This is a genomic window from Micromonospora sp. NPDC007230 (genome assembly GCF_042869115.1).
Lineage (GTDB): Bacteria > Actinomycetota > Actinomycetes > Mycobacteriales > Micromonosporaceae > Micromonospora.
The window spans coordinates 1-115,343 of the sequence record NZ_JBIAFE010000023.1 but is presented as its reverse complement, the minus strand read 5'-3'; the positions used below and the strand labels follow the sequence as shown (position 1 = coordinate 115,343).

At 73.4% G+C, this 115,343-nt stretch carries 101 protein-coding genes and 2 pseudogenes (1 of these 103 running past the window's edge); 33 read left to right on the top strand and 70 right to left on the bottom strand.

Annotation, left to right across the window (positions count from 1 at the left end; translation table 11 throughout):
• Together nusA and rimP are read right to left on the bottom strand one after the other, a co-directional pair.
• A protein-coding gene (gene nusA, locus ACFYML_RS27695; RefSeq protein WP_073832581.1) for a transcription termination factor NusA crosses the window boundary here: on the bottom strand, positions 1-59 show its start. The gene continues 985 nt to the left of window position 1, outside the view; only the first 59 of its 1,044 coding nucleotides appear in the window; its start codon is at positions 57-59; the stop codon falls past the left edge of the window.
• Positions 56-763, bottom strand: coding sequence for a ribosome maturation factor RimP (gene rimP / locus ACFYML_RS27690; RefSeq protein ID WP_387423413.1), 708 nt, complete (start codon positions 761-763; stop codon positions 56-58). The genes nusA and rimP overlap by 4 nt, the downstream gene beginning before the upstream one ends.
• A gap of 264 nt (positions 764-1,027) precedes the next feature.
• On the opposite strand from rimP, the gene ACFYML_RS27685 reads away from it, so the two are divergent.
• The 6 genes from ACFYML_RS27685 (at position 1,028) to ACFYML_RS27660 (ending at position 7,000) form a co-directional block, all read left to right on the top strand.
• Complete coding sequence (locus tag ACFYML_RS27685; RefSeq protein ID WP_387423437.1) at positions 1,028-1,480, top strand: hypothetical protein; 453 nt, start codon at positions 1,028-1,030, stop codon at positions 1,478-1,480.
• Positions 1,477-1,926: a ferritin-like domain-containing protein gene (locus tag ACFYML_RS27680; RefSeq protein WP_387423412.1), complete on the top strand. Its 450-nt coding sequence runs from the start codon at positions 1,477-1,479 to the stop codon at positions 1,924-1,926. Before ACFYML_RS27685 ends, ACFYML_RS27680 begins: the two co-directional genes overlap by 4 nt.
• A gap of 69 nt (positions 1,927-1,995) precedes the next feature.
• Positions 1,996-2,577, top strand: coding sequence for a PadR family transcriptional regulator (locus ACFYML_RS27675; RefSeq protein ID WP_387423410.1), 582 nt, complete (start codon positions 1,996-1,998; stop codon positions 2,575-2,577).
• A 142-nt stretch (positions 2,578-2,719) separates the two neighbouring features.
• Positions 2,720-3,442 (top strand): ABC transporter ATP-binding protein, encoded by a 723-nt coding sequence (locus tag ACFYML_RS27670; RefSeq protein WP_387423408.1) that lies wholly within the window; start codon positions 2,720-2,722, stop codon positions 3,440-3,442.
• Entirely contained in the window at positions 3,439-6,135 is a 2,697-nt protein-coding gene (locus ACFYML_RS27665; protein WP_387423407.1) for an FtsX-like permease family protein, read from the top strand. The genes ACFYML_RS27670 and ACFYML_RS27665 overlap by 4 nt, the downstream gene beginning before the upstream one ends.
• Before the next feature lie 148 nt (positions 6,136-6,283).
• Entirely contained in the window at positions 6,284-7,000 is a 717-nt protein-coding gene (locus ACFYML_RS27660) for a nucleotidyltransferase domain-containing protein (RefSeq protein WP_387423436.1), read from the top strand.
• 10 nt (positions 7,001-7,010) lie between these two features.
• On the opposite strand, the gene ACFYML_RS27655 is transcribed toward ACFYML_RS27660, so the two are convergent.
• Together ACFYML_RS27655 and map are read right to left on the bottom strand one after the other, a co-directional pair.
• On the bottom strand, positions 7,011-7,727 hold the full coding sequence (locus ACFYML_RS27655; protein WP_387423406.1) for a VIT1/CCC1 transporter family protein: 717 nt from the start codon (positions 7,725-7,727) through the stop codon (positions 7,011-7,013).
• Positions 7,724-8,581, bottom strand: a complete 858-nt coding sequence (gene map / locus ACFYML_RS27650) for a type I methionyl aminopeptidase (RefSeq protein WP_357433587.1) — start codon at positions 8,579-8,581, stop codon at positions 7,724-7,726. Before map ends, ACFYML_RS27655 begins: the two co-directional genes overlap by 4 nt.
• 95 nt (positions 8,582-8,676) lie before the next feature.
• Here map and ACFYML_RS27645 point away from each other — a divergent pair, with 95 nt between their 5' ends.
• Positions 8,677-8,991: an STAS domain-containing protein gene (locus tag ACFYML_RS27645; RefSeq protein ID WP_198940148.1), complete on the top strand. Its 315-nt coding sequence runs from the start codon at positions 8,677-8,679 to the stop codon at positions 8,989-8,991.
• Positions 8,992-9,018: 27 nt separating this feature from the next.
• Here ACFYML_RS27645 and ACFYML_RS27640 read toward each other — a convergent pair whose 3' ends face one another.
• From ACFYML_RS27640 to ACFYML_RS27605, 8 genes are all read right to left on the bottom strand, one after another.
• Positions 9,019-12,672, bottom strand: a complete 3,654-nt coding sequence (locus tag ACFYML_RS27640; protein ID WP_387423405.1) for a SpoIIE family protein phosphatase — start codon at positions 12,670-12,672, stop codon at positions 9,019-9,021.
• Between the two features lie 208 nt (positions 12,673-12,880).
• On the bottom strand, positions 12,881-13,585 hold the full coding sequence (locus ACFYML_RS27635; protein ID WP_387423404.1) for a gamma-glutamyl-gamma-aminobutyrate hydrolase family protein: 705 nt from the start codon (positions 13,583-13,585) through the stop codon (positions 12,881-12,883).
• A 56-nt stretch (positions 13,586-13,641) separates the two neighbouring features.
• Entirely contained in the window at positions 13,642-14,409 is a 768-nt protein-coding gene (locus ACFYML_RS27630; protein WP_387423403.1) for a 3-oxoacyl-ACP reductase, read from the bottom strand.
• Positions 14,410-14,414: 5 nt separating this feature from the next.
• On the bottom strand, positions 14,415-15,770 hold the full coding sequence (locus ACFYML_RS27625; protein ID WP_387423402.1) for an aldehyde dehydrogenase family protein: 1,356 nt from the start codon (positions 15,768-15,770) through the stop codon (positions 14,415-14,417).
• Positions 15,771-15,797: 27 nt separating this feature from the next.
• Entirely contained in the window at positions 15,798-17,162 is a 1,365-nt protein-coding gene (locus ACFYML_RS27620) for a glutamine synthetase family protein (RefSeq protein ID WP_387423401.1), read from the bottom strand.
• Between the two features lie 353 nt (positions 17,163-17,515).
• Positions 17,516-21,496, bottom strand: coding sequence for a carboxypeptidase regulatory-like domain-containing protein (locus ACFYML_RS27615; RefSeq protein ID WP_387423400.1), 3,981 nt, complete (start codon positions 21,494-21,496; stop codon positions 17,516-17,518).
• Between the two features lie 429 nt (positions 21,497-21,925).
• On the bottom strand, positions 21,926-22,972 hold the full coding sequence (locus ACFYML_RS27610; protein ID WP_387423399.1) for a LuxR C-terminal-related transcriptional regulator: 1,047 nt from the start codon (positions 22,970-22,972) through the stop codon (positions 21,926-21,928).
• Entirely contained in the window at positions 22,953-24,020 is a 1,068-nt protein-coding gene (locus ACFYML_RS27605) for a LuxR C-terminal-related transcriptional regulator (protein ID WP_387423398.1), read from the bottom strand. The genes ACFYML_RS27610 and ACFYML_RS27605 overlap by 20 nt, the downstream gene beginning before the upstream one ends.
• Before the next feature lie 243 nt (positions 24,021-24,263).
• Here ACFYML_RS27605 and ACFYML_RS27600 point away from each other — a divergent pair, with 243 nt between their 5' ends.
• Positions 24,264-24,779, top strand: coding sequence for a hypothetical protein (locus ACFYML_RS27600; RefSeq protein WP_387423397.1), 516 nt, complete (start codon positions 24,264-24,266; stop codon positions 24,777-24,779).
• 260 nt (positions 24,780-25,039) lie between these two features.
• On the top strand, positions 25,040-25,663 hold the full coding sequence (locus ACFYML_RS27595) for a winged helix-turn-helix domain-containing protein (protein WP_387423396.1): 624 nt from the start codon (positions 25,040-25,042) through the stop codon (positions 25,661-25,663).
• A 52-nt stretch (positions 25,664-25,715) separates the two neighbouring features.
• On the opposite strand, the gene ACFYML_RS27590 is transcribed toward ACFYML_RS27595, so the two are convergent.
• The 5 genes from ACFYML_RS27590 to pcaF all read right to left on the bottom strand — a co-directional run bounded on the left by ACFYML_RS27590 (position 25,716) and on the right by pcaF (position 32,617).
• Complete coding sequence (locus ACFYML_RS27590) at positions 25,716-27,281, bottom strand: amino acid permease (RefSeq protein WP_387423395.1); 1,566 nt, start codon at positions 27,279-27,281, stop codon at positions 25,716-25,718.
• A 382-nt stretch (positions 27,282-27,663) separates the two neighbouring features.
• On the bottom strand, positions 27,664-28,164 hold the full coding sequence (locus ACFYML_RS27585) for a DUF456 domain-containing protein (RefSeq protein ID WP_387423394.1): 501 nt from the start codon (positions 28,162-28,164) through the stop codon (positions 27,664-27,666).
• Between the two features lie 46 nt (positions 28,165-28,210).
• Positions 28,211-30,370 (bottom strand): putative bifunctional diguanylate cyclase/phosphodiesterase, encoded by a 2,160-nt coding sequence (locus ACFYML_RS27580; RefSeq protein WP_387423393.1) that lies wholly within the window; start codon positions 30,368-30,370, stop codon positions 28,211-28,213.
• A 6-nt stretch (positions 30,371-30,376) separates the two neighbouring features.
• A complete protein-coding gene (locus tag ACFYML_RS27575; RefSeq protein WP_387423392.1) occupies positions 30,377-31,195 on the bottom strand; it encodes an SAM-dependent methyltransferase in 819 nt (272 codons plus the stop codon).
• A gap of 216 nt (positions 31,196-31,411) precedes the next feature.
• Positions 31,412-32,617 carry a 3-oxoadipyl-CoA thiolase gene (pcaF, locus tag ACFYML_RS27570; protein WP_387423391.1) on the bottom strand — a complete coding sequence of 402 codons (1,206 nt, stop codon included), beginning with the start codon at positions 32,615-32,617 and terminating at the stop codon, positions 31,412-31,414.
• A 105-nt stretch (positions 32,618-32,722) separates the two neighbouring features.
• Here pcaF and ACFYML_RS27565 point away from each other — a divergent pair, with 105 nt between their 5' ends.
• The 4 genes from ACFYML_RS27565 (at position 32,723) to ACFYML_RS27550 (ending at position 36,951) form a co-directional block, all read left to right on the top strand.
• Positions 32,723-33,688 (top strand): glutathione S-transferase family protein, encoded by a 966-nt coding sequence (locus tag ACFYML_RS27565; protein ID WP_387423390.1) that lies wholly within the window; start codon positions 32,723-32,725, stop codon positions 33,686-33,688.
• Positions 33,681-34,301 (top strand): DUF998 domain-containing protein, encoded by a 621-nt coding sequence (locus ACFYML_RS27560; RefSeq protein WP_387423389.1) that lies wholly within the window; start codon positions 33,681-33,683, stop codon positions 34,299-34,301. Before ACFYML_RS27565 ends, ACFYML_RS27560 begins: the two co-directional genes overlap by 8 nt.
• 228 nt (positions 34,302-34,529) lie before the next feature.
• Complete coding sequence (locus tag ACFYML_RS27555) at positions 34,530-35,822, top strand: dicarboxylate/amino acid:cation symporter (protein ID WP_387423435.1); 1,293 nt, start codon at positions 34,530-34,532, stop codon at positions 35,820-35,822.
• A 61-nt stretch (positions 35,823-35,883) separates the two neighbouring features.
• Positions 35,884-36,951: an NADH:flavin oxidoreductase/NADH oxidase gene (locus tag ACFYML_RS27550; RefSeq protein ID WP_387423388.1), complete on the top strand. Its 1,068-nt coding sequence runs from the start codon at positions 35,884-35,886 to the stop codon at positions 36,949-36,951.
• 116 nt (positions 36,952-37,067) lie between these two features.
• Here ACFYML_RS27550 and ACFYML_RS27545 read toward each other — a convergent pair whose 3' ends face one another.
• The 6 genes from ACFYML_RS27545 to ACFYML_RS27520 form a co-directional block, all read right to left on the bottom strand.
• On the bottom strand, positions 37,068-40,604 hold the full coding sequence (locus ACFYML_RS27545; RefSeq protein WP_387423387.1) for an ATP-binding cassette domain-containing protein: 3,537 nt from the start codon (positions 40,602-40,604) through the stop codon (positions 37,068-37,070).
• An 86-nt stretch (positions 40,605-40,690) separates the two neighbouring features.
• Positions 40,691-41,284, bottom strand: coding sequence for a TetR/AcrR family transcriptional regulator (locus ACFYML_RS27540; RefSeq protein WP_387423386.1), 594 nt, complete (start codon positions 41,282-41,284; stop codon positions 40,691-40,693).
• 89 nt (positions 41,285-41,373) lie between these two features.
• The gene (locus ACFYML_RS27535; RefSeq protein ID WP_387423385.1) at positions 41,374-43,524 is read right to left on the bottom strand and encodes a YhgE/Pip family protein; all 2,151 of its coding nucleotides are present in this window, start codon (positions 43,522-43,524) and stop codon (positions 41,374-41,376) included.
• A 231-nt stretch (positions 43,525-43,755) separates the two neighbouring features.
• Positions 43,756-44,481, bottom strand: a complete 726-nt coding sequence (locus tag ACFYML_RS27530) for an ATP-binding cassette domain-containing protein (protein ID WP_387423384.1) — start codon at positions 44,479-44,481, stop codon at positions 43,756-43,758.
• A gap of 150 nt (positions 44,482-44,631) precedes the next feature.
• A complete protein-coding gene (locus ACFYML_RS27525; RefSeq protein WP_357433623.1) occupies positions 44,632-45,471 on the bottom strand; it encodes a GNAT family N-acetyltransferase in 840 nt (279 codons plus the stop codon).
• A gap of 307 nt (positions 45,472-45,778) precedes the next feature.
• Positions 45,779-47,005, bottom strand: coding sequence for an MFS transporter (locus ACFYML_RS27520; protein ID WP_387423383.1), 1,227 nt, complete (start codon positions 47,003-47,005; stop codon positions 45,779-45,781).
• A 121-nt stretch (positions 47,006-47,126) separates the two neighbouring features.
• Here ACFYML_RS27520 and ACFYML_RS27515 point away from each other — a divergent pair, with 121 nt between their 5' ends.
• Positions 47,127-47,711 (top strand): PadR family transcriptional regulator, encoded by a 585-nt coding sequence (locus ACFYML_RS27515; RefSeq protein ID WP_073832556.1) that lies wholly within the window; start codon positions 47,127-47,129, stop codon positions 47,709-47,711.
• A gap of 64 nt (positions 47,712-47,775) precedes the next feature.
• On the opposite strand, the gene ACFYML_RS27510 is transcribed toward ACFYML_RS27515, so the two are convergent.
• Positions 47,776-48,597, bottom strand: a complete 822-nt coding sequence (locus ACFYML_RS27510) for a class I SAM-dependent methyltransferase (RefSeq protein ID WP_387423382.1) — start codon at positions 48,595-48,597, stop codon at positions 47,776-47,778.
• 128 nt (positions 48,598-48,725) lie between these two features.
• On the opposite strand from ACFYML_RS27510, the gene ACFYML_RS27505 reads away from it, so the two are divergent.
• Positions 48,726-49,412: a winged helix-turn-helix transcriptional regulator gene (locus ACFYML_RS27505; RefSeq protein ID WP_387423381.1), complete on the top strand. Its 687-nt coding sequence runs from the start codon at positions 48,726-48,728 to the stop codon at positions 49,410-49,412.
• A 73-nt stretch (positions 49,413-49,485) separates the two neighbouring features.
• Here the strand turns inward: ACFYML_RS27505 and ispG are convergent, their stop codons facing one another.
• The 6 genes from ispG to ACFYML_RS27475 all read right to left on the bottom strand — a co-directional run bounded on the left by ispG (position 49,486) and on the right by ACFYML_RS27475 (position 56,824).
• The gene (ispG, locus tag ACFYML_RS27500) at positions 49,486-50,658 is read right to left on the bottom strand and encodes a flavodoxin-dependent (E)-4-hydroxy-3-methylbut-2-enyl-diphosphate synthase (RefSeq protein WP_387423380.1); all 1,173 of its coding nucleotides are present in this window, start codon (positions 50,656-50,658) and stop codon (positions 49,486-49,488) included.
• 9 nt (positions 50,659-50,667) lie between these two features.
• Entirely contained in the window at positions 50,668-51,915 is a 1,248-nt protein-coding gene (locus ACFYML_RS27495) for a M50 family metallopeptidase (RefSeq protein ID WP_387423379.1), read from the bottom strand.
• On the bottom strand, positions 51,915-53,126 hold the full coding sequence (gene dxr, locus ACFYML_RS27490; protein ID WP_387423378.1) for a 1-deoxy-D-xylulose-5-phosphate reductoisomerase: 1,212 nt from the start codon (positions 53,124-53,126) through the stop codon (positions 51,915-51,917). The genes ACFYML_RS27495 and dxr overlap by 1 nt, the downstream gene beginning before the upstream one ends.
• Positions 53,127-53,169: 43 nt before the next feature.
• On the bottom strand, positions 53,170-53,814 hold the full coding sequence (locus ACFYML_RS27485) for a Uma2 family endonuclease (RefSeq protein WP_387423377.1): 645 nt from the start codon (positions 53,812-53,814) through the stop codon (positions 53,170-53,172).
• A 160-nt stretch (positions 53,815-53,974) separates the two neighbouring features.
• On the bottom strand, positions 53,975-54,520 hold the full coding sequence (locus ACFYML_RS27480; protein ID WP_387423376.1) for a GNAT family N-acetyltransferase: 546 nt from the start codon (positions 54,518-54,520) through the stop codon (positions 53,975-53,977).
• 129 nt (positions 54,521-54,649) lie between these two features.
• Complete coding sequence (locus ACFYML_RS27475; RefSeq protein WP_387423375.1) at positions 54,650-56,824, bottom strand: MMPL family transporter; 2,175 nt, start codon at positions 56,822-56,824, stop codon at positions 54,650-54,652.
• A 94-nt stretch (positions 56,825-56,918) separates the two neighbouring features.
• Here ACFYML_RS27475 and ACFYML_RS27470 point away from each other — a divergent pair, with 94 nt between their 5' ends.
• Both ACFYML_RS27470 and ACFYML_RS27465 read left to right on the top strand, forming a co-directional pair.
• Positions 56,919-57,656: a TetR/AcrR family transcriptional regulator gene (locus tag ACFYML_RS27470; protein ID WP_387423374.1), complete on the top strand. Its 738-nt coding sequence runs from the start codon at positions 56,919-56,921 to the stop codon at positions 57,654-57,656.
• A 91-nt stretch (positions 57,657-57,747) separates the two neighbouring features.
• Positions 57,748-59,352: a phytoene desaturase family protein gene (locus ACFYML_RS27465; RefSeq protein ID WP_387423373.1), complete on the top strand. Its 1,605-nt coding sequence runs from the start codon at positions 57,748-57,750 to the stop codon at positions 59,350-59,352.
• Positions 59,353-59,402: 50 nt separating this feature from the next.
• Here ACFYML_RS27465 and ACFYML_RS27460 read toward each other — a convergent pair whose 3' ends face one another.
• Together ACFYML_RS27460 and ACFYML_RS27455 are read right to left on the bottom strand one after the other, a co-directional pair.
• The gene (locus ACFYML_RS27460) at positions 59,403-60,983 is read right to left on the bottom strand and encodes a Rieske 2Fe-2S domain-containing protein (RefSeq protein ID WP_387423372.1); all 1,581 of its coding nucleotides are present in this window, start codon (positions 60,981-60,983) and stop codon (positions 59,403-59,405) included.
• 22 nt (positions 60,984-61,005) lie between these two features.
• Positions 61,006-61,209 (bottom strand): hypothetical protein, encoded by a 204-nt coding sequence (locus ACFYML_RS27455; RefSeq protein WP_387423371.1) that lies wholly within the window; start codon positions 61,207-61,209, stop codon positions 61,006-61,008.
• An 89-nt stretch (positions 61,210-61,298) separates the two neighbouring features.
• Between ACFYML_RS27455 and ACFYML_RS27450 the strand changes: the two genes are divergently transcribed.
• Positions 61,299-61,523 carry a DUF2631 domain-containing protein gene (locus tag ACFYML_RS27450; protein ID WP_073832544.1) on the top strand — a complete coding sequence of 75 codons (225 nt, stop codon included), beginning with the start codon at positions 61,299-61,301 and terminating at the stop codon, positions 61,521-61,523.
• A 72-nt stretch (positions 61,524-61,595) separates the two neighbouring features.
• On the opposite strand, the gene ACFYML_RS27445 is transcribed toward ACFYML_RS27450, so the two are convergent.
• From ACFYML_RS27445 to ACFYML_RS27410, 8 genes are all read right to left on the bottom strand, one after another.
• Positions 61,596-62,750: a DivIVA domain-containing protein gene (locus ACFYML_RS27445; protein WP_387423370.1), complete on the bottom strand. Its 1,155-nt coding sequence runs from the start codon at positions 62,748-62,750 to the stop codon at positions 61,596-61,598.
• A gap of 31 nt (positions 62,751-62,781) precedes the next feature.
• Positions 62,782-63,930, bottom strand: a complete 1,149-nt coding sequence (gene rlmN, locus ACFYML_RS27440) for a 23S rRNA (adenine(2503)-C(2))-methyltransferase RlmN (protein WP_387423369.1) — start codon at positions 63,928-63,930, stop codon at positions 62,782-62,784.
• 104 nt (positions 63,931-64,034) lie between these two features.
• The gene (locus tag ACFYML_RS27435) at positions 64,035-65,489 is read right to left on the bottom strand and encodes a phosphatidate cytidylyltransferase (RefSeq protein WP_387423367.1); all 1,455 of its coding nucleotides are present in this window, start codon (positions 65,487-65,489) and stop codon (positions 64,035-64,037) included.
• A 260-nt stretch (positions 65,490-65,749) separates the two neighbouring features.
• Positions 65,750-66,307: a ribosome recycling factor gene (gene frr / locus ACFYML_RS27430; RefSeq protein ID WP_387423366.1), complete on the bottom strand. Its 558-nt coding sequence runs from the start codon at positions 66,305-66,307 to the stop codon at positions 65,750-65,752.
• Between the two features lie 78 nt (positions 66,308-66,385).
• Complete coding sequence (gene pyrH, locus ACFYML_RS27425) at positions 66,386-67,153, bottom strand: UMP kinase (protein WP_073832711.1); 768 nt, start codon at positions 67,151-67,153, stop codon at positions 66,386-66,388.
• Between the two features lie 164 nt (positions 67,154-67,317).
• Positions 67,318-68,145: a translation elongation factor Ts gene (gene tsf, locus ACFYML_RS27420; protein WP_357433666.1), complete on the bottom strand. Its 828-nt coding sequence runs from the start codon at positions 68,143-68,145 to the stop codon at positions 67,318-67,320.
• A 135-nt stretch (positions 68,146-68,280) separates the two neighbouring features.
• On the bottom strand, positions 68,281-69,108 hold the full coding sequence (rpsB, locus tag ACFYML_RS27415; RefSeq protein ID WP_073832538.1) for a 30S ribosomal protein S2: 828 nt from the start codon (positions 69,106-69,108) through the stop codon (positions 68,281-68,283).
• Positions 69,109-69,453: 345 nt separating this feature from the next.
• Positions 69,454-70,413, bottom strand: coding sequence for a hypothetical protein (locus tag ACFYML_RS27410; protein ID WP_387423365.1), 960 nt, complete (start codon positions 70,411-70,413; stop codon positions 69,454-69,456).
• Between the two features lie 303 nt (positions 70,414-70,716).
• Between ACFYML_RS27410 and ACFYML_RS27405 the strand changes: the two genes are divergently transcribed.
• Genes ACFYML_RS27405 through ACFYML_RS27395 form a run of 3 tightly spaced genes read left to right on the top strand, consistent with a single transcriptional unit; the run spans position 70,717 to position 73,807 of the window.
• A complete protein-coding gene (locus ACFYML_RS27405; protein WP_357433671.1) occupies positions 70,717-71,076 on the top strand; it encodes a YraN family protein in 360 nt (119 codons plus the stop codon).
• A 2-nt stretch (positions 71,077-71,078) separates the two neighbouring features.
• Positions 71,079-72,599, top strand: coding sequence for a YifB family Mg chelatase-like AAA ATPase (locus ACFYML_RS27400; protein WP_387423364.1), 1,521 nt, complete (start codon positions 71,079-71,081; stop codon positions 72,597-72,599).
• A complete protein-coding gene (locus ACFYML_RS27395) occupies positions 72,596-73,807 on the top strand; it encodes a DNA-processing protein DprA (RefSeq protein ID WP_387423363.1) in 1,212 nt (403 codons plus the stop codon). The genes ACFYML_RS27400 and ACFYML_RS27395 overlap by 4 nt, the downstream gene beginning before the upstream one ends.
• An 11-nt stretch (positions 73,808-73,818) precedes the next feature.
• Here the strand turns inward: ACFYML_RS27395 and ACFYML_RS27390 are convergent, their stop codons facing one another.
• On the bottom strand, positions 73,819-74,169 hold the full coding sequence (locus ACFYML_RS27390; RefSeq protein WP_387423362.1) for a hypothetical protein: 351 nt from the start codon (positions 74,167-74,169) through the stop codon (positions 73,819-73,821).
• 708 nt (positions 74,170-74,877) lie between these two features.
• On the opposite strand from ACFYML_RS27390, the gene ACFYML_RS27385 reads away from it, so the two are divergent.
• On the top strand, positions 74,878-75,996 hold the full coding sequence (locus tag ACFYML_RS27385; protein WP_387423361.1) for a tyrosine recombinase XerC: 1,119 nt from the start codon (positions 74,878-74,880) through the stop codon (positions 75,994-75,996).
• 87 nt (positions 75,997-76,083) lie between these two features.
• Complete coding sequence (locus ACFYML_RS27380; RefSeq protein WP_387423360.1) at positions 76,084-77,265, top strand: aminotransferase class V-fold PLP-dependent enzyme; 1,182 nt, start codon at positions 76,084-76,086, stop codon at positions 77,263-77,265.
• On the opposite strand, the pseudogene ACFYML_RS27375 reads toward ACFYML_RS27380, so the two are convergent.
• A pseudogene (locus ACFYML_RS27375) lies at positions 77,266-77,775 on the bottom strand (murein hydrolase activator EnvC family protein); the annotation flags it as partial.
• Between ACFYML_RS27375 and ACFYML_RS27370 the strand changes: the two are divergent.
• The 3 genes from ACFYML_RS27370 to ACFYML_RS27360 all read left to right on the top strand — a co-directional run bounded on the left by ACFYML_RS27370 (position 77,750) and on the right by ACFYML_RS27360 (position 79,910).
• Positions 77,750-78,031 carry a hypothetical protein gene (locus ACFYML_RS27370; protein ID WP_387423359.1) on the top strand — a complete coding sequence of 94 codons (282 nt, stop codon included), beginning with the start codon at positions 77,750-77,752 and terminating at the stop codon, positions 78,029-78,031. The pseudogene ACFYML_RS27375 and the gene ACFYML_RS27370 overlap by 26 nt on opposite strands.
• Before the next feature lie 62 nt (positions 78,032-78,093).
• On the top strand, positions 78,094-78,807 hold the full coding sequence (locus ACFYML_RS27365) for a class I SAM-dependent methyltransferase family protein (RefSeq protein ID WP_387423358.1): 714 nt from the start codon (positions 78,094-78,096) through the stop codon (positions 78,805-78,807).
• Positions 78,804-79,910 carry a sulfite oxidase gene (locus tag ACFYML_RS27360; RefSeq protein WP_387423357.1) on the top strand — a complete coding sequence of 369 codons (1,107 nt, stop codon included), beginning with the start codon at positions 78,804-78,806 and terminating at the stop codon, positions 79,908-79,910. The genes ACFYML_RS27365 and ACFYML_RS27360 overlap by 4 nt, the downstream gene beginning before the upstream one ends.
• A 47-nt stretch (positions 79,911-79,957) precedes the next feature.
• Here the strand turns inward: ACFYML_RS27360 and ACFYML_RS27355 are convergent, their stop codons facing one another.
• The 23 genes from ACFYML_RS27355 to ftsY all read right to left on the bottom strand — a co-directional run bounded on the left by ACFYML_RS27355 (position 79,958) and on the right by ftsY (position 101,422).
• Positions 79,958-80,281 carry a DUF2469 domain-containing protein gene (locus ACFYML_RS27355; protein WP_007075222.1) on the bottom strand — a complete coding sequence of 108 codons (324 nt, stop codon included), beginning with the start codon at positions 80,279-80,281 and terminating at the stop codon, positions 79,958-79,960.
• Positions 80,278-81,222, bottom strand: coding sequence for a ribonuclease HII (locus tag ACFYML_RS27350; protein ID WP_387423356.1), 945 nt, complete (start codon positions 81,220-81,222; stop codon positions 80,278-80,280). Before ACFYML_RS27350 ends, ACFYML_RS27355 begins: the two co-directional genes overlap by 4 nt.
• Positions 81,216-81,701: an NUDIX hydrolase gene (locus ACFYML_RS27345; protein WP_387423355.1), complete on the bottom strand. Its 486-nt coding sequence runs from the start codon at positions 81,699-81,701 to the stop codon at positions 81,216-81,218. The genes ACFYML_RS27350 and ACFYML_RS27345 overlap by 7 nt, the downstream gene beginning before the upstream one ends.
• 48 nt (positions 81,702-81,749) lie before the next feature.
• Positions 81,750-82,382, bottom strand: a complete 633-nt coding sequence (lepB, locus tag ACFYML_RS27340; protein ID WP_387423354.1) for a signal peptidase I — start codon at positions 82,380-82,382, stop codon at positions 81,750-81,752.
• A complete protein-coding gene (lepB, locus tag ACFYML_RS27335) occupies positions 82,379-83,260 on the bottom strand; it encodes a signal peptidase I (RefSeq protein ID WP_387423353.1) in 882 nt (293 codons plus the stop codon). Before lepB (ACFYML_RS27335) ends, lepB (ACFYML_RS27340) begins: the two co-directional genes overlap by 4 nt.
• Positions 83,261-83,453: 193 nt before the next feature.
• Positions 83,454-83,813, bottom strand: coding sequence for a 50S ribosomal protein L19 (rplS, locus tag ACFYML_RS27330; RefSeq protein ID WP_357433696.1), 360 nt, complete (start codon positions 83,811-83,813; stop codon positions 83,454-83,456).
• Between the two features lie 143 nt (positions 83,814-83,956).
• Positions 83,957-84,733: a tRNA (guanosine(37)-N1)-methyltransferase TrmD gene (gene trmD, locus ACFYML_RS27325; protein WP_387423352.1), complete on the bottom strand. Its 777-nt coding sequence runs from the start codon at positions 84,731-84,733 to the stop codon at positions 83,957-83,959.
• Positions 84,734-84,748: 15 nt separating this feature from the next.
• Positions 84,749-85,291 carry a ribosome maturation factor RimM gene (gene rimM / locus ACFYML_RS27320; RefSeq protein ID WP_387423351.1) on the bottom strand — a complete coding sequence of 181 codons (543 nt, stop codon included), beginning with the start codon at positions 85,289-85,291 and terminating at the stop codon, positions 84,749-84,751.
• Positions 85,291-85,551 carry an RNA-binding protein gene (locus tag ACFYML_RS27315; protein ID WP_172967834.1) on the bottom strand — a complete coding sequence of 87 codons (261 nt, stop codon included), beginning with the start codon at positions 85,549-85,551 and terminating at the stop codon, positions 85,291-85,293. Before ACFYML_RS27315 ends, rimM begins: the two co-directional genes overlap by 1 nt.
• Complete coding sequence (gene rpsP / locus ACFYML_RS27310) at positions 85,526-85,975, bottom strand: 30S ribosomal protein S16 (RefSeq protein ID WP_357433703.1); 450 nt, start codon at positions 85,973-85,975, stop codon at positions 85,526-85,528. The genes ACFYML_RS27315 and rpsP overlap by 26 nt, the downstream gene beginning before the upstream one ends.
• A 237-nt stretch (positions 85,976-86,212) precedes the next feature.
• Positions 86,213-86,833 (bottom strand): DUF402 domain-containing protein, encoded by a 621-nt coding sequence (locus ACFYML_RS27305; RefSeq protein WP_387423350.1) that lies wholly within the window; start codon positions 86,831-86,833, stop codon positions 86,213-86,215.
• Positions 86,834-86,882: 49 nt separating this feature from the next.
• Positions 86,883-88,289: a proline--tRNA ligase gene (proS, locus tag ACFYML_RS27300; protein WP_387423349.1), complete on the bottom strand. Its 1,407-nt coding sequence runs from the start codon at positions 88,287-88,289 to the stop codon at positions 86,883-86,885.
• A gap of 179 nt (positions 88,290-88,468) precedes the next feature.
• A complete protein-coding gene (locus ACFYML_RS27295; protein ID WP_357433709.1) occupies positions 88,469-89,548 on the bottom strand; it encodes an amidohydrolase family protein in 1,080 nt (359 codons plus the stop codon).
• 129 nt (positions 89,549-89,677) lie between these two features.
• A complete protein-coding gene (gene ffh / locus ACFYML_RS27290; RefSeq protein ID WP_387423348.1) occupies positions 89,678-91,231 on the bottom strand; it encodes a signal recognition particle protein in 1,554 nt (517 codons plus the stop codon).
• 195 nt (positions 91,232-91,426) lie between these two features.
• Entirely contained in the window at positions 91,427-92,083 is a 657-nt protein-coding gene (locus ACFYML_RS27285) for a response regulator (protein ID WP_387423347.1), read from the bottom strand.
• Positions 92,080-93,207, bottom strand: a complete 1,128-nt coding sequence (locus ACFYML_RS27280) for a sensor histidine kinase (RefSeq protein WP_387423345.1) — start codon at positions 93,205-93,207, stop codon at positions 92,080-92,082. Before ACFYML_RS27280 ends, ACFYML_RS27285 begins: the two co-directional genes overlap by 4 nt.
• 20 nt (positions 93,208-93,227) lie before the next feature.
• Entirely contained in the window at positions 93,228-94,049 is an 822-nt protein-coding gene (locus ACFYML_RS27275; protein WP_387423344.1) for an ABC transporter permease subunit, read from the bottom strand.
• A complete protein-coding gene (locus tag ACFYML_RS27270) occupies positions 94,039-94,941 on the bottom strand; it encodes an ABC transporter ATP-binding protein (protein WP_387423343.1) in 903 nt (300 codons plus the stop codon). Before ACFYML_RS27270 ends, ACFYML_RS27275 begins: the two co-directional genes overlap by 11 nt.
• Before the next feature lie 82 nt (positions 94,942-95,023).
• Positions 95,024-97,402 (bottom strand): [protein-PII] uridylyltransferase, encoded by a 2,379-nt coding sequence (locus ACFYML_RS27265; protein WP_387423342.1) that lies wholly within the window; start codon positions 97,400-97,402, stop codon positions 95,024-95,026.
• Between the two features lie 10 nt (positions 97,403-97,412).
• Positions 97,413-97,751, bottom strand: a complete 339-nt coding sequence (locus ACFYML_RS27260; protein ID WP_198940156.1) for a P-II family nitrogen regulator — start codon at positions 97,749-97,751, stop codon at positions 97,413-97,415.
• 25 nt (positions 97,752-97,776) lie between these two features.
• Entirely contained in the window at positions 97,777-99,138 is a 1,362-nt protein-coding gene (locus ACFYML_RS27255; RefSeq protein WP_387423341.1) for an ammonium transporter, read from the bottom strand.
• A 231-nt stretch (positions 99,139-99,369) separates the two neighbouring features.
• Complete coding sequence (locus tag ACFYML_RS27250) at positions 99,370-100,230, bottom strand: aminoglycoside phosphotransferase family protein (protein ID WP_357433725.1); 861 nt, start codon at positions 100,228-100,230, stop codon at positions 99,370-99,372.
• A 10-nt stretch (positions 100,231-100,240) separates the two neighbouring features.
• Positions 100,241-101,422: a signal recognition particle-docking protein FtsY gene (gene ftsY / locus ACFYML_RS27245; protein WP_387423340.1), complete on the bottom strand. Its 1,182-nt coding sequence runs from the start codon at positions 101,420-101,422 to the stop codon at positions 100,241-100,243.
• Between the two features lie 146 nt (positions 101,423-101,568).
• Between ftsY and ACFYML_RS27240 the strand changes: the two genes are divergently transcribed.
• From ACFYML_RS27240 to ACFYML_RS27220, 5 genes are all read left to right on the top strand, one after another.
• The gene (locus ACFYML_RS27240) at positions 101,569-103,281 is read left to right on the top strand and encodes an alkaline phosphatase D family protein (protein WP_387423339.1); all 1,713 of its coding nucleotides are present in this window, start codon (positions 101,569-101,571) and stop codon (positions 103,279-103,281) included.
• A gap of 13 nt (positions 103,282-103,294) precedes the next feature.
• Positions 103,295-103,732 (top strand): MarR family winged helix-turn-helix transcriptional regulator, encoded by a 438-nt coding sequence (locus ACFYML_RS27235; protein ID WP_241825026.1) that lies wholly within the window; start codon positions 103,295-103,297, stop codon positions 103,730-103,732.
• A 114-nt stretch (positions 103,733-103,846) separates the two neighbouring features.
• The gene (locus ACFYML_RS27230; RefSeq protein ID WP_387423338.1) at positions 103,847-105,466 is read left to right on the top strand and encodes an MDR family MFS transporter; all 1,620 of its coding nucleotides are present in this window, start codon (positions 103,847-103,849) and stop codon (positions 105,464-105,466) included.
• Positions 105,467-105,541: 75 nt separating this feature from the next.
• Positions 105,542-106,033: a universal stress protein gene (locus tag ACFYML_RS27225; protein ID WP_357433734.1), complete on the top strand. Its 492-nt coding sequence runs from the start codon at positions 105,542-105,544 to the stop codon at positions 106,031-106,033.
• A gap of 104 nt (positions 106,034-106,137) precedes the next feature.
• Positions 106,138-106,668: a DinB family protein gene (locus ACFYML_RS27220; protein ID WP_387423337.1), complete on the top strand. Its 531-nt coding sequence runs from the start codon at positions 106,138-106,140 to the stop codon at positions 106,666-106,668.
• A gap of 510 nt (positions 106,669-107,178) precedes the next feature.
• On the opposite strand, the gene ACFYML_RS27215 is transcribed toward ACFYML_RS27220, so the two are convergent.
• From ACFYML_RS27215 to ACFYML_RS27205, 3 genes are all read right to left on the bottom strand, one after another.
• The gene (locus ACFYML_RS27215; protein ID WP_387423336.1) at positions 107,179-107,796 is read right to left on the bottom strand and encodes an HAD family hydrolase; all 618 of its coding nucleotides are present in this window, start codon (positions 107,794-107,796) and stop codon (positions 107,179-107,181) included.
• A complete protein-coding gene (smc, locus tag ACFYML_RS27210; RefSeq protein WP_387423335.1) occupies positions 107,793-111,389 on the bottom strand; it encodes a chromosome segregation protein SMC in 3,597 nt (1,198 codons plus the stop codon). Before smc ends, ACFYML_RS27215 begins: the two co-directional genes overlap by 4 nt.
• A gap of 313 nt (positions 111,390-111,702) precedes the next feature.
• On the bottom strand, positions 111,703-111,897 hold the full coding sequence (locus ACFYML_RS27205) for a hypothetical protein (protein ID WP_073832502.1): 195 nt from the start codon (positions 111,895-111,897) through the stop codon (positions 111,703-111,705).
• A gap of 373 nt (positions 111,898-112,270) precedes the next feature.
• Here ACFYML_RS27205 and ACFYML_RS27200 point away from each other — a divergent pair, with 373 nt between their 5' ends.
• Positions 112,271-113,416 (top strand): CAP domain-containing protein, encoded by a 1,146-nt coding sequence (locus ACFYML_RS27200; protein WP_387423334.1) that lies wholly within the window; start codon positions 112,271-112,273, stop codon positions 113,414-113,416.
• A gap of 148 nt (positions 113,417-113,564) precedes the next feature.
• Positions 113,565-114,434, top strand: coding sequence for an endo alpha-1,4 polygalactosaminidase (locus ACFYML_RS27195; RefSeq protein ID WP_387423333.1), 870 nt, complete (start codon positions 113,565-113,567; stop codon positions 114,432-114,434).
• Between the two features lie 112 nt (positions 114,435-114,546).
• Here the strand turns inward: ACFYML_RS27195 and ACFYML_RS27190 are convergent, their stop codons facing one another.
• Both ACFYML_RS27190 and ACFYML_RS27185 read right to left on the bottom strand, forming a co-directional pair.
• Complete coding sequence (locus ACFYML_RS27190) at positions 114,547-115,197, bottom strand: MMPL family transporter (RefSeq protein WP_387423434.1); 651 nt, start codon at positions 115,195-115,197, stop codon at positions 114,547-114,549.
• A gap of 64 nt (positions 115,198-115,261) precedes the next feature.
• Positions 115,262-115,343 (bottom strand): annotated as a pseudogene (locus ACFYML_RS27185) (transposase); the annotation flags it as partial.

Genomic DNA, 115,343 nt, shown 5'->3' with positions numbered 1-115,343 from the left:
TCGAACGGGATCTCCCGCTCGCGCTCCAGTGCGCGCAGCGCCGCGAGGTCGATGTTCACCTCTCCTCGTCCTCCACATCATCTTCGTCGTCGATGTCGGTTTCATCGTCTTCGTCAGCCTCGCCGGCCGCGTCGAGCTCGTCCGCCTCGTCGATCTCGTCGAGGCGGCTGAACTCCACCTGGACCCGGCCGGGCCCGAGCTCGGCGTAGCGGTGCGCCACCCGCCCGGCGTCGGTCTCCAGCACCACGCGCTCGTCGTCGGCCTCGACCACCCGGCCGGTGACCTGCCGGTCCCCGGCGGTCCGCTGCTCGGGCACCCCCGCCGCGCCGCGCACGGTCACCTTGACCAGCCGGCCGACGTTGCGCCGCCAGTGCCGGGGCAGGGTCAGCGGCCGGTCCACCCCGGGCGAGCTGACCTCGAGCTGGTACTCGCCGGCCACGATGTCGCCGCCGGCCTCCTCCGCGGCGTCCAGCGCGGCGGAGACCGCCCGGGAGACGTCCGCGACGGCGTCCAGGTTGATCCCGCCGTCGGCGTCCACGATCACGCGGACGACGTGCCGCCGGCCGGCGCGGGAGACGGAGAGGTCCTCCAGGTCGTACCCGGCGGCGGTGACCACCGGCTCGATCACCTCGCGGAGCCGGTCCCGGCGGGCGCTCAGATCGCCGCGGGGCGCGCCGCCCCGACCCCCGGCACGGGGGCCGTCGGCCCGGCGGGGTCGCCCGGCGGGCCCCGTCGGCCTGGTGGCACGGCCACGCTGCGTCATCTGGCGCACCTCTCTGCTGGTCCAACGGGCCGCCCGGCCCGTCATTTCTGCTGTCCGGCGGGGCATTCGTCCCGCCATGCCGGCACGCCACCGGGGCATTCGCGTCCGGTGGCTGCGCAGAGCGTAACGCGCGGGCGGCGCACCGGACCGGGCGGCGCACCGACGGTCGTGGCCCACGACACCGCCGAGATGGTGTTGACTTGTCCGGTGGCGACGGGCAGAACAACACAGCGCGACGGAGCACCGGGACATTCCCGGCGCACCCTGCTGCGCGCCGGGGCGCTGGTGGCGCTCGGCGGCGCCGCCGTACCGCTGACCGGTTGTGATCTTTTCGACCGCGGCGACGACAAGCCGCCGCCCCCGGACTCCCTGGAGCCCCTCGCGGCGGAGTCGGCCGCCCTGGAGGGCCGGTACCGGGCCGCCATCGCCGCCGCCCCGGCGCTGGCCGACCGGCTCGGCGCGATCGCGGACACCCACCGGGCGCACGCCGAGGAGCTGCGCAAGGTGATCGGCCGCCCGGCCCCGAGCGGCTCGCCCGCCGCCACCCCGACCGCGGCGGCCGGCGACGACGACGGGCTGCTGGCCGAGCTGCGCGAGGCGGAGCAGCAGGGGCGGGAGAACGCGGCGAAGGCGTGCGCCGCCGCGCCCGCCGAGCGGGCCGCGCTGCTCGGCTCGATCGCCGCCGCCCGCGCGACCCACCTGGAGGCGCTGAAGTGATCCCACGGACCGCACCGGCCGGCCCGGCCCAGGCCCTCGCCGACGCGCTCGCCGCCGAGTACGCGGCCATCTGGGCGTACGGGGTGATCGGCGTGCACCTCGCCGACGCCGCCCGGAGCGCGGCCCGGGCCGCCGAGGCGGCCCACCGGAGCCGCCGGGACGCCCTCATCCTGCAGTTGAGCGAGAGCGGCGGCCAGGTCCCCGCCGACCGGGCCGGGTACGCCCTGCCGTACCCGGTGACCGACAGGGCGAGCGCGCTCAAGCTGGCGGTGGAGATCGAGGAGCGGACGGCCGGCCACTGGCGCGCGACCCTGCCGCACACCACCGGGACCGACCGCAACCGAGCCCTGGCGGCGCTGACCGACTGCGCGGTACGCGCCACCCGCTGGCGGCGCACCGCCGGCGTGACCCCGATCACGGTTCCGTTCCCCGGCCGCCCGGCCTGAGCGGGACGACGGTCACGCCCCGGATCGCTCCGGTTGCGGGTCGCATACCAGGTATGCATACTCCTCGCCATGTCCATCCGTCACGGCCTGCTCGCGCTGCTGGAGCGCGGCGAGATGTACGGCTACCAACTGCGGGCCGCGTTCGAGGAGTCGACCGGGTCGACCTGGCCGCTGAACATCGGGCAGGTCTACACCACGCTGGCCCGGCTGGAACGCGACGGCCTGGTCCGCTCGCTGCCGGAGAGCGAGAGCGGGCAGCGGCCGTACGAGATCACCGACGCCGGACGGGCGGACCTGGCGCTCTGGTTCGCCACCCCGATCAGCCCCGCCGACCGGCCCCGGGACGAGCTGTCGATCAAGCTGGCCCTGGCCCTCACCACCCCCGGCGTGGACGTCCGCGCGGTGGTGCAGACCCAGCGCAGCGCCACCATGCGGGCGTTGCAGGAGTTGACCCGGTTGAAGTACGCCAGCGACAAACCGGAGGACCTGGCCTGGCGGCTGGTGCTGGACGCAATGATCTTCCAGGCCGAGGCGGAGATCCGCTGGCTCGACCACTGCGAGACCAGCCTGGTCCGCCATCGCCCCGCCCCGAGCCGGCCGACCGGCCGACCCGAGGCGGTGGACCGGACCGGCGAGGAGGCCCGCCGGTGAGCCGCGGGCCGGCCCGGCCCGGCGGGTCGGCGGTGAGCGCGAGGACGCGCATTCCGGGGCGGCTCGCGTGGGACGCGGCCGAGCCGGAATGCGCGCATGAGCTGGTTTTGCGAGCGCCGCAGTCGCGAACGGAGGTGGCACCGTGAGCGAGGTGCTGGAGCTGCGGGACGTGCACCGGACCCACGGCGCCGGTCCGGCCGCCGTGCACGCGCTGCGCGGGGTCAGCCTGACCGTCGGGGCCGGCGAACTGGTGGCGGTGATGGGCCCCTCGGGCTCCGGCAAGTCGACCCTGCTGGCGCTGGCCGGTGGGCTGGACCGGCCGACCGGCGGCGAGGTGCTGGTCGAGGGGGAACCGCTCGGCGGGCTGGCCGCCCGCGAGCTGGCCCGGCTGCGCCGCCGCCGGATCGGGTACGTCTTCCAGGACCTGAACCTGCTCGGCAGCCTCACCGCGGTGGAGAACGTGGCGCTCCCCCTGGAACTCGACGGCGCCGGCGTCCGGCGGGCCCGCCGGCTCGCCCTGGCCGCGCTGGCCGAGGTGGAGGTGGCGGGGCTGGCCGACCGGTTCCCGGACCAGATGTCCGGCGGCCAGCAGCAGCGGGTGGCGATCGCCCGGGCGCTGGTCGGCGAGCGCCGGCTGGTCCTCGCCGACGAGCCCACCGGGGCGCTCGACTCGCAGGCCGGGGAGGCCGTGCTGCACCTGCTGCGTCGCCGGGTGGATGCCGGCGCGGCCGGGGTGCTGGTCACCCACGAGGCGCGGCACGCCGGCTGGGCCGACCGGGTGGTGTTCCTCCGGGACGGGGTGCTGGTCGACTCGACGGCCCCGCTGGCCGGTGTCGAGCAGCTGCTCACCGGCAGCGGACGGTGAACCGGGACCGGACCGCCGCCACGCTCGGGTCGTGGCGGACCGCGCTGCGCATCGCCCGGCGCGAGGCCCGCCGGACCCGCGGTCGTACGGCGCTGGTGCTCGCCATGATCGCGCTGCCCGTGCTGGCGCTGAGCTTCGCCGCCGCCAGCTACGACATGGGGGAGCTGAGCCGCGCCGAGGAGCTGGACCGCCAGCTCGGCGCGGCCGACGTCGAGCTGCGCTGGACGGCGGTGAACCCGCTGAAACAGGACGCCTGGGGCCAGAACTCCTGGCCGGTCGAGGGTGACCTGGCGCCGCGCACCCGCCCGGTGACGGCCGAGGAGATCCACGCCCTGCTGCCCGCCGGCAGCCGGGTCACCCGGCTGCGCCGCTGGGTCCCCTTCGAGGTACGCGTCGACGGCCGCCCCAAGGCGTTCGACGCCCGGGCCGTCGACCTCACCGACCCGCTAACCCGCCCGCTGGCCACGCTGCGCGCCGGCCGGCCACCGGCCACCCCGGACGAGCTCGCGGTCAGCCCGGCAGCGCTGCGCGCGCTGGACGTACGGCTCGGCGATCCGGTGCGCACCGCCGACGGAACGACGTACACCGTGGTCGGGGTGGTGGAGTTCCCGGACAACCTGCGGGAGGTGGTCGCGCTACGGCCGGAGACGCCACCCGGACCGGTCAGCCCGCCGGACGAGAGCTGGCTGGTGGACCTGCCCGGGCCGGTGGACCGGACATTGGTCGACCGGCTCAACGAGCGCGGGATCCAGGTGACCGCCCGGACCCCGCTGCCCGGCCGGGAGGAGGCGTTCACCGGCCCGGGGCTGCCCGACCCGGAGCAGGCGGGAAACGCGGTACTGGTCAGCGGACTCGGCCTGCTGGAGGTGGTGCTGCTGGTCGGCCCGGCCTTCGCGGTCGGCGTACGCCGGCGACGCCGGGACCTCGCCCTGGTGGCGGTGGCCGGCGGGGACGCCGCGCACCTACGCCGGATCGTGCTGGCCGACGGGGTGGTGCTCGGCGCCGGCGGGGCGGCGCTGGGGCTGCTGCTCGGCGTGGGCGCCGCGCTCGCCGGCCGGCCGCTGGTCGAGCAGTACGTCGTGGGCGCCCGCTTCGGCGGGTACCGGGTCTTCCCGGCGGCCCTGGCCGCGATCGCCACGGTGGCGGTGCTCGCCGGGCTGCTGGCCGCGCTGGCCCCGGCGTGGACCGCGGCCCGGCAGGACGTGGTGGCCGGCCTCAACGGGCGGCGCAACCCGCCCCGGCACCGGCGCCGCTGGCTGGTGCTCGGGCTGCTGCTCACCGTGGCCGGCGCCGCCCTCGCCGCGTTGGGCGCCAACCGGAGCAGCCCGTCCGTGGTGCTGACCGGGCTGATCCTCGGCGAGCTGGGGCTGGTCTTCGGCACCCCGACACTGATCGGGCTGCTCGCCCGGGCGGGACGGTTGCTGCCGCTGGTGCCCCGGCTCGCGCTGCGCGACGCCAGCCGCAACCGGTCCTCAGCCGCGCCGGCCATCTCCGCGGTGATGGCGGCGGTCGCCGGCAGCGTCGCCCTCGGCGCCTACCTGGCCAGCGACGAGGCCCGCAGCCGGGCGGAGTGGCAGCCCGGCATCCCGCCGGGTCAGGTGCTGCTGCTGCGCTCAGGCGGGGCGACAGCAGCCACCCTGCCGCCGGTCGCGGAGGTCGCCGAGCCGGTCCGGGCCGCGCTGCCGGCCGCCACGGTCGTCCCGATCGCCACCCCGGCCTGCGCGAGACCCGCCAGCGCCGAGGACTACTGCGTCGCGACGGCGGTGCTGCCCCCCGAGCGGCGCTGCCCCTACGAACTGGGGAACGCCATCGTCACCGCCGACCGCGCCCTGGCCGACCCGCGCTGCGTCCGGACGGTCCGCGAGTCGACCGGCATCTACCTCCCCGTCCTCATCGACGACGGCCGCGCACTGCCCGCCCTCACCGGTGCCCCGGCGGAGGAGGTCGCCGCCGCCACCCGGACGCTCGCCGCCGGCGGCGTGGTGGTCACCGACCCCGCGCAGGTGGTGGACGGCCGGGTGACGGTCGCCGTCACCCACGGCGCCGGCGACGTCACGGCGACGGCCAGCACAACCCTGCCCGGCCATCTGCTGCGCGGCGGCCTGCCGGTGGACCGGCTCGTCCTCTCCCCGTCGGCGGCCGCCGCGGTCGGCCTGGTGGCGGAGCCGTTCGGCTACGCGATCGACACGGCCGAACCACCCACCGCCGGGCAGCGGGAGCGGCTCTCCGCCGAACTGTCCCGGCTCACCGCGCTGTCGGTGCTGACGGATGATCAGCCCGGGTCGGACCAGCGGTCCCTGCTGCTCCTGCTGGCGATCGGCTCCGGCGTGATCACCCTGGGCGCGGCCGGGGTGGCCACCGGCCTCGCCGCCGCCGAGGCCCGCCGGGACCTGTCCACCCTCGCCGCGGTCGGGGCCGACCCCCGGGTACGCCGGGTGCTGTCGCTCTGCCAGGCCGGGGTGATCGCGGTCCTCGGCTCGGCGCTCGGCATCCTCGCCGGCCTCGGCTCGGCGGCCATCATCCTGCTCTCCCTTAACCAGCGGTACGCGCAGGCCTGGCCGGCACCGCCGCCGTACCCGCTGGTGGTGCCCGGGCTGACCCTCGGCGTGCTGGTGGTGGTGCCGCTGGTGGCCATGCTGGGGGCGGCCCTGTTCACCCGGTCCCGGCTGCCCGTGGAGCGCCGGCTGGACTGAACCGGGTCCGGCGTGGACAGCCCCAGGCGTGGCTCCCGGGTGGTTCCGGCTCGCCTGGCTAGGGTGGTGGACGGTCGACGTGTGCGGGACCGCCGACGGGCAGCCCGCCCGCGGAACGGAGGTGGCCGTGGACGCCAGCGGGGGCGAGCTGGAGACCGACCGATACCTGGACGATCCCCGGTGGCGGGTCGCCGAGCGGGTGAGCGACGCGGCGCTGCGACGGTTCGCGGCCGACATCCTCGCCGTCGCGGTGCACGGCCCCCTCGCGCATGGCGACGAGGACGGCGGCGGGGACGGCGAGGTGGGGCTGCTGCTGGCCACGTACCGGCCGGGCAGCGGGCCGTCGCCGGCCACCCGGCGGGTGGACGGGGTGCTGGTCGACCTCACCGTCGCCGGGGCGGACGACTACCTGGGACAGGCCCGGACGATCGGTCCGCTCTGGCCGCTCACCGCCGACCGCTACGTCACCACCCGCGCACTGCACGATCCGACCGGCTGGCTGCGTACGCTGCGCGACGAGCACCTGGCCCGGCTGGCCCGGGCCCGCCCGGCCGAGTTCAGCGCCGCCGCCCGCCGCGCCTGGTACCGGGGCAGCGCGGCGCACGCCCGGGCGCTCCGGCTCGCCGAGTGGTACGAGACCGACCAGGCGTTGCTCATGCTCGGCGAGGCGCGGCTGGCCGCGGCCACGGTGCACGGGCTGCTCAGCCGCACCTACTTCCGGGACCCGGGCGACGCGGTACGGCGTACCGGCCTGGCCGGCGCGGACATGACCGAGGTCGGCGCGGTGCTGGGCCGCCAGGCCGAGGAACTGGCCGCCCGGGGCCGCCCGGTCGACGGCACCGTCGACGACCTCCTCACCGGCTGACCCGCCCGGGTCAGCCGAGGCCGCCCTGGACGCCGATCAGGGCACCGACCAGATAGGTGGCGCCGGCCGCCAGCGCGCCCAGCAGCAGCTGCCGCAGGCCACTGGACCACCAGGGACGGTGGGTGAACCGGGCGACGATCGCGCCGGCCACGAAGAGCCCCACCCCGCCGACGCCGAGCGCCAGCCACAGGCTGGTGAAGCCGAGCAGGTAGGTCAGCAGCGGCACCAGCGCGCCGACCGAGAAGCAGAGGAACGACGAGATCGCCGCCGCCCAGGGGCTCGGCTGCTCGTCGGGGTCGACGCCCAGCTCCTCCCGGACGTGCATCCGCAGCGCCTCCTCCGGGTTGCGCCCGACCGCGTCGGCGACCTGCATGGCCAGATCCCGGGGCAGTCCCCGGGCGACCCACGCGTCGGCCAGCTCGCGGGCCTCCGCCTCCGGGTGCCGTTCCAGCTCGCGCCGTTCCTTGGCCACCTCGGCGGCCACCTGCTCGTTGGCCGACCGGACGCTGGTGTACTCCCCCAGCCCCATCGAGATGGCGCCGGCGACCAGGCCGGCGGCGCCGGTGAGGACGATGCTGCGCGGGGAGACCCCGCCCCCGCCGACACCGGCGATCAGGGCGATGTTGGTGACCAGTCCGTCCATCGCGCCGAACACGGCCGGGCGCAGCCAGCCGCCGGACACGTCCGCGTGGTGCGCCTCGCGCAGCGCCGCCGGGGTGTCGGTCACGGCAGGGTGAGGATCTCGTAGCCGTCGTCGGTCACGACGATGGTGTGCTCGAACTGAGCCGTCCACTTGCGGTCCTTGGTGACCACCGTCCAGCCGTCGTCCCACATGTCGTACTGGTAGGTGCCGAGGGTGATCATCGGCTCGATGGTGAACGTCATGCCGGGCTCCATCACGTCGGTGGGCCGCGGGCTGTCGTAGTGCGGCACGTAGAGGCCGCTGTGGAAGGATTCGCCGATGCCGTGGCCGGTGAAGTCGCGGACCACGCCGTAGCCGAACCGCTTGGCGTACGACTCGATGACCCGGCCGATCACGTTGATCTGGCGGCCCGGGGCGACCGCCTTGATGCCGCGCATCATCGCCGCGTGGGTCCGCTCGACCAGCAGGCGGGCTTCCTCGCTCACCTCGCCCACGCAGAACGTCGCGTCGGTGTCGCCGTGCACGCCGCCGATGAACGCGGTGACGTCGACGTTGATGATGTCGCCGTCCTGCAGCACCGTCGAGTCCGGGATGCCGTGGCAGATAACCTCGTTGAGGCTGGTGCAGCAGGACTTCGGGAAGCCCTTGTAGCCCAGCGTCGACGGGTAGGCGCCGTGGTCGCAGAGGAACTCGTGGACCACCTTGTCGATCTCGTCGGTGGTCACCCCCGGCTTGCAGTGCTCGCCGGCGAGCTGGGTCGCCTGGGCGGCGAGCCGGCCGGCGATCCGCATCTTCTCGATGGTCTCCGGCGTCTGCACGTGCGAACCGCGCCACTCCTGGGGACGCTTCTTACCCACGTACTCGGGGCGCGGGATGTGGGCGGGCACCGCTCGCCACGGGGAGAGCGTGCCTGGGGTCAGCGGCGCACGGACGGTCATGACCACACCCTATCGCCGGCACCGCGGTGAGCCCCGCCACAGGCGGCCGGCCCGGGGTTGTTGCCGGGCCCGGCCCGCTGTGCCATTGTGGCTGCGTGGATCAAGGGAGCGCACCTCCCGTCTTCTCCGCGACCGCGGAGGCCGACGGTGACCGCCTCCGGGTCGTGGTGACCGGCGAGGTCGACATGGCGACCGCCGACACCATGTACCAGACCGCCCTGCGGGCGCCCGCCGCCCACCTCACGCTCGACCTGCGCGGCGTCACCTTCTTCGACTCGGCCGCGATCCAGGCGCTGGTCCGGCTGGCCCAGCGGTTCGCCGGCACGCTGACCGTGTTGCCGTCCCGCCAGGTACGCCGGGTGCTGGAGATCTCCGGCCTCGGCGACCAGGGCTGGCTGGCGCCCGCCTAGCCACGCCCGGCCCACCTCGGACTGCCGTCAGTCCGCCAACCGGCGGCGCAGCGTCACCTCGGTGCCCGCCGCGGACCGGGTCACGGTCAGCTCACCGAGCGCCTGGATCAGCGCCAGCCCCCGGCCGCGGAAACTCGACCCGGTGGACTCCCGCCACCGCCCGCTGTCCCGGACGGTGGCCGTCACCGTACGGTCCTCGATCGTCACCTCGACGCCGATCACCGGCTCGGTCGGCGACACCGGGTGCTCGATGGCGTTCGCGGCGGCCTCGGAGATCGCCACGGTGAGGTCGAACAGGTCGGTCTCGCCGACGTGGTGGGCGACCAGGAAGTCCTCCAGCCGCTTGCGCAGCACGCTGAGCCGGGTCGGTTCGGCGGGCAGCCGCAGCACGAACCGGTTCAGCTCGGTCGCCTCCAACGCGAGCACGGCCACGTCGTCGTGCCGGGTACGCTCGGCGACCCGCTGGACCACCGCGTCGACCAGATCGGCCACGTGCTCGCCCCGGGTGGTGGCGTCCAGCCGGAGCCGCCCGAGCCCGGCGTCGATGCCGAGCTTCCGGTCCTCGATCAGCCCGTCGGTGTAGAGCAGCAGCCGGCCGCCGGGGGCCAACTCGCCCTCGACGGTCCGGTACTCGGCCTGCGGGATCGCCCCGACCGGCGGCCCGAGGGCCCGGTCGTGCAGGTACGACACGTCGTCCCCGCGGATCACCAGGGGTGCCGGATGACCCGCGCTGGCGTACCGCAGCCGGCCGGTGCGCGGGGAGAACCAGAGGCAGACCACGGTGGCGAAGGAGCCGCCCTCGGTGGAACCGACCAGGCGGTTCAGCTGGGTCAGCGCCTGCCCCGGGTCGTAGCCCTCCAGCACGTACGCCCGCAGCGCGTTGCGGAGCTGGCCCATCGCGGCGGCGGCCCGGACGCCCTTGCCCATCACGTCGCCGATCACCAGCACCAGCTCGTCGTCGGGCGTGCCGATCACGTCGTACCAGTCGCCGCCGACCTCGACCTCGGCGCTGCCGGGCAGGTAGCGGCTGGCCACCACCGCGCCCGGCAACTGCGGCAGGGTACGCGGCAGCAGGCTGTGCTGGAGGGTGGTGGCGATCCGGTGCTCGGCCTCGTAGAGCTGGGCGTTCTCCAGCCGTACGCCGATCAGCCGAGCCAGCTCGGTGAGCGCGGCCTGTTCGGTGCCGCCGCCCTCCCGGCGCCACACCCGCAGCTCGCCGAGCTGCACACCGCTGGTGCCGGTCAGCGGCAGGACGGCTGAGGGTTCGGCACTCGTCTCGCCACCGCCGTCGGCCTCGTACCGGGCGCCGGTGGCGGTGACCGCCGCCCGGGCGGCCTCGGCGAGGCTGAGCGCGTGCCGGGCGGCGACCTGCACCACCTCGGCGGTGGAGCGGGCGGTGTTGACCGCCACGGCCGCGTCGGCGAGGGCCCGCAGCCGGCGGATGATCTGCCCGCGCAGCTGGCCGAGCTCGACGTTGGCCCGGACCCGGGCGATCAGCTCCTGGCTGGAGAAGGGCTTGGTCAGGTAGTCGTCGGCACCGACCGAGAGCCCGGCGACCTCCTCGGCCGAGCCGGCCCGGGCGGAGAGCAGCACGATCGGCACGTGCCGGGTGACCGGGTTGGCCCGCAACGCGCTGACCAGCCCGTAACCGTCCAGCCGGGGCATCATCACGTCGGCCAGCACCAGGTCGAACGGGGACTCGACGGCCAGTCGCAGCGCCGCCGCGCCGTCCGGGACGGCGACCACCTCGTACGAGGCGGAGAGCAGCCGGCTGACGTGCTCACGCAGGTCGGCGTTGTCGTCGGCGAGCAGGATCCGGCCCGCCCCGGCGGGCACCTCGGCCGGCTCCGGCGGGCCGGCGGGCACGGTCATCTCGTCGGTCCAGAGTGCGGTCTCGGCGACATGCAGCCGGGCCTGTTCGGGCTCGCCCAGCGGTGCGGCGGCGCGGGCGGCCACCCGGTCGGCGGGCAGGTGGGCGTACCCGAACGGGACGGTCACGGTGAACGTGGTGCCCTGGTCCACGACGCTGTGCGCCTGCACCGTCCCGCCGTGCATCTCCACCAGCTCGCGGACCAGGGCGAGGCCGATACCGGTGCCCTCGTGGGTGCGGGTGCGCACGCCGGGCACCCGGTGGAACCGCTCGAAGACCTGCGGCAGCTCCTCCGGCGCGATGCCGACGCCGGTGTCGGCCACGGTCAGCACGGCGACGCCGTCGCCGGGGCGGACCCGGACCCGGATCTCACCCTCGAAGGTGAACTTGACCGCGTTGGAGACCAGGTTGAGGACGATCTTCTCCCACATGTCCCGGTCGAGGTGGACCGGCGCGGGCAGCGGCGGGCAGTCCACCACCAGCCGCAGTCCGGCCCGTTCGGTGGCCGAGCGGAAGGTGCTGGCCAGCCGGGAGGTGTAGTCGGCCAGGTCGGTGGGCTGGTAGTGGGCGGTCAGCCGGCCGGACTCCAGCCGCGAGAAGTCGAGCACGGTGTTGACCAGTTTGAGCAGCCGCAGCGCGTTGCGGTGCGTCATGCTCAGCCGCTCGGCGTAGGCCGCGGGCAGCTCCGGGTCGGCGAGCAGGTCCTCCAGCGGGCCGAGGACCAGGGTGAGCGGGGTGCGGAACTCGTGACTGACGTTGGCGAAGAAGCTGGTCTTGGCGCGGTCCAGCGCGGCCAGCTCGGCGCCTCGGGCCCGCTCCTGCTCGTACGCCCGCTGGTTGCCGAGCGCGCGGGAGATCTGAGCGGCGACCAGGTCGACGAAGTCGCGGTAGTCGTCGCTGAACGGCAGCCGGCGGGCCAGCCCGAGCAGCAGCACGCCGGCCGGCTCGTTGGCGGCGGTGAGCGGCAGCACCAGGGCGTGGTCGGCGGCGTCGGGCGGCACCTCGCCGAGCAGGTCCGCGACGGACACCGCGCGGGCGGCGCCGTCGGCGGCGGGCTCCGGCGGCCCGCCGGCGAGGCGGCCCGGGTCGACTCCGGTGTAGCCGGCCAGCGCCGGCGTGCCGTCCCCGTCGGTCAGCCAGATCGCGCCGAACGGCACGTCCGGCCGGTACGCGCCGAGCACCCGGGCGGCGGACCGGCCCAGTTCCGCCGTGCTCTGCACGTCGGCGAGCCGGCTGCCCAGCTCGGCCAGGGCACGCAGCCGGCGCTCGCCGAGCACCCGGCCGGTGGTCTCGTTGACGAAGCAGAAAACGCCGCTGACGGTGCCGTCGGCGTCCCGGATCGGATCGTACGAGACGTCGAAGTAGACGTCCTCCAGGAAGCCGTGCCGGTCCAGCACGAAGGGATGGTTCTCACCGCGGTACGGCTCGCCGGTGCGGCGTACCCCCTCCAGCAGCGGTCCGAGGACGTCCCAGGTCTCCACCCAGTGCTCGCGGGCGGGCTGCCCGATCGCCGCCGGATGCTTGTCGCCGATGGTCGGCCGGTAGGCGTCGTTGTAGAAGGCGCGGTGGTCCTCGCCCCAGAACATCGCGATCTGGGCCCGGGACGAGAGCATCATGCTGACGGCGTGCCGGAGCGCCGGAGGCCAGTTGTCCGGGGTGCCGAGCGGGCTGCCGGACCACTGGAAGGCACCCAGCCGCGCGCCCATCTCACCGCCCGCGGCGAACGCCGCGGCCAGCAGCGGTGGGAACTGCGCCGCGACTGTCCCCGAGGACGCGTGATCCCGGTCCTCGCCCCCCTGGGCCGAGCCCATGCAGCCTCCCGCTCCGGCCATGTCCACGACGGCCGGCGCAAACTCCGCCGGCCGTCCCCGCCTCCTACCCAGGCGGAGGAGCACGGTAAACGCAGGCCCGACCCGGACGCTGGTTACCTACGCCTCATCCTGGCGTAACCCGCGGCCGGCGGCGAGTCGGGCCGAACACGGATCGCCGAGGGACGGCCGGCGGGATCGGTGATCTGGGTCACGTGGACACCGGTTCGCCGGTGGCGGCGCGGACCAGGGCGGCCACCGGCCGGGGATCCGGGTCGTTCTCCGGATGCCACTGCACCCCGAGCAGGAAGCGCCGCCCCGGGTCCTCGACGGCCTCCACGACCCCGTCGTCGGCCCAGCCGGTGGCGGTCAGGCTGCCCGGGTCGGCCACCCCCTGGTGGTGGTACGAGTTGACCCGGTCCACCCCGTCCATCACCGCCGCGGCCAGGCTGCCCGGGGCGAACCGGACCGGATGGACGCCGTACACCCCGGGCGCCGGCCGGTGCCCGTCGTGGCCGACCACGTCCGGCAGGTGCTGGTGCAAGGCGCCGCCGTGGGCGATCGCGAGCAGCTGCATGCCCCGGCACACGCCGAGCACCGGCAGGTCGGCGGCGAGCGCGGCGGTCAGCAGGGCCAGCTCGCCGGCGTCCCGGTCCGGCCGGCTCTCGGTGCGCGGGTCGGGCGGCTGGCCGTACCGCTCCGGGCCGACGTCGGCGCCGCCGGCCAGCAGCAGCCCGTCGAGGACCCGCAGCACGTCCGCGTCCGCGTCGTCCGGGGGCAGCACCACGGCGCGGCCGCCGCCGGCGGTCACCGCCCGGACGTACGCCTGCGGCACCAGCGCCGCCGGGACGTCCCGCCACACCGCCCAGCCGGTCGGCTCGACGTACGCGGTGATCCCGATGATCGGCCGGCTCACCGGGCCGCCTTTCGTTCGCGACTGCGGGGCTCGCAAACCCGGCTCACTCCTCGCGCTCACACTGGTGTCACGTAGGCGCCGGTGATCCCGCCGTCCACCACGAACTGCGCGGCGGTCATGAACGAGGCGTCGTCGCTGGCCAGGAAGGCCACCGCGGCGGCGATCTCCGTCGGGTCGCCGAACCGGCCCATCGGCACGTGCACCAGCCGGCGGGCCGCCCGCTCCGGATCCTTGGCGAACAGCTCCAGCAGCAGCGGCGTGGCGATCGGGCCGGGGCAGAGCGCGTTGACCCGGATCCCCTCCCGGGCGAACTGCACGCCCAGCTCCCGGGTCATCGCGAGCACCCCGCCCTTGCTCGCGGTGTACGCGATCTGCGAGGTCGCCGCGCCCATCAGCGCCACGAACGAGGCGGTGTTGATGATCGAGCCCTTGCCCTGGCGGCGCATGTGCGGGATGACGTACTTGCAGCACAGGTAGACGCTCGTGGTGTTGACCCGCAGCACCCGCTCCCAGGCGTCCAGCCCGGTGTCCAGGATGGAGTCGTCGTCCGGCGGGGAGATGCCGGCGTTGTTGAACGCGATGTCGACCCGGCCGTGCCGCTCGGCCACCCCGTCGAAGAGGTCCCGGACCGACGCCTCGTCGGCCACGTCGCAGGCGACGAACTCGCCGCCCACCTCGTCGGCGGCCCGCTTGCCCGCCTCGGGGTCGATGTCGACGCAGACCACCCGCGCCCCCTCGGCGGCGAACCGCCGCGCGGTGGCCAACCCGATCCCGCTGCCTGCCCCGGTCACCACCGCGACCCGGTCCTGAAGCCGTCCCTGCACTGCGGTCACTCCTCTGTCGAGATGAACACGTTCTTGACGTCGGTGAAGGCGTGCAGCGCGTCCGGGCCCAGTTCCCGGCCGAGTCCGGAGCGCTTCATGCCGCCGAACGGGGTCCAGTAGCGGACCGAGGAGTGCGAGTTCACGCTGAGGTTGCCGGACTCCACCGCCCGGGCCACCCGGACCGCCCGGCCCACGTCCCGGGTCCAGATCGACCCGGACAGGCCGTACTCGGTGTCGTTGGCGAGCCGGATCGCGTCCGCCTCGTCGTCGAAGGGAAGCACCGAGACCACCGGGCCGAACACCTCCTCGCGCCAGTGCCGGTCGGCGGGGGAGTCGGCGAGCAGCACAGTCGGGGCGTACCACCAGCCGGGGCCGGCGGGGCGGGAGCCGGTGAAGGCCACCTTCGCCCCGTCGACGTAGCCGGCGACCCGGTCCCGGTGCCCGGCGGAGATCAGCGGCCCCATCTCGGCGGTCTCGGCGGCCGGATCCTCGACCCGGAACCCGCGCACGGCCGGTTCGAGCAGCTCCAGGAAGCGGTCGTACACCGGGCGCTGGACCAGGATCCGCGAGCGGGCGCAGCAGTCCTGGCCGGCGTTGTCGAAGACCGCGTACGGCGCGGTGGCCGCCGCCTTCTCGATGTCGGCGTCGGCGAAGACCAGGTTGGCGGACTTCCCGCCCAGCTCCAGCGTCACCCGCTTCACCTGGGCAGCACAGCCGGCCATGATCCGGGTACCGACCTCGGTGGAGCCGGTGAAGCAGACCTTGCGCACCGCCGGGTGGGTGACGAACCGCTCCCCCACCACACTCCCCTGCCCGGGCAGGACGGTGAACACCCCCTCCGGGAGCCCGGCCTCCAGCGCGAGGTCGGCCAGGCGCAACGCGGTGAGCGGGGTCAGCTCGGCCGGCTTGAGCACGACCGTGTTGCCGGCGGCGAGAGCCGGCGCGAAGCCCCAGCCGGCGATCGGCATCGGGAAGTTCCACGGCACGATCACGCCGACCACGCCGAGCGGCTCGTGGAAGGTGACGTCCAGCCCGCCGGGCACCGGGATCTGCCGGCCGGTGAGCCGCTCCGGGGCGCCGGCGTAGTAGTCGAGGACGTCCCGGACGTTACCCGCCTCCCAGCGGGCGTTGCCGATGGTGTGGCCCGCGTTGCGGACCTCCAGCAGGGCCAGCTCCTCAAGGTGCGTGTCCACCACCGCGGCGAACCGCCGCAGCAGCCGCGCCCGGTCGCCGGGCGCCACCGCCCGCCACGACTCGTACGCCCGGGCCGCCCGGGCGATCGCCGCGTCGGTCTCGGCCGGCGAGGTGGCCGCCACCTCGCGCAGCACCGCCCCGGTCGCCGGGTTCCGTACCTCGGTCACGTGCCCTCCTCCTGGACGTCCGGCCGGTCAGAGCCGTTCGAAGCCACGGACCAGTTCCCAGTCGGTCACGGCGGCGTCGAAGGCGGTCAGCTCGACCCGGGCCTGGTTGGCGTAGTGGGCGACCACCTCGGTGCCGAAGGCGTCCCGGGCCACCGCGGAGGACTCCCAGAGGGCGAGCGCGTCGCGCAGCGTCCCCGGCACCCGCGCCGCGGTCCCGTCGTCGTACGCGTTGCCGGTGCACTCCTCGCCCAGCTCCAGCTCGCGCTCGATGCCGTAGACCGCGCCGGCCACCAGCGCGGCGATCGCCAGGTACGGATTGACGTCCGCGCCGGGCACCCGGTTCTCCACCCGCATGCCCTGGCCGTGCCCGACCAGCCGCAGCGCGCAGGTGCGGTTGTCGGTGCCCCAGCGCAGCGCGGTCGGGGCGAAGGAGCCCGGCTGGTAGCGCTTGTAGGAGTTGACGTTCGGGGCGAAGAAGAGGCTGAACTCACGCATCGTGGCGAGCAGGCCGGCCAGCACCCGCCGCCCGGTCACGCTGAGGTGCGCCGGCCCGTCCCCGAGCAGGGCCGAGCGGCCAGCTGCGTCGCGCAGCGAGAAGTGGATGTGGCAGGAGTTACCCTCCCGCGCGTTCGGCTTCGCCATGAAGGTGATCGACATGCCCTCCTGGGCGGCGATCTCCTTCGCCCCGTTCTTGTAGATGACGTGGTGGTCGGCGCAGGCCAGCGCCTCGTCATAGCGGAAGGCGATCTCGTGCTGGCCGAGGTTGCACTCGCCCTTGGCGCTCTCCGGGGTCAGTCCCGCCCCGGCCATCTCGGTGCGGATCCGGCGCAGCAGCGGCTCCACCCGGGCGGTACCGAGCAGCGAGTAGTCGACGTTGTACTGGTTGGCCGGGGTCAGGCCGCGGTAGCCACGCCGCCACGCCGCCTCGTACGAGTCGCGGAACAGCACGAACTCCAGCTCGGTCCCGGCGTACGCGGTCAGCCCGTGCCCGGCCAGCCGGTCGAGCTGCCGGCGCAGGATCTGCCGGGGCGAGGCGACCACCGGGCCGGTGCCGTCCAGCCACTCCAGGTCGGCCAGGAGCAGGGCGCTGCCCGGCTGCCACGGCATCCGGCGCAGGGTGTCCAGGTCGGGCTTCAGCGCGAAGTCGCCGTAGCCGCGTTCCCAGCTGGACATCGCGTACCCGTCGACGGTGTTCATGTCGACGTCGACGGCGAGCAGGTAGTTGCAGCCCTCGCTGCCGTGCGCGACCACCTGGTCGAGGAAGTACGGGGCGTGGAACCGTTTGCCCTGCAGCCGGCCCTGCATGTCGGCCAGGGCCAGCACCACCGTGTCGAGCTCGCCATCGGCGACCGCGACGCGCAGCTGTTCCAACGTGAGCGGGGCTTTCCTCATCGGCGCGCCTCCATGAGAAAGGTCTACTGGCCGAACCGGATCACCGTCAATGCTCTCTCCGGACGCGATCGACCGGCCCTGCCGCTTCGAGATGTCGCACCGTCAATCGCGACGCCAACCGCTGTTCGGCAACCGTCCTCGACGGCGAAGGCAAGCCCGGGCGGCGTCACGTCATCGTCACGTCGACCGGAGCCACCGAATCGGGGCGTCTCCCTGATCCTGATGGCGGCGGAGCAGGCCGCTCAGGTCCGTTCGATGCACGACGGCGACCCGGCCACCTGGATGGTGACCGGGCCGTCGTCGTACAGGAGGCGCGCTACGGGACGCGCGCTACGGCGCGCCCCGTGTACGCGCTACCGGAGCGGGTTGAGCGAGAAGTTCGCCCTAACCGTCTGGCCCGCCTTGAGCGTGACCTTCGCGGTTGCAGGCGCGTAGCCCTCGGCCGCGACGATCAGCGTGAGCGGGCTCACCCTCGCGTCGATCCAGTACGCGTACGTACCGTCGTTCTCGGTGACCAGCGTCTTGCGGTATCCGTTGCCGCCGTTCACCTGGACGATGGCGCCACCGAGCGGCTGGCCGTCGGCCGCGGTGACGGTGCCGGTGACCTTGCCCCACGACTTCGGGGCGGTGACGTTCATCGACACCGGCACCTCACCCACGTTGTACGGCGTGTTGGTGCTGGCACCGATCGCGGCGGAGTACGCGCCCGGCTGGTCGACGGCGGCCGACATGGTCGCCTTCACCGTGCGCGACTCGCCCGGGTTGAGCGTGAAGGACGGGTTGTCGAAGGACACCCAGTCCGCCGGAGCGCCGCCCGTGCTACCCGCCACGTTCATCACGATGTGCATGCCGGGGAAGCCGATCGACGACGTGTCGGCCGGCTCGGAGATGCCGCAGTCCACCGAGGCGATGTACGACGGCGCCGTCTGCCCGGCGTTGTTCGAGCCGATGAAGAAGTAGCCATCGGCAGGGACCTTCACCTCGACCACCAGGGTGCCGCCGGACGGGACCGCGCCCTCGACCGGGACCGTCACCAGCTTGCCGTTACCGGCCGGAACCGTGGCGTTGGCCGAGCCGATGAGCGTCATGTTGGCGTACCGCAGGTCGCCATTGAGCGTGTAGAGGTTGACCGTGAGCGGCTGGCTCCCCTGGTTCACCTCCACCCCGAACGACACGCTCGACACGTCCAGGCCGTTGAGCCCGAAGTCGGCCAGCGTGAACGTCCGCAGGTACGAGTTGTTCCGGGTGGTGGCGCCGTTGTTGCACGACGCCGAGTTGCCGGCCATGATCGCCTGCGACGCGGAGTGCGTGATGGTGATCTCGTCGGCCGGGATCTGCGCCGCCTGAGGCGTCACCGTCTCGCCCTTGACGTTCGAACCCGACATCGACGAGCCGGCCGCCGACAGATTCCCCTTCGGGGCCACCGACGCCGGGACGGTCGCCTTACCCTTCACCGCCGTGAGAGCGCGCGTGGCGAGCGGCGTGAACTCGCCGCTGCGGGCTTCCAGATCGACCGCCGCCGGGGCGGTGCCCTCGTTGGTGATCGTGAGCTGCTCGGTGTGGGAGCCGCCCATCGGCAGATTGACATGGGTGTCGCCATCAGAAACGATGGTCACCTTGCCCGCGGCCAGCGCGGCGTCGAACCTCACGGTGTCGTCCTCGGTGACCATGACCGAGCCGGTGGCATCCCGATACTTCGGCGCCGTGATCTTGACCAAGTAGCCACCGGTGACGAGCGACATCGAGTACGTGCCGTCCGCTCCAGTGGTCACGGTCTTGCTCTGGGCGTCGGAGGAGATGGCCACGGTCGCGCCGGAGATCGGCGCACCCGTGTTCCGGTCGGTCACCGTGCCGGCCACCGTGCCCCGCGGCGCGGAGTCGTAATGGATCGACATTCCGGCGTTGATCGCCGGGGTGTTGTAGGAGAACTGGTGGGCGATGGTGCCGTTCTCGTTCTCGATTCCCACCGTGGCCGAGCTGCCGGCCGCCGCTCCGCCCGAGTTCGCCCCGTAGCCGAGCTCGATCTCACCGTTCGCCAGGAGGGTCACGGAGAAGTTCGTCCGCAGGTTGCGGTTGCCGTAGGTCGTGACATTACGCCACTCGAGCACGAACGCGTCGACCCCATCGACCTGGGTGGTCGCGGTGTACAGACCCGCCGAGGCGTCGAAGTACAGGTCGTCCCACAGCGGGTAGATCGCCGCGTTGGGCACGGCACTGCTCGGGATCGCGACGTTGCTGTATGCCGTCGAGAGCCCGGCGAAGTTCACGTGGCCGTTGGTGGTCACGTACGCCGTCGTGAAGTCACCGTCGTAGTACGGGAACGAGAACGGCAGCGGGACCGTGGTCGCCGCGTCGTCACCGGTCAGGTTCACCCGGGTGTCACCCGTGGCGAGCCCGTCGCTGCCGACCGTGCAGAAGTACCCGAAGCCGTCGTACCTCCGGGCGATTCGGGCGGTGACCGTCTCGTCGCCGTCGACGACGACCTCCTCCGAGAACTCGCTCGTGCAGGAGCCGCCCTCGACCGAGATCGTGTAGGTGCCCTCGGGCACGTCGGTGAACGCGAACGCGCCGTTGGCGTCGGTGGTGACCGGGTCGATCGGTGCGGAGATGCTCACCGTGGTGCCGACGAACGGGTTGCCCGTGGCGATGTCCGTGACGGTGCCGGACACGGTGTGGCGTGGCGCGGCATCGAGGTCGATGTTCACCGTCGTGGTCGCGTCGACGGTGACCGTGGCGCCGGTCGGGGCAGACGGCAGGTAGCCGAACGCCGAGGCCGAGACCTGGTAGTCGCCCACGGCGACGCGGACGGAGTACGTGCCGTCCGTGCCGGTGGTGACCGTACGGTCGTGCTCGCCGTCGACCGTCACGCGCGCCCCGCTGATCGGGTCGCCGTCAGCCTCGGTGACGGTGCCGGCAACGGTGCCCATGTCACCGATCGGCGCAGCGTCGATCAGCGCGGCCAGGTCGAGCGTGCCCTCGCCGTAGACGTTGTTGTTCTCGGCGGTGCCGCCGCACGAGGTGTCGTCGACGTTGTGGGCGGTCCGGTTCAGCAGTTCCCAGGTGCCCGGGATGTCGCCGATCAGTGCCGGTGCGGCGCTCCACAGTACGGCGACGGCGCCCGCGAGGTGCGGGGCGGCCATCGAGGTGCCGTTGTAGTTCGCGTACCCACCACCGGGGACCGAGGAGCGGACGTTCACGCCTGGGGCCGAGATGTTCGGCTTGATCCCGCCGCCCTCACCGGGACCGCGCGAGGAGAAGGACGCGATGCGGCCCGAGGAGTCGACCGCGCCCGCCGAGTAGTTGGTAGTGTTCGCGCCCGGCGAGGAGGTCGTCTGGCAACCGGGACCGCTGTTGCCCGCCGACCAGGCGCCGAAGATGCCGGCGGCAGCCCACGCGTCGGTGATGTCCTGGTACCAGTCGTCGATGGCCCCGGCGGCGACCGCGCCCCACGAGTTGTTGACGACGTGCGGCCGCATCGCCGGGTTGGGAGCGGTGCCGTCCCTGCGGGTCGGCGCGGTGATCCACTGACCGGACTCGAGCAGGTCGACGTCCGAGCAGGTGTCGCAGCCGTTGGCCTCGATCCACTGCGCGTCGGGCGCGACACCGATCTGGTTGCCCTGACCGTCGTCGCCCATCATGGTGCCCATGGTGTGGGTGCCGTGCCCGTTCACGTCGCACGGATTGCCGGACGAGCCGCACCGCCCGGAGGAGTCGAAGAAGTTGTAGTCGTTGACGATCGTCCCGTCGGGCTGCCGACCGCGGTAACCGTCGGCGAGCGCCGGGTGGTCGAACTGGACGCCGGTGTCGACGCTCGACACGACGATGCCCTCGCCCGTGAAGCCCTGGGCCCAGACCTCAGGGGCGTTGATGAAGTCGAGGCCCCACTCGACCGTGGCCGGGGCGTTCGCCGGTGCCTTCTCGCGCTTGACCGGGTCGACGAGGTCGAACTTCGTGATCTCGGCGATCTGGCTGACCTCGGGCTGGGCGGCGAGCTCCTTGGCGAGCTCCAGCGTGCCGTCCTCGACGAGGATGCGGTTGCTGATCCAGAAGCTCTCGTAGTCGGCGCCGTTCGCCTCGAGCTGCTGGATCACGTCGGCCTGGGACGTCTTGGCCGTGCTGGTGAGCCTGTCGTAGACGTACTGGCCGCGCTTGCCCCAGTCGGCGATGTCCGGCGCCGCGTCCAGGTTGGCCTTCGCCGACAGCTTCACCCAGAAGTCCGCCGAGTCGTGCGTGGTGAGCGTCTTTTCGACGGCCGAGGTGAGCTTGTCGGCCGGGTTGGCTGACGGTGCTGTGGTCGATGGCGCGGCGAACGCGGCGGGTCCTGCGCTCGCCATCGCTGTCGCGAGAACCGCGAGAGCCGCCGTCACGACTGACGCGCGTCTCGCATGCCTGGTTCGTGTGTGCACGGAACCTCCATGGACTAGCGCGCCCCCAGAGACAGAACGCGCATGACACCCCACGGTCGTGGGCTATAGAACAACATGAATCACTCGGCATAGCTGGGGCTACCCGGCGGCATGGGCAACTCGGCAGCAATCCGGTCAACTTGCGGCCAACTGATAGTCAGCGCGTCGTCACCGTGCGGCGTCGCCGGGTCCTCGTCCCAAGTACCTCGCAGCAGCGGACAACCGCGCCGACTGCGCTGGGCGTAGTGCCCATGGGACTCACCATCGTGCCGGGGACCAGCACCGCGAGTGCCAGCCCGCAGCCGACCGAGACCTACGTGGTGCAGATGGCACTCGGCCCGTCCCCGGGGATCTGGGTCACTCAGCCGACCAGCGGGGTGCCTGTTGCAGCGCGGCACGCACACCGGCCTGGAACCGGCTGTGTGCGCCGAGATTGGCCATCAGGGCGGCGACCCGTCGCTGCACCGTGCGGTGCGACAGGCCGAGTTGACGCGCGATCGCCTCGTCGGTGAGCCCCGACAGGAGCAAGGTGATGAGCCGGTCCCCATCGTCCCCGAGGCGCCCTGTGTCATCGGGCTCGGCTTGGCCGGGCGCGGGCCGGTGCAGCGGCAGCGCGCGCTGCCACAGCCCTTCGAACAGCGAGACCAGGGCGTCCAGGAGCGCCGAGGGGTGGACCACGATGATTGCGTCCTGAGCCGCCGTATGGCGTTGCAGGGGCAAGAACGCGACCTTCGCGTCGGCCAGCCAGAGGCTGATCGGCAGGTCGGGCAGCACCCGGGCGAGCTGTCCGGCCTGGATCGAGCGCTCCACGGCGGCCAGTGAACCGGGATGCTTGATGGCCGAGCGGTCGTAGATGGTGCGCCAGGTCAGGTCGCGGCGCACCGCATCGCGGTCGGGTTCGCGAGGGTTGGTGCTGTCGAGCACCCCGACCGCCAGCCCGCCCGCCGTCGACAGGTAGGGCGGCTTGGCCAGGCAGCTGATGGATTGGCGGGCTCTTCGCTCGATCTGCAGCCATCGCTGGCGAACTGCGCGCGGTCCGGTGATCACCTCGACCATGCTTGCGCTGTCCGATACCGCGGGCTGGGCCTGATAGGCGGCGTCGAGCACGGCGACGTGCCGGCGGGCCCGCTCGAGCTGCTCTTCGTAGTCAGCGAACAGCGCGCCGAAGGCCGCTGCGGGAGAGGCCGCCTGGAACCGGACCGGGGGGCCGGCCTCGCGGCTGATCAGGGACCGTTCTTCGAGGCCGGCCAGCACCTCGGCCAGCGGCTCGGGCCGGGACCACGCCGCGTCGAGGTCGGCGAGTGTGGCCGACGGCCGTTCGATCAGCAGCTCGTAGGCGGTCTGCTCGGCTGGGGCGAGCCCGATCACCGAACAGTTGTCCTGGTCACCGAAGTCTGGCGGCATCGGCTGGGGCCGTGGTGGTCGGGACGGCATCGGGGGAGTCCTGGCTGCCGGTCGTCAGCCAGCCACGTACCACCGCCTGGTAGCCGGCTTGGAACCGCGTGGTTGCATCCAGCCGGGCCATCATGGCACGTACCCGGGCGCGGACCGTGCGGTCGCTAACGCCGAGCTGGGCGGCGATCTCCTGGTCGGTTTGACCGGCGACCAGCAGCACGAGCAGGTGCCGGTCCATGGGTGAGGGCGTCGTTCCGCTCCCGTCCAGCTCGGCCCGGCCTCCGCTGACGTGCAGCGGCAGCGCGTGTTGCCAATGGATCTCGAACAAGGCGGACAGCGCGTCCAGCAGTACCGGGTGGTGGACCACCAGTCGCGACTCCACATCCGGTGGCTGAGACAGCGGCAGGACCGCCGCCGTGTCGTCGAACAGCATCATCTTCAGCGGGATGTCCGCCACCCTGGCCTGCTCACCCGCGGCGATACCGGCCTCCAGGTCGGCCAGCCGGCCAGGGATGTCCAGTGCTCGGCGGTCGTAGATGACCCGGACCTGGAGCCCGGCTTGGAGTTGGTCGACCTCCGTGGTGTTGAGCTGGACCGCGTCGTTGGCCGGATATGGCGGCCCGTCGCACGCGCGCACTTGGTGGCGCGCGCGGCGCTGCAGCTCCGAGAACCGCCGGATGTGCTTCTCGCGCCCGCGGATCACCTCGACCATGGCCGCGTGGTCGTGATTGATCTCGGTCCGAACGAACCGCCTGACCAGGTCGGCGACCCGCCCGCGCGCCTCGGCCAGCGCGCGGTCACGGGCGGTGAGCAGCATCTGCAGGGCGGTGTTCGGCGGAGTGGCCGACCAGCGCTCGGGATCGCTGGGCACGGCCGCGACCAGTCCGAGCTGGACGAGTCGCGACAGGACGCGGCCGGCCTGACCGGTACAGCCGCATTCGTCGGCAAGCTCGTCGAGCTGACCGACTGTCATCGGCGGGCAACCGATCAGTCGCTCGTAGAAGTCCTGTTCGGTCTGATTAAGGCCGAGTACGCCGAGCACGGCTGGATGATGCATGTCCACCGTCTCCTTTTCCCGCCATTGTCGTCAATAGGAAAGTTTGACGCCTTCCGGAATACGTCACCCCCGTGCCAAGGTCGATCAAGCCATCGTTCTCCGTCCATGTCAGCCGCACCGGCATCGTAGCCGCCCTTGCGGGCCTTTCTCGGCCACCCCCGCGCCATCGAGGAGGAGCAGATGAATCGACGGTCACAAATGTGCGCACCCAGCCCCAGGACGGCTGTCGCCGCGGTAGCGGCCGTGACCGTCGCCACGATGCTCGCGGCCGCCGCCCCGGCCGCCACGCAACCGGAAGTCCCACCGGCCGCGCCGCCAGCGGCCGCCGTACTCGCCAAGAACACCGTCACGCTGGTGACCGGTGACGTGGTCGACCTGACCACTCTGTCCAATGGAGACGCGACCGCCACCGTACGGCCGGCATCAGACCGGCACAACGTCAGCTACGCCACCAGAAAGGTCGGCGAGGCGCTCTACGCCATACCGAGCGACGCGATGTCGCTGCTCGCCGCCGGCAAACTCGACGAGGAGCTGTTCAACGTCCGGGCCCTGGTCGACAGCGGCTACGACGACGGCGGCACCTGGACGAAGGTCGACCTGGTCAGTCTCAACAACGGCACGGTGCGCGCCATCGTGCACCACCCGGCCGTGGCGAACACATCCGGCGCGGTGTCGCTGCGGGTCAAGGCCACCGACGTGGCCGGCAACAGCATCGACCAGACGCTGATCCGGGCGTACGGGCTCACGTCGGTCGACTGACCGTTCGCGGCGGTGGGTGGACACGCCGGCGCCCACCCACCGCCATTCATCCCCGCTGCCACTTCCCCTTATCCCCGTCGATAAGTCCCGTCAGGGGTGTTGGTAAAACCTGCGTCACCAGGGGCCAATGGTTGATCTTCATGCGCGGCCCTGAGTGTGGGACCAGTCGTCCGAGCGCTCGACCATACGGAACCGCACCAAGATCAAACATCGGTCGTCCTGGGACAGCTACCCAAGCGCGGGGCCAGTAAAGGAGGAAAATGACTCTCGCTCACGGGGAGACGTCCATCAAGGACGTCCGGGTGGAAGGTCCACCGGGGGACGACGGCGCGACCGTGATCATCGCGATTGCCTCCTCGAGGGAGGAGAGAGTGCGCCTGGCATCGCTGGTGATCGGCCATGCTCCGGTGCTGCTGGTCTCGTCGCCGGAGGAACTCCTTTCGCTACTTGTCAGCAGCGCCCCGCCCACCGAAGCCCCGTCAGTCCGTCCACGCGTCGTCGAGCCGCTTCCGCGAGCCCCCGCAGGAACGGCTGATGCCGTCCTGGAGGTCGACTCGGACAGGCGGGTGGCAACCTGGTCCGGGCGCACCGTGCCCCTGTCACCCCTCGAGCACGACCTGCTTCGGTACCTTCTGCTGGCAGAACTCGGCCACACCTGCACCTTCGAGTCGCTGCACCTCGCGGTCTGGGGCAACGACCACCTCGGCGGCCGGGGCGACGTGTGGTCGGTGGTGAAGCGACTCCGCCGCAAGCTCGACGAATTGGACTGCCCGCTGCGGATTCAGGCGGTGCGCGGCGTCGGCCTGCGTCTCGTCGACCCCGGCGCGGTGCTGTCAACGAACGCCGAAGAAGCGCGAGAGAGCCGAAACCAGATCTGGGAGTGATGGGCCTTCCGGGTCCTCCAGATCGATGTGTTCGGGTCCGCGCGCCAGATCCCTACTCTGTGGTCGGCTCCGTGACCGGCTCGGCGCCCGTCGCCGGCCTGGGGATCACCGGATCCGCCACGTTGTGGCGCGGGCCGGTGAACCAGCGCCGGGCGCTGAGCACCCACCAGAGCCAGGCACCGCCGAGCACGACGCCGACCGCGACGATCGTGTAGTTGAACGTGCTGGCGGTGACGGGGCTGCTGGTGGGCAGCACGAACAGGACGCAGATGACCGCGACCCAGCCGATGGCGATCCACCCGACCGGCGCGCTCCACCGACCCAGGTTCCACGGGCCGACCCGGAAGTCCGCCGTGCGCCGGCGCAGGAAGACCGGGGCCACGTACGCGATGTAGAGGCCGATCACCGCGATGGACGTGGCGGCCAGGTAGGCGGTGGTGTTCCAGAGCGACGGCAGGACGAGCAGGGTGGAGCAGGCCACGCAGAGCCAGATCGAGTTGGTCGGGGTGCCCGTGCGCTGGTTGACCCGCTTCCAGATCCCGGAGCCGGGCAACGCCCCGTCCCGGCTGAACGCATAGGCCATCCGGGAGTTCGCCGTCACCGATGCCATGCCGCAGAAGAACTGGGCGACCACGCAGATGAAGAGCAGGAACGTGCCGAGGTCCTGCCCCACCGCGTCGATGAAGATCTGCGCCGGGGGCAGGCCCAGCGCGGTCGTCCGCTCGGCCTCGTAGTCCTGGATGGACCAGGTGATGGCGAACAGGAGCACGAAGCCGGCGAGGACCGAGACCACGACCGACATCACGATGCCGCGGGGCGCGGAGCGGGCGGCGTCGTGGGTCTCCTCCGCCACGTGGGCGCTGGCGTCGTACCCGGTGTAGGTGTACTGCGCCATCAGGAGGCCGATGAGCACCGCGTAGCCGGCCGCGCCGGCGAAGGTGAAGCCGGTCTCGTTGCGCACCTCGAGGAAGACCTCGGAGATGGGCTTGTGCTGGTCCGGCACGAACGCGAGGGCGATCACGATGACCGCGACGCCGGCGAGGTGCCACCAGGCGCTGATGTCCGAGAGCAGCCGCACGAGGTTGACGCCGAAGGTGTTGAGCAGGCCGTGCGCGACGATGATCACCAGGAAGATCAGGAAGGTGCGTCCCGCGGTCACCTCCATGTCGAAGGCGAGGCTCAGGAAGGCGGAGGTGGTGATGGCCGCACCGAAGTCGATCGCGGCGGTCACCGCCACCTCGCCGAGGAAGTTGAACCAGCCGACGAACCAGGCCCAGACCGCCTTGTTCCGCTTGGCGAGCGCGGCGGCCCACCAGTAGAGGGCCCCGGCGGTGGGATAAACCGAGCAGATCTCCGCCATGGCCAGCGCCACGAAGATCACCATGACGCCGACGAAGAGCCAGCCCAGGGTGATCGCCAGCGGGCCGCCCGCCGTCATCGCGATGCCGTACGACGTGATCGCCCCAGCCAGGATCGAGATGATGGAGAACGAGACCGCGAAGTTGGAGAAGCCGGACAGCTTTCGACGCAGCTCCTGCTTGTAGCCGAGCTGCGCGAGCCGTTCCTCGTCCGAGACCGGCGAAGGTGGGGGTACTCCGTCCTCAATCGTTGAGCTCATCGGTGTCTCCCTTGAGGAGGGCGAAGACTGTGACCTGCGTCACCGCCTGACGGGATAATGGGCCCGAACCCGCAATCAGGTCAATGGAGATCGACCGAAAATTCGGCCAGGATCAGACCATTGACCGCCCGCGCCCCTCGCACCGGCGCGAAATGCGTTGCCGCACCGTGGCGCCGGCGGCATCCTTGACCCAGTGACCAGGCCCGATCGCGACGGGCCCAACGCCGGGCGCTCGGCAACGCCCGGCCCGCGACGGCGCGCGGCGTCCACCTCTCTCTCACTGATGTACGGCGGTTCGCCGTACCCCCCGGACGCCCGCGCCGTCGCACCCGGTCTGCCGGCCGTGAAGGCCCGGCTCGGCGACGTCGACCGGCCCGGCCGATCAGGCGAACAGCAGCCCGGCGACCCAGAGCGCCGCGATGACCAGCCCGGCCAGGAACTCGACCAGCATGGACAGCCCGGCGGCCTTGAGCGCCTGGACGGTGGCCGGCCAGGCAAGCTGGTTGCTGCCCAGCCGCAGCCGTTCGGCGCCCCAGATCCCGCCCACGAAGCCGATCGGCAGGCCCACCACCGGGATCACGAAGAACCCGACCAGCCCGAGCAGGCCCCCGGCCAGCAGGGACGAGGTGGGCACCCCGGTCCGCTTCAGGTTCCGCCCCGGCCAGAGATACTTGACGACCCCACCGCCGACGGCGACCACGGTGGCGGCGGCGAGCACCGCCCAGCGCCCCGGGCCGGCGTCGCCGAAGAGCGCCCACACCAGCACCCCGCCCCAGCACAGCGGCAGCGCCGGCAGCCCGGGCACCACCACCCCGGCCAGCCCGGCCAGGATCGCCAGGCCGGCCAGCACCGAGACCAACGCCTGCGTGTCGGTCAGGTCCACGCCGCCTCCCTCGCTCCGCCGGTGGGCCCGACCGGCGGCGAGCCGGTCACGCCGCCTCCTCCTCACCGGCCAGCCGGCGGCGGATGTGCTCGGCCGGGACCGGGGCGCCGAACCAGCGGCCCTGCCCGGTGTCGCAGCGCAGCGCCCGCAGCCGCTCCGCCTGCGCCTCCGTCTCCACCGCCTCGGCGGTCACCCACAGCTCGACCGCATGGGCCAGCCGGACCAGCGCGTCGACGATCCGCTCGTCCCGGTGGTCGGCGGTGGCGTCCGCCCCGTCGGCCCGGATCCCCTCCACGAACGGGCCGGCCAGCTTCAGGCAGTGGATCGGCAGCCGCCGCAGGTACGCCAGGTTCGAGTACCCGGTGCCGAAGTCGTCGATGGCCAGCCGTACGCCCAGGTCGGCGAGCTGGTGCAGAGCGCGCAACGGCTCCCCGCCGCTGCCCATCACGGCGCTCTCGGTCAGCTCCAGCTGCAGCAGCTCGGCGGGGAGCCCGGTGTGCTGCAGGGCCTCGGCGACGGTCTCCACGATCGCCGGATCGTCGGCCTGCCGGGCGGCCAGGTTGACGCTGACCACCAGCCGCGCGTCCGGATACGCCCGCCGCCAGCCCTCCGCGTCCCGGCACGCCTGCCTCAGCACCCAGGCGCCCAGGCGCACGATCAGGCCGGTCTCCTCGGCCAGCCCGATGAACCGGTCCGGGCCGATCAGCCCCAGCTCCGGGTGCTGCCAGCGGACCAGCGCCTCCACCGCCAGCATGGAACCGTCGAGCAGCGACACGATGGGCTGGTAGTGCAGCACGAACTCGCCCCGGTCCAGGGCGGCGGGCAGGCTCGCGGCCAGCGCCGAGCGGGCGATGTCCGCGGCGCTGCGCTCCGGGTCGTAGACCGCCCAGCGGCCCCGCCCCTCGGCCTTGGCCCAGTAGAGGGTGGTGTCGGCCGCCTTCATCAGCTCGGAGACGCTGGTCTCCTCGACCGGGCACTCGACGATGCCGATGCTGGCCGAGACGGCGAGCTGCTGGGTCCCGACCTGGACCGGGGCGGACACCGCGGCCAGGGCCAGTTCGGCCACCTCCACCGCGTCGTCGAGGCCGCCGCCGGAGTCGACCAGGATGACGAACTCGTCGCCGCCCATCCGGGCCACCAGGTGGCCGCGGCCGGCCACGCAGTCGGACAGCCGCCGGGCGATGACCTTGAGCAGCCGGTCACCGAGGTCGTGGCCGAGGCTGTCGTTGATCGCCTTGAAGCCGTCCAGGTCGAGGAAGCAGAGCCCGACCCGCTCCTCCGGGCCGGCCCGGTCGAAGACCTCACCCAACCGCTCGAAGAAGAGCGTGCGGTTGGGCAGGCCGGTGAGCGGGTCGTGCAGCGCCTGGAAACGCAGCCGCTGCTGGAGCTCGTGCCGCTCGGTGATGTCCTCGATCATGGCGACGGTGAACCGGGGGCGGCCGTCGTCGTACCGGATCAGGGAGACGGCCAGGTCGGTCCAGACGACGCTGCCGTCCTTGCGGTGGTAGCGCTTCTCCACCCGGGCGCTGTCCCGCTTCCCCTCGATCAGCTCCTGGTAGAGCTCCCACATGCCGGCCGCGTCGTCGGCGTGGAAGAGCGCGGCCACGTTGATCTGGCGCAGCTCGGCGACGGAGTAGCCGAGCATGTCCGCGAACGACTCGTTGACGTCGATGATCCGCCCGTCCACCCCGGCGATGCCGATCCCGATGGCCGCGCCGACGAAGATCGTGCGGAACCGGGCCTCGCTGTCGCGCAGGGCCTGCTCCACCGCGTCCCGGGCCTGCCAGGCCGAGCGGGCGATCCGCTCCTGCTGGTAGAAGGTGCGGTCGCGCAGCGCCCGAGCGAAGCCGGCGGCGAGCGCACCCTGCAACGCGGCGACCCGGTCCCGCGCCTCGGGCAGCTCGGCGCGGGTCGGCAGCACCGAGGGCAGGAACCGGTCGCCGAGGGCCCGGACCGACCAGTCCAGCACCCCCGGCTCGGTCAGGTGCGCCTCCACCAGGGCCCGCCCCACCTCCTCCCCCGCCTCGGCGGAGAAGGTCGGGGCGCGCAGCGCCCGGCCCAGGCGTACGACGTGCGCCAGCAGCAGGCGCTCGGTCTCGGCCGCGCTCATCGGCACGAACCCGAGCCGCCGCACCGCCCGGGCCCACTCGGCGGCGTACGCGGCGGCACCCGGCCGGCTGAGGTCGTCCCCGTCGGGGGCGCTCATGTCGGCTCAGCCGGCGGGCCGGTCGTACCGGGCGACGCCGCCGAACGCCCCGAACCGCTCGGGGTGATCGTCCACGTCGGACGGCGAGTCGGGCCGCCACAACGGCATGTGCACCACGCCCGGCGCAAGGATGGTCCAGTCGCCGAAGAAGTCGGTGACCTCGGCCCGCGAGCGGAGCGTGATCTCGGTGGCGGTACGCGCCGACAACCGCTGCGCGTCGAGCATCTCCTGCGGCTGGTCCTCGAAGGTGGAGTGGGAGATGACCAGGTAGCTGCCCGGTGCGGCGGCGGCCCGCAGGGTGGCCAGGATGTCGGCGGGCCGGTCGGCGTCGTGGATGAAGTGGACCACCCCGGCGAGCAGGATGCCGAGCGGACGGTCGAAGTCGATCAGCGTGCTGGACCGGGCCTCGTCCAGGATCCGCTTCGGGTCGCGCAGGTCGGCCCGGACGGCGACCGCCCGGTCGTTGCCGGCCAGCAGTTCCTGGCTGTGTGCCACGGCGACCGGGTCGATGTCGACGTAGACGATCCGGGCGTCGGGGTTGGCCGCCTGGGCGACCTCGTGCACGTTGCCGACGGTGGGGATGCCCGACCCGATGTCGAGGAACTGGTCGATGCCGGCGTCGAGCAGCACCCGGACCGCCCGGCGCAGGAACTCCCGGCCCGCGCGCATGGTGGCGGGCAGGTGCGGGGTCATGCCGGCGATCTGCTCGGCGAGTTGCCGGTCGATCTCAAAGTTGTGCGCGCCACCGAGGAAGTAGTCGTAGACCCGGGCCGCGCTGGGCCGGGTCAGGTCGATCTCGGCGGGTGGTCCGTCCGGCGTCTGCATCGCTCGGCCCCCCAGGTCGTCTCCGCGTGTGCGGGAACGTCCGGCGCCCGGGCACTCGGAAGGGACACCGGCCGACCCGCGGGATCGTGTCGTCCTGACCACTCTATGCGCCGAGCACCAGGTGCGGGAGATCCACAGTCGACGGCCCGGACCGGCAGACCGCCGGTGCCGGGGCCGACCGGCCGGCCCGCGGGGGCGCGCCGGGCGGACCACGGCTCAGGCGGCCGACTCCAGCAGCAGCGAGACACCCTGCCCGACGCCGATGCACATGGTGGCGAGGGCCCGCCGGCCGCCCCGGCGGCGCAGCTCCAGCGCGGCGGTGAGCGCCAGCCGGGCACCGCTGGCACCCAGCGGGTGACCCAGGGCGATGGCGCCGCCGTTCGGGTTGACGTGCTCGGCGTCCTCGGGCAGCCCCAACTCGCGCAGCACCGCCACGGACTGGGCGGCGAACGCCTCGTTCAGCTCGATCACGTCGAGGTCGGCCAGGCCGAGGCCGTGCCGGTCGAGCAGCTTGCGGGTGGCCGGCACCGGGCCGACGCCCATGATCCGGGGGGGTACGCCGGCCGCCGCCGCGCCGCTCACCCGGGCCAGCGGGGTGAGGCCGTACCGGGAGACGGCGGCCTCGGAGGCGACCAGCAGGGCCACCGCGCCGTCGTTGACGCCGGACGAGTTGCCGGCGGTCACCGTGCCGCCCTCGCGGAACGGGGTGGGCAGCGCGGCGAGTTTCTCCAGCGAGGTCTCCCGGGGGTGCTCGTCGACCTCGACCAGCTTCGTCTCGCGCCGGCCGGCGGGCACGGTCACCGGCACGATCTCCTCGGCCAGCCGGCCGTCGGCCTGCGCCTTGGCGGCCCGCTGCTGGGAGCGGAACGCGAACCCGTCCTGCGCCGCCCGGTCGACGCCGTACTCGGCGGCGACGTTCTCCGCCGTCTCCGGCATCGAGTCGATGCCCCAGCCCCGCTTCATCACCGGGTTGACCAGCCGCCAGCCGATGGTGGTGTCGTACACCTCGGCGGTGCGGGAGAACGGGGTGGTCGCCTTCGGCATGACGAACGGCGCCCGGCTCATGCTCTCCACCCCGCCGGCGATCACCAGGTCGGCCTCCCCGGCGACGATCGCGCGCGCCGCGGTGGCGAGGGCGTCCAGGCCGGAGCCGCAGAGCCGGTTGACCGTGCTGCCCGGAACCTCCTCGGGCAGCCCGCCGAGCAGCGCCGCCATCCGGGCCACGTTGCGGTTGTCCTCGCCGGCCTGGTTGGCGCAGCCGAGGAGCACGTCGTCGGTGCGGGCCCAGTCCACGGCCGGGTGCCGGGCGACCAGTTCGCGGATCACGTGCGCGGCCAGGTCGTCGGGGCGTACCCCGGCGAGGGCGCCGGCGTACCGGCCGATCGGGGTGCGGACTCCGGCCACGAGGTATGCCACGGTCATGGTGCTGCGTCCTTCGGGGGTGGAAGGGGCTGGCGGGGGCGGCCGCCGGGTCCCGGGGACGCCCGGCGCCAGGATATCCGCGCCCGGAACGGTTAGGTTGACGGCATGGCCCGGGCCCAGTTCAGCGCAGAGAGCACCCGCAGCGGTGAGTTCGTCCGCCAGCCCAACCGGTTCACCGGTCGGGTCACCCCGCACTCCACCTCGCCGGAGGGCGGCGGCCCCGACGACCAGGGCCGCTGGCCGCTGGAGGCCGGCCGCTACCGGCTCATCTGGTGCCGGGCCTGCCCGTGGGCGCACCGGGCCCGGATCGTGCGCAACCTGCTCGGGCTGGAGGACGTGATCTCACTGGGCACGGTCGACCCCATCCGGGACGAGCGGGGCTGGCGGTTCGCGCTCGACCCGGACGGCTTCGACCCGGTGCTGGGGATCAGCTTCCTCTCCGACGCGTACCTGGCCACCGACCCGGACTACACCGGCCGGGTGACCGTGCCGGCGCTGATCGACACGCTGACCGGCCGGGTGGTGACCAACGACTACCCGCAGCTCACCCTGGACTTGTCCACCGAGTGGCGGCGGTTCCACAAGCCGGGCGCGCCGGACCTCTACCCGGTCGAGTTGCGCCCGGAGCTGGACGCCCTGATGGCGGAGATCCACCGGGACGTCAACAACGGGGTCTACCGGTGCGGCTTCGCCACCTCACAGGAGGCGTACGACGAGGCGTACACGGCGCTCTTCGCCCGGCTCGACGCGCTGTCGGAGCGGCTGTCCGGGCGCCGCTACCTGATGGGCGACCAGATCACCGAGGCGGACGTGCGGCTGTTCACCACGCTGGTCCGCTTCGACGTGGCGTACCACGGGCACTTCAAGTGCAACCGGCAGAAGCTGACCGAGATGCCGGTGCTCTGGGCGTACGCCCGGGACCTGTTCCAGACCCCGGGCTTCGGCGAGACGGTGGACTTCGACCACATCAAGCGGCACTACTACGCCACCCACGAGATGATCAACCCGACCCGGATCGTGCCGCTCGGTCCGGACCTGCGCGGCTGGACCACACCGCACGGGCGTGGCTGATCCCGGCGCCGCCCGGGCCGCCGCCGCGTCGGCCGCCGCCGGCTGCGTCGTGGCCGGCACGGTCGCCGTGACGGTCGCCGTGGTCGCCGGTCCCGGTCCGGGCCTGACCGGGTACGTCAGCGAGGCCGGCATCACTGACAGCGGGTACGCCGGGGCGTACCGGATCGGGATCTTCGCCCTGGCGGCGGCGCTGCTGCTGCTCGCGGCGGCGCTGCCTCCAACGCTGCGGACGGCGGCGGTGCTGCTCGCCGCCGGCGGGACCTGCACGGTGCTCTCCGGCGCGGTGACGTGCAGCGCCGGCTGCCCGCTGCCGCCGTTCGAGGCCGCCACCGTGGCGGACCTGGTGCACGGCGGGGCCAGCGTGGCGGCCACGGCCGCGGTGGTCTTCGCGATGCTGGCGCTGGTGTTCGCCCCGGCGGCGGGCCGGCCGCTGCGCCGGATCGCCGGAGCCGGCGCGGCGCTGGCTCTGCCGCTCTCGGGGGCGATCGCGCTGGCCATGCTGGTGGTGGGCCGCGGCGAACTGGTGGGGGTGCTGGAGCGGCTGCTGCTGGCGGTGGCCGCCGCCTGGGGCCTGGCCACGGCCACCGCCCTGGGACTGTCCCGCCGACCGTGACCAACGGATGAACGCTGCCTGTAAGGAGCATCACGGCGGTCGATCTTCCACCTGTGGGCTGGCTGGGAGTAGCATCCGCAGGCGATGACCAACGTCTGGCACCTCACCGAGCGCCTGTACGTCGACCTTCGACGGCAGGCCAGCGGCGTCTGTCCGGCGCAGCCTCGTTCCTGACGCTGCCCTGACCGCCCCTCTTCAGACCTTGGACGCATCCTCATGGCTTCCGCCCTGCGCAAATTCCCCTTTTCCCTGCAGATCCTGCTCGGCCTCGTGCTCGGCGTGGTGCTCGGCTTCGTCGCCCGCGCCAATGACGTCAGCTGGCTGACCAGCACCCTCGACACGGTCGGGCACCTCTTCGTCCAGCTCCTCAAGCTGGCCGTGCCGCCGCTGGTCTTCACCGCCATCGTGGTCAGCGTGGTCAGCCTGCGCGGCATGGCCAACGCGGCCCGGCTGGCGCTGAAGACGCTGCTCTGGTTCGGCATCACCGCGCTGATCGCGGTGAGCCTCGGCATCGGCATCGGCCTGCTCACCGACCCGGGCAAGGGCGTCACGCTCGACCTGGCCGGCGCCGCCGCGCCGAAGCGGACCGGCTCCTGGACCGACTTCCTCACCGGCATCGTCCCGACCAACCCGATCGGGGCCTTCGTGGAGGGCAACGTCCTCCAGATCGTCTTCCTCGCCCTGGTGGTGGGCGCCGCCGCGATGCTGATCGGCGAGGCCGCCGAGCCGTTCGTGGCGCTCAACCGGTCGCTGCTGGCCATCGTGCAGAAGGCGCTCTGGTGGGTCATCCGGCTCGCCCCGCTCGGCACGCTCGGCCTGATCGGCAACGCGATCGCCTCGTACGGCTGGGACCTGCTGGCCCCGCTCGCCAAGTTCACCACCGCCGTCTACGTCGGCTGCGCGATCGTGCTCTTCGTGGTCTACCCGCTGCTGCTGGTGGCCGCGGGCCGGCTCAACCCGCTGCGCTTCTTCGCCGGCGCCTGGCCCGCCATCGAGCTGGCCTTCGTCTCCCGCTCCTCGGTGGGCACCATGCCGGTGACCCAGCGCTCGGTCGAGCGGCTCGGTGTCCCCCGCGAGTACGCCTCCTTCGCGGTGCCGTTCGGCGCCACCACGAAGATGGACGGCTGCGCCGCCATCTACCCGGCCCTGGCCGCGATCTTCGTGGCGCAGGTCTTCGGGGTGCACCTGGGCGTCACCGACTACCTGCTGATCGCCTTCGTCTCGGTGGTCGGCTCGGCCGCCACGGCCGGCCTCACCGGCGCGATCGTCATGCTCACCCTGACCCTGAGCACGCTGGGCCTGCCGCTGGCCGGTGCCGGCCTGCTGCTGGCGATCGACCCGATCCTGGACATGATCCGCACCGCCACCAACGTGGCCGGGCAGGCGCTCGTGCCGACCATCGTGGCCGCCCGTGAGGGCACCCTCGACCGGGCGGCGTACGACTCGGCCGGCAAGCGCGACCTGGTGGACGCGGACGAGGTCGACCGCCCCGCGGAGCGGCTCGCCCCCGTCCCCGCCTGACACCGCTGATCGAGAGGGGCCCCACCCGGGGCCCCTCTCCGTGTCGTTGGAGGATCCCGACATGAGTGCCCTGTTCACCCCGCTCGCCCTGCGCGGCGTCACCCTGCCCAACCGGGTCGCCATGGCGCCGATGTGCCAGTACAGCGCCGGCCCGGACGGCCTGCCCACCGACTGGCACCGGATCCACCTCGGCTCCCGCGCCGTCGGCGGGGTCGGGCTGATCATCACCGAGGCCACCGCCGTGGTGCCCGAGGGGCGGATCAGCCCCCAGGACACCGGGCTCTGGTCCGGCGCGCACGTCGACGCGTGGCGGCCGATCACCGCGTTCCTCAACGGGCAGGGGGCGGTGCCGGCCGTGCAGCTGGCGCACGCCGGGTTCAAGGCGTCGACGTACCGGCCGTGGGCCGCGCACCGGGGTGGCGTGCCGGACGCCGAGGGCGGCTGGACGCCGGTCGGCCCCGGCAGCGAGCCGTTCCTGCCCGACCACCGGCGGCCGACCGCGCTCGACGAGGCCGGGATAGCCCGGGTGGTCGAGGCGTTCGCCGTCGCCGCCGGGCGGGCGCTGGACGCCGGCTTCCGCGCCGTGGAGATCCACGCCGCGCACGGCTACCTGCTGCACGAGTTCCTCTCCCCGCTGACCAACCGGCGGGACGACGCGTACGGCGGCGACCGGGCCGGCCGGATGCGGCTCACCCTGGAGGTGGCCCGGGCGGTCCGCGCCGCCGTCGGTGCGGCGGTGCCGGTGCTAACCCGGATCTCCGCCACCGACTGGGTGGACGGCGGCTGGACCGTCGAGGACAGCGTGGTGCTCGCCGGCGAGCTGGCCGCCGCCGGGGTGGACCTGGTGGACGCCTCGTCCGGGGGCGCCTCGGCCGGGGCGAGCATCCCGGTCGGCCCCGGCTACCAGGTGCCGCTGGCCGCCCGGATCCGCCGCGACGCGGGCGTGCCCACCGGCGCGGTCGGCCTGATCGTCGAGCCGGAGCAGGCTGAGCAGATCGTCGCCGGCGGCGAGGCCGACCTGGTGCTGCTCGGCCGGGAGCTGCTGCGCGACCCGTACTGGCCCCGCCGCGCCGCCGCCAAGCTCGGCGCCACCCCCGACTGGCCGAACCAGTACACCCGCGCCTTCTGACCCACCCCGGCCAGCCCCGGCCGGGTGCCAGGTCGATCATGAGGTTGGCAGGACGATTCGCCCCTTTCGTCCCGCCAACCTCATGGTCACCGGACACGGCGAACTGGGCGGTCTGGTCAGCCCGCCAGGTGGCCCCAGTCGGTTTCCAGGTCGCGCCACGGCCCCTGCGCCATCACCGCCCCGTCGACCAGCACCACGACGTGGTCCGCTCGGACCAGCGCGGCCCGTTTGGCGGTCGACCCGACCACGGTCACGCCGTGCTCCCGCAGTGCCGCCCAGAGCGCCAGCTCGGTGGTGACGTCCAGCGCGGACGACACGTCGTCGGCGACCAGCAGCTCGGTACGCGGCGCCAACGCCCGGGCCAGCGCCAGCCGCTGGAGCTGCCCGCCGGAGAGCCGGGTGCCCTTGTGCCCGATGAGCAGCCCGAGCCCACCGCCGGCGGCGGCCAGGTCGTGGTCGAGCTGGGCGGTCGACACCGCCTCGGCGGCGTCCACCTGGTGCCCGAGCGCGATGTTGTCGGCCACGGTGCCGGAGAGCACCCGGGGCAGCTGGCCGACGTAGCCGACCTGGTTGGGGCGGAGGAACAGCTCCGGCTCGGTCACCGGCTCGCCGTTCCAGCGCAGCGCGCCGGTGTGGTGGACGATCCCGGCGAGGGCCCGCAGCAGCGACGACTTGCCGGATCCGACCGGCCCGACCACCAGCACCAGCTGTCCCCGGTCGACGGTGAGGTCGACGTCGCGGACGGCGAGGGTGCCGTCGGTGTGCAGCGCGCCGAACCCGGCCAGCTCCAGCCGGCGTAGCGGCCGCCGGGCCGCAGGCAGCGGGGCCGGGGCGGTGCCGGCCGCGATGTCCACGCCCGGCACCGTCGCCGAGTAGGCGGCCACCCCGGCCATCGCCACGGTCCGTCGGGTCCACACCCGTGCCGACGGGTAGTGGGACACCAGCGACGCGGTGGTCCAGGCGAACCAGCGGGCCGCGCCGAGGGTGGAGACGGCCACCAGCACACCGCCGGCGGAGAGGCCGCCGGTCAGGTAGAGCGCCCACGCCCCGATCGGCAGCAGCCCACTGGCCATCGACGGAGTGGACCGCGCCCACACCTGCATGGCGATCTCCCGGCGCTGCCGGTCGCTGCGGACGACGTCCAGCCGGGCGAGGTGGTCCAGCACCGGGCGGGTGGCACCGGCCAGTTTCACCGTACGGGCCGCCGACAGCGAGGACACCAGGGCGGTCGCGAACGCCGCCCGCGCCTTCACCGTGCCCCGGGCGGTGCGTTCCAGCCGGGGGCCGAAAAGCGTCGCGGCCAGGCCGGAGACCACCATGGTGCCCACGAAGAACAGCCCGGGCACCACGCTGCCGGTCACCGCGACCATGCTCACCAGCAGCGCCAGGGCGATGAACTGGTCCATCAGGTTGTCGGCGAGCTGCACCACCCGATCGGTGTCGCCGCCCTGGGCCACCACCTCGGCCGGGGTGTGCCCGCTGACCCGGCGCGGGCCGGTCTGCCCGTGCACCAGACGCGCGCTGATACGCAGCATCTGCCGGACCCACCACTGCGGGAACCGCAGGTTGGTGAGGAACGGCAGGGGCAGGATCACCAGCAGCGCGGCGGCGATGCCGAGCGCCGGCAGCCACGGGTCGCCGCCGTCGACGACGTCCGCCCACAGCCAGGGCAGGATCGAGCCGTCGAGGCCGAGCAGCAGCATGACGACGAACATGGCGACAGAGGCCAGGCCGTAGCGGGGATCGTTCAGGCCCAACCGCAGGATCTCCCGCATGGTCCGTGCGGGCGGTGCGGGTGGCGCCGGCGGCGGGTCGGTCTTCGGTACGGCCACCGGTCGCTCGGCCGGCGCCGGCGCAAGGGGCGCCACCGGTCGCTCGGCCGGCGCCGGCGCGACGGCCGCCGCCGGCTCGTCGTCCCACTCGCCGGCCGGCGCGGGCAGCAGGTCCACCCCACCGCGTCCCGCCGCCGCGGCGGCGTACGCGCCGGCATGGCTGTGTGCCAGCAGTTCGGCGAAGCGTTCCGACTCGCGCAGCGGGCCGGCCTCCAGCACCGCACCGTCACCCATCACCACGACCTCGTCGCAGCGGCGCACCGAGGAGAGCCGGTGCGCGATCACGATGCCGATCCGGCCGGCGAGCAGCCGCTCGGTGGCCTGGCGTACCCGGTTCTCGGTGACCGGGTCGAGCCGGGCGGTGGCCTCGTCGAGGATCACCACCTGCGGGTCCCGGACCAGGATCCGGGCGAACGCCACGAGCTGCTCCTGCCCGGCGGAGAGCGCCTGCCCGCCCTCACCGAGCCTGGTGTGCACCCCGTCGGGCAGCTCGGCGACCCAGCCGTCCAGCCCCAGCTCGCCCAGCGCCCGGGGGGCTTCGTCGAGCAGGTCGGGGTCGAAGAGGGCGACGTTCTCGGCGAGCGTGCCGGCCAGGATCTCGGTGCGCTGCGGCACCACGGCGATCCACTGCCGCAGCCGCTCCACGTCGAGGTCCACCAGGTCGGTGTCGCCGAGGAAGACGGTGCCGCGCGGCACCTCCACCGCCCGGGTGAGCACCTTGGCGAGGGTCGACTTGCCCGACCCGGTCCGCCCCACCAGGGCGTAGGACCGGCCACGGGCGAAGGTGAGTCGCACGTCGCGCAGCGCCGGGCCACGGTCGGCGTCCGAGGTGGCGGGGTAGCGGAAGGTGAGCCCCCGCACGGTGAGGTCGCCCTCCGCGGGGGCGACGCCGCCGGCGGGTTCCTGGCGGGCGTCGGAGAGCAGCTGCACGCGGGCCCACGCGCCGAGCGCGTACTGCAGGTGCGGCACCCAGCGGGCGATGTGCTCGACGGTGGCCCCGAAGGCGAGGGCGAGCAGCCAGATCGCGGTGAGCCGGGTGCCGTCCACCCGGCCGGTGGTGAGCGCCCACGCCCCGGCGAGGACGACGGCGGCGATGCCGGCCCGGATACCCCCGCCGGCGACGGTGGTGACCTTCGCGGACATGAGGAACACCCGCTTGCCGCGGGCCAGCACCTCGGCGGCGCGCCGGGCGTACAGCCGCAGCACGTACGGCTGGGCGAGGCTGGTCCGTACGTCGTCCTGGCCGTGGACGGCCTCCTCCATCACCGCGGCCAGATCGGACCAGGCCTCCTCCTCGGCCATCCGGGCCGGGCCGATGCGGGCGGTCGGCCGGCGCAGCAACACGCCGAGCAGCGCGGTCAGCACCACCATGCCGACCCCGGCGGGCCACCAGACGAAGAGCGCGCTCACCGTGGCCAGCAGGCAGACCGTCAGCCCCTGGGCGAGCCGGACGCCGGTGTTCCGCAGCTCGGAGGCGACCTGGTAGACGTCGTTGTCGATGCGGTCGAGCAGCTCGCCGACCGGGGTGGTCTCCAGGGTGGGCAGGTCCTGCCCGAGGGCCACCCGGCAGAGCCGGCGGCGTACGTCGGCCGACCAGTCCGCGGTGACCCGGGCCATCACCAGCCCGATCACCAGGTCGCTGACGACGACGGCGACCAGCGCGGCGGCCAGCAGCACGAACCAGCCGCTCGACCGCTGCACGAGGACCGGGCCGGCCAGCGCGGAGGCGGCCGCCTGACCGCCGGCGCCGAGGACGGTCAGGAACCCCACGAGGGCCATGCGGCGGGGTGCGGTGGCCCAGAGATCTCGGAGCAGGCGCATGGACAGTCCTCCGGACTCGGGTCGGTGGGGGCGGTACCCCCAGCCTTCCGGCCCGGCCGCGGCCGCTCAAACCATTTACCCGCGGTTCACGCCTGGGCGACCCGGCGGACGATGCCGAGCAGCGCCTCCTGCACGTCCTCGATCGGCCGGTCCGGCTGGAAGACCAGCCAGTCCACGGCCACCACCAGACCCACGCCGAACAGCGCCGAGCTGGCCGTACGCACGTCCAGGTCGGCGGGGAGGTCACCGCTGGCCACGCCGGCCCGTACGGTCTCCGCGATCACCTCGATGGCCTCGCCGCGCAGCAGCCGTAGGGTCTGCTGCCACTCGCGGTTGGTGCGCCACATCTCGGAGAGCAGGAGCTGGGCGAAGGCCCGGTAGCGGCGGATGTACTCCAGCTCGGCGCGGACCAGCGCGGCGAGCGCCTCGCGGGGTGGCAGCCCGGCGACCGCGGCGCGGAAGTCGGCGGTGAGCAGGCCGATGCCGTGCCGCAGCAACTCCTCGAAGAGGACCGTCTTGGACTCGAAGTTGTAGTAGACGGTCCCCTTCGCCACCCCGGCCCGGGCGGCGATGTCGTCCACGGTGGTGGCGGAGAAGCCCTGCTCGGCGATGAGCTCCACCGCCGCCACGAAGAGGCGCTGCCGGGTGTCCTCCCGTCGGCGCGACCGTCCGTCCGTCACTCGCCCTCCCCGTCGACCGGTCCGGTGCGGGCCGCCGGAGCGACCCGCGCCGGGGCCGGGCGCCACCGCCGTACGGCCCATGAGCATCCTCACATGACCAGTTCGGGGTGCAGCTTGGCCGGGGTGAGCCGGCGGGACCGGCGCGCCGCGCCGATGGTGAGCGCCAGCGCGCCCGCACCGAAGGCGACCAGCACCAGCGCCCCGGTGACCACCGGCCCGGCCGGGCCGCCGTTGATGGTGTGCCGCAGGCCGGCCACCACGTGCGTCATCGGCAGCCAGGGGTGGATCGCCTGGAAGAAGCCGGGCGAGGTCTGCACGGGGTAGGTGCCGCCGGAGGAGGTGAGCTGCAGCATCAGCAGGGCCAGCGCGGCGAGCCGGCCGGCCGGGCCGAGCGCCACGCCGAGCAGCTGCATGATCGCGGTGAACGCCAGCGAGGTCAGCGCGAGCAGGCCCAGCGTCGCCATCCGGTGCTGCGGGTCGAGACCCAGCACCAGGGTGACCACGGTGAACAGCACGGCGGACTGGGCCAGACCGATCGCCGCGGCGGGCAGCCAGCCGGCGAGGGCGACCCGCCAGCCGGGCGCCCCGGACATCACGTGCCGCCGGTTGACCGGCCGCAGCAGCATGTACGTGATCATCGCGCCGACCCAGAGCGCCAGGGCCAGGAAGTACGGCGCGAAGCCCACCCCGTACGAGCCGGCCGGATGGTGCGCGGTGCGGAGCAGGCCGACCGGGTCGCCGAGGATGTCGGAGCGGCTGTCCGCGTCGTGGTACCCGGGCAGCTTCCGCTCACCGGCCGCGAGCCCGTCGGCGAGGTCACCGGCGCCGCTCTCCAGCTTGGTCAGCCCGTCGGCGAGCCGGTTGCTGCCGCTGCTGAGCTGGGCCAGACCGCCGTCGAGCTGCCGGGCACCGGTGGCGAGCCGGTAGAGCCCGCCGCGGAGCTGGTCGGCGCCGTCCGTGGCGCTGCCCAGCCCGTCGCGGAGCTTGGCGCTGCCCTCGGCGAGGGTGTTGAGCCCGCTGGCGAGCTGGTCGACCTGGGCGCGGGCGGCGGCGACGTCGTCGGCCAGGTGCGGCGCCGCGGCGGCGACCGCCCGACCGGTCTGCGCGACCTCGGTCATCTGCTTCTTGAGCGCCGTGAGGTCGGTCCGGTCGAGGGCGGACGTCATGGCGCGGGCCGCGGTGACGGCGTTGTCGGCGGCCCGCCGCGCGGCGACGAGGTCGGGGTCGTCGGCCAGCTCGGGGTGCGTCTTGACCACGGCGTCGAGGCGGTCGCGGACCTGCTCGGCCTGGGTCACCACCTCGTCGGCCCGGGCCGGGAGCGCGTCGAGGCCGTCGGCGAGCGCCTGCGCGCCCTCGCCGACCAGGCTGGCGGCCCGCTGGATGTCGGCGGCGTTCCGGCGCAGCAGCGGCTCGTACCGGTCGGCGGCGGCGTCCACCTTGGCCGCGGCGGCGCGGGTCTCGGTGGCCGCCCGGTTGGTGCCGTCGGCGATCTGCGCCGCGCCGGTGTAGAGCTGGTCGAGGCCGCCGGCGAGCTGCTCCGCTCCCCGCAGGGACTGGTTGAGGCCGCCCGCGAGCTGCCCGGCGCCGTCCTCGGCCGTGCCCAGCCCGTCGGCGAGCTGTCCGGCCCCCTGCTGCGAGGCGTCGAGCCCGTCGTGGAGCTTGCCGGCCCCGTCGGCGGCCCGGCCGGTCTCGGCCTTGGCGTCGGTGAAGCCGATCAGCATCCGGTCGAAGTACGACGCCGCGGTGCTCTCCGCGGCGGCGGCCCGGATCTCGCTGAACGCGGAGCGGGCGAGCAGCCCGGACAGGTAGTTGGTGGCGTCGTCGTTGACCACCTTCAGCTCGCCCCGGCGGGCCGGCTGGTCCGGTTCCGGGCTGGCGACGAGGGTGGCGGAGAAGTCGGCGGGGATGGCGAAGAGCAGGTGGTACCGCCCGTCGCGCAGCCCCTCGGTCGCGTCGGCCTGGTCGGTCACCGTCCAGCCGAAGACCTTCCGGTCCAGCAGCTCGTCGGTGAGGTCCCGCCCGGCGTGCACCTCGCTGCCGTCGCCGGCCTTCGCCGGCCGGTCGGCGTTGACCAGGGCGACCGGGATCCGGTCGAGGTTCCCGTACGGGTCCCAGAAGGCGTAGAGGTAGAGCGCCCCGTAGAGCAGCGGGATGACGGTGAGGACGGCGAGCGCGGCGCGCGGCAGCCGGCCCCGGGTCATCCGGCGCAACTCGAAGAGCGCGAGTCGAACGACACTCATGCCGGCACTCCGCTGCGCCGAACGGTCCGAGCCCCGGCCGCATCGGCAAATCCCGCAGCATCGATACGGCCCCGGCCGGGGGTCGGACTGTGAGCAGTGCCGCCATGAGGCACCACCACACTGAACCTGCTGATTCGCTCGCTGCGCTCGCTCATGCCGGCACTCCGCTCCGCTCCGTGCCGCCATGAGGCACCACCACACTGAACCTGCTGATTCGCTCGCTGCGCTCGCTCATGCCGGCACCTCGGCGGTCTGGTCCCGGTCGGCCGCGACGCGCGGCGCGACCAGGGCGGGGGTGGGGAGGGACGGGTCGCCGATCCGGTGCACGATCGCGGTGGCGCCCGGCTCGACGGCCCGGGCGCTGGCGATCACCGCGTACCCCTGGTCCGCGAGGCGGGCCAGGGCGGCCCAGATCCACTCCCGCTCTGGGGCGTCGGAGCCGGCGTCCACGTCGTCGGCGACGATCAGGCTCGGGCCGCTGAGGCTGGCCAGCACCAGCCCGAGCACCTGACGCTCGACGGGGGTGAGGTCCCGGCCGTACCGGTCGGGGTCGAGCGGAGCGTCGGTGAGGCCGGCGCCGGCGATCGCGGCGGCGAAGGCGTCCCGGCGGTACGCCCGGCGGGCCCGCACGGCGGCGACCGGGACGAGTTGCCGGCGGCGGCGCGGCACCGGCCCGAGCAGCAGCAGCCGCTCCTGGATGTGCTCGGCCACGGTCAGCGTCGGGTCGGGTTCGTGCACGCCGACGACCTGCCCGAGCGCCGCCCGCCCTCGGCGGCGCAGTTCCCCGTCGGTGTACGGGAAGCGCCCGGCCAGGGTGAGCAGCAGGGAGGTACGCCCGCTGCCCGGCGGGCCGGTCACCGCGTGCAGCTCGCCCGCCTCGGCGGTGAGGTCCACGTCCCGGTACACCCAGCCGCGGCGGGTCCGCAGCCCGAGCCCGCCGGCCTCGACGATCTTCATCGTCCCGTCCTGAAATCTAAACTGACTGGTCAGTGCAAAAACATGCCCAGCATAACGCCGGCTGTCCGGTTCGGCGCATTCGGCGCGGCGTGATCCCGGCCATGCCGCAGTCAGCAGGAGACCGCCGTGCCGAGGCGTGGAAAGGACCGCTCAGAAGAGGACGGTGGCGAGGGTGCCCACCGGGCGGAAGCCGCAGCGCTCGTAGACCCGCCGGGCGGGCAGGTTGAAGTCGTTGACGTAGAGGCTGACCGTCGGGGCGACCCGGATCAGCGCGTCCCGTACCACCGCCGCCATGGCCGCCGTGGCGATGCCCCGGCCCCGCCACTCCGGCGCCACCCAGACCCCCTGCACCTGGGCGGTCCGCCTGGTGACCACGGCCAACTCGGCCTTGAAGATCACCTTGCCGTCCGCGAAACGGGCATAGGCGCGGCCCGCGCGGACCAGGTCGGCCACCCGCCGCCGGTAGCCGCGCCCGCCGTCCTCGGCCAGCGGCGAGACGCCGACCTCCTCGGTGTACATCGCCACGGCCGCCGGGAAGAGCCGATCGACCTCACCGCTGCGCACCCGGCGCACCTCCGGGTCGGCCGCCACCGCCGGCAGGGCGTCCGTGGCCAGCAGCGGCTGGTTCGGGCGTACGTCCCGGGCCGGCCCCCAGTACGCGGAGAGGCGATCCCAGAGCCCGAGCACCGCGTCGGCGCGCCCGACGATCGAGGAGCAGAGCCGCTCCTCGGTGCTCAACTGGTCGGCGAAGGCCGCCACCGCCGGCGCCGTGGCGAGCACCGGCGTCAGGTTGCCACCCAGCCAGCAGATCGACTCCAGGTGGCGGCGGGAGCCGTAGCCCAGGATCCGCCCCTCGGCCCGCCACCAGGCCAGCCCGCGGGCCGCCACCCGCTCGGCGACCTGCGCGCCGGCATAGGGGTCGAGGTCCAGCAGCCGCTCGACCGCGCGGCGCTCCGACTCCCCCAGTTGGCGTACCGGCACCGTCAGCACGGATACCAGCCTGCCAGATGCACCCCAGCGCGCGCGGGCTGACCTGCGGACCGCGACGGGATGTCCGGCCCCGGATCGCCGAGCGGCGACTCAGCCGACCGGCGGCCCCGGCGAGCTGCCGCCCCGGTGACCTGCGGCGCAGCCGGCCGCCGGTTCGGCGGAGGGGCGGAAAACCGAGCGGCGGCTCAGCCAGGCGGCAGCGGTGCGGCAACCGGCTCAGCCCAGCGGGAGCGGTGCCGCGACCGGGCTCAGGCCAACCCGGACCGGCGCGACCGCCGGCCGACCCCGAACCGCCGCAGCCGCCAGCTCACCCGACCGGGACCGCCGCAGTCGCCGGCTCGACCGGCCGGGTCCGCCCGGCCCAGGCCACCACCGGCGGCACCAGCACGCCTAGCAGCAGGAACAGGCCGCCGAGCAGCAACCAGCCCGGTACGCCCCAGCCGACGGCCAGGGTGGTCACCACCACCGGCGCCACCATCGAACCGAGCTGCATGCCCATCCCGTACGCGCCCTGGTACTGGCCCTGCGCGTGCGCCGGGGCGAGGCCGAACGAGATGCCCCAGCCGGCCGCGGCGTGCCACAACTCGCCCACCACGTGCACCAGCGCCCCGCCGAGCAACAGCGGCACGGCGACGGCGGTGGGTACGCCGCCACTGGCCCCGAAGAGCACGCAGGCGACCGCGATGACCGCGCCGGCGCGCCGGGCGGCCCGGCCGGCGCCGGTCAGCTCCTCGGTACCGCGCGAGGCGCGGACCTGGAAGAGCACCACGACCACGGTGTTGACCAGCAGGCATGCCGAGATGAGCCAGCGCGGGGCGCTGGTGTGCCCGGCGATCCACAGCGGCAGGGCGATGTTGATCAGGCCGAAGTGCATCGACATCAGCCCGTCGAGCACGGTGAAGGCGAGGAACGGGCGGTCCCGCAGGGCGATCAGCCGTGGCCCGTGTGCCGGCGCCGGCACCGGCGGCACGGGTGGCAGCCGGAGCAGCACCGCGGCGGCCACCAGGTAGGTGGCGCAGTCGAGCAGGATCAGCGACACGTAGGCGCTCCGGGTGTCGGCGGCCAGGGCGAAGCCGGCCAGCACGGTGCCGACCGAGATCCCGACGTTGGTGACCGCGCGCAGGTAGGCCCGGGTGCGCACCCGCTGGTCCGGGGGCACCGCGCCGGCGATCAGCGCACCCCGGGCACCCCGGGTGGCCGAGTCGGCGACCGCCATCAGCACCCCGACCACCAGGAAGCCGGCGAAGGAGCGGACGGCCACCAGGGCGGCGGTGAACCCGGCGGAGGCGAGCAGCGCGGCGATCTGGAGGCCGCGCGGGCCGAGCCGGTCGGCCAGGTAGCCCATCGGGGTGCTGGCGACCAGGCTCACCAGCGCGGTGATGGTGAGGCCGACGCCGACCTGGGCCACCGTGAGCCCGACCGAACGGGTCAGGAAGAGGGCGCTGGCGGCCAGCCAGGTGCCCCGGCCGACGGTGTTGACCAGGGTGGAGAGGGCGAGCGTCCGGGCCGGACCCGGTTCGGGAAGCAGGCGCACGTCGGGCAGCTTAACAAGACGTACGTACGGTTTTACACTTCGCCATCGAAACGTCTTGTCGGCGATGCATTGCCGATATATCGTCGACGCATCAGTGATACGACGACAGAAGGAGAGCCCGATGGGTTTCCATCGACGGATGCACGCCATGCACGAGATGCGGATGCGCGGCTTCGGCTTCCCGCCCGTACCCCCCGGTCCGCCGTTCCCGCCCGGGCCGCACGGCCACGGGCATGGCCGCGGCGGGCGCGGCCGCGGTCGGGGCCGCCGGCCCAACGTGCGCGGCGCCGTGCTGGCCCTGCTCACCGAGCGGCCGATGCACGGCTACGAGATGATCCAGGAGATCGACTCCCGGACCGGCGGCGCCTGGCGGCCCAGCCCCGGTTCGATCTACCCCACCCTGCAGCTGCTGGAGGACGAGGGTGTGATCACCGCCGCCGCCGACTCCGACGGTGGCCGGAAGCGGTTCGCCCTCACCGAGCAGGGGCGGGAGGAGGCGGCCACGGCGGCCCAGACCCCACCCTGGGCGGAGTTCGCCGAGACGACCGTCAACAGCTGGCACGACATCCGCGACGCTGGCGCGCAGGCGATGCACGCGCTGCGCCAGGTGATGATGACCGGCACCGACGACCAGCGGGAACGCGCCGCGCAGGTGCTCGACGAGACCCGCCGCAAGCTGTACGCCATCCTCGCCGAATCCGAGTGAGCACGGCCGGCACACCGGCCGGGGCGGCCAGGACCCGACCACCCCGGCCGGCGCCGGCGTCCGGTCAGCCGCGCCGGCGCGCGGTGACCAGCAGGTACTCCCACCGCATCACCCCGGCCTCGAAGTGCCGCCGCGCCAGGTCGGCGAGGTCCTGGTCCAGTGCGGCGACCCGGTCGGGGTCGCCGGCGATCGCCCGGTAGACCGCGATCGTCGGTCCGTAGTGGGCCTTGAAGAAGTCCCGGAACGCCTCCGGGCCGGCGAACCGGTCCACCGTGACCGCCTGACGGCGGGTGACGACGTCGGTGACCCGGTCCCCGAGCAGCGCGCGGACGTGGTCCTCGCTCCCCCACAGCGGCGGGGGCTGCGCGCCCGGCGGTGGCGGTGGGGCGTACGGCTTCATGGTGGCGAACATCTGCCCGATGAACCCCTCGGGCGTCCAGTTGACCAGGCCGATCGTGCCACCCGGGCGACAGACCCGGACCAGTTCGTCGGCGCCGGCCTGGTGCCGGGGCGCGAACATCACGCCCACGCAGGACAGGACCCGGTCGAACTCGCCGTCGGCGTACGGGAGCGCCTCGGCGTCGGCCTGCTGCCAGGTCAGCTCGGCGCCGCGCGCCGCGGCGAGCGTCCGCCCGATCTCCAGCAGCTCAGGCGTCAGGTCGCTGGCGACCACGTCGGCCCCGGCCAGCGCCGCCGGAATGGCCGCGTTGCCGGTCCCGGCGGCGACGTCCAGCACCCGGTCGCCGGGGCCGACGCCGGCCGCCTGGATCAGGGTCGCCCCTAGCTCCGGGATGACCTCCGCGGCGACGGTGGCGTAGCTGCCGAGCGCCCACATCTGGCGGTGCCCGGCCTTCACGGCCCGATCCCGCTCCATCGACTCGATCATCGCTGCTCCTCTGCCTCGTCCTTCACCACGGACGGTAGGCAGCGAGCAACCGGCAACCTAGTACGAGATGTGTACCGGTCCCGACAGGTTCCTGGTCCGGCCGGCGGCACCGGCGTAGCGTGCCGGCCATGGGGGCCTCCTACCACCAGTTCTGCCCCGTCGCGAAGGCCATGGAGCTGCTCGACGAGCGGTGGACGCTGCTCGTGATCCGGGAGTTGGTGAGCGGGTCCGAGCGGTTCAACGAGGTGCGCCGCGGCCTGCCCCGGATGTCGCCCAGCCTGCTGTCCCGGCGACTGCACCAGCTCGTCCGGGCCGGCGTCGTGGAGCGGCACGTCGAGGGCCCCGACGTGCGGTACGTCCCGACCCAGGCGGGGCGGGAGCTGCGGCCGGTGCTCGAGGCGCTCGGCGCGTGGGGCGTCCGCTGGATCGGTGAGCTGGGTGACGCGGACCTGGACCCGAAGCTGCTGCTGTGGGACATGCACCGCCACGTCGACCACGGCGCCGTCCCGGACGGGCGGACCGTCGTCCAGTTCCGCTTCCACGACGTGCCGGCCGACCTGCGGGACTGGTGGCTCGTCATCACTGCCGGGGAGGCCGACGTCTGCGACGTGGACCCGGGCCACGAGGTTTCCGTGACGGTGCGCGCGAGCCTGCGTGGCCTGGTGCAGGTCTGGCTCGGCGACCTGAGCTGGCCGGAGGCGCTGCGCGGCGGCGCGGTGCAGGTGGCCGGCCCGGAGGCGCTCCGCCGGGCCCTGCCCCGGTGGTTCACCCTCTCCGAGTTCGCCGCCGTGCCCAGGCCGACGGTGCGGGCCTGACCCCGGACCGGCCGGAAACGACACGTGCGGCTGCCCCCGGCGGGGACAGCCGCACGTCGTGGCGGATCCGCGCTCAGTGCACGGTGACGGTGGCTCCGGGGACCAGGTCGCGGAGCTCCTCGGGGATCTCGGCGCCCATCTCGGCGGCGAGCCGGAGCGCCTCCTCGATCAGGGTCTCCACGATCTGCCCCTCGGGGACGGTCTTGATGACCTGGCCCTTCACGAAGATCTGGCCCTTGCCGTTGCCGGAGGCGACGCCGAGGTCGGCCTCCCGGGCCTCGCCCGGGCCGTTCACCACGCAGCCCATGACGGCGACGCGCAGCGGCACCGGAAGCCCCTCCAGGCCGGCGGTGACCTCCTCGGCCAGCTTGTAGACGTCCACCTGGGCCCGCCCGCAGGACGGGCAGGAGACGATCTCCAGGCCCCGCTCGCGCAGGCCCAGCGACTCCAGGATCGCGGTGCCGACCTTGATCTCCTCGACCGGCGGGGCGGAGAGGGAGACCCGGATGGTGTCGCCGATCCCCTCGGCCAGCAGCGCGCCGAAGGCGACCGCCGACTTGATGGTGCCCTGGAACGCGGGGCCGGCCTCGGTGACACCCAGGTGCAGCGGGTAGTCGCACTTCTCGGCGAGCTGCCGGTACGCGCGGATCATCACCACCGGGTCGTTGTGCTTGACCGAGATCTTGATGTCCCGGAAGCCGTGCTCCTCGAAGAGCGAGCACTCCCAGAGCGCCGACTCGACCAGCGCCTCGGCGGTGGCCTTGCCGTACTTGGCCAGCAGCCGCTTGTCCAGCGAGCCGGCGTTCACGCCGATCCGGATCGGCACGCCCGCGTCGCCGGCGGCCTTGGCGATCTCCTTGACCTTGTCGTCGAACTGCCGGATGTTGCCCGGGTTCACCCGGACCGCCGCGCAGCCGGCGTCGATCGCGGCGAACACGTACTTCGGCTGGAAGTGGATGTCGGCGATCACCGGGATCTGCGACTTCTTCGCGATCGCCGGCAGCGCCTCCACGTCGTCCTGCGAGGGCACGGCGACCCGGACGATCTGGCAGCCGGACGCGGTGAGCTCGGCGATCTGCTGCAGCGTCGCGTTGATGTCGGCGGTCAGGGTGGTGGTCATCGACTGCACCGAGACCGGCGCGCCCCCACCGACCGGCACCGAGCCGACCATGATCTGGCGGCTGGCCCGGCGCGGGGCGAGCGGCGGCGGCGGTACGGGCGGCATACCGAGACTGACAGCGGTCACTTCAGGCACTCACCTTGAGAAGAGCGTGATCGGGTTGATGACGTCCGCGGTGACGGTCAGCAGCGTGAACGCGCCACCGATGAGGATCACCGCGTACGTGATGGGCATGAGCTTGAGGTAGTCGACGCGACCCGGGTCCGGGCGGCGCAGGCGTGCGTAGAGCCAGGACCGGACCCGCTCGAACCAGGCGATCGCGATGTGCCCGCCGTCCAGCGGGAGCAGCGGCAGCAGGTTGAACACCCCGATGAAGAAGTTCAGCGAGACGAAGAGCATGAAGAACCCGTACCAGGCGTCGTTCGCCACGAACTCGCCACCGAGTCGGCTGGCGCCGACCACGCTGATCGGGGTGTCCATGTCCCGCTCGCCGCCGGTGATCGCCGTCCACAGGGCGGGCACCTTCTGCGGGATCCGCTGCATGGCGTGCGCGGTCTGCACCGCCATGGTGCCGGTGAAGTCGGCGGTGGCGCCGATCGCGGCGACCGGACCGTACTCGATCCGGGCCGGCGTGGTGGGCCGGAGCCCGACGCCGAGCGCGGCGACCGACGAGATGGCACCCTTCGGGTCACCGAGCGGCGGGCGCTGCACGGCCGCGAGGTCGACGGTGGCGGTGGCCGGCTTGCCGTCTCGGAGGTAGTCGACGGTGGCCGTGCCCGGCTTGGTGGCGCGGACCACGTCGAGCATGTCGCCCCAGGTGGAGACCGGCTTGCCGTTGACCGCGGTGATCCGGTCGCCGTCCTTGAGCTGGGCCTTCGCGGCCGGGCTGGCCGGGTCGCCGGCCTGGCAGGCGCGGTTGGCGTTCTCCACCACCACGCACGGGGCCAGGGCGATGACCGCCGGTTCGGCCTTGAAGCCCGCCTCGGTCGTCGGGGCCTTGGGGTTGGGCAGGCCGACAGAGATCGCCATGACCCAGAGCGCGCCCAGGGCCAGGGCGAAGTGGGTGATGGAGCCGGCGGACATCACGATCGTCCGCTTCCAGACCGGGTACCGCCACATGGCGCGCGGCTGGTCGGCCGGCTCGACGTCGTCGTCCTGCGGGGTCATCCCGACGATCTTGCAGAAGCCGCCGAGCGGGATGCCCTTGATGCCGTACTCGGTCTCGCCCCGCCGGAACGACCACAGCGTCGGGCCGAAGCCCACGAAGTATCGGGTGACCTTCATCCCGAACGCCTTGGCGGTGAGCATGTGCCCCGCCTCGTGCAGGCTCACCGAGACGAGGATGAACACGGCGAAGAGCACCACCCCGAGCAGGTTTGCCATCAAGCTCCTTCCACCGACCCGAAGATGATCTTCTGGGCGTACCCCCGTGCCCACGACTCGGCGGCGAGCACGTCCTCGACGGTACCCGGTTCGTCGAATTCCGGAGCGTCCTCCAGCACACGCTGGAGGGTGTCGACGATGCCGAGGAACGGCAGCCGCCCGGCGACGAACGCCGCCACGCACTCCTCGTTCGCCGCGTTGTAGATCGCCGGGCGGCAGCGCCCGGCCTCCCCGGCCGCCTTCGCCAGGGCGACCGCCGGGAAGGCGGCGTCGTCGAGGGGGAAGAACTCCCAGCTGTGCGCCCTGGTCCAGTCGACCGCGGCGGCGGCCTCGGGCACCCGGTCGGGCCAGCCGAGGCCGAGCGCGATGGGCAGCCGCATGTCCGGCGGGCTGGCCTGGGCGAGGGTGGAGCCGTCGGTGAACTCGACCATCGAGTGGATCACCGACTGGGGGTGGACCATCACCTCGATGTCGGCGTACGGCACGTCGAACAGCTCGTGCGCCTCGATCACCTCGAGGGCCTTGTTGACCATGGTGGCGGAGTTGATCGTGACCACCGGGCCCATGTTCCAGGTCGGGTGGGCCAGGGCCTGCTCCGGCGTGACCTCGGTGAGCTCGTCCCGCCGCCGGCCCCGGAACGGCCCGCCGCTGGCGGTCACCACGAGCCGGCGTACCTCGCCCCGGGTGCCGCCGCGCAGGCACTGCGCCAGCGCCGAGTGCTCCGAGTCCACCGGGACGATCTGCCCCGGCCGCCGCACCGCGGCCTTCACCAGGGGGCCGCCGGCCACCAGCGACTCCTTGTTGGCGAGCGCGAGGGTACGCCCGGCGCGCAGCGCGGCCAGGGTCGGCGCCAGCCCGAGCGAGCCGACCACCCCGTTGAGCACCACGTCGCACGGCCACCCGGCCAGCTCGGTCATCGCGTCCGGCCCGGCCACGATCTTGGGCAGCTTGAAGTCGCCGGTGGCCCAGCCACGCCGGCTCGCCTCTGAATAGAAGGCGAGCTGGAGGTCCTGGGCGGCGGAGGCCTTCGCCACGCCGACCACCTCGACGCCCAACTCCAGGGCCTGCGCGGCGAGCAGGTCCACGTTGCCGCCACCGGCGCCGAGCGCCACCACCCGGAACCGGTCCGGGTTACGTCGGATGATGTCGATGGCCTGGGTACCGATCGAGCCGGTCGAGCCGAGCAGGACAAGTTCGCGGAGAGAACTCACCCGCCCATTCTTCCCCAGCGCCGCTGAGCGTCCGCTGGGAGGCTCAGTTTGCGTCGTCCGATCCCTCGACCGGGGACTCCTCGTCGAGGAGGTCGGCCGGATCGACGGAGAACTCGAACGGCTGGTTCATGACAAAGGTGCTGCCGGCCGCGGCGGCGGCGAGCGGGCGGTACTCCCCCTCCACGAGCTCGTAGAGCGCCATGGCGGGAACCCGGTTACGCAGGTCGACCCGGAGGAAGAAGGGCACGCCGGCGGCGGCGTACTCCCGGGGCCGGTCGATCACGTCCTTGCGCCGGTTGCCCGGCGACACGATCTCACCGAGCAGCACGGCCTGTCGGATGTCGACGGCGGATCGGCCGCCTCCGGAGGTCCGGAGCACCGCGATGTCCGGGATGAACAGGTCCTTGCCCGAGACCAGGTTGATCTCGGGATAGACCCAGAGCCCGGCTCGACGGGCGGCTCGGTGCAGCAGGTAGGGCAGCTCCCGCTCGACCGACTGATGGTCGATTCCCGCGTGTGGTGTCACGATCACGCTTCCGCTCAGGACCTCGACCTTGGGGCCGTTGGTCTCCGGCAACAGCTCGAGGGCGAGCTGGGCGGTCCACGGCTCGTCGTGCCAGCGCAGCACGTCGAACGACGGCTCACCATGCTGCGGCGCCGGTTCCGGCGCGTAAGCGGCCTGGGCCACCGGGCTCACCCCCTCAGCGGAACATCGTGCTACCCACCACCCTAGTCGCGCCGCCCCGAGCCCGGCCGGATCGCACAACCTGTGCGTCGGCACGCCTCGGTTCCCGCCGAGCGGTCCACCCGCAGGACCGGTACCCCACCTGTTGATCTCCGCCGAACGGCTACGAATCGGCGCGCAGCACGAAGGTCTCCAGGTCGACGCCGCCGTACCAGTCGGTGCGGATGCCGAGGTAGGTCATGCCGAGCCGCCGGGCCACCGCCATCGACGGCTCGTTGCCCGCCATCACCACCGCGTAGACCTGCCGGGTGCCGGTGGCGAACTCGCGGTCCAGCACGGCCCGGGCCGCCTCGGTGGCATAGCCGTGGCCCTGCGAGTCGGGGTGCAGGTGCCAGCCGACCTCGATGTCGTCGGTCGGCGTGACCCCGTCCCGCCCGGGCAGGGGCTTCAGCAGGACGCTGCCGGCCGCCCGGCCCGCGTCGCGCGGCTCGATCGCCCAGAGGCCCCACCGGCCGCCGTACGGGTCGTACCGGTCCCGCCAGGCGCGTACCCGCTCCGCCGCCTCGGCCGGGTCGGTCATCCGCCCCTTGCCCCCGCCCAGCCAGCGCATCACCTCGTCCCGCGAGTAGATGTCGTAGATCCGGGCCAGGTCGTCGGGCGCGTCGGTCCAGTCGCGGACCACCAGCCGCTCGGTCGAGGCGATCATCACGAGGCATCGTAGCCCGTCCCCCCACCCCCGCCAGACCCTCGCGAGTTGACCAAGGAGTTTGCGTCGCGTGAGAAGCGTTCACCGACGCAAACTTCTTGATCAACGAGAGGGCCAGTCGGGCGGGCGTGGTCAGGGGACTGGGACGGGAGGGGCTGGCTCGGCCTCGCGGATGCCGTAGCGGCGGTGGACCCGGGCCAGCGGGCCGGGGGCCCACCAGTTCCAGCGGCCGAGCAGGCGCATGGTCGCCGGCACCAGCAGGGCCCGGACCAGGGTCGCGTCGACCACGATCGCGACGATCATGCCGACCCCGATGAGCTTGATGTATGACATGCCGCCGGTGGTGAAGCCGGCCACCACGATGATCAGCAGCAGCGCGGCGGCGGTGATGATCCGCCCGGTGCGCTGGAGGCCGCCGGCCACCGCTGCGGTGTTGTCGCCGGTGCGGTCCCACTCCTCCCGGACCCGGGAGAGCAGGAACACCTCGTAGTCGGTGGCCAGCCCGAAGAGCACCGCGAGCATGAGGATCGGGTTGCTCGGCTCGATGAAGCCGGTCGGGGTGAAGCCGAGCAGGCCGGCCAGGTGGCCGTCCTGGAAGATCCAGACCACCACGCCAAACGACGCGCCGATCGAGAGCAGGTTCATCAGCACCGCCTTGACCGGCAGCACCACCGAGCCGAAGGCGAGGAAGAGCAGCACCAGCGTGGCGGCGGCCATCAGCAGTGCCATCCAGGGCAGCCGGTCACCGAGGCTGTCCAGCAGGTCCCGGTCGGCGCCGGGCCGCCCGCCGACCAGCACCTCGGCCCCGGCCGGGCCGGGCAGGTCGCGCAGGTCGCGGACCAGCCGCTGGGCGGTGTCGCCGGTCGGTTCGCCGGGGTAGCTCACCGAGAGCAGCGTGCTCTCCCCACGCTGGGCGGCGACCTGCACCCCGGTCACCCCCGGCACCGCCGCGATCCGGTCGGCGAAGCCGCGCGCCACCTCGGCCGGCGCCCCGGAGACCAGCACGTCGATCGGGGCGACCTGGCCGCCGGGGAACTCGGCGGCGATCCGTTCGGAGACCACCCGGGGCGCGGCGTCCGCCGGCAGCACCCGCTCGTCGAAGCCGCCGAAGGTGATCCGCAGGAACGGCGTGGCCAGCACGACGAGCACCAGCGCGACCCCGACCAGGTAGCGCACCGGGCTGCGCATCACGCTCCGCGCGATCCGGGCCCAGGCGCCGCCCGCGCCGGCCTCCGCCGGCCCGGCCCGCCGCGCCCCGCGCCACCTCGGCAGGGGTACGCGCACCGCGTCGATCCGGTGGCCGAGCACCGCGAGCAGGGCCGGCAGCACGGTCAACGCGGCCAGCATGGCGACCAGGACGGCGGCCACGCCACCGAGCCCCATCGAGCGGAGGAAGGCCTGCGGGAAGATCAGCAGGCTGGCCAGGGCCAGGGCGACGGTGAGCCCGGAGACCAGCACGGTCCGGCCGGCGGTGGCCATGGTGCGGCGGATCGCCTCGCCGGTGTCGTGCCCGGCGGCGAGTTCCTCGCGGAACCGGCTGACCACGAAAAGGGCGTAGTCGACGGCCATGCCGAGGCCGATCAACGTGATGATGTTGATCGCGAAGATCGACACGTCGGTGAACAGGTTCACCAGGCGTACCGCGACGAAGGCGCCCAGGATGGCGAGCCCGCCGATGAGCAGCGGGGTGGTGGCGGCGACCAGTCCACCGAAGATCAGCACGAGGAGCACCAGCAGCACCGGCAGGGACAGCGCCTCGGCGCGGGTGATGTCCTCGGTGGTCTGCGTGTTGGCGTAGTGCTGGAAGGCGACCGCGCCGCCGACCTCGGTGCGCAGCCCGGGGGCGTCCAGCGCGGGGCGCAGCGCCTCGAACTGCGCGGCCCGCGCGTCCTCGTCCGCGCCGGTGAGCCGGACGAGTGCGTAGGTGGCCCGCCGGTCGGTGGCGACCAGCGCCGGGGCCGGGCTGTCGTACCAGGTGGTCACGCTGGTCACCGCGGACCGCCCGCGCAGCCCGGCCACCGTGGCGGTGACCGGATCGCGGAACGCCGGCTGGTCCACGGTGGCGGTGTCGCTGGACCACAGCACGACCACGTCGGCGCCCTGCCGGCCCAGCTCGCTGGTGATCCGCGCGGCGGTGCGGCTGGTCTCGCTGGCCGGGTCGTCGAACCCACCCCCGGTCAGCTCGCCGAAGACCCCGGCACCCCAGGTGGAGCCGAGCACCACGAGTGCCACGGCGGCGGCCAGCACCGCCCACCGGGCCCGTACCACCACTCGCCCCCACCAGGCGAACATCGCCTTCCCCCTCACCGACCGTTAAGGTCGTATCCGGTAAGCATGAATCATTTGAGTGAACGGCGTTTACTATGTCAACGGCGTTCGCTCCGGTCAAGGGGGTCGACGGATGACCGCACCCACCCGGCGGGAACGCCTGCGTACGGCGACCCTGTCCGAGATCAAGGACGGGGCCCGGCGGCTGCTGGTGACCGGCGGGATCGAGGCGGTCTCGCTGCGGGCGATCGCCCGGGACATGGGCATGACCGCCCCGGCGATCTACCGGTACTTCCCCAGCCTGGAGGCGCTGATCGCCGGGCTCGCCGGCGACCTCTACGACGAGCTGCGCCAGGAGGTCGAGGCGGCCCGGGACGCGTCCGGCCCTGATCCGGCCGGCCAGCTCCTCGAGATGTGCCGGGCGCTGCGACGGTGGGCCGTCGGGCACCCCGCCGAGTTCACCCTGATCTTCGGCAACCCGGTCCCCGGGGTGATCGAGTTCGCCGACCAGTGCGACAACCCCGACCACCCCGGGGCGCGCCTCGGGGCGGTCTTCCTCACTCCGTTCGTGGAACTCACCCGGGGCAGCCGGCTGCCGATCCCACCGGTGGAGCTGCTCCAGGAGCGGCTCGGCGGGCACCTCGCCCCGCTGGCGACCAACCACGGCCCGCTGCCGATCGAGATCGCGTACGCCTTCCTCTCCGCCTGGACCCGCCTCTACGGCCTGGTCGCCATGGAGGTCTTCGGCCACCTCGGCTGGGCGGTCGACGAGCCGGAGGCGCTCTTCGAGACCGAGCTGATCAGCCAGCTCCTCCAGTTCCGCCCGGCCGAACCCGGCGACACCCTCCCCGAAGGAGGCGCGCGCCACTAGGCTGCCCGGACATGAGCGAGCGCAGCGAGCGAATCATCAGGCACAGTGCAATGGAGCCTCATGCGGTCGCCGAGCGAAGCGAGGTGGCCGCATGAGCGAGCGACTGAGTGAGCTGCCGTCCCGCGCCGACGTCGTCGTGGTCGGCTCCGGGCACAACGGTCTGGTCTCGGCGATCCTGCTGGCCCGCGCCGGCCTCGACGTGCTGGTGCTGGAGGCGGCCGAGGTGATCGGCGGGGCGACCCGGACCGAGAGCCCGTTCCCGAAGGTGCCCGGCCTGCGCCACTCCACCGGCTCGTACCTGCTCGGGTTGATGCCGCCGGAGCTGCTCGCCACGCTCGACGTGAGCATCCCGGTGCTGCGCCGCGACCCGCACTACTTCCTACCCACCCCGGGCGGGCTCGGCGCGCCGTACCTGCTCTTCGGCAGCGACGCCGCGGCGAGCCGGCAGCAGCTCGCGGAGATGTTCTCCCCCGCCGACGCGGCCGCCGACGACGCGCTCCAGGCCGAGCTGGCCCAGCTTCGCGAGGACCTGGCGCCGGCCTGGCTGGCCGAGCCGCTGCCGGTGGCGGAGACCGCCGAGCGGTACGTCCGCCCGGCGCTCCGGCAGGTCTTCGCGGACCTGGTCCGCGGCTCGGTCGCCGACTACCTGGCCCGCTTCGACTTCCGCTCCGAGCTGCTGGTCAGCATGTACGCGGTCACCGACGGCCTCTCCGGCCTCAACGCCGGCCCGGACGACCCCGGCACCGGGCACAACTTCCTGGTGCACAACATGTGCCGGCTGCCCGGCTCGGGCGGCACCTGGATGATCGCCCAGGGCGGCATGGGCACGGTCTCCCGGACCTTCGCCGAGGCCGCCCGCGTCGCCGGTGCCCGCATCCTGACCGGTACGCCGGTCACGGAGATCACCCTGGCCGGCGGCGCGGCATCCGGCGTGGTGCTCGCCGACGGGCGGGAGGTGGCCGCCTCGGTGGTGCTCGGGGCCTGTGACCCGTACCGGTTGATGGAGCTGCTGCCCGACGGCGCGCTCCCGGCGCCGCTGGCCGAGCGGATGGCGGCGGTCCGCCGTCCCGGCACCACGCTCAAGCTGAACCTGGCGCTGCGCGGCCTGCCCCGGTTCTCCTGCCTGCCGGCGGACGCGCCAAGCCCGTTCGGCTCCACCATCCACCTGCTGCCCGGCTCGTCGTCGCTGGTCGGGCAGGGCGGCGAGTCGCCGATGGCCGCGCTGCGCGCCATGTGGGCGGACGTGCAGGCCGGGCGGCTGCCGGAGGAGCCGACCATCGAGTGGTACCTGCACACCACGGTCGACCCGTCGCTGGCCGACGACGCCGGGCACCACTCCTCGGCGCTGTTCGTGCAGTCGGTCCCGTACGAGCTTTCCGGCACCACCTGGGACGAGGCGCTGCCCGGCTACGTCGACAAGCTGGTGGCGATCTGCGAGCGGTACGCCCCCGGCACCGGCGACCTGATCGCCGATGCGGTGCCGCTGCCCCCGCCCGGCATCGAGGCGCACTTCGGCATCACCGGCGGCCACATCCACCACGTCGACAACACCGTCTCGTTCACCGACCGGATGCCGTACGCCACTGGCGTCGACGGGGTGTACGCGGGCAGCGCCGGCTGCCACCCGGCCGGCAGCGTGATCGGCGCGGCCGGCCACAACGCCGCCCAGCGCATCCTCGCCGACCTGGGCCGCTGAGGTGAGCAGGGGCCTGCTACGAAAGGCCCCTGCTCAACGCCGGACGGGGGTCAGCTGATCGCCTCGCCGGCCGGGGCCGGGGTGTCGGCGTCGGCGCGGTGCGCGCGGATCTTGTGGCCGACGCTGGTCAGGCAGCGGCCGCTGGCCATGTCGAACCGCCAGCCGTGCAGCTGGCAGGTGAGCTGATCGCCGTCGACGACGCCGAACCGGCTCAGGTCCGCCTTGAGGTGCGGGCAGCGCCGCTGGACCACCCAGCCGTCCAGCGTGATGTCCTCCGCGTCGACGGCCCGCTCGTGCTCGTCGTACCAGCCCTCCGCGTACTGGAGGCGCTCCTCGGACAGGCACTTGAAGAACGCGTAGACGAACTCGTTGTACTGGCCGATCCGGGCCGCCGAGAAGCGGCAGGACAGGAAGAGCGAGTTGACCCAGTCCACCTCGCCGATGTGCAGCAGGTGCTCGATCAGCGCCCGCTCGGTACGGAACCGGTAACGGACCTTCTCGTCCGCGTACGGCCGGACCTCCTTGCCCGGGAAGTCCACCACGATCGACTCGACACTTTCTCCGTCGTAGCCGACCAGGTCGAAGCGGACCGGCCCGCCGACGCCCTTGGCCAGGTAGATCGACTCGTCCAGCAGCGGCTCGATCCGGCGCTTCATCTCGCCGAGCACGTCGAGCTCCGGGTGCCGCCAGGACTGCTTCTCGGCCTCGATGATCGGGCGCTTGCGCTCCCGCATCTCCTCCAGGTGGGCCACCTTGTTGGCGAAGAACTCGGCCACCGGCACCGGGTGGGTGGTGCTCGCCCCCTCGGTGGTGATCTCCGCGACGCTGCCCGGCAGCAGCACGATGCCGTTGGTGCCGCCGACCTTGGCGTACTCCTCCAGGAAGACCGACTGGTCGGGGAAGATGTTGCCCTCGTCGCCGAAGATGTCGTTGAACTGCCACAGCGTGTCGTCGAGGAAGCAGGGCGGGCCGGCGATCGGGAAGACGTGGTCGGCCTTCAGGTCGTCGATGTAGCGCCAGGTGCGGTCGAACTGCCGATCCCGCTTCTGCTTGCCGAACGCGGTCTTCGCCGCCTGCGGCAGCTCGTAGACCATCGGGTACCAGATCGCGCCGGAGAACTGCAGCAGGTGCGCGTGCACGTGGCCCAGCTCGGCGAAGACGCTCAGGTCGGCCGGGCGGGCGTCGTTCTGGTTGAGCAGCCGGACACCGTCGTACTCGACCCAGAGCGAGGAGTCACCGATCGGGCCGTCGGTCGGGCTGGTGAGCGCCTGGATCATGATCTTCAGGCCACCGGGCAGCTCGACGACCTGCTCGTTCGGCGCTTTGAGGAACTTGGTGAAGCCCAGTTCCCGCAGCTCGTCCTCCATCTCGGAGGTGGGGAACTCGGGCAGCAGGACAGTGACGTCCTTCGAGATGTGGTCGCGCAGGTGCTTCGCGTCGAAGTGGTCCCGGTGCAGGTGCGACACATAGAGGTAGTCGACCTGGCCGAGGGACTCCCAGTCGAGCTGCGAATTGTCAGGGAAAGGGAACCAGGAGGCGAAATAGGCGGGATTGACCCACGGGTCGCACAGGATGCTGCCCGCGGCCGTGTCGATCCGCATGCTGGCATGTCCCGTACCGGTCACTCGCACCGTAGTCCCCCTCGAAAGGCAATCAGGCGTACGTCCCGACGCTACCGGAGGCAGTGTGGTCCCCGACCCGCGACGCCGGTAGTGCCCTTCCGCCCTGGTGCGGGCAGGTCCACCGGCCCGGGCGGCTCAGCCCCGCACCGATCCCGTCCAACTCCGGCGCCCAGTCCTCCAGATCCCACGCCTCGTACGCCGCCTTGAGCAGCTCCCGATCGTCCTCGCGGGTCACGCGTCCCCCATCAGGCCGGACCCTGCGCCGGGCGCGACACGGGGCGTGCCAGACTAACCGGAGATCCGATCGCGAGGGAAGGACCGACAGTGGCAGGAAGCGAGCCGGTAACCGCGCCAGATCAGCACAAGCCCGGACACCGCAAGTCCGGACGGATCGGGGCGGTGCTGTCGGCGGTGGTGTTGGTGATCATGGCGCTCTGCGGCAACCACGAGGGCAAGGTCGAGGACATCTGGCTGCTCGGGATCGCCGCGCTGCTGTTGGCCATCGTGCTCGGCGACGCGGTGCTGCGCCGCAACGGCCTGCGTTCCTGATCCGGCGCTCGCGCTCGACCGGTACGCCCGAGGGCCCGCCCCCAACCGGGGCGGGCCCTCGTCGTCTGCGGATCAGCGGCCGAGCAGGATGTCCTGCACGTCCTTGAGAGCGGCGTCGACCTCGGCCTCGAAGTAGCCGCCCGGCACCAGCCCGAAGCGCAGGGTGTCCAGGTCGTTCGGGTTCACCGGCATCGGGTTGCGGCCCTGCATCCCGCCGAGCAGGCTGTCGAAGAACCGGTCGACCTGATCCGGGTCGTACCCGCTGCCGAAACGGCGGACCTGGAAGCTGCGCCGGATCTGATCCACCCGGTAGAGATCGCTGCCGGGCGGGCCAGCCATCGGCGGGCCGACCATCGGCGGCCCCGCGACCGGCGGACCGGCCATCGGCGGCCCCGCGACGGGCGGACCGGCCATCGGCGGGCCGGGCATGCCCGGGCCACCCCCGAAGCCCTGCTGCGGCAGGTGCGGCGGGCCGGCCGGGCCACGGCCACGCAGGTCACGCGGGTCCCGGTCGGGCATCCGGATCTCGGCGGTCATGTCGGGGCGACCGCGCCGGCCGGCCTCGAAACCGTCGAACCGCTCGTCCGGGCCGTAGCCGCCGGGGCCCGGGGGCAGGCCGCGGGAGGGCGGGCCGCCGTGCCCCATCGGAGCGTTGGGACCCATCGGCCCCGGGCCGGCGGGGCCACGCGGCGCGTCGTACCCGCGTGGGCCGTCGTAGCCACCGGCGAAGGCGCCGGTGGGCTCGTCGTAACGACCGCCGCCGGTGGGCTCGTCGTAGCGGCCGCCGCCGGTGGGGTCGTCGTAGCGGCCGGCGCCGACCGGCTCGTCGTAGCGGCTGCCGTAGCGGTCGGGCGGGCCGGGCTGTGCGGGCATCGGCCGGGGCGGCGGCTGCGGCGCCGGGGACAGGCCCCGGTCGTCGCGCATCGGCGGGCCCAGCCGGTCGCTCATCCGGGGGTCGCCGCCGCGCCCGCCCGGAACGCCGCCGCGTTCCTCCAGCTCGGCCAGCTGCCGCTCCACCCGGTCGAGGTGCAGGTCGACCTGCCACTCGTCGTAGCCGTTGAACCGGACCCGGAAGACGACGTCGTGGACCTCCTGGGAGGCCACGGGCGCGCCGACCGGCTGACCGGCGAGCGTCGCCTCCACCCGGTCCAGGAAGGCGTCCACCTCGTCAACCTTGTATCCCCGGCGGAGCGCCTTACGCCGGAAACGCTGACCCTGACTCGCCACTATGTCTCCTGGTCTCGTTCGCTACGCCCGGTCACACCGTTGCCTTGCGCGGTGGGTCGGTGTCCCTGTCCTCGGCGGCGGCGAGCTGCCCACACGCGCCGTCGATCTCGCGCCCCCGGGTGTCCCGCACCGTGGTCGAGACCCCGGCTTCGCGCAACCGCCGGACGAACTCCCGCTCGACCGGCTTCGGGCTGGCGTCCCAGCGGCTGCCCGGAGTCGGGTTGAGTGGGATGAGGTTCACGTGGGCCAGCTTGCCGGCCAGTAGCCGTCCGAGCAGATCGGCTCTCCACGGCTGGTCGTTCACGTCCTTGATCATCGCGTACTCGATCGACACGCGACGGCCCGTCGTAGCTGCGTATTCCCACGCCGCGTCCAGCACCTCGGACACCTTCCAGCGCTGGTTGACCGGGACGAGTTCGTCGCGCAGCTCATCATCGGGGGCGTGCAGCGACAACGCAAGAGTCACCGCCAGGTCTTCGCTGGCCAGTCGGCGGATGGCCGGGACCAGCCCGACCGTGGAGACGGTGATGTGCCGCTGGGACAGGCCGAGCCCCTCCGGGGCGGGCGCCACCAGCCGGCGGATCGCCGCCACCACCCGGGAGTAGTTGGCCAGTGGCTCGCCCATGCCCATGAAGACGACGTGCGACAGGCGCGGCGGCGAGCCGGCCACCGCCCCCGAGGCGGCCACCCCGGCGAGGTAGACCGCCTGGTCGACGATCTCGGCGGTGGAGAGGTTTCGGGTCAGCCCGGCCTGGCCGGTGGCGCAGAACGGGCAGGCCATGCCGCAGCCGGCCTGGCTGGAGATGCAGACGGTGACCCGGTCCGGGTAGCCCATCAGCACGCTCTCCACCAGCGAACCGTCGTGCAGCCGCCAGAGCGCCTTGCGCGTCGCGCCGTCGTCGCAGGCCAGCTCGCGTACCGGGGTGAGCAGCGCGGGCAGCAGCGTGGCGGCCAGCCGCTCCCGGGTGGCCGCCGGCAGGTCGGTCATCTGCGCGGGGTCGCGGACCAGGCGGCCGAAGTAGTGGTTCGAGACCTGCTTGGCGCGGAACGTCGGCTCCCCCAGCTCGGCGACGAGCGCCTGCCGGCCCGGCAGGTCCAGGTCGGCGAGGTGGCGGGGCGGCATCGCCGGTCGGCGGCCGCGGGCGTCGGGGTCTACGGAGATCAGGGGGAGACTCGTCATGGCGCGTCCAGTCTGACACGCCCGGAGCGGGGCGCACCTGTCCGTAGGGGCGGAATCGACCCCGACCGGCTGGCGGATGCGCACCCACCCACGTGATTCATCCCTCAGCCCACCACCGGTACGAAGATCGCCAGCAGCAGGTAGGCCGTCGGCACCGCGAACAGGATCGAGTCGAGCCGGTCCATCAGGCCGCCGTGCCCGGGGAGCAGGTTGCTCATGTCCTTGACCCCGAGATCCCGCTTGATCATCGACTCGGCGAGGTCACCGAGGACCGCCGCGCCGGAGATCGCCATCCCGAACAGCGCGCCCCACCAGGGCGCCACGTCGAGAAGCAGCCAGAGCAGCAGGGCGCTGCCGGCCGCGGCCGCGGTCACCGAGCCGCCGAAGCCCTCCCAGGACTTCTTCGGGCTGATCGTCGGGGCCATCGGGTGCTTGCCGAAGGCGACCCCGGCGGCGTACCCGCCGGTATCGGAGAGCACCACGGCGACCAGGGTGACCAGCACCCGCAGGTGCCCGTCACCGGGGGCGGCCGCCAGCATGGCGGCGAAGCCGCCGAGGAACGGCACGTACACCGCGATCAGGGTGGCCGCGGTCAGGTCCCGCTGATAGTTGCCGGGGCCGTCGCCCAACCGCCAGATCATCGTGCCGAGCACGGTGACCAGCAGGCCGAGACTCAGCGCGTCCGGGCCGGCGAACCAGGCCAGCCCGACGGTGATCACGCCGCCGGCGATCAACGGCACCAGCGGCGGGTGCGCCCCGCTGCGGCGCACCGCCCGGGCCATCTCCCAGATGCCGATCCCGACCGCCGCGGCGATCACCGCGAGGAACGCCGGCAGGTAGAAGAAGAGCGGCACCACGATCGCCGCGCCGAGAGCCAACCCGACGGCGATCGCGGCCGGCAGGTTACGGCCGGCCCGCCCCGACGACGGTTGGGCGGTCGGGGGCCGGTCCGCGCTGGCCCGCCGGCGGCCGCGCTGGCGCCGACCGGCCGACGACTCCGGCTCCGGCTCGTCCCGGCCGGCGAGGTGGGTGGTCGGTTCGTCGCGTACCGGGGCGAACTGGGCGGTCGAGTCGTCGTCGTGTACCGGGGCGATCTGGGCCGTGGGGTACTCGTCGTGCGGCACGCCGGGGCGCCCACCCCCGGGGCCGCCGTAGCCCCGGTCGCGCGGGTCACCGTCGCCGGGATCGCCCTCGCCGTGGCTTCGCGGGCCCGGGTCCCGGTACCGCGGATCCTCCGGGCCGGGCTCGCGGTAGCCCCGGCCCCCGTCGCGCCACTCCTGACCATCGCGCCAGCGCTGATCGTCCCGGTAGCCGCGCTCGTCGCGGTCCGGGCCCGGGCGCTCGTCGTACGGCCGGCGGCCGGGCGCGTCGTACCCGTCGCCGGGACGGGCGTACGGGTCGGCGGCGGGGCGGGGCCGACCGTGCGGCTCCGCGTACGCCTCGGGGGCGCCGGGCCGCCGCCACGGCCCCGGCTCGACGTCAGTCTCCGGCCACGGCAGCCCGGCCGGCCGGTCCCAGCCGCGCGGCTCGGCGGCGCTGTAGGGGTCGGGGTGGGACATCACGTACCGAGCGGAAGCGGTACGGGAGCCACCACATGACGCAAGATCAAAATCATCCCCTACACGCGCGACTGTTCCGGTTGACCGGCCCGACGGCCGGCCGATCCCCGCTGTTCACCCAGCGGTGGTGGGAATCGTGCCGAGCCTACTGCACCCAGGGAGCCGGCACGGCGGACGATGGTCCCACCACGGCGACGGCACCGGGACCGCCATCCGGTAGGGGTGGCGGCACACGGTGCCGTGGCAGGTGCTCGGGCCGCTCAGACCTCGAGCAGCTCGTTCTCCTTGTGCTTGACCAACTCGTCGACGGTGGCGACGAAACGCTGGGTCAGGTCGTCCAGCTCCTTCTCCGCGCGCCGGCCCTCGTCCTCGCCGACCTCGCCGTCCTTGACCAGGCGGTCCAGCTCCTCCTTGGCCTTGCGGCGGATGTTGCGGACGGCGACCTTGGCCTCTTCGCCCTTGTGCCGGGCCACCTTGATCATCTCGCGCCGCCGCTCCTCGGTCATCTGCGGGAGCACGATGCGCAGCTGGTTGCCCTCGTTGTTCGGGTTCACGCCGAGGTCCGAGTCGCGGATCGCCTTCTCCATGGCGGCCAGCTGCGAGTTGTCGTACGGCTTGATGATCACCATGCGCGGCTCGGGGACCGCGATGGACGCCATCTGCGGCAGCGGGGTGGGGCTGCCGTAGTAGTCGATGACGATCCGGGAGAACATCGCGGCGTTGGCGCGACCGGTGCGGATGCCGCCGAACTCTTCCTTGGCGTGCTCGATGGCACGCTCCATCTTCTCCTCGGCCTCGAGGAGGGTGTCGTCGATCACCGGTCTCCTCGCCTCCTTCTGTTGCTCGTCGTGGCTGTGCTGCTGTGGTTCGGAGGGCCGCTGCCGGCTCGGGGCCGCTCAGGCGGTGATCAGGGTGCCGATCTTCTCGCCGCTGACGGCACGGACGATGGTGTCGTCGCCCTCGGCGCCGAAGACCAGCATCGGCAGGCCGTTCTCCATGCAGAGGCTGAACGCCGCGGCGTCGGCCACCCGCAGGTTGCGGCGCAGCACCTCGGAGAAGGTGATCGAGTCGAGCTTGCTCGCCGTCGGGTCGATCCGGGGGTCCGCAGTGTAGACCGCGTCCACGCCGTTCTTGCTCATCAGCACCACGTCGGCGCGAATCTCCAACGCCCGCTGGGCGGCGACGGTGTCGGTGGAGAAGTACGGCATGCCGGCGCCGGCGCCGAAGATGACCACGCGGCCCTTCTCCAGGTGCCGGATCGCCCGCAGCGGGATGTACGGCTCGGCGACCTGGGCCATGGTGATCGCGGTCTGCACCCGGGTCTCGATGCCCTCCTTCTCCAGGAAGTCCTGGAGGGCCAGGCAGTTCATCACCGTGCCGAGCATGCCCATGTAGTCCGCCCGGGCTCGGTCCATGCCGCGCTTCTGCAGCTCCGCGCCGCGGAAGAAGTTGCCGCCGCCGACCACCACGGAGACCTGCACGCCGCGGCGGACCACGGTGGCGATCTGCCGGGCGATGCCCTGCACGACGTCCGGGTCGACACCGATCGCGCCGCCGCCGAAGACCTCGCCGGAGAGCTTCAGCACCACCCGGCGGGCGCGGCCCGGCGGTGGGGCGGTCGGATCATCCGCCGCCAGGCTCCGGTCACTCACAACCTGCGTCATCCGCACCGCCCCTTCCGTCGCGCACCGCACGTGCGCCGCGTCCCGCGTACCTGCCGCTGCCGACCCTATGCGACGAGGAGGCCGCGGTGCCTGTCACGTACACCAGCGGCCTCCTCGTCGACGTTTCCCTGCGCACGGGCGCGTCATACGCCCGATGCGGCGGCTCAGGCCTGGCCGACCTCGAACCGGACGAAGCGGGTCACCTCGATGCCGGCCTCGGCCAGCAGCTGCTTCACCGTCTTCTTGTTGTCGGCGACCGACGCCTGCTCCAGCAGGACGAAGTCCTTGAAGAAGGCGTTGACCCGGCCCTCGACGATCTTCGGCAGCGCCGCCTCGGGCTTGTTCTCCTCGCGGGCGGTCTGCTCGGCGATCCGCCGCTCGGACTCGACGACGTCGGCCGGGACCTCGTCCCGGGTCAGGTACCTCGGCCGCATCGCGGCGATCTGCATGGCCACGCCACGGGCGTCCGCGTCGGCGGCCTCGTCGGTCTTACCGGCGTACTGCACCAGCACACCCACGGCCGGCGGCAGGTCCTGGCTCTTGCGGTGCAGGTAGACCGCGGTGGTGCCGTCGAGCTTGGCGAAGCGGTTGAGCACCAGCTTCTCGCCGATCTTGGCGGACTGCTCCTGGACCAGGTCGGCGACGCTCTTGCCGTCGAGGGTGCTGGCGAGCAGTTCCTCGGCGGTGGAGACGCCGCTGGCGACGCCGTGCTCGACCAACTGCTGGGCCAGCGCGATGAAGGCGTCGTTCTTGGCGACGAAGTCGGTCTCGCAGTTGAGCTCGAGCAGCGCCTGGCCGGCGTGGGCGATGAGGCCGTTGGCGGCCGTGCGGCCGGCCCGCTTGCCGACGTCCTTGGCGCCCTTGACGCGCAGGATCTCGACGGCCTTGTCGAAGTCGCCCTCCGCCTCGGTCAGCGCCTTCTTGCAGTCCATCATGCCGGCGCCGGTGAGGTCGCGGAGCTTCTTGACGTCCGCGGCGGTGAAGTTGGACATGACTCTCTCTTCGGGTCTTGAGACTGCGGTGGGATGGTCTGGGTCCCGGTTACCCGGATCCGGGCCGGATGTGCCCGGCGTACCCGCCGCGCCCCACCGGCCGGGAAATCGGACGGTGGGGACGCGACGGCGCGATCACTCCGCGGCGGCGGTCGCCGGCTGCTCGTCGCCCTTCTTCGGCTCCTCGAGCAGCTCGCGCTCCCACTCCGCCAGCGGCTCGTCGGCGCCGACCTGGCCCGGCTCGGGCTTCTCGTCGGTGCCGCGGCCCCGGCCGGAGCGGGCGATCAGGCCGTCGGCGACGGCGGCGGCGACGACCTTGGTCAGCAGCTCGGCCGAGCGGATCGCGTCGTCGTTGCCCGGGATCGGGAAGTCGACCTCGTCCGGGTCGCAGTTGGTGTCGAGCACGGCGATCACCGGGATGCCCAGCTTGCGGGCCTCATCGACGGCGATGTGCTCCTTCTTGGTGTCGACCACCCAGACCGCGGCCGGGAGCTTCTGCATGTCCCGCAGACCACCGAGGGTCTTGGTCAGCTTGTCCTTCTCGCGGGAGAGCTGCAGGGTCTCCTTCTTGGTGTAACCGGCGGCAGTGCCGCTCAGGTCACCGAGGGCCTCCAGCTCCTTCATCCGCTGGAGCCGCTTGTACACCGTCTGGAAGTTGGTCAGCATGCCGCCGAGCCAGCGGTGGTTCACGTACGGCTGGCCGACCCGGGTCGCCTGCTCGGCGATGGCCTCCTGGGCCTGCTTCTTGGTGCCGACGAAGAGGATGCTGCCGCCACCGGCGACGGTGTTGCGCACGAAGTCGTACGCCTTCTCGATGTAGTCGAGGGTCTGGCGCAGGTCGATGATGTAGATGCCGTTGCGCTCGGTGAAGATGAAGCGCTTCATCTTCGGGTTCCACCGCCGGGTCTGGTGCCCGAAGTGGACACCGCTCTCCAGCAGCTGGCGCATGGTCACGACGGCCATGGTGGGTACTCCTTGCGATCCCTGGTTGTCTCGCCCGGCCGGCGGCCGGGCGTCCTGGCGCCCGGTCGCCGGCCGTGACGGGCCCGATCAAGATCGGGACCAGGGAGGCCGGCGCCCCACGAAGGTGTCCGTGGAGAGGGCACGCGAGGTCGACCGCGCGAGGCGGTCGCCAGTCGACCAGTGTACGCCCTCCCCCTGTGCACCGGTCCCGGGGTGCGGGACACGGGTGCGGAACCCCGGTGGGTGATCCATGATCCGCGCAGGTGCCGGGAGTGGGTGGGCCGCCGAATGCTGTCGGATACCACCGTCCGGAGATGCCCGGGTCCCGGGGTACGGCAGCGGCGGTCAGCGGGCGGCGAGCGCCGCGGCGACGAAGAGCACCAGCCCGACGGTCAGATACGCCGTCGGCGGCCGCAGCCAGCCCCGGCTGCCGTCGGCCAGCGCCAGGCCGCCGGTCCGCAACCCGTACAGACCGGCACCGAAGATCGGCAGCCCGACCACCAGGAACGTGCCCACCACGACGTGCGAGGTGGAGACCGGGTCACCCACCACGCCCCGCAGGAGCACCCGCAGCGCCGGGACCTCCAGCGCGAGCACCAGCAGCGCCAGCAGCACCGCGAGCGCCGGCCGGCGGGTCCGGTAGACCCCGTCGCCGGGTGGCGGCCCGTCCAGCCGGGGCGCCACCGAAGGCATCGGCCCGGTCGGCATCTCCAGCGGGTGCGGTGCCGGAGTGGTCACCACCTCCGGCGCCGGCACGACGGGCCGCTCCCCCACGATCAGCGGCGTGGGCGCGCCGTGCGCCGGCCGGTCCCCGACGGTGATCGGGGTCGGGCCCACGTGCGCCGGCTCGGCCGGACGGGCCGGCTCGACGACCGGGTAGCCGGCCAGTGGGCCGGGCCGTGGGTCGCCGCCGAACGGCTCGCCGCCGCTCTCCCCCGAGACCCCGCCGAACGGATCGCCGGCACTCTCCCGCGACGCGCCGCCGAACGGATCGCCGGCCTCGCGGGCCGCCCGTCGGCCGCCGCGGCCGCCCGGCAACTCGCCGGAGATCTCCCCGGAGTCGTCCAGCCGGCGCGACCGCCGGTAGCTCTCGGTGTCGTCGCCCAGCGGTTCGGCCGCACCGAACCGGGCCGGGTCGGCGTACCGGCCCTCGCCGCCGGCACGCTGCTCGGGGGCCCGGAAGTCGTCGTCGCGGTAGCGCGCCTCGCCAGCCGCCCGCCAGTCCGGGTCGGCGTACCCGGGATCGCTCCAGCGCGGCCCCTGCTGATCTTCGGGAAAGCTCCGTCGTCCGTCCACGACCGGCACGGTATGCGACCGCCATCCCGCCCGCCAACCGCCCTTCAGCCCGACATTGCCGCAGGTCAGTGCGGTTAATACCGCCTCATAACCGGGCACACGGTGAGTGATCGGCGGCTGCTCCGAAATGTCGTGGATCGTGCCGGCTGACCCGTCCACGGCCATGCCCGTCGGCCTGGCGGTGGCCTGCCCGGTGAGGTCGCTAGCACAGCACGGGCATGATCGTCCGCCCGTCCACAGGGCGCCCCGTCGTCCACAGGTGGCCGGCCCGGGACCCGCCTCCCGACCGGGGGTGGGCGCACCGTGGGCGGCATGACGAAGCGGAACCAGGCCGTCGGCGCGTACGGCGAGCGGTGCGCGGTCCGGCACCTGATCGAGGCGGGGCTGCGCCCGGTCGCCCGGAATTGGCGGTGCCCCGACGGGGAGATCGACGTCATCGCCTGGGAGGGCGAGGTGCTCGCGTTCTGCGAGGTGAAGACCCGCCGGAGCGACGACTTCGGCAGCCCGGCCGAGGCGGTGGTGCCGGCGAAGGCGCGCCGGCTGCGCGGCCTGGCCGCCCGGTGGCTGGCCGAGACCGGCACCAGCGCCGAGGAGGTCCGCTTCGACGTCCTCGAAGTCCGGCTTCCCGCCGCCGGCCCGGCCCGGGTCGAGCACCTGAAGGGCGCCTTCTGAACATGAGCTACGCCAAGGTGCTCTGCGTGGGTCTGGTCGGGGTGACCGGGCACGTGGTGGAGGTGGAGGCCGACCTGGCGCCGGGGCTGCCGGGCGTGGTGATCTCCGGGCTGCCCGACACGGCCCTGCACGAGGCCCGGGACCGGGTACGCGCCGCCATCGTCAACTCCGGCCAGAAATGGCCGAACCGACGGATCACCCTCAACCTGCTCCCGGCCACCCTGCCGAAGTACGGGTCCGCGTTCGACCTGGCCATCGCGGCGGCGGTGCTCGGCGGCTCCGGCGAGCTGCCGCTGCTGCCGCTGGAGGGGACGGTGGTCCTCGGCGAGCTCGGCCTCGACGGCACGGTCCGGCCGGTGCGTGGAGTGCTGCCGATGGTGGCCGCCGCGGCGCGGGCCGGCTTCCCGCGGGTGGTGGTGCCGGTCGGTAACGCTCCCGAGGCGGCGGTCATCCCCGGCGTCCGGATCCGTGCCGTCGACACCCTGCACCGGCTGGTGGCCTTCGTCCGGGACGGTACGCCGCTGCTCCCACCACCGACCGCCGCGCCGGCCACCGCCGCCGAGGGCCCCGATCTGGCCGAGGTGGCCGGGCAGCGGCTCGGCCGCCGGGCGCTGGAGGTGGCCGCCGCCGGCGGGCACCACCTGGCGCTGCTCGGGCCGCCCGGGGCCGGCAAGACGATGCTCGCCGAGCGACTTCCGTCGATCCTGCCGGAGCTCGACGACGACGCCGCCCTGGAGGTCACCGCCCTGCACTCCATCGCCGGGCTCCTGCCGCCCGGCGGGCGGCTGCTGCGCCGGCCCCCGTTCCAGGCGCCGCACCACACGGCCACGGTGCCGTCCCTGGTCGGCGGTGGGTCGGGGCTGGCCCGGCCCGGGGCGGTGTCGCTGGCCCACCGCGGCGTGCTCTTCCTCGACGAGGCACCCGAGTTCAGCAAGGGGGCGCTGGAAGCACTGCGCCAGCCCCTGGAGAGCGGCTGGGTACGGGTCGCCCGGACCCGCGGCGGCGCGGAATATCCGGCCCGGACGCAGCTGGTGCTGGCGGCGAACCCGTGCCCCTGCGCGAAGCCGTCGGGTGACGTCGACTGCGAGTGCACTCCGCTGGCCCGAAGGCGCTACCTGGGCCGGCTCTCCGGGCCCCTGCTCGACCGGGTCGACGTGCAGGTCCGGCTGCTGCCCGTCCGGGCGGCGGAACTGTTGGAGACCGGCCCGCCGAGCGAGTCGTCCACGGTGGTTGCCGCCCGGGTGGCCGCCGCCCGCCGGGCCGCCGTCGACCGGTGGGCCGCCGTCGGTCGCAAGGTCAACGCCGAGATCCCCGGGCCGTACCTGCGTCGGGCGCCGTGGCGGCTACCCGAGCGGGACACCCGGGAGCTGCGGAAACGGCTCGACGCCGGCTCGCTCTCCGCGCGCGGATTCGACCGCGTCATCCGGCTCGCCTGGACCATCGCCGACCTGGACGGGCGGGACCGGCCGGACGGCGGCGACATCGCGGAGGCCATCCAGCTCAGGACGGGAGAGGGCACATGACCTCGAAGGACGACCGCCTGCTGGCGCGGGTCGCGTTGACCTGGCTCGCCGAACCGGGCACCCGCTCGGTGCACCGGCTGGTGGAGCAGCTCGGGCCGGTCGCCGCGCTGGACCTGCTCCTGGACGGCGGGGCGCCGGACCGGGCGCTCCGGGCCGCCGTGGACGCCCGGTCCACGAGCGACGACGCCCGGGCGGTGGCGGAGCAGGCCCTGGCGCGTACCGAACGGCTCGGCGCGCGGGTGATCACTCCCGAGGACGACGAGTGGCCGGCCGGGGTGGCGGACCTGCGCCGGCTGCTGCTGCCGGGAGCCGAACGCCGGGTCGACCTGGAGACCGCGCCGCCGCTCTGCTTCTGGGTACGCGGGGCATGGCCCCTCGGGCAGGCACTGGAGCGGTCCGTCGCCGTCGTCGGTGCCCGGGCGGCTACCCCGTACGGCACGCACGTGGCCACCGAGCTGGGCTACGGGCTGGCCGATCGTGACTGGACGGTGGTCTCCGGCGGCGCCTTCGGCATCGACTCCGCCGCCCACAGGGGCGCGCTGACCGCCGGCGGCCGGACCGTCGCCGTGCTGGCCTGCGGGGTGGACCGCCCGTACCCGATGGGCAACGCGGCGCTCTTCGACCGGATCGCGGAGACCGGCCTGCTGGTCAGCGAGTGGATGCCGGGCGCGGACCCGCTGCGGCCCCGGTTCCTCATCCGGAACCGGGTGATCGCGGCCGGCACGCTGGGGACGGTGCTGGTGGAGGCGGCGGCGCGCAGCGGCGCCACGCAGACCCTCAACCGGGCGATCGGGGTCGGTCGACCGGGAATGGTGGTGCCGGGCCCGGTCACCTCGGCGATGTCCGTGGGCGCGCACGAACTGCTGCGCGAGCACAGCAAGGCCCGGCTGGTCACCGGTGTCGCGCACGTGCTCGAGGAGGTGGGGCGGATCGGATACGACCTGGCGCCGCCCGCCCGGGCACCGGAACGCCTCCGGGATCAGCTCGACGACGAGGCGGCCCAGGTGCTGGAGGTGCTGCCCCGGCGGAAGCCGGTCAGCCTGGAGAGCGTCGCGGCACGCGCCGGGGTGGACCTCCGCACGGCCATGCGGAAGCTGTCCATGCTGGAGGAACTGGCGCTGGTGGTACGACGCGACGCCGGCTACGCCCTCGCGCCGCCCGACAAGCGTGTGGGCCCCGCCGCCGGCACCACGAATACGCCGGTGTGACGGAGTGGGTCTCAGTCGCCCTCGAATCGGATCTCGACGTCCCGCCGGTCCAGGCAACGCCGCGCGAGCAGCGCCAACCGGCGGATGTGGGTGACCTCCGCGGGCGTCCGGGCCAACTCGGCCAGGCAGCGCAGCTCGGCGAGCAGTTGCTGGGTCGCCTCCGCGTCCACGACCGACTCGCCCAACGGGTCGACGCGATCCAGCAGCGGCGTACGGCCCCCGCCCCGCGCCCGCTTGAGCAGGTCGAGCAGCACGTCGTCCGGGTCAGCGACCACCTCCGACGCGACGTACGACGGCCGGTGACGTACGGGCCCGGCCCGCACCACCCGGTAGAGCACGGCATCCACACCCACGCCTGGCATCTCCTCCCGCCCGCGTCGCTCACCCCGGATCGACGCCTGTCCCGACTGGCTCACCCTTTCGCGCCGCCGTGCCGGGGAATCACCCCGCCACGGCGCACCCCGGCCGCCACGGCGCAGGCGGCACCTGCCGGCAGCGACGCGCCCGGCCTTCGAGGGCCTGACCGACGCCGCCACTGTCCTCTTCGTATGACCAGTTTCCCGTGCCCAGGCCCCGGTCAGCCACCCCGGCCTGCGGCTGGAGCCCACCCGCCCGACGTACGCCGTCGTCCGGACGGCCCCGGGGCAGGGCAACCACCCGGGCAACCCGCCCGCCCGACGTACGTCGCCGTCCGGACGGCCTCGGGGGCAGGGCAACCACCCGGCCACCCTGCCAGGTCAGCAGGTCAGCAGGTCGGCAGGCCCGACAGGTCGGCGGCAGGTCGGCAGGTCGGCGGCCCGGCGGGGCGGCAGGCCCGGCAGGTCGGCGGCGGGGCGGCAGGCCCGGCAGGTCGGCGGCGGGGCGGCAGGCCCGGCAGGTCGGCGGCGGGGCGGCAGGCCCGGCAGGTCGGCGGCCTGGGCTGCTCTCCGGCGGTCGCGCCCGTAGGCTGAGCCGGTGTCCGCCGACAGCAGGAGCCGCCGGGGCCGCGGAAGTCTTCCACGGCACGCCGACGCGTCGCCGTCCCGGCTGACCGGGCCCGTGGCGGGGCCGAGGTGGGGCCGGAGGTGCCGGTGAGCGGCGAGCGGCGCGGCACCCGGGCGGCGCACGAGGCGCTGCCGCCGCAGCTACGGGAGGCGGTGGACGCCTTCGCCGACCATCTGGCCGGGGTACGCAACCGGTCCGCGCACACCGTGCGGGCGTACGTGACCGACCTGGTGTCCCTGCTCGACCATGCGGTACGGATGGGCTGCGCCGACCTGTCGGAGCTGGACCTCGCGGTGCTGCGGAGCTGGTTGGCGAAGCAGCGGACGATGGGCGCGGCACGCACCTCCCTGGCCCGTCGGGCCGCCGCCGCCCGCACCTTCAGTGCGTGGGCCCACCGGGCCGGCCTGCTCACCGCCGACGTGGCCGCTCCGCTGGCCAGTCCCCGCGCCCACCGGGACCTGCCCACGGTCCTGCGGGCCGACCAGGCCGCCGCCCTGATGGACGCCCCGCGCGTCCGGGCCGTCGGCCAGGCCGCCGCCCGGGCGGACACCCCGCACGTCGGGTCCACCGCCGAAGGCCCGACCACCGGCGACGGGCCGACCGCCAGCGCCAGTCCGGCGGCGCGCGGGGCCTCCGCCGACAGCCGGGGCGGAGCGACCGAGGGCACCGCGTCCGGTCAGGAGAGTCCCGGCGGCGAGGACGCTGCGCTGCTGCGTGACCGGGTGCTGCTCGAGCTGCTCTACGGCACCGGGGTGCGGATCAGCGAGGCGTGCGGCCTGGACGTCGCGGACGTCGACCACGCCCGCCGGGTGGTACGCGTGCTGGGCAAGGGCGGCCGGGAGCGCGCCGTGCCGTACGGGGTGCCGGCGCAGCGCGCGTTGGACGCCTGGCTCAGCCAGGGTCGACCGGCGCTGGCCGGCCCGGGCTCTGGGGCGGCGCTGCTCCTCGGCGCGCGTGGCGGGCGGCTCAACCCGACGACCGCCCGGCGGATCGTCGCCGGATACGCCGATGCCGCCGGCCTTCCCCGCACCACCCCGCACGGGCTGCGGCACTCGGCGGCCACCCATCTGCTGGAGGGTGGGGCGGACCTGCGGGCCGTGCAGGAGTTGCTCGGCCACTCCTCGCTGGCCAGCACCCAGATCTACACCCACGTGTCGGTGGAGCGGCTGCGGGCGGCCTACCGGCAGGCGCACCCGCGGGCCTGACGGCCGGAAGCTTCCTGCCGCCGCAAGGGCGGCATGCCCTCGCGGCGAACGGCGGGTTGATGATCCACGGCGGGCTACGATCAACGAATGAGCGTCCCGCAGCCGCCCGAGCCGATCCCCGGTGCTCGGCTGCTCTTCTCCCTCGATCCGTCGGTCAGCCATCTCAACCACGGGTCGTTCGGCGCGGTGCCGATCGGGGTGCAGCGGGCCCAGCAGCGCCTGCGCGACGAGATGGAGGCCAACCCGCTGCGCTTCTTCACCCAGGGCCTGGTCGACCGGATCGCTCACACCCGGCGGCACCTGGCCACCTTCCTCGGCGCCGACCCGGACGGCACCGCGCTGGTGGGCAACGCCACCACCGGTGTGGCGGTGGTGCTCCAGTCACTCGGCCTCCGTCCCGGCGACGAGGTCGTGACCACCGACCACGGGTACGGGGCGGTCGCCTTCTCGCTGGAGCGGGAGTGCCGCCGGACCGGAGCGGTGTCCCGGACCCTGCCGGTGCCGCTGACCGCCTCCGACGAGGAGGTGGTGGAGATCGTCCTGGCCGGGCTGCGTCCTGGCCGGACCAAGCTGCTCATCGTCGACCAGATCACCTCGCCCACCGCCCGGCTCTTCCCGACGGCCGCGATCGTCGGGGTGGCCCGGGAGCACGGGGTGCCCGTGCTGGTCGACGCGGCGCACGCTCCGGGCATGTTGCCGATCAGCGTGGCCTCGATCGGTGCCGACTTCTGGGTGGGCAACCTGCACAAGTGGGCGTACGCGCCGCGGGGGACCGCCGCGCTGGTGGTGGCCGGGGCGTGGCGGGAGCGGATCCAACCGCTGGTCGTCTCCTGGGAGCAGGAGACCGGCTTCCCCACCCGGGTCGAGTGGCAGGCGACGCTGGACTACACCGCCTGGTTGGCTGCCCCGGCGGGCCTGTTCACCCTGCGCACCCTGGGCCTGGACCGGGTACGCGCGCACAACGCCGCGCTGGTCGCGTACGGGCAACGGGTGGTCGGGGACGCGCTCGGGGTGGCGCCGGCCGACCTGCCGGAGCCCGGCGGACCGACAGTCGCCATGCGGCTCGTCCCGTTGCCGCCCGGGGTCGCCCCGACGATCGACGCGGCGCGGGAGCTGCGCGCCCGGATCGCGGAACGGTTGGCCGCCGAGGTCTCGGTGGCCTCCTGGCACGGCCAGGGCTGGCTGCGCCTGTGCGGCCAGGTCTACAACACCCCCGACGAGTACGACCGGTTGGCCGTTCGTCTCCCCACGCTGCTGGCTCAGGGCTGAGCCGTCGAGCGGCAGCAGCCGCACCGGGCCGAGCCCGAGGAGGGCCAGCGGATCGAGGTACTCCTCGCCCCGGCGCAGCCCCCAGTGCAGGCACGCCTCGGCGGGGCAGCCGGGATGGCCGGCGAGCAGGGTGCCGATCGGCGTGGCGGCACTGACCGGGGTGCCGGCCGGCAGGCGGGGGTCGACCGGCTCGTAGGTGGTGCGTAACCCGGTGGCGTGCCCGACGGTGACCACGGGCCGCCCGGCCACCGTGCCGGCGAAGAGCACGACCCCTGCGCCGGCGGCACGCACCTCAGCACCCGGGGTCGCGGCCAGGTCGACGCCGCGGTGGCCGGGCAGCCACGGCTGCGGCGGCGGGTCGAACCGGCGTACGGGTCGGGGGGTGCCGGCGAGCGGCCAGCCGAATCGCGCGGCGCCGGACGGCCCGGGAGGCACCCGGTCGCCCGGTGGCCGATGGCCCCCGGCGGGGCCGGCGGCCGGCAGGATGGGCGGCAGTGGTCGGATCGTCATCCGGTCGGACGAGCCCGCCGGAGTGGTCGGCGAGGGCGACCTCGTCGGCGGCGGCAACTCCCGGTTCGTCAGCGGGACGGACGCCGCCCCGGTGGCGGCCCCGGCCGGCCGGGGCCGGACGGCGACCGGGACGACCAGCAGCAGGAGCCCGAGGGCCGCGGTGGCCCGGCGCAGCGGTTTCGGCACGCCGGACACCCTGCCGTCACGATCGGTGTCGCCGCGAACGGCCGGAGCGGCGCCTGTGGACGACTGGTGAGCTGTGGACGGCCCCCCATGCACGGCGCCGATCTGATAATCGACGGCCCCTATGCTGGCCGCGTGACAAAGGACTGGTATGCCTGGCACGCCGACTACGACCAGCCCGGCTCGGCGCTGTCCCGCCGTCTCGCCGAGCTGCGGAGCCGGATCCGGGGCGCGCTGGACGCCGCGCCGGTCGGTCCGCTGCGGGTGATCAGTCTCTGCGCCGGCCAGGGTCGGGAGCTGATCCCGGTGCTCGCCGCTCATCCCCGACGCGACGACGTCACCGCCCGCCTGGTCGAGCTGGATCCACGCAACGTCGAGGTGGCCCGGGCGGCCGCCGCCGGGGCCGGCCTGCACGGGGTGGAGGTGGTGGCGGGCGACGCGGCGCTGACCGACCGGTACGTCGACCTCGTGCCGGCCGACCTGGTCCTGGTCTGCGGCATCTTCGGCAACATCGTCGACGCCGACGTCCGGGCCACGGTGCGGCACTGCGCCGCGCTGTGCGCCACCGGCGGCACGGTGTTCTGGACCCGGCACCGCCGCGAGCCGGACCTGGTGCCCGCCATCTGCGACTGGTTCGCCGAGGAGGGCTTCACCCCGGTCGCGGTGAGCAGCCCCGCCGACGGGGTGGGCGTGGGCGTGCATCGGTTCACCGGTACGCCCCACCCGCTGGAGGCCGGCGTGCGGATGTTCGAGTTCGTCGGCGACGAGCGGCTGACCCGGTCCGGCCGCTCGGTGGGCCAGGCGGCGCCTGCGACCCACCCCCTGACCGATCCGAGGGAGTCGAGATGACCACTGTGGACAACGTCAGCCACCCCTCCCGGGTGGCCGGGCCGGACGAGGCGATCAGCGCCGAGGAACTCCAGTTGGCCGCGCGCAACCACGGGATCCCGCTGGAGGCGCTCCGCTACGACGTGACCCCGGCCGGCCTGCACTACCTGCTCATCCACTACGACATCCCGGACATGGACCCGGCGGCGCACACGCTGACCGTCGACGGGGCGGTGCGGCGGCCGTTCACCCTGGACCTGGCCGCGCTGCGGGAGCGGCCCCGGGTCACCCACCGGGTCACCCTGGAGTGCGCCGGCAACGGGCGGGCGTTGCTGCGCCCGCGGCCGGTCAGCCAGCCGTGGCTGGTGGAGGCGGTGGGCAACGCGGAGTGGACCGGCACGCCGCTGGCACCGTTGCTGCGCGAGGCCGGGCTCGCCGCCGACGCGGTGGACGTGGTCTTCACCGGGGCGGACCACGGGGTGGAGCGCGGCGTCGAGCAGGACTACCAGCGGGCGCTGCCGGTCGCGGACGCGCTGCGCGAGGAGGTGCTGCTCGCGTACGAGATGAACGGCGCTCCCCTGCTGCCCCAGCACGGCGCGCCGCTGCGGCTGATCGTGCCCGGCTGGTACGGCATGGCGCACGTCAAGTGGCTGCGGAACGTGCGGGTGCTGGCCGAGCCGTTCGACGGCTACCAGAACGCCGTGGCGTACCGGCTGCGGCAGGACGCCGACGACCCGGGCGTGCCGGTGACCCGGATCGAGCCCCGGGCGCTGGTCCGCCCGCCGGGCTTCCCGGACTTCATGTCGCGTACCCGGGTGCTGCGGCCGGGTCCGTGCACCGTGGACGGTCGGGCCTGGTCGGGGTACGCGCCGGTGACGGCGGTGGAGGTGACCTTCGACGGCGGTGCGACCTGGGTGCCGGCGACCGTGGACGGGCCGACCGGGGGTGAGTGGGCCTGGCGGCGGTGGCACGTGGAGTGGCACCCGACGCCGGGGCGCTACGCGCTGGGCGCGCGGGCGACCGACGCCTCCGGGCGTACCCAGCCGGTCGAGCAGCCGTGGAACCGGGGTGGTTTTGCCAACAACCTGGTGCAGCGGGTCGAGGTGGTGGTGCTGGCGGAGTGATCCGCCGTCGGCGGCGGGCGGCAAGTCGGCCGTCCCGCCGCCCCCGGTCAGCCGCCGAATCCGGAGTCTGCGGGAAGCGAGATGTCGGGCTTTTCGAGCTCTTCCACATTGACGTCCTTGAACGTCATTACCCGGACATTCTTGACGAATCGCGCAGGCCGGTACATGTCCCACACCCAGGCGTCGTGCATCTCGACCTCGAAGTAGACCTCACCGTCCGAGTTGCGGACGTGCAGATCGACCTGGTTGGCCAGGTAGAAGCGGCGCTCGGTCTCCACCACGTAGGAGAACTGGCGGACAATGTCGCGGTACTCCCGGTAGAGCTGCAGCTCCATCTCGGTCTCGTACTTTTCGAGATCTTCCGCGCTCATCGCACTCCGCCTTCCATGACCACATCTTCCCCCACCGGCGCTGGAGGTCGCGGCTGCTCGCCCAACGCCACGCCGACGGTACCCCCTGGCGCGCCGGAACGCTCCATCGGCTCGTCCGGGCTCCCGGCGGGCATCTCCTCCGGGCCACCGAAGAGCGCCGCGACCGAGCCGCCGAAGAGCGGCTCGTCCGAGCCCGAGCCACCGAACAGCGGCTCATCCGAGCCCGAGCCACCGAACAGCGGCTCGTCCGGGTCGCCGGCCGCCGGCCGTCGGGAGCGGGGCGGCCGCCCGTCCCGGCCGGAGACGGTGGCGACGTTGACGTACGAGAAGCGGTGCTCCCGGCACGGCCCGAGTTCCCGCAGCGCGGCGGTGTGCTCAGGCGTGATGTAGCCCTTGTGCTCGGCGAAGCCGTAGCCCGGGTACCGCCCGTCCAGCTCGACCATGATCCGGTCCCGGGTGACCTTGGCCAGCACACTCGCCGCCGCCACGCAGGCGGCCACCCGGTCCCCCTTCCAGACCGCCAGCCCCGGCACGTCCAGCCCGTCGACGCCGAACCCGTCGCTCAGCACATACTCCGGACGGGTGGTCAGCGAGGCGAGCGCCCGGCGCATGGCGGCCAGGTTGCACACGTGCAGCCCGCGCGCGTCGACCTCGTCGGCCGGGATGACCACCACGGCGTACGCCAGGGCCCGCGCCACCACCTCGTCGTAGATCCGCTCCCGGCTGGCCGGGGTGAGCAGCTTGGAATCGGCCAGCCCGTCGATCTCGCCGCGGCGCCCCTCGGGCAGCACCGCCGCGGCGGCCACCAACGGGCCGGCACACGCGCCACGGCCGGCCTCGTCGGCACCGGCCACGTGGCGGAAGCCCCGCCGTTGCAGGGCCCGTTCGAGGGCGTAGAGGCCACCGTCGCGGCGCACCACCGTACGCGGGGGCGTCAGCACGGCGCACCCCCGGCGGCGGACCGGTCCCCGGCCAGCGCGGCGGCGAGCCGGTCCGGCAGGTCCGGCGGGTAGTAGCGCTCGGCAGTCGCGGACAGCTCCGCCAGCGACCACCAGCGGTGGCCGGACACGCTGGCCCGCTCGACCTCGTCGAAGCCTGCCGTGTCGACCTCCCAGGCGGGCACCCGGACCAGGAAGAACTCCTGCTCCTGGCGATACCAGACGCCGTCGAACGGGAACTCGACCGTCTCCGCCCAGACCGGCGCGCCCAGCTCTGCCGGGGTGAGCCGCAGCCCGGTCTCCTCGGCCAACTCCCGGGCCGCGCCCGCGGCGGGGCTCTCCCCCGGGTCCAGTCCCCCGCCCGGGGTGAACCAGTAGGCGTGCCCCGGTCGGCCCGGATCGGTGCCGGCGAACAGCAGCACCCGGTCGGACGCGTCGACGAGCAGCACGCGGGCTGCGCGACGAGGGGTGTAGACGGTCACGGCCCAAGCCTGCCAGACGCGTCCGACGAACGCCCACGCCCTCCGGGGTCAGGGATTGGGAATCCCGTCGAACTGCTTCGGCACGGTGAGCCAGGTCGCCCGGCCGACCGGCCAGAAGATCGTGAAGGCCCGCCCGACCACCCGGTCCTCGGGGATGGTGGCCTCGTTGATGTCCTCGCCGGACTGCTGCCAGTGCTCCAGTGAGTCGCCGGAGGCCTGCCGATGGTCACCCATCACCCAGAGCCGGCCGTCCGGCACGGTGATGTCGAAGTCCTGGTCGGCGGGCTTGTTGCCGGGGAAGAGATACGGCTCGTCGAGCGGCTTGCCGTTGATCACCAGCCGCTCCGTGCCGCCGGTGCGGTCGCAGCAGACCACGTGGTCACCGCCGACGCCGATCACCCGCTTGATGAAGTCCTCGCCCTCCGGATTGCCGCTCCAGTCGGTGGGCGCCTTGAAGACGATCACCTCGCCCCGGTGCGGCGAGCGGAAGTCGTAGACCAGTTTGTTGACCAGCACCCGATCGTCGATCTTGAGAGTGTTCTCCATCGACGGGGACGGGATGAAGAAGGTCTGCAGCACGAAGGCACGTACCAGCACTGCGACCAGGATCGCCACGCCCAGGAGGATGGGCAGCTCCTTCCAGAAGGAGCTGCGCGGCTTTTCGGTCTGCTCGTCAATCACGGGAGGAGCCTACGTCCCCGGGTGCGGCACAGTCGCCCCGAACTCGCGAGAACGGAGAGCGCGGCCGTGACCGGGAGGATCAGGACGACACCGCCCACCGGGTCCGGATCGACGGGCACCGGTCCGGCCGGTGCGGCGTTGGATTGCGGCAGGTCGGAGAAGGTCTGCGGGACCGGCAGGGTGGCCCACCGCTGCGACGGCCACACGATCATGAAGGCCCGGCCCACGACGTTGTCGATCGGCACCGGGCCCTGGCACCGGGCGTCCTGGGAGACCAGCCGGTGGTCGCCCATCACGAAGATCTGCCCCGGGGGTACGACCACCTCGGTGAACTGCCGGGAGCGGCACTCCTTCGGGTTCGGCGGCAGCTCGACCGGCGAGTCCTCCGACACGTACGCCCGCTCGTCCAACGGCACGCCGTTGACCACGACCCGGCCGTCGTCGCAGCACCAGATCCGGTCGCCCGGGACGCCGATGACCCGCTTGATGAAGTCCTTCTCGCCGGGGCGGCTGATCCCCACCAGGTCGCCGAGGGTGCGGCCGACCTTGCCGGCGAAGTTGGTCGGCGGCGCCGGGGCCTCCTGAGCCACCCACCGGTCGGTGCCCCGGAAGACCACGACCTCGCCCCGGGCCGGGTCGCGGACGTCGTAGACGACCTTGTTGACCAGCACCCGGTCGCCGATGAGGAGGGTGTCCTCCATCGAGCCGGAGGGGATGAAGAACGCCTGGAGCAGGAAGGTGCGGATCAGCACGGCCAGGCAGAACGCGACCACCAGGAGCAGGGGCAGCTCCTGCCAGAGGGGCAGCTGCCGGCGGGACCGCCGGGCCCGCCGGCGTAACGGATCGACGGTGCCGTCCTCGTCAAGCATCTGCACCATGCCACTCTCCGGTCCGCGCAAACGACACTACCGCCCGGGAGTCTCGCCAGGAGACCCCACGGGCGGTAGTGGATCGCTGTGCCACCGCGTCGAGCACGCGCGGTGTGCCGTCCCCCTGCGCCCGTACGACCAGGGTAATGCGCTCCGGTCGATACCACATACGGGCAGGTCAGGCGGCGTGGCGCAAGGAAATTCAGCTCGCCGGCTGCTTCTCGCGCAGCTCCTTGATCTTGGCCTTCTTGCCGCGCAGCTCACGCAGGTAGTAGAGCTTGGCGCGCCGCACGTCACCGCGGGTCACGACCTCGATCCGGTCGATCGCCGGGCTGTTGACCGGGTAGGTCCGCTCGACACCCACGCCGAAGCTGACCTTGCGGACCGAGAAGGTCTCGCGCAGGCCGTCACCCTGGCGGCGGATGACGACGCCCTGGAAGATCTGGACCCGGGACCGGTTGCCCTCGACAACCCGCGCGTGCACCTTGACGGTGTCACCGGCACGGAAGTCGGGGATGTCAACGCGCTTCGACTGGGCGTCAAGGGCGTCCAGGATGTTCATCGCTGCGTCCTCGTGAGGCTCACGGCGCACCGTCAGTCGATGCGCGAATGGGTGATTCTGACCCCCGGGTGGTGGCCGGCGACGCCGACCCCGGTCGAGGGTCCTCGCAACCGCCCACGGCGTGGACGGATGCGGCAACCCCCCTACTTTGCCACATCCCCCGGCGGCAGCTGAAATCCGCCCCGGTCCAACGCCGCCCGGTCCCGCTTGTCCAGGCTCTCCGTGGGCAGCGTGGCGATCATGTCGGGGCGGCGGGCCGCCGTACGCAGCAGCGACTCGTCGCGCCGCCAGCGGGCGATCTTCCCGTGGTCGCCGGAGCGCAGCACCTCGGGCACCTCGTGCCCGCGCCAGGTCGCCGGCTTGGTGTACATCGGCGCCTCCAGCAGCCCGTGGGCGTGCGACTCCTCGTCCAGCGAACCGGCGTTGCCGAGCACCCCGGGCAGCAGCCGGGTGACCGCCTCCAGGATCACCAGCACCGCCACCTCGCCGCCGAAGAGCACGTAGTCGCCGAGGGAGACCTCGGTCACCCGCATCCGGGTCGCCGCGTGGTCGAGCACCCGCTGGTCGATGCCCTCGTACCGGCCGCAGGCGAAGAGCAGGTGCGGCTCGGCGGCCAGCTCGTGCGCCATCGCCTGGGTGAACCGGACGCCGGCCGGGGAGGGCACCAGCAGCCGGGGCTCCGGTTCGTCGCCGGCGGGGACGAGAGCGTCCAGCGCCTCGCCCCACGGCTCCGGCCGCATCACCATGCCGGGTCCGCCGCCGTAGGGCGTGTCGTCGACCGTGCGATGCACGTCATGGGTCCAGGCCCGCAGATCGTGTACGGCCAGCCGCAGGCTGCCGTTCGCCCGCGCCTTGCCGATCAGCGACAGGTCGAGCGGGGCGAAATATTCCGGGAAGATCGACACGATGTCGACGCGCATGACGGCTGGCTCCAGCTACAGGTCGAGCAGGCCGCCGGGCGGGTCGACGACGACGCGACCGCCGGCGAGGTCCACCTCGGGCACGATCGCCTTGACGAACGGGATCAGCGCGGTCCGCCCCTCGGGCCGCCGCAGCACCAGCAGGTCGGAGGCGGGAGCGTGGTCGATCCGGGCCACCTCGCCCAGTCGCTCGCCCTGCCGGGTGACCACCGCGAGGCCGACGAGCTGGTGGTCGTGGAACTCCTCCGGGTCCTCCGGCGGAGCGACGTCGGCGCTGTCCACGCCGACCAGGGTGCCGCGCAGCGCCTCGGCGACGTTGCGGTCCAGCACGCCCTCGAAGGCGACAAGCAGCCGCCCCTGGTGCCAGCGCGCCGACTCGACGGTCAACTCGGCCGGCACCCGGTAGGCCCCGGGCTGCGCGGGCGCGACCGCCCCGGAGTCGGTGCGCAGCACCGCCCCCGGGGCGAACCGTGCTTCGGGCTCATCGGTCCGCACCTCCACGGTGACCTCACCGCGGATCCCGTGCGGCTTGCCGACCCTGCCGACGATGAGGAGCATCAGTACGAGTCGACGATGTCGACGCGCACCCCGCGCCCACCGATGGAGCCGATCACCTGGCGCAGCGCCTTGGCGGTCCGACCGGACCGCCCGATCACCGTGCCGAGGTCCTCCGGGTGCACGCGGACCTCGAGCCGCTTACCCCGACGGGAATCGACCATCCGCACCCGGACGTCGTCCGGGTGGTCGACGATCCCCTTGACCAGGTGCTCCAGGGCGGGACGCAGCGCCATGTCAGGCCTGCTCGCCGGACTCTGCACCGGTCTGCTCCTCGGCCTGCGGCGCCTCGGCCGGGGCCTGCGCCTTGGCGGCCTTCTTGGCCGGCGCCGGGGTCTCGGCCACGCCGGCGGCGGCCTTCGCCTCAGCCTCGTACGCCGCCTTGCGGTCGGCCCGCTCCGGGGCGACCTTCAGCGGCGCCGGGGCCGGCAGGCCCTTGAACTTCTGCCAGTCACCGGTCAGCTCCAGCAGGCGCTGCACCGCCTCGCTCGGCTGCGCGCCGACGGACAGCCAGTACTGGACCCGCTCCGACTTGACCTCGATCACCGAAGGGTCCTCCTTCGGCTGGTACACACCGACGAACTCGATCGCGCGACCGTCACGCTTGGTGCGCGAGTCGGCGACGACGATGCGGTACTGCGGGTTGCGGATCTTACCCATCCGCAGGAGCCGGATCTTTACGGCCACAGTTGTTTCGCTCCTGTTGCGATCTCACCGGCCCGTACGGGCGGTGTGCGGGTGAGCGCCGACCGGCACAGTGGGGTTGGGCCGGAGACTGCTCGGTGGACTGGCGGCGTGCCCGGGTTAGAGGGCGCCGGACGCGCGCCGGATACCAGCGAACCATTCTGCCAGATCCGGCTCCGATCTCTCACACCGGACCCGGACTGGTCACCCGGGTCGACTCCAGCGTGACGCACGACACGCTCAACGCACCGGCGGCCGGTCCCAGCCGGGCGGCAGCCCGTCCGGTACGTCCCATTCCGCCGGCGGGGTGAAATCGCACCAGGTGCCGTCGAACGGGAACCCGCCCGACTCGGCGATCCGGATCACCCGCTCCCCCTCGGCCCGGACCGCCTTCTCGTCGGGCACCCAGTAGTCGTCCGGGAAGGCGAGGCGCTCGACGAACTCCTCCTCGTCCTTCCACTCCCACCGGAGATCCGGGTGCACCACCACGTCGAGGTCCTGATCCGTCATGTCGACCCCGGCCACCGCGCCGTCGTCCCAGCGGACGGCGGGCTCCTCCAGGTTGACGTACCAGTTCTTGAACCGGCCCCGGTCGTCGCGGAACCACCACACCGAATGGGCGGCACCGGTGGGCAGGAACTTCAGCACCGGCGGCCCGTTCCAGCGACCCTGGGCGAGCCGGTACGACGAGGTGATCCACTCGGCGAACGGCATGGCCCGCATGCCCAGCCCCGCCTCGGTCACCTCGTTCGCCACCGGCGCGCCACGGGCGATCCAGAGCAGCAGCCCCCGGTCGTCGTCGCGGACCACCCGGGCCGAGCGGACCCAACCGATCCGCCCGTGCCGCACGTTGCGGTGCATGATCAGCCGACCCGGCGCGAACCGGCCGACCGAGCCGCCCGGGCGCACCTCAGTAGGCGCGGGCGAGGACGGCGATCAGATCCGGCTCGTCCTCGGAGTCCGGCACCGAGCCGTCGGCCCGCAGCAGGCACCGGACGGTGACGCCCTGCGCGTTCGCCTCGGCCTCGCCCTGGACGCCGACCGCCGACCACGGCACCCGGGCCCAGCCGGTGGCCGCCGCCTCGATCGCCTCGGCGAGGGTGGCGACGTCGGTGGTGCGGGACTGCCGGACGGCCAACGCCTGGTCGTGCAGCACCTGCTGGTCCGCCTCCAGCGCGGCGAGGACCGCGCCGACCACGTCGGCCACCGGCGTCGCGGCCTTCGAGCCGTCCGTACGCCGGACCACCACCGCGTTGCCGGCGGCCAGGTCACGAGGGCCGACCTCGACGCGGACCGGGTAGCCGCGCAGCTCGGCGTCGACGGCCCGGCGGCCGAAGGCGGTGTCGGTCCGGTCGTCCAGCGCGACCCGGACACCGGCGTCGCGCAGCGCGTCGCGGAGCTTGGCCGCCGCCTCGGCGACGCCCTCGCCGTCCTTGACGATCATCACGTACGCCTGGACCGGCGCCAGCTTCGGCGGCACCCGCAGACCGTTGTCGTCCCCGTGGCACATGATCAGGCCGCCGAGCATCCGGGTCGAAGTGCCCCAGGAGGTGGTCCAGGCGTGCTCCCGGCCACCCTCGGCCGAGGAGAAGCTGATGTCGAACGCCCGGGCGAAGTTCTGGCCCAGCTCGTGGCTGGTGCCCAGCTGGAGCGCCTTGCCGTCGCCCATCATGCCTTCACAGGTGTAGGTGGCGGTCGCGCCGGCGAAGCGCTCGCGGGCGGTCTTCAGGCCGACCACCACCGGGATGCCGAGCACGTTGACCATCAGGTCCTCGTACGCCTCGTGCAGGATCCGCCGGGCGTAGGCGCGGGCGTCGGAGCGGGTGGCGTGCGCGGTGTGCCCCTCCTGCCAGAGGAACTCGCTGGTACGCAGGAAGATCCGCGGGCGCAGCTCCCAGCGGACCACGTTCGCCCACTGGTTGAGCAGCAGCGGCAGGTCCCGGTACGAGTCGATCCACTTGGCCATGAACTCGCCGATCACCGTCTCGCTGGTGGGGCGGACCACCACCGGCTCGGCGAGCTGCTTGCCCCCACCGTGGGTGACCACGGCCAGCTCCGGCGAGAAGCCCTCGACGTGCTCGGCCTCACGCTTGAGGTAGCTCTCCGGGATGAAGAGCGGGAAGTAGGCGTTCTCCGCGCCGGCCGCCTTGATCCGGGCGTCCATCTCCGCCTGCATCCGCTCCCAGATGGCGTAGCCCGCCGGTCGGATGACCATGGTGCCCCGCACCGGGCCGTTGTCGGCCAGCTTGGCCTTGGCGATCAGGTCCTGGTACCAGCGGGGGAAATCCTCCGCACGGGGAGTGAGCACGCGTGCCATGACCGCACATCCTATGCGCCGGGTGCGCCGCCGCAGCGCCCGGGAGGCCGCCCGCGCCGTGTCGCGTCGCCCCGAGCCCCGCGCCTCGCGCGAAATCCGCACAGATTCCCGGAAAGAGTGCCGTTCCGCGCCCGAATGACCACTCTTTCCGACGGTCAGCCAGACGGCAGGGGACGGGGTCAGCGCAGGACGCGGCCGCGTAGGACGATGCGGGACGGGGTGCGGACCACCCGCAGGTCGCGGCGCGGGTCCTCGGGATACACGACCAGGTCGGCGAGGCCGCCCTCGACCAGGCCGGGGAAGCCGAGCCACTCGCGGGCGCGCCAGGAGGCGGCGGCGAGGACGTCCTCGGTGGACATGCCGGCCCGCTCGTGCAGCAGCAGCATCTCCTCGGCGGCCAGCCCGTGGTCGATGCCCCCGCCCGCGTCGGTGCCGACGTAGATCGGCACGCCCGCCTCGTACGCGGCCCGGACCACCTCGGGGAAGCGGTCGCGCAGGGCGAGCATGTGGTCGGCGTACCCGGGGAACCTGGGGCGGGCCTGGTCGGCGATGCCACCGAAGGTCTGAATGTTGATCATCGTGGGGACCAGCGCGGTGCCCTGGCGGGCCATCAGGTCGATCAGGTCCAGGCTGAGCCCGGTGCCGTGCTCCACCGAGTCCACCCCGGCCCGCACCATGATCTCCACGGCCGACTCGGAGAAGGTGTGCACCGCGGCGCGTGCCCCGGCGGCGTGCGCGGCGGCGACGGCGGCCGTCATGGTGTCCGCGTCCCAGGCCGGGGCCAGGTCACCCACGCCCCGGTCGATCCAGTCCCCGACCAGCTTGACCCAGCCGTTGCCGGCGGCGGCCTGCGCCGCCACCGTCGCGGCCACCTCGGCCGCGCCGACCTCCACCCCGATGTCCCGCAGGTAGCGCTTCGGCGGTGCGACGTGCCGGCCGGCGCGGGCCAGCCGCGGCAGCTCCGGGTCGTCGTCGAGTTCCGGGTAGGGGTACGGCGAGCCGGCGTCCCGGATGGCCAGCACCCCGGCGTCGCGGTCGGTACGGGCCAACTCCCGGGCCTGGTCGAGCGCGGTGATCGGGGCGCCACCCCGGGCGATGCCGATGTGGCAGTGGGCGTCGGTCAGGCCGGGAAGCACGAAGCCACCGTCGGCGACGGTCTCCGCGCCGGGCACCGGTTCGAAGGTGACCCGGTCGCCGACCAGCCACACGTCCCGGACCTCGTCGTCGGGCAGGAGCACACCGCGCACATGCAGAGCCATGTGCACAGTCCTACCCGATCACTCCCCGTCCCTGGCGAGCAGGTCGCCCCGCCTGGGCGGTGCGGGCGGGCACGACGACGGCCCCGCCACCACGGGGTGACGGGGCCGTCGGAGGTCGGCGACGCGCGGTCAGCGAGGGTTCTTGTCCCCGCCCTTGCCGAGCTTGTTGAAGTCGATCTTCGGGAGCTTGAAGCCCGGCGGCAGGCCCTGGCCACCGGCCAGGTCACCCGGGTCCAGGCCCGGCGGGAGCTGCGGCATGCCGCCCGGGAAGCCGCCCGGCAGGCCGGCGCCGGTACGCGGCCGGCCGCCGCCCTTGGTGCCCTTGCGCTTGTTCTTCGGCGACTTGGTCGCCTTGCGCCGCCCGCCTCCGGGAAGGCCCATCATGCCGCCCATCTGCTTCATCATCTTCTGCGCGTCGGCGAAGCGGTTGAGCAGCTGGTTGACGTCCATCACGGTGACCCCGGAGCCGTTGGCGATCCGGGCGCGCCGGGAGCCGTTGATGATCTTCGGGTTGGTGCGCTCGCCCGGGGTCATCGACCGGATGATCGCGGTGACCCGGTCGAAGTGCTTGTCGTCCAGCTCGGCGAGCTGGTCCTTCATCTGCCCCATGCCCGGCATCATGGCCAGCACGTTGGCGATCGGCCCCATCCGCCGGACCGCGATGAGCTGATCGAGGAAGTCCTCCAGGGTGAAGGTCTCGCCGCCCATCAGCTTGGCGGTCATCTTCTCCTTCTGATCGGCGTCGAAGGCCGCCTCGGCCTGCTCGATCAGCGTGAGGACGTCGCCCATGCCGAGGATCCGGCTGGCCATCCGGTCGGGGTGGAAGACGTCGAAGTCCTCCAGCTTCTCGCCCGTGGAGGCGAAGAGGATCGGCTGCCCGGTGACCTCGCGGACGGAGAGCGCGGCACCACCGCGGGCGTCGCCGTCGAGCTTGGAGAGGACCACGCCGCTGATGCCGACACCGTCGCGGAACGCCTCGGCGGTACGGACCGCGTCCTGACCGACCATGGCGTCGATGACGAAGATGACCTCGTCGGGCTGGACCGCGTCCCGGATGTCAGCGGCCTGCTGCATCATCTCTGCGTCGATACCGAGGCGGCCGGCGGTGTCGACGATGACGATGTCCCGGGCGGCCCGCTTGGCGTGCTCGATCGAGTCGCGCGCCACCTGCACCGGGTCGCCGACGCCGTTGCCGGGCGCCGGGGCGTACACCTCGACGCCGGCCCGGCCGCCGAGCACCTGGAGCTGCCCGACGGCGTTGGGGCGCTGGAGGTCGGCGGCGACCAGCAGCGGCTGGTGGCCCTGGGCCTTGAGCCAGCGGGCCAGCTTGCCGGCGAGGGTGGTCTTACCGGAACCCTGGAGACCGGCCAGCATGATCACGGTCGGCGGCTGCTTGGCGAACTGGAGCCGGCGCCCCTCGCCACCGAGGACGTTGATCAGCTCCTCGTTGACGATCTTGATGATCTGCTGGGCCGGGTTGAGCGCCTGGGAGACCTCGGCGCTCCGGGCCCGCTCCTTGACGTTCGCGATGAACCCCTTGACCACCGGCAGGGCGACGTCGGCCTCCAGCAGCGCCATGCGGATCTCGCGCGCGGTGGCGTCGATGTCGGCGTCGGTGAGCCGTCCCTTGCCGCGGAGCTTGGTGAAGATCCCGGACAGGCGGTCACTCAAGGTGTCAAACACACGAACATCCCGTTTGTCGTCTTCGGCGGGCACGATCAGCCAGCGCACACAAGGCCGGCTACCCGCAAGGGTAACGGTCCCGCCTCCCCACTGCTTCCCGCCGGCCGACCCCCGCGCGAGATCACGCTGGTCCGGGCCGCAGCTCCGCCCACCCGACGACCTCCGTGGTCCTGCCGCCGCCGGTCCGCCGGACGATCAAGAGGCGATCAGCCCCGACTGGTACGCGAAGACCACCAGCTGGGCCCGGTCCCGGGCGCCCAGCTTGACCATGGCCCGGCTGACGTGGGTACGCGCGGTGGCCGGGCTCACCACGAGCCGCTCGGCGATCTCGGCGTTGCTCAGCCCCTCGCCGACCAGCCCCACGACCTCCCGTTCCCGGTCGGTGAGGGTGTCCAGCCGCGGGTGCGGCCGGGGCACCCGGGCCGGCCGGGTGGCGAACTCCCGCACCACCCGCCGGGTCACCGACGGGGACAGCAGCGCCTCGCCCTCGGCGACCAGCCGGATCGCCCGGAGCAGCTCGGCCGGGCGGGTGTCCTTGGTCAGGAAACCGCTGGCCCCGTGCTGGAGCGCGTCGAAGACGTACTCGTCCAGCTCGAAGGTGGTCAGGACGACCACCCGGGTGCCGGCCAGCCCGGGGTCGGCGACGATCCGCCGGGTCGCCTCGATGCCGTCCACGCCGGGCATCCGGACGTCCATCAGGACCACGTCGGGGCGCTCCCGGCGGGCCAGCTCGACGGCGGCGAGCCCGTCGGCGGCCTCCCCGACCACCGCGAGGTCGTCCTCGCTCTCCACCAGGGCACGCAGCCCGATCCGGACCAGGTCCTGATCGTCCGCGAGCAACACCGTGATCATGTGGCCTCCTCCACCGGCAGTGTCGCGTACACCCGGAAGCCGCCGGCGGAGGCGGGGCCGGCGGTGAACGACCCGCCCAGCGCGGTGACCCGCTCCCGCATGCCGGCCAGGCCGTAACCGGCGGTCCCGCCCGGCGGCGCGGCGGCGCCCCGGCCGGTGTCGGTCACCTCCACGGTGACCTCGGTGGGCGCGTACCGGAGGCGGACGGTGGCGGTGGCCGGGCCGGCGTGGCGCAGCACATTGGTCAGCGCCTCCTGCACCACCCGGTACGCGGCCAGGTCCACCGCCACCGGCAACGCGCGGGGCTCCCCGTCGACCTCGACGGTCACCGGCACCCCGGCGCCGGCCAGCCGCTCGCGCAACTGCGGGAGCTGGGCCAGCCCGGGGGCCGGCGCCCGCTCGTCGACCGGCTCGTCGCGCCGCACGACGGTGAGGGTGACCCGCAGCTCGTCCAGCGCCTCCTTGCTGGTGCGGCTGATCGCGGTCAACGCCGCCTCGGCCTGCTCCGGCCGCTTGGCCAGCAGGTGCAGCGCGATCTCCGCCTGCATGTGGATGGCGGCGAGGCCGTGCCCGACCACGTCGTGCACCTCCCGGGCCACCCGCAGCCGTTCGGCGTCGGCCAGCCGGCGGGCCTCGTCCACCCGGTTGCGGGCCGCGCTCTCCCGGCCCAGCCGCACCGTGGTGCCCACCGCGAACGGCACGACCACCCAGGCGGCGGCGGGCATCAGGCCGAGCAGGCCGAGTGACCGGACGCCCACGAAGACGTGGAGCAGCAGCACGGCCAGGGCGAGGCCGCAGGCCACCGCTGCGGGCCGCAACGGCCGGTTCGCGGCCACCGTGTAAACCGCGACGAGGAACGAGAGCAGGATCGGCCCGTACGGGTAGCCGAGCACCAGGTACGCCGTGGTCGCCGTGGTGACCACGGCCAGGGTGGCCAGCGGCCAGCGCCGCCGAACGGCCAGGGCGAGCGCGGCCACCACGACCAGCGGGTACGTCGCCCGGCCGGTGCCCAGCCCCTGGTTGAAGCCGGCTGGCGCGGTGCCGAACAGGCCGATGACGAGCAGGGCCAGGGCGACCAGGGCGTCGAAGACGCCGTCGCCCCAGCCGCTCCGGTTCCGGTCCACGCCGTCCCTCCCCGCCGGCCTCAGCCGATGTCCCGCCGGCGCAGCAGCGCCCCGCCGATCACCGCGAAGGCGACCAGGTACGCCGCGACCACGAGGGCCGCCTGCCCGCCCCCGACCGTCGCCCCGACGCCGGGGGTGTCGCCGGGCGAGCCCAGCGCCGCGGCCAGCGACCCGGCGTTCGGGCCGGGCAGCCCCTTCTGCACCTGCGCCACCCAGTCGAGCAGCGGCGCGGCGATCGCGGCGAGCAGGTTCTGCACGGCGAGCATCCACACCAGCCCCAGACCGACCGGGAGCGCCACCGCCCGCAGGGCGACGGCGAGCACGGCACCGAGCATGGCCCACATCGTCGCGATGAGCCACCCCGCGCCGATCCCGGTGAGCAGGTCGCCGGCCGACGGCCAGTGCACCGGCTGCCCCTCGGCGAGCGCGATGAGCACGCTGGCCACCGCCCCGACCGCGAAGACGGCGAGCACCACGGCCAGCGCGGCGGCGGCGAGGGCGAGCAGTTTGCCGGCGTACACCTCCAGCCGGGACGGGCCCTGGGAGAGCACCGTCTTCCACGTGCCCCAGCCGTACTCGCCGCCGACGGTGAGCACCCCGAGGATCAGCACGATCGAGCCGAGGAAGACCGGCAGGCCGCCGAGCGAGTTACCGACCAGCTGGTCGGGCAGCAGCATGGGCAGGGTCCGGTCGGTGTTCGGCCCGGTCGTCCCGCCGGCGATGCTGGCGTACGGGAAGACGTAGGTGAAGATCAGCGCGAGCACCAGTGTGACGGCCAGCAGCAGCCAGGTCGCCGGGCGGCGGACCAGCTTGATCAGTTCGGCGCGGAAGCTACGCGACATCGGCCGTTCCCTTCTCGATGAGGTCGAAGAAGACCTGCTCCAGGTCCCGTTCGCGGGGGCGCAGCTCGCGCACGGCGAGCCCGGCGCCGACCAGCTCGGTGTTGAGCCAGGCGGCCCGCTCCGGATCGACGGCGAGCTCCAACGCGCCGTCGACCACCCGCACCCGCTCGGCGCCGACGAGCGTCCGGACCCGTGCCGCCGCCTCGTCGAGCGGGTCGGCGAGCACCCGCAGCCCGGCCGTGCCGCGCAGCTCGGTGACGCTCCCCTCGGCGATCAGCCGCCCCCGGGAGATCACCCCGACCCGGTCGCAGACCTGCTCGACCTCGCCGAGCAGGTGGCTGGAGACCAGGACGGTGCAGCCGCCCGCGCCGAGCCGGCGGATCAGCGTGCGCATGTCCGCCATGCCGGCCGGGTCGAGGCCGTTGGTCGGCTCGTCGAGGATCAGCAGGCGCGGGTCCTTGAGCAGGGCGGCGGCGACGCCGAGCCGCTGCTTCATGCCCAACGAGTAGCCGGCGTACCGGTCGCCGGCCCGGTCGGTGAGGTCGACCAGGTCGAGCACGAGCGCCACCCGGTCGGCGCCGACCCCGGCGTAGCGGGCGAGCACCGTCAGGTTGTCCCGCCCGGAGAGGTACGGATAGAAGGCGGGCCCCTCGATCAGCGCCCCGACCCCGGTGAGTCGGCCGGCGCCGGGTGGACGGCCGAGCAGCCGTACCGTGCCGGCGGTGGGGCGGACCAGCCCGAGCAGCATGCGCAGGGTGGTGGTCTTGCCGGCGCCGTTGGGGCCGAGGAAGCCGTACACCTCGCCGGGGTGCACGGTCAGGTGGAGGTCGTCGACGGCGGTCAGTGCGCCGTACCGCTTGGTGAGCCCTTCGGTGTGCACTGGCAGGTTCATGCCCCGAGACTGCCGCTTCCCGGGTCGGGCGGCGTCGCCCCGCGAGCGGCACCTCGCCTACGCCCCGGGACGTAGGCGGCGCCTACACGGCGGCGAGGACGGCGGCCTCGACGCGGTCCCGGTCGGCCCCGGAGGGCCAGCCGCCGACCAGGTAGAACACGTCCACCACGTCGGCGCCGAGGGTGGAGATCCGGGCCGCCCGGACCTGGGCGCCGGCCTCGTCGAGGGCGCAGCTGACCCGGTAGAGCAGCCCGGCCGCGTCGGCGGCGCGCAGCTCCAGCAGCACCGCGTCGGTGGCCGCCTCGCGGTGCCAGACCACCCGCGGCGCGGCGGCGCCCTGGCTGCGGGCGGCCAGGGCCCGGCCGCGCAGCCGCTGGGTGACCGAGACGTCGCCGGCGATCGCGCGGCGCAGGTCGGCGGTGAGCGCGATCGGGTCGGGCGCCAGGCCGTAGCGGGGCTGCACCCGGCACTCGACCAGGGCCCGCCCGTCGACCGTGGAGGCGTCCGCGGAGATCACCTCCAGGCGGTGCAGGGCCAGGCAGCCGGCCACCGTGGCCAGCAGGCCGCGTCGGTCCGCCGCGGCCACTGACACCCGGTCCTCCGCCAGGTGTACGACCGGCAGCGGCCCCTCGACCAGCGCCGGATCCGGGGCGGGCGGCGCCGGCACCACGCCGGTGTCCAGTGCGGTACGCACCCGGGCGACCAGCTCGGCGACGAGCCGCCCCTTCCAGTCGGACCAGGCGGCCGGCCCGGTGGCGGCGGCGTCGGCCCGGACCAGGGCGTGCAGCAGCTCCAGGGTGGTGGTGTCGCCGACCTGCTCGGCGACCCCGGCGACGGTCTTCGGGTCGGACAGGTCGCGCCGGGTCGCCACGTCGGGCAGCAGCAGGTGCAGCCGGACCAGTTCGCCGATCAGCGCGGCCTCGGCCGCGGGCAGCCCGATCCGGGCGGCCACCGCCTCGGCCAGCGGCGCCCCGACGATGCTGTGGTCGACGAAGGTGCCGGCCGGCTCAGGCCCGCCGGCCCGCCCGGCGGCACCGTCGCCGGGCAGTCCCTTGCCGATGTCGTGCAGGAGCGCGCCGAGCAGCAGCAGGTCGGGGCGGTCCACCTCGCGGGTGTGCCGGCTCGCCTCGTACGCGGTCTGCACCAGGTGCCGGTCGAGGGTGAACCGGTGCACCGGGTTGTGCTGGGGCAGGCTGCGCAGCCGGGTCCACTCGGGCAGCCAGCGGTCGACCAGGCCGTACCGGTCGCAGGTCTCCCAGGCGGGCACCAGGCCGGGACCGGCCCCGAGGAGGGTGATCAGCGCGGCCAGGGCGGCCGGCGGCCAGGGCGCGGGCAGCGGCGGGCAGTACGCGGCGAGCCACTCGCAGGTGGCCCGGGCGATCGGGAGCCGGGTGATGGCCGCGGCGGCGGCGACCCGCAGCGACAGGCTGGGGTCGGGCCGGGCGCCGATGGCGGTGCGGGCGAGCACCAGCTCCCCGTCGTGTTCGACGACGTCCCGGGCGACGGGGCGGCGGACCGGCCGCCCGTCGGTGCCCCGGCGGCGCCCGGAGCGAAGCCGGTCGGCGGCCCGCCAGGCGTCGTCGAGGGCGTGGCTGACGGTCCGCGCGTCCCCGGCGACCCGGCGCAGCAACGCGTCACCGTCGTCCACCACGCCCCCGGCGGCGGCGCCGGACGCGTCGAGCTGGAGTTGCCGCAGCCCGAGCAGCCCGGCGACGCCGTCGCGTTCCTGCGCGACGAGCCGGTCGACCCGGCGGCCGACCTGCTGATGCAGGGCGTCGCGGGTGTCGAGGAGCCGCCGGTGGGCGGCGTGCACGGCGGGGCGCAGCGCGTCGGTCACGCCGGCGGTGGCGATGGCCCGCAGGAGGCCGACGTCGCGCAACCCGCCGGCGGCCTCCTTCAGGTCGCCCTCGAGGAGGAAGGCCAGCTCGCCGTGCGTCTCCCAGCGGGCGGCGGTGATCTCCCGCAGCCGCGGAAGCTGCCGGACGGCGGTGCGCCGCCAGTGGTCGGCGGCGGTGCGGACGAGCTGGTCGGCGAGGGCCGGATCACCGGCCACGTGGCGGGCGTCGAGCAGGCCGAGGGCGACCTTGACGTCGTCCTGGGCGACCGAGAGCGCCTCGGCGACGGTCCGGACGGAGTGGTCGAGGCGCAGCCCGGCGTCCCAGATCGGATACCAGAGCGAGGCGGCCAGCTCGTCGATGCCGGGCACCCCGGCGTGCAGCAGCACCAGGTCGACGTCCCCGTACGGCGCGCACTGCCGCCGGCCCAGCCCGCCGACCGCGACCAGCGCGATCCCCGCCCGCCGCGGAAACACCGACCGCAACCACCGGTCGATCGCCTCCGCCCGCTGCGCCCGCGCCTGGGCCCCGATCCCCCCGGGTACGCCGACGACCTCGTTGACCAAGGGGTTCGCGTCGCCGTTCCCGGGGTGTCCCGACGCGTTCTCCTTGATCAACGAGGTCATCGAGGCATCCTCAGAGGGCGTCCAGGCCGCGCTCGCCCGTGCGGACCCGGACGACCTCCTCGACGCCGGTCACCCAGACCTTGCCGTCGCCGATCTTGCCGGTGCGGGCGGCGCCCACGATGGCGTCGACGATCTTGTCGACCTCCATCTCGTCGGTGAGCACCTCCACCCGGATCTTGGGCAGGAACTCGACCGTGTACTCGGCACCCCGGTAGACCTCGGTGTGCCCCTTCTGCCGGCCGTAGCCCTGGACCTCGCTGACGGTCAGGCCGGCCACGCCGAGGGCGTGCAGGGCCTCCTTCACCGCGTCCAGCTGGTACGGCTTGATGACCGCGGTCACCAGCTTCATGTCCATCCCCTCCATCACAGGAACGTTAACCGGCGACCTTCTCGCTGACCGGCGCGGCGGGCTCGTCCGACTCGTCGGTGGGCTCCGGGGCCGGCTTGGCGGCGCCGATCCCGGCCATCGCGAACGCGCCACCGGCGCTGCCGCCCGTGGTGGGCGACAGGTCGTACGCGCTCTCCGCGTGCTCGGCGACGTCGATGCCCTCGACCTCCGCCTCGGCGGAGACCCGGAACCCGATCGTCTTGTCGATCACGAAGCCGAGGGCGTAGGCGACCGCGAAGGAGTAGACCGTCACGATCAACGCACCCAGCACCTGCTTGCCGAGCAGGGTGGCGTTGCCCCCGACCAGAAGGCCGTCGCTGGTCACCAGCGAGCTCACCGAGGCCGTGCCGAACAGGCCGATCCACAGGCAGCCGATCCACCCGCCGACGAAGTGCACGCCGACCACGTCGAGAGAGTCGTCGTAGCCGAGCCGGTACTTCAGGCCCACCGCGAGGGCGCAGACCGCACCGGCGACGAGGCCCAGCAGCACCGCCGCGGCCGGGGTGATGAAGGCGCACGCCGGGGTGATCGCGACCAGCCCGGCCACCGCGCCGGAGGAGGCCCCGACCAGGGTCGGCTTGCCGTCGCGTACCCACTCCACCACGAGCCAGCCGAGCAACGCGGCGGCGGTGGCCACCTGGGTGTTGATGAAGGCCAGCGCGGTGACCCCGTCGGCGGTCAGCTCGGAGCCGGCGTTGAAGCCGAACCAGCCGAACCAGAGCAGCCCGGCGCCGAGCGCGACCAGCGGGACGTTGTGCGGCTTGGCGCTCTCCCGGGGCCAGCCGACGCGCTTGCCGAGGACCAGCACCAGCGCGAGCGCCGCGGCGCCGGCGTTGATGTGCACGGCCGTGCCGCCGGCGAAGTCGAGGGCGCCGATGTCGCCGCCGATCAGGCCACCGCCCCACACCATGTGCGCGACCGGGAAGTAGACCAGGGTGGCCCAGCCGAAGGCGAACACCAGCCAGCCGGCGAACTTGGTCCGGTCGGAGAGCGCGCCGCTGATCAGGGCGACGGTGATGACGGCGAACATCATCTGGAAGGCGATGAAGACGTAGAGCGGGATGCCGGTCTCGCCCCACAGGTCGCTCTCGCCGACGAACGTCTTGGTGCCCAGGTACTGCCCCAGGTCGCCGATGAACTTGCCGCCCTCACCGAAGGCGACGGTGAAGCCGTAGAAAAGCCACAGGATGCTGATGAGCCCGATGGACGAGAAGCTCATCATCATCATGTTGAGTACGCCCTTGGACCGGTTCAGGCCGCCGTAGAACAGCGCGAGACCCGGCGTCATGAGCAGCACGAGCGCAGACGACAGGAGCAACCAGGCGGTGTTGCCGGTGTCGATCTCCACGCTGCCTCCTCTCGGTGTGGATGTCCTCCTTCCGACTGAGTCCTGGCAGCGTCGCCCGTCAGCCGGTTGCGCGGAAGCTTGCTCGGCGGCTGTTTCCTGCACCGACACCGCTCGATTTCCGGCGGGTGACGGATTGTTTCCGGCGTGTGAAGAACGCCGATCATGGCCGGGGAAACGGAAAGAGCGGCCGTTCCAGGGAGGAACCGGCCACTCTTTCCGAGGGATGGGAGGTCAGCGCAGGGCGTACTCCAGGGCGTGCCGCTCGTAGTCGAGCAGCCGCAGGTCACGCATGGGGCGCCGGAGGTGGCCCTTGTGCACGATCCGGACGAACGCCGGGTCGCCCGCCGCGGCCATCCGCCGGATGCCCTCGACGTGGTCGACGACCCGCTTGCGGATGGTGCGGATCAGCCGGTGCCGGTCGCGCGGGATCAGCCCGTACGCGTCGGCGAACAGCCGCAGCCGGCGGGGCCGGTCCGGGTGCTTCCAGCCCAGCGTGATCGAGTCCCGGTCGGAGAAGATCGGCACCCAGGTCCAGGCCGCGTACGCCACGTCGTAGATCCGCGCGCCGGGCGAGGCCAGGTCGAAGTCGATCAACCCGAGCGTGCCGTCCGGCCGCCAGATCACGTTGTGCGGGGCGGCGTCGTGGTGGCAGATCACCTCGGTGTCCGGCGGGGGCGGGCCGAACGAGCGCCAGACCGCCCCCGGCGGCGGGTTGAAGCCGTACTGGGCGTCGTGGAACATCCGCAACATGGTCGCCACGGTCACCAGGGCCTCGTCGGTGACCCAGTGCGGGGCCAGCGGATACTCCCCGCACTCCCCCTCCAGGTACGACAGGACCTCCCGGTTCCGCTCGTCCATGCCGAGGGCGCGCGGGGCGCCGGTGAAGCCGACGTACTCCAGGTGCCGCAGCAGGGCGTGCACCGAGGGGGTCCAGGGGCCGGCGTTGCGCCGGACCGTGTCGCCCACCCGGACCACGGTGCTCACGTTCCCGCCGTGCAGCGGGATCTCCTGTGAAGTCACGTACGGTCTCCCGAGGCGCGGCGACGGGTGGCTGGGGTCGCGCCACCCGGCGTAGGCGCGATCGTCGGTCATCACGTCGAGGCTACGCGTCCCGGGCGAGCGGCTCGGTCCCGAGCAGCGCGTCGACGAACTGCACGGGGTCGAACGGGGCCAGGTCGTCCGGGCCCTCGCCGAGGCCGACCAGCTTGACCGGGATGCCGAGCTTGCGCTGTACGGCGATCACGATGCCGCCCTTGGCGGTCCCGTCGAGCTTGGTCAGCACCACGCCGGTGACGTTCACCACCTCGGTGAAGACCCGGGCCTGCTCCAGGCCGTTCTGGCCGGTGGTGGCGTCGAGCACCAGCAGGGTCTCGTCGATCGGGCCGTGCTTCTCCACCACCCGCTTGACCTTGCCCAGCTCGTCCATCAGGCCGATCTTGTTCTGCAGGCGGCCGGCGGTGTCGATCAGCACGGTGTCGACCTTGGTGTCGATGCCCCGCTTGACCGCGTCGAAGGCGACGCTGGCCGGGTCGGCGGCCTCGGGCCCGCGGACGGTCTCCGCGCCGACCCGGCTGCCCCAGGTCTCCAGCTGGTCGGCGGCGGCGGCCCGGAAGGTGTCGGCCGCGCCGAGCAGCACGGTGTGCCCGTCGGCGATCAGCACCCGGGCGATCTTGCCGCAGGTGGTGGTCTTGCCAGCGCCGTTGACCCCGACCACCAGGAGCACCCCGGGCAGGCCCACCTTGGGGTCGGCGTTCAGCGACCGGTCCAGCGCCGGGTCGAGGGCGGTGACCAGCTCGGTGGCGAGCAGCGCGCGCAGCTCCCCGGTGGACCGCGTGCCGAGCACCCGGGTCCGCTCCCGGAGCCGGTCGACGATCTCCCGGGTGGCGTCGATGCCGACGTCGGCGGTGATCAGGCTGTCCTCGATCTCCTCCCAGGCGTCCTCGTCCAGGCGCTCGCGGCTGAGCAGGCCGAGCAGGCCCCGGCCGAAGACGTTCTGCGAGCGGGACAGCCGGGAGCGCAGCCGGACCAGCCGGCCGGCGGTGGGCTCGGGCACCTCGATCGGCACCTCGACCACCGGCGGCACCTCGACCAGGACCCCGGTGGACACCTCCGCCTCGGGCGCCTGGACCGGTGGGCCGGCCAGGTCCTCCTCAGCCCGGGTCTCGACCTCCGTCCTCGGCAGCGGCGGCCCGGGGCGCCGGCGCAGCCGGGGCACCACGAGGCTGAGGCCGCCGATGATCAGCACGCCGAGCAGGGCGATGATGACGAGGAGGTATTCCTTCATGCCCGAAATCCTGTCAGATGCCGGCGGCGGCGTCCCACTCACCGCCTCCGCACGCGGTCGAGCTGCGGGTACGCTCGCCGCAGCCAGGCGTGCCGAACCCGCCGGCCGGGTAGAAAAGGTGAGCGTTTTTCCCCTCGGAGGTGCCCGTGCCCAGCTCCCGCCTGCTCATCGGTCCGCTGCTGCGGCGGGTCGTCGGTACGCGGGCGACGGTCTGGGTGGAGACCAGCGCGCCCGCGGTGGTCACGGTCCGCACGGCCAGCGGCGCCACGGGCAGCGCGCCGACCTTCTCGGCGTACGACCACCACTACGCGATCGTGGTGGTGGCGGGGCTGGACCCGGACAGCGTCACGACCTACGAGGTGCTGATCGACGACGAGGTCGCCTGGCCGGTCCCGGAGAGCGGCTTTCCGCCCAGCGTCATCCGTACCCGGGCCGCGGACGACCGGGACCAGCCGGTGAGCCTGATCTTCGGCTCGTGCCGGGAGACCACCCAGCACGCGACCGCCCGGAAGCTGCCCCCGGACGCGCTGGACGCGTACGCCCGACGGCTGATGGCCGACCCGGACCGGGCCGCCCGGCCCGACCTGCTGGTGCTCCTCGGCGATCAGGTCTACGCCGACATCACCTCGCCGACCGTGCGCCGGCTGCTCAGGCGGCGCCGGCGCCGGCCGAAGGGCGCCCCGGCGACCCAGGTGGTGAGCTTCGACGAGTACACCAAGCTCTACCTGGAGTCCTGGCGCGACCCGGAGATCCGCTGGCTGCTCTCCACCGTGCCCAGCGTGATGATCTTCGACGACCACGAGGTGATCGACGACTGGAACACCTCGGCCTGGTGGCGGGCGGACATGCGCGAGCAGCCCTGGTGGGCGGAGCGGATCCGCAGCGGGCTCGCCTCCTACTGGGTCTACCAGCACCTGGGCAACCTGTCCCCGGACGAGATCGCCGCCGACCCGGTGTACGCCAAGGTCACCGCCGCGGAGGACGCCACCGGGGTGCTGCACGAGTTCGGCGACCGGGTCGACAAGGAGGCCGACCTCGCGCACGACACCGAGCGCTGGCGGGCCGTGCAGTACCAGTGGAGCTACGCGCTGGACCTGGGGCGGACGCGGCTGGTCATGCTGGACAACCGCTCCAGCCGGGTGCTGGAGTCGGGCAACCGGGCGATGCTGCCGCCGGGCGAGTGGTCCTGGTTCCTCGACCGGGCGCACGGCGTCTACGACCACCTCGTCGTCGGCGCCTCGCTGCCCTGGTTGCTGCCGCCGGGCATCCATCACGTCGAGACGTGGAACGAGCGGCTCGCCGACTCCCGGCGGCGCTGGGTGGCGTCGCTCTCCGAGCGGATCCGGCGGGCCTGCGACCTGGAGCACTGGGGGGCGTTCCGGCGCTCCTTCGACGCCCTCGCCGAGCTGTTCGCCCGGCTGGGCAGCGGGACCCCCGCCGGGCCGGGGGCACGGGTCGGCGCCGGGCCGGCGTACGCGCCACCGGCCTCGATCAGCGTGCTCTCCGGGGACGTGCACCACTCGTACGTGGCCCGGGTCCGGTTCGCCGACCGGAGCGTCCGCACCCCGGTGCACCAGCTCACCTGTTCCCCGATCCACAATCAGGTGCCGGCGGGGATGCGTCCGCTGATGCGGCTCGGCTGGCACCCCGGGCCGGCCGGGGCCGCCCGCGCGCTGGCCCGCTCGGCCGGGGTGCCCCGGTCGAGTGTGCGGTGGAAGAAGCTGGCCGGGCCGTACTTCGGCAACGCGGTGGCCACGCTGACCCACCGGGGCCGGTCGGCCGAGGTGGTGATCGAGGGCACCACCGGCGACGGTCACCTCCGTACGGTGGCTCGGCAGCAGCTCAGCGACCAGGCGTGAGTACGCTTCCCCCGTGGAGGATCACCTGCCGGAGACCCTGCGCGCGGTGGAGCACGAGTTGACCGCGCTGCTGCGCCGCGGACGGGCGCTGTCCTGGGAGATCGCCCGGGAGGTCCATCCCAACCTGGAGCCGAACGCGTACGGGCTGCTGCTCTGGCTGCGGCGGTGCGGCTCGATCCGGCTCACTGACCTGGCCGCCCGGCTCGGCATCGGCAAGGGCACGCTCAGCCGGCAGATCCACGGCCTGGAGGGGCTGGGTCTGGTCCGCCGTGACCCGGACCCGACCGACCGGCGGGCGGCGCAGCTCAGCCTCACCGAGGAGGGCACCCGCCGGTTCGACGCGGCGCGGGCGGCCCGACTCGGGCAGATCCGGCGCACGATGGAGAGCTGGCCGAAACAGGACGTCGAGGACTTCGCCCGGCTGATGCACAAGTTCAACGAGACCTTCTGATCCGGGGCTCGCCCAGGAATACCTCTGGTTGCCACCCGGTTGTTGCTTGAGGCAACCAAAGTTCTACGGTTGCCTGAGGCAACCCACCCCCGACCTGCTCCGGAGGCAATCACGATGACCCAGGCGACAGCGCCCACCCGGGCGACCGCCGGCGACATGACCCACCGGCAGATCCTGGAGGCACTCTCCGGCCTACTGCTGGGCATGTTCGTCGCGATCCTCTCCTCCACGGTCGTCTCGAACGCGCTGCCGCGGATCATCACCGAGCTGCACGGCGGCCAGTCCGCGTACACCTGGGTGGTCACCTCGACGCTGCTGGCGACCACCGCCACCACCCCGATCTGGGGCAAGCTCGCCGACCTGACCAGCAAGAAGGTCCTGGTCCAGCTCGCCCTCGGCATCTTCGTGCTGGGCTCGGTGCTGGCCGGGCAGTCGCAGACCACCGGCGAGCTCATCGCCTGCCGGGTGCTCCAGGGCGTCGGCGCGGGCGGCCTGACCGCCCTCGCCCAGGTGATCATGGCGACGATGATCGCTCCGCGTGAGCGCGGCCGCTACAGCGGCTACCTCGGCGCCGTGATGGCCCTCGGCACCATCGGCGGCCCGCTCATCGGCGGCGTCATCGTCGACACCGACTGGCTCGGCTGGCGCTGGTGCTTCTACGTCGGCGTGCCGTTCGCCGTGCTCGCCCTGATCGTGCTCCAGAAGACCCTGCACCTGCCCGTGGTGAAGCGCCCGGCGAAGATCGACTGGTGGGGCGCCACCCTGATCACCGCGGCCGTCTCGCTGCTGCTCATCTGGGTCACCCTGGCCGGCGACAAGTACGACTGGATCTCCTGGCAGAGCGCGGCCATGGTGGTCGGGGCGGTGCTGCTCGGCGCGCTGGCCATCCGCGTGGAGCAGCGGGCCAGCGAGCCGCTGATCCCGCCGCGCCTGTTCCGCAACCGCACCATCACCCTGGCCGTGGTCGCCAGCATCGCGGTCGGCGTGGGCATGTTCGGCGCCTCGGTCTTCCTCGGCCAGTACTTCCAGATCAGCCGCGGCCAGAGCCCGACCATGTCCGGCCTGATGACCTTGCCGATGATCGGCGGCCTGCTGGTCGCCTCCACGGTCGTCGGCCGGATCATCACCAACACCGGCCGCTGGAAGCGGTACCTGGTCGCCGGCTCGGTCCTGCTCACCGCCGGCTTCGCCACCATGGGCACGCTGCGCGCGGACACCCCGTACTGGCGGATCGCCATCTTCATGGCGCTGATCGGCCTCGGGCTCGGCATGACCATGCAGAACCTGGTGCTCGCCGTGCAGAACACGGTCGGCACGCACGAACTCGGCGCGGCCAGCTCGGTGGTCGCCTTCTTCCGTAGCCTCGGCGGCGCGATCGGCGTGAGCGCGCTCGGCGCGGTGCTCGGCCACAAGGTCAGGGACTACCTCGCCGAGGGGCTGGCCGGGCTCGGCATCAAGGCGTCCAGCTCCGTCAGCGGCGGCACCCTGCCCGACGTGCACACGCTGCCCGCCCCGATCCGGGCGGTCGTCGAGGCCGCGTACGGGCACGGGGCCGGGGACATCTTCCTGGCCGCCGCCCCGTTCGGCCTGATCGCGCTGATCGCGGTCGTCTTCATCAAGGAGGTGCCGCTGCGCCGGCACAACGGCGACGCGATCTCCGTCGAGGTCGAGCGGGAGTCGACCGTCGCCGCCGGCGGCGGGGCCTCGGTGGTCCGGACCGGCATCCAGGAGTGACCCCATGAGCGAGCGAATCAGCCAGCTCAGTGCGTCGGTGCCTCATGGCTTCGCCGACCGCAGGCAGGCGAAGCCATGAGTGCATCCGTCGAGCGTGAGGAGTACGGCCCGGAGGCCCGGCCGCTGCCGTTCGAACGCGGCACGGACGGCCCCCGGGTGGTGCTGGTCGGCGTGGACGGCACCCGCACCTCGCTGCGGGCCGCCGCGTACGCGGCCGGGCTGGCCCGGCGGCAACGCTCCGGCCTGGTCGTGGTGTTCGTCAGTTCCCCGACCCCGTACGCCGGGATCATGACCGGGGTGGTGGCCGGGGCGATCCAGCAGACCCACGACGAGCTGGCCGCCGAACTGCGCGACGAGTGCCGGCGTGGCGCCGAGGAGTTGGGCCTGCCGGTCACCTTCCTGTGCCGGCGTGGGGACGCGTACGCCGAACTCTGCGCGGCGGCCGACGAGACCCGGGCCGACCTGGTGGTGGTCGGGGCGTCCGAGCAGGCCGGGCACCGGCTGGTCGGCTCGGTCGCCACCCGCCTGGTGCGCACCGGCCGGTGGCCCGTCGTGGTGGTGCCCTGAGCTGTGCGGGAGGAGGCCCCTCTCCACGCCTGGCGTGGTCCCTTTCACCGCCGCGGGCGGTAATCGGGTCGCCGGTGTCGGACTCGGTCGCCAGGATGGCGGGCATGACCTGGAGAGCGCCGGAGATCACCCGGAAGAACGAGCCCTACGTCGGCGACGAGCGCACCATGCTCGAAGGCTGGCTCGACTACCACCGCGACACCCTGCTGCTGAAGTGTGCGGGCCTGACCGCCGAACAGTTGAAAACCCCGAGCGTCGAGCCGTCCGGCCTCACCCTGCTCGGCCTCGTCCGGCACCTGACCGAGGTCGAGCGCTGGTGGTTCCGGATCCGGGCCGCCGGCGAGCCGCTCGACAGCGTCTACTGCACCGACGCCTCCCCGGACGGGGACCTGGACGACATCGCCGACGCCGACGCGGCGGCCGACTTCGCCGCCTACGCCGCCGAGGTCGAGGCGGCCCGGCAGGCCGCCGCCAACCTCACGCTGGACCAGACGTTCACCCGCCGACGTCGCGACGGCGGCGCCGACGAGATCAACGTCCGCTGGGTGTACGTCCACATGATCGAGGAGTACGCCCGGCACAACGGGCACGCCGACCTGATCCGGGAGCGGATCGACGGCGTCACCGGTGACTGAGCCGCGCGCATCCCCCGACCGGCCACCGGCACCCGACCAACGGGTCTCGTGATCCGCCCCACCGTCCAAACTCCACCGGCCCCGGCCCCGGCCCCGGCCCCGGCAACCGGCCGTCCGGGTGAACCGTCCGGCTCGGTGGACGGGTCGTGGCCAGGCCCGTCCCCGCCGCTCACCCGCCCTCGCCGGGCGCCGCGACGGACACGGGGGCCGCCGAGGCGGGAGCGCATCCCCGAGGTGGTGTGGGGCGAGGCCGACCAGCGGACGCCCGGGTCCCGCAGCCCGGCGCCGTGGAGCGGACGTTGCTCGCCGACTCCCCCTACTCACGGCACGGCGCGACGCACCGGCAGCACACCCACGTCTACCGGGCATCCTCCGGAGCCTGGGTGTTCATCGCCGGCTCGCTGGGCTGGGCCCGGGTGCTCGCCGACCCGGCGGCCGCCGATCCCCGGCTGGCCCGGGCCACCCTGAACCTGTTGCAGCGTGGTGCGGTAGCGCGGTGCGCGGCCCGGCTCAGAACGCCAGCGCGGCGCGCAGGTAGCGCAGGTCCTCCGGGCCGCTCCAGCGGTGCGCGGACAGGCCGGCCACCCGGGCACCCGAAACGTTCCGGTCCTCGTCGTCGACGAACAGCACCCGCGCCGGCGACGTCTCCAGCGCCGCACAGGCCGCCTGGAAGTACTCCTTGGCCGGCTTGTTCACCCCGACCACCGAGGAGTTGACCACCGCGTCGAAGTCGTCGGTGAGGCCGAGGGCGGTCAGGTCGGCGTCGAGCTGGTCGGTGGCGTTGGTGCCCAGCCCCACCCGTACGCCCGCCTCCCGCACCTGGCGGACGAAGGCGAGCACCTCCAGGTCGATTTCGCCCCGGTAGCGCTGCCACTGCTCGACCGCGGCGCGGGCCCGTTCGGCACCCACCGACGGGGTGAGCGCGTCCGCCACGCTGGCTGTCCACTGGGTGTGGCTGACCTGTCCGGTGAGCACCGGCTGGAGCAGCCCCCACGACATGGCGATCTCGCCGAGTACGCCCTCGCTGAGCCCGTACTCCTGCTCGACGCCGGCGGCCACCGCCGGGTCCCACCGGCGCAGCACGCCGTCGAAGTCCACCAGGAGCGCCGTCGCGCGTTCCCGACTCACTCGTCTTTCTCCTGCCCGTCGTCGGCCCGGTTGAGCCGTTGGCTGATCACCTGGGTGACCCCGCTGCGCATGGTCACGCCGTACAGCGCGTCGGCGATCTCCATGGTCCGCTTCTGGTGGGTGATCACGATGAGCTGGCTCTTCTCGCGCAGCTGCGCCAGCAGCGTGATCAGGCGGCCCAGGTTCACGTCGTCGAGCGCCGCCTCCACCTCGTCCATGATGTAGAACGGGCTGGGCCTGGCGCGGAAGATCGCCACCAACATGGCCACCGCGGTCAGCGAACGCTCCCCGCCGGAGAGCAGCGACAGCCGCTTGATCTTCTTGCCGGGCGGCCGGGCCTCCACCTCGACACCGGTGGTCAGCAGATCCTCCGGGTCGGTGAGCACCAGCCGCCCCTCGCCACCGGGGAAGAGCACGGTGAACACCTGCTCGAACTCCCGCGCGGTGTCCTCGAACGCGCTGGCGAAGACCTCCAGGATCCGGTCGTCGACGTCCTTGACCACGGTGAGCAGGTCCCGGCGGGTGGCCTTCAGGTCCTCCAACTGCTCGGAGAGGAACTTGTAGCGCTCCTCCAGCGCGGCGAACTCCTCGAGGGCGAGCGGGTTGACCTTGCCGAGCAGAGCCAGCTCCCGTTCCGCCTTGGCGGCCCGCTTCTCCTGCACCGGCCGCTCGTAGCGGACCGGCTCGGGCACTGGCAGGCCGTCCTTCTCCGCCGCCGCCACGTCCGCGTCGGTGGGCGGGACCAGCTGGTCCGGGCCGTACTCGGCGATCAGCGTCGCCACGTCGAGGCCGAAGTCCTCGGCGGCCTTCGCCTCCAACTGCTCGATGCGCAGCCGCTGCTCGGCGCGGGCCACCTCGTCCCGGTGCACCTGGCTGGTCAGCCGTTCCAGTTCGGCGCCGAGCCGCTTGGCCGCGCCGCGTACCTCGGACAGCTCGGCCTCGCGGGCGGCGCGGTCGCGGGCCACGGCGTCGCGCTGCTCCTCGGCACGGGCGATGGAGACGGTGAGCCGGGTCAGCGCCTCCCGGGCCCCGCCCACCACGGCCCGGGCGATGGCCGCGCCGCGGGTTCGGGCCGCCCGCCGGGCTGCCGCGCGCTCCCGCGCGGCCCGCTCGGCGTTCGCCTGCCGCGCGAGGGAGTCGGCCCGGCCGGCGATCGAGGAGACCCGCTCCTCGGCGGTACGCACGGCGAGCCGGACCTCCATCTCGTTCTGCCGGGCCTGCGGCACCATCGCGGCGAGCTGGTCGCGCTCCTCGGTGGACGGTTCGGCGTCGATCGGGGTGACCTCGGCCAGCCGCAGCCGTTCCTCCAGCTCGGCCAGCGCCTGCAGGTCGCGTTCCCGGGCCGCCTCGGCGCGGGCCCGGGACTCGCCGAGCCGGTCGGTCTCGGCCTTCGCCGACCGCGCGGCGGCACCCAACTCGGCCAGCCGGCGGGCGGCGGCGTTGCGGTGGCTCTCCGCCTCCCGCTTGGCGGCGGCGGCGTGCTGTACGGCCTCTTTCGCAACGGCCACCTCGGCGCGCGCCTCGACGAGCTGCTCGCGCAGCTCGGCACTGCTGCGCTCGGCGACGAGCCGGTTGGTCCGGGCCTCCTCGACGGCCGCCTGCACCTCGATGTAGCTGGGCGCCTTGGCCGACCCGCCGGCCGCCGCGTACGCGCCGACCACGTCGCCGTCCGGGGTGACCGCGCGCAGCTCCGGGTTGCCGGCGACCAGTTCGGCCGCGGCCGACAGGTCGTCGACCAGCACCACGTCACGCAGGGCCCGGTGCACCGCCGGGCGGATCTCGGCGGAGCACTCCACGAGGTCGGGCGCCCAGTGGGCGCGGTCGGGCAGTTTCGGGCGCAGCGCGTCGGCCGGGCCGTCCATGCCGGGCCCGGCGGAGCTGCCGACCAGCAGGCCGGCCCGCCCGGCGTCGGAGATCTTGAGCAGGCGCATCGCCTCGACGGCCTCGTCCACGCCGGTGACGGCGACCGCGTCGGCGAGCCCGCCGAGCGCGGCGGCGAGCGCCGCCTCGTGGCCGGGCGCGACGGTGAGCAGCCCGGAGAGGCTGCCCAGCAGGCCGGGCACCTGGTCGGCGCGAGCCAGCAGCGCCCCGGCACCGTCCTTGCGGCGCAGGCCGAGGGCGAGCGCCTCCTCCCGGGCCTTCCAGGTGGCCGCGTCCTTCTCGGCGGCTCGCTCGGCGTCGGCGAGGCTGCGGACCCCGGCCTGCGCCTTCTCGTGGGCGGCCACCGCCTCGGCGTGCCGGGCGTCCAGGTCGGCGTTGTCCCGGTCCGCCTCGGTGGACTGCTCGGCGACCGCGTCGAGCTCGGCCTGGGCGGTCTCGGCGCGGGCCAGTGCGTCGGCGTGCGCGGCGGCGAGCCGTTCGATCTCCTCGCCGGCGCTGGTGGTGCGCGCCCGGGCCGAGTTGACCTGGCCGGTCAGCCGGGCCAACCCCTCCCGCCGGTCGGCGATGGCCTTGGCCGCCGCGACCAGTTCCCGCTCGGCGGCGGCGAGCTGCCGTTCCAGCTCCTGCCGGTGCTCGACCGCCTCGGCCAGCCGGATCTGGTCCTCGGTGAGCGCCGCGCGCAGCTCCTCCTCCTGCTCGCGGACCCGCTGCGACTCCGCCTCCAGCTGGTCGGGGTCGCGGCCGGGGCGCTCGTCGTCGGGGGTGGCGCTGAGGTGGCGCAGCCGTTCCCGGGCGAGCTGCTCGATGGAACGGAACCGCTCCTGGAGCGCGGAGAGCTTGTACCAGGTGTCCTGGGCCGCGGCGAGCAACGGGGCGTCCTCGGCGAGGGCGGCCTCCAGCTCACCGAGGCGGGCCTGCACCTCGGTGTGCTCCGCCTCGATCTGTTCGCGCCGCTCGCGCAGCGCGGTCTCGTCGGCGATCTCCTTGTCGAGCGTGGTCCGCAGGGTGTGCAGGTCGTCGGCGAGCAGCCGCAGCCGGGCGTCGCGCAGGTTGGCCTGGATGGCGGCGGCGCGGCGGGCCACCTCGGCCTGCCGGCCCAGCGGCTTGAGCTGGCGGCGCAGCTCGGCGGTGAGGTCGGTGAGCCGGTTGAGGTTGGTCTGCATCGCGTCGAGCTTCCGCAGCGCCTTCTCCTTGCGCTTGCGGTGCTTGAGGACGCCGGCCGCCTCCTCGATGAACGCGCGGCGGTCCTCCGGTTTGGCGTGCAGCATGCCGTCGAGCCGGCCCTGGCCGACGATGATGTGCATCTCCCGGCCGATGCCGGAGTCCGACAGCAGCTCCTGGATGTCGAGCAGCCGGCAGGAGTCGCCGTTGATCTCGTACTCGCTCTCGCCGGAGCGGAACATCCGGCGGGTGATGGAGACCTCGGTGTACTCGATCGGCAGCGCGCCGTCGGTGTTGTCGATGGTGAGGGTGACCTCGGCGCGGCCCAGCGGCGCCCGGCCGGCGGTGCCGGCGAAGATGACGTCCTCCATCTTGCCGCCGCGCAGCGCCTTGGCGCCCTGCTCACCGAGCACCCAGGCGATGGCGTCGACGACGTTGGACTTGCCGGAGCCGTTCGGGCCGACCACGCAGGTGATCCCGGGCTCCAGCTTCAGCGTCGTCGCGGAGGCGAAGGACTTGAAGCCCTTCACCGTCAGGCTCTTGAGATGCACCTTCTCGATCCTCGTCCGGTGGCCGCCGTACCGTCGCCGGCTGCGCGGACCTGGTGAACCCGCAGACTAACCCGCCGCCGGGGAGACCCCGGTACGCGACCCACCCCGCGCCGGTCATGTCCGGTTCCCGGCGACGTCACGAAACTGCAAGATCGTATTCGCGGCCACGGTCGCCGGCGGCAATTTCCCCGACGATCACCAGATCGGAAGATGTGGCGCGAAAAACAAAACCTACGCACAGAGCTGCGCGCCGGCACTACGGTGTCGGCGCGCTTTTTCGGGTGGTGCGATTCAGTTTTCCGACAGCTCGAGATCAGGTCAGTGCGGGCTCGGCCAGTCGGAGGAGGTCGTCAGCCTCCGCCGCAGCCGCCGCAAGCCGATCATTGTCGGCGCGCAGACGCGTGATCTCGAACTCCAGTGCCTGAACCCTGGCACGCAGTCGGGTGACCTCGTCGAGCATACGCCGGTCGGGCGCTGCACCTACGTGGCCGTAGAGGGCCTTCGCCATGCTGACTCCTTGATATGCGCTGCCGGAAAGGCCGGCCAACGCGCGCCCATGATGTTCGCGGCTGTCATACCAGCAAAATGCGGGCATGACTGGGCGCGACTGGCGACACCTATATATTGAGCCTTAAACCCCTCCTTCGTCAAGTTCTCGCAGGCCGTAGATCATCTCCAGGTCGACCTGTCCACTTGTCGGGGGGCTGCCGTGAGGCGCGGACACGCTCTGTCCGGACGCCTTTACTGTACGCCCGGAAATGTGTGAACGCCTCACCCTCCGCGTCGGGTTCCCCTTAACTCTTTCTTAGCCGCGTTGCCGCAGGTCGCGGCGCACCCGTAGCGTCAGCCCGGCCCGCAACCGAACCGTGGAGGCGACAGGCGTGTATCGCTGGACCGACCCGACCGAACCGGACGGCGTTCCCCGACGCCCCGAGCCGCCGACCGACGAGGGCCCGGCCTGGCTCACCGACCGGCCGGAGCCGCGGTCGGCGTACCTCTTCGGGGACGAGCCGGAGCGGCCGGGCGCGGACCGGACCGACCTGCCGACCGACGTCTGGCAGGCCGGCGCACCGGACGCCCCGTTCGAGCGGGCCGCCGGCTGGCACCCCACCGCGGAGCCCACCGGCGCCTGGCAGCCGGAACAGGACGCCGGCTGGCGCCCGGCCGGGGAGCCCACCTCCGGCTGGCAGCGGGAGGACGAGCCGGCCGCCGGCTGGCATCCGGCGGAGGAGCCCACGGCCGCCTGGCGGCCGGTCACCGACCCCGCCGCGGAGGAGCCGGGCCGGCACCGGCAGAAGCGGCGGTTCCCGCGTCCGCTCCTGGTCGGCGGGGCCGCCGCCGTGGCGACCCTGGTGGCGAGCCTGGGCGTGGCCGCCGCGGTGCTGCCCGGCGGTGACCAGCGGACCGAGTCGACTTCCGCGGAGGAGCCGGTGGCCGCCGCCCCGCTCGTGCCCAGCAGCACCGAAGATGCCCCCGGCGACGCCCTCGCGGCGCCCACCACCCCCACCGCCGCCCCGACCAGCGCCCGGCCGAGCCCGACCCGGACGACCGCCCCGAAGCCGAGCCGGACCACCGCCCCGTCCCGGCAGCTCGCGCGCAGCGCCGCACCCCCGGCCACCCGCAGCGCCGCCGCACCGAACGGCATCAGCGCCGAACTCCAGCAGGTCGTCGACCTGGTCAACAAGGAGCGGGCCAAGGCCGGCTGCAAGGCGCTGACCGTCAACTCCAAACTCATGCTGGCCGCCCAGCGGCACAGCCAGGACCAGGCCGATCACAGGACGATGTCGCACGACGGCAGCGACGGAAGCGACGCCGGCGACCGGCTCGACCGGGTCGGCTACGCCTGGCGGGCCTACGGCGAGAACGTCGCCTGGAACCAGCAGACCCCGGCCGCGGTGATGGACGCCTGGATGAACAGCCCGGGCCACCGGGCCAACATCCTGAACTGCTCATACACCGAGATCGGTGTCGGTGTCGCGCGGAGCAACGGGCCGTACTGGACCCAGGACTTCGGCACCCCGCGCTGACCGGCGCGTCGTGACCGGGTCCGCACTCGTTTGACCGGGTGAGGTACGCCGCGGCCAGCTGGCCGCACCGGCCGGACCGGTACGTCCGGGGCGGATCGGCGTACCCGCTGGGGGCGGTGAGGTGCCGCCCGCGACCCGGGAGCTGTCGATGCGGATCCGGCTGGCGCCGGCCGCGCCGCGCACCCGGCCAGCCCGTGTCCTCCCCCGCGGGCTGTGCCGGGGCGTGGCGGCCGTCATGACGGTGCTGCTGCTCGCCCCGGTACCCGGTTGCGAGCGGCCGCTCGTCCCGCCCGGCGCGCCCACCCCGTGGCCCGCCGAACTGGCCCGGCGCTGGCAGTGGCAGTGGCAACTCACCGGCCCGCTGGACGTCACCGCCGACGCGGACGTCTTCGTGCTCGACCCGGTCCGCACCACCTCCGCCGAGACAACCGCGCTGCGCGCCCGGGACCGCCGGCTGGTCTGCCAGGTCAGCGTCGGCACCTACGCACCCACCGACCCGGACGCCAGCCGCTTTCCTGCGGACCTGCGCGGCAGCCCGGTGACCGACCGCCCGGAGCGCCGTTGGCTGGACGTCCGCCGCTGGGACACGCTGGAGCCGGTGCTCGCGGACCGGCTCCGGCTGTGCCGGGGCAAGGGCTTCGGCGCGGTGGCGCTCGACGACGCCGACGGCTACCTGCACCGGCCCGGCTTCCCGCTCGACTTCGACGACCAGTTGCTGTTCAACCGGCGGCTGGCCGCCCTGGCCCGCCAGCTCGACCTCTCCCCCGGGCTGGTCGGGGACGTGCCGCAGGTGGCCGCGCTGGCCCCCGACTTCGACTTCGCCGTCAACCAGGAGTGCGTACGCCGGCGCGAGTGCGCCAAGCTGCTGCCCTTCGCCGACGCGCACAAGCCGGTCTTCCACGTGGAATACACCGGCACCCCGACCACGTTCTGCGTCACCACGGTCGGCTACGGCTTCGCCTCCATGCGCAAGGACCGGTCGCTGGACGCCTGGCGGGAGCCCTGCCCCCTGTCGTGACCGCCCCGCCGGCACGCGCCGGCGGCGCGTGGCGGGCGGGACAGCTCGGGCGGGCCGGCAGCGGCGGAGGGGCGGGCCGCGGATGCGGCCCGCCCGTCCGGGATGGGGTGGGTCAGCGAGCGCCGACCAGTTCCGGGGTGGGGGTGGGCGGATCGGCGGGCGGGGTGGCCGGCCGGGCGCGCAGGAAGCGCGGGGCCCACCAGTTCGCGTCGCCCAGCAGGGTCATCAGAGACGGCAGCACCACCGCCCGGATGATCGTGGCGTCCAGCAGGATCGCCGCGGCCAGCCCGATGCCGAGCTGCTTCATGTCGATCGTGCTCAGCGTCGCGAAGATCGAGAAGACCCCGACCATGACGATCGCCGCGCTGGTCACCACGCCCGCCGACGAGGTGATCCCGTATGCCACCGCGTCGCGGTTCGGCAGGCCGTCCCGGACGCCCTCGCGGATCCGGCTGACCACGAAGACGTGGTAGTCCATGGAGAGCCCGAAGAGCACCACGAACAGGAACAGCGGCAGCCAGGTGACGATCGCGTCCATCGAGGTGAAGCCGAGCAGCCCCTCCGCCCAACTGCCCTGGAAGACCAGCACCAGCAGGCCGTACGCGGCGCCGGCGGAGAGCAGGTTCAGCAGGATCGAGGTGAGCGCGACCACCACCGACCGGAAGGTCCAGGCCATCACCAGGAAGGTCAGCGCCAGCACGAAGGCGGCCACGATCGGCAGCTTCTCCCGGATGTGCTGCGCGTAGTCCTCGTTGGCGGCCACCGCGCCGCCGACCGCGTACTCGATGCCGGGAATGCCGCGCAGCGCGGCCGGGACTAGTGCCCCGTCATGCAGCCTTGAACGGGTAATCCGGGTGGCGGATCTTGGATCCCGTGGCGAATGCGGTTTTGGGTTTGGCGCGTTGGTTG

Coding starts and splice junctions, on each gene's coding strand:
- ACFYML_RS27470 (WP_387423374.1), top strand. CDS start 56,919: ATGACCGCACCCACCCGGCGGGAACGCCTGCGTACGGCGACCCTGTCC.
- map (WP_357433587.1), bottom strand. CDS start 8,581: ATGACCGTCCGTGCGCCGCTGACCCCAGGCACGCTCTCCCCGTGGCGA.
- ACFYML_RS27285 (WP_387423347.1), bottom strand. CDS start 92,083: ATGATCACGGTGTTGCTCGCGGACGATCAGGACCTGGTCCGGATCGGG.
- ftsY (WP_387423340.1), bottom strand. CDS start 101,422: ATGAAGGAATACCTCCTCGTCATCATCGCCCTGCTCGGCGTGCTGATC.
- ACFYML_RS27465 (WP_387423373.1), top strand. CDS start 57,748: ATGAGCGAGCGACTGAGTGAGCTGCCGTCCCGCGCCGACGTCGTCGTG.
- rimP (WP_387423413.1), bottom strand. CDS start 763: ATGACGCAGCGTGGCCGTGCCACCAGGCCGACGGGGCCCGCCGGGCGA.
- ACFYML_RS27565 (WP_387423390.1), top strand. CDS start 32,723: ATGGCCCGGGCCCAGTTCAGCGCAGAGAGCACCCGCAGCGGTGAGTTC.
- ACFYML_RS27380 (WP_387423360.1), top strand. CDS start 76,084: ATGAGCGTCCCGCAGCCGCCCGAGCCGATCCCCGGTGCTCGGCTGCTC.
- ACFYML_RS27270 (WP_387423343.1), bottom strand. CDS start 94,941: ATGAACCTGCCAGTGCACACCGAAGGGCTCACCAAGCGGTACGGCGCA.
- ACFYML_RS27495 (WP_387423379.1), bottom strand. CDS start 51,915: ATGGCAAACCTGCTCGGGGTGGTGCTCTTCGCCGTGTTCATCCTCGTC.
- ACFYML_RS27260 (WP_198940156.1), bottom strand. CDS start 97,751: ATGAAGCTGGTGACCGCGGTCATCAAGCCGTACCAGCTGGACGCGGTG.
- ACFYML_RS27275 (WP_387423344.1), bottom strand. CDS start 94,049: ATGTCGCGTAGCTTCCGCGCCGAACTGATCAAGCTGGTCCGCCGCCCG.
- ACFYML_RS27230 (WP_387423338.1), top strand. CDS start 103,847: ATGACCCAGGCGACAGCGCCCACCCGGGCGACCGCCGGCGACATGACC.
- ACFYML_RS27545 (WP_387423387.1), bottom strand. CDS start 40,604: ATGCGCCTGCTCCGAGATCTCTGGGCCACCGCACCCCGCCGCATGGCC.
- ACFYML_RS27265 (WP_387423342.1), bottom strand. CDS start 97,402: ATGACCTCGTTGATCAAGGAGAACGCGTCGGGACACCCCGGGAACGGC.
- lepB (WP_387423353.1), bottom strand. CDS start 83,260: ATGGTGCAGATGCTTGACGAGGACGGCACCGTCGATCCGTTACGCCGG.
- rlmN (WP_387423369.1), bottom strand. CDS start 63,930: ATGACGAGTCTCCCCCTGATCTCCGTAGACCCCGACGCCCGCGGCCGC.
- ACFYML_RS27575 (WP_387423392.1), bottom strand. CDS start 31,195: ATGCAGACGCCGGACGGACCACCCGCCGAGATCGACCTGACCCGGCCC.
- ACFYML_RS27515 (WP_073832556.1), top strand. CDS start 47,127: ATGGGTTTCCATCGACGGATGCACGCCATGCACGAGATGCGGATGCGC.
- ACFYML_RS27390 (WP_387423362.1), bottom strand. CDS start 74,169: ATGCCAGGCGTGGGTGTGGATGCCGTGCTCTACCGGGTGGTGCGGGCC.
- ACFYML_RS27250 (WP_357433725.1), bottom strand. CDS start 100,230: ATGACCGACGATCGCGCCTACGCCGGGTGGCGCGACCCCAGCCACCCG.
- ACFYML_RS27435 (WP_387423367.1), bottom strand. CDS start 65,489: ATGTCCCACCCCGACCCCTACAGCGCCGCCGAGCCGCGCGGCTGGGAC.
- ACFYML_RS27580 (WP_387423393.1), bottom strand. CDS start 30,370: ATGAGCGCCCCCGACGGGGACGACCTCAGCCGGCCGGGTGCCGCCGCG.
- ACFYML_RS27505 (WP_387423381.1), top strand. CDS start 48,726: ATGGGGGCCTCCTACCACCAGTTCTGCCCCGTCGCGAAGGCCATGGAG.
- rplS (WP_357433696.1), bottom strand. CDS start 83,813: ATGAACATCCTGGACGCCCTTGACGCCCAGTCGAAGCGCGTTGACATC.
- ACFYML_RS27395 (WP_387423363.1), top strand. CDS start 72,596: ATGACCTCGAAGGACGACCGCCTGCTGGCGCGGGTCGCGTTGACCTGG.
- trmD (WP_387423352.1), bottom strand. CDS start 84,733: ATGCGCGTCGACATCGTGTCGATCTTCCCGGAATATTTCGCCCCGCTC.
- ACFYML_RS27370 (WP_387423359.1), top strand. CDS start 77,750: ATGGGCGGCAGTGGTCGGATCGTCATCCGGTCGGACGAGCCCGCCGGA.
- rimM (WP_387423351.1), bottom strand. CDS start 85,291: ATGCTCCTCATCGTCGGCAGGGTCGGCAAGCCGCACGGGATCCGCGGT.
- ACFYML_RS27510 (WP_387423382.1), bottom strand. CDS start 48,597: ATGATCGAGTCGATGGAGCGGGATCGGGCCGTGAAGGCCGGGCACCGC.
- ACFYML_RS27305 (WP_387423350.1), bottom strand. CDS start 86,833: ATGCACCGCAACGTGCGGCACGGGCGGATCGGTTGGGTCCGCTCGGCC.
- ACFYML_RS27615 (WP_387423400.1), bottom strand. CDS start 21,496: ATGGCGAGCGCAGGACCCGCCGCGTTCGCCGCGCCATCGACCACAGCA.
- ACFYML_RS27550 (WP_387423388.1), top strand. CDS start 35,884: ATGAGTGCCCTGTTCACCCCGCTCGCCCTGCGCGGCGTCACCCTGCCC.
- ACFYML_RS27535 (WP_387423385.1), bottom strand. CDS start 43,524: ATGAGTGTCGTTCGACTCGCGCTCTTCGAGTTGCGCCGGATGACCCGG.
- proS (WP_387423349.1), bottom strand. CDS start 88,289: ATGGCACGCGTGCTCACTCCCCGTGCGGAGGATTTCCCCCGCTGGTAC.
- ACFYML_RS27530 (WP_387423384.1), bottom strand. CDS start 44,481: ATGAAGATCGTCGAGGCCGGCGGGCTCGGGCTGCGGACCCGCCGCGGC.
- ACFYML_RS27405 (WP_357433671.1), top strand. CDS start 70,717: ATGACGAAGCGGAACCAGGCCGTCGGCGCGTACGGCGAGCGGTGCGCG.
- ACFYML_RS27675 (WP_387423410.1), top strand. CDS start 1,996: ATGTCCATCCGTCACGGCCTGCTCGCGCTGCTGGAGCGCGGCGAGATG.
- tsf (WP_357433666.1), bottom strand. CDS start 68,145: ATGTCCAACTTCACCGCCGCGGACGTCAAGAAGCTCCGCGACCTCACC.
- ACFYML_RS27605 (WP_387423398.1), bottom strand. CDS start 24,020: ATGCATCATCCAGCCGTGCTCGGCGTACTCGGCCTTAATCAGACCGAA.
- ACFYML_RS27295 (WP_357433709.1), bottom strand. CDS start 89,548: ATGGCTCTGCATGTGCGCGGTGTGCTCCTGCCCGACGACGAGGTCCGG.
- ACFYML_RS27620 (WP_387423401.1), bottom strand. CDS start 17,162: ATGAGGAAAGCCCCGCTCACGTTGGAACAGCTGCGCGTCGCGGTCGCC.
- ACFYML_RS27355 (WP_007075222.1), bottom strand. CDS start 80,281: ATGAGCGCGGAAGATCTCGAAAAGTACGAGACCGAGATGGAGCTGCAG.
- ACFYML_RS27610 (WP_387423399.1), bottom strand. CDS start 22,972: ATGCCGCCAGACTTCGGTGACCAGGACAACTGTTCGGTGATCGGGCTC.
- ACFYML_RS27400 (WP_387423364.1), top strand. CDS start 71,079: ATGAGCTACGCCAAGGTGCTCTGCGTGGGTCTGGTCGGGGTGACCGGG.
- ACFYML_RS27595 (WP_387423396.1), top strand. CDS start 25,040: ATGACTCTCGCTCACGGGGAGACGTCCATCAAGGACGTCCGGGTGGAA.
- ACFYML_RS27225 (WP_357433734.1), top strand. CDS start 105,542: ATGAGTGCATCCGTCGAGCGTGAGGAGTACGGCCCGGAGGCCCGGCCG.
- rpsB (WP_073832538.1), bottom strand. CDS start 69,108: ATGGCCGTCGTGACCATGCGCCAGCTGCTGGAGAGCGGTGTCCACTTC.
- pyrH (WP_073832711.1), bottom strand. CDS start 67,153: ATGACGCAGGTTGTGAGTGACCGGAGCCTGGCGGCGGATGATCCGACC.
- ACFYML_RS27360 (WP_387423357.1), top strand. CDS start 78,804: ATGACCACTGTGGACAACGTCAGCCACCCCTCCCGGGTGGCCGGGCCG.
- ACFYML_RS27220 (WP_387423337.1), top strand. CDS start 106,138: ATGACCTGGAGAGCGCCGGAGATCACCCGGAAGAACGAGCCCTACGTC.
- ACFYML_RS27195 (WP_387423333.1), top strand. CDS start 113,565: ATGCGGATCCGGCTGGCGCCGGCCGCGCCGCGCACCCGGCCAGCCCGT.
- ACFYML_RS27590 (WP_387423395.1), bottom strand. CDS start 27,281: ATGAGCTCAACGATTGAGGACGGAGTACCCCCACCTTCGCCGGTCTCG.
- ACFYML_RS27640 (WP_387423405.1), bottom strand. CDS start 12,672: ATGGGCTCGGCCCAGGGGGGCGAGGACCGGGATCACGCGTCCTCGGGG.
- pcaF (WP_387423391.1), bottom strand. CDS start 32,617: ATGACCGTGGCATACCTCGTGGCCGGAGTCCGCACCCCGATCGGCCGG.
- ACFYML_RS27205 (WP_073832502.1), bottom strand. CDS start 111,897: ATGGCGAAGGCCCTCTACGGCCACGTAGGTGCAGCGCCCGACCGGCGT.